Origin of the sequence: Enterococcus sp. DIV0806c (genome assembly GCF_051710905.1) — a bacterium.
Taxonomy (GTDB): domain Bacteria; phylum Bacillota; class Bacilli; order Lactobacillales; family Enterococcaceae; genus Enterococcus_B; species Enterococcus_B mundtii.
On record NZ_JBIOLO010000001.1, the window covers coordinates 576,714 to 692,056 of the forward strand.

Sequence of the window (115,343 nt, forward strand, 5' to 3'; positions counted from 1 at the left end):
CCACCGTATTGGTCGGTTCGCTGATTATCTGCTGGAGAAAGAAATTGGTTGATGAGATAGCCGTGTGCACCATGGATCTGTACTCCAGAAAAACCAGATTCTTCCGCTATTTTACCAACTGTGACAAATTGTTCCACCAGTGTTTTGATCTCTTTAGTAGTTAGTTCTCTTGGAGGATTAAAAAATCCTTGAAGTTCTTCACCTATTGGTTGAGCAGTAGGTGCAACCGGTTGTGAGTTCATTGTTTTGGGTGACTGTTTGCCGGGATGATTGATTTGTAAAATAAATTTTGTATGGTTTTCTGTTCCAGCTTTGGCCCAGGCTTTTAAAATTGATTTATCTGTATTTTCATCTATAACAACATTTCCAGGTTCACCTAAATGATCACGATCGACCATGACATTTCCTGAAATTAAAAGTCCACTACCGCCTTGAGCCCAACGGTGATAAAGATGAATATGTTTTTCAGTTGGGTTATTTTCTTTGTCGGCAAGTGTTTCACTCATTGCAGATTTGACGATTCGATTTTTTAAGATTGTTTGATTTGGTAAAGTGATTTCTGATAATAGCATTGAATTCTCCTTTTATTTCAGTATTTTTTTTAAAAGTTTCAACGACCGATTTGAATAAGGTGGGAATAATCCAGGAACGTTGAAGGTTGAACGATTTTCATAGACTCCTTTTTGATGAGAAAAGGTAAGAAAACTATATTTTCCGTGATAGCCACCGATACCAGATTCTCCTACACCACCGAAAGGTAAATGAGGATTGGCTACATGTTTCAGAACATCATTGACCGTCACATTTCCTGATGAAATAGCGGCCATGAGCTGTTCTTGTTTCCAATTCGATGTTGTAAATAGATATAGTGCTAAAGGTTTTTCATACTGTTTAACTTGAGAAACCGCATCATCGATGGTATCAAAAGTCAAGATTGGTAAGATCGGCCCAAAGATTTCTTCTTGCATCGTTGCGGCATCATGACTAGGTAAATCTAAAATGGTGGGTTCAATATATAAATCTTCCCGATCTGTTTCACCACCAAATACGACAAAGGAGTGGTCAGCTTCTAACATCTGTTGCAATCGGATAAAATGGCGATCATTGATGATCCTGCCATAGTCTGTGTTATTTCGGATATCAGAACCATAAAATTCTTTCGTGGCAATAATCATTTCTTTGATCAATGTGTCTTTTCGTTTACGGGACACTAAAACATAATCTGGCGCAATACAAGTTTGTCCGTTGTTCTGCAATTTTCCCCAAACGATGCGCTTTGCTGCTACTTTTAAATTAGCAGTATCATCAACGATCGCGGGACTTTTTCCACCTAATTCTAAAGTGACAGGAGTCAAGTGTTTGGCAGCAGCTTTCATCACGATCTTTCCGACAGGAACGCTACCAGTGAAGAAAATATAGTCGAATCTTTGTGCGAGTAATTCAGTCGTTACGTCCACACCACCTTCGACCGAGGCAATGTATGTTTTGTCAAAAGTTGAATGAATCAACTTTGTCAGAACTTTAGCCACATTTGGTGCTAATTCGCTTGGCTTCAAAATCACCGTATTCCCTGCAGCAATTGCCCCAATCAGTGGCTCAATAGCTAAATGAAAAGGGTAATTGAAAGGAGCAATGATCAACACTTGTCCATAAGGTTCATACTCAAGATAACTTTTCCCCCACATATAAATCGGTGTATGAACGGTTTTTCGCTTGGCGTATTTCTTTAATTTTTTGATCATCTCAGAAATACTTTGATAGACAACACCAATTTCAGTGACATATGCTTCGTGTGCTGGTTTTCGCAAATCTTTGAATAATGCTTGTGTCAATTCAATCTCTATTTCTTGCATCGCCTGTTTCAGTTTGATTAATTGGGCTAATCGAAAGTCGATTGATTTTGTTTTTCCTGTTTCAAAAAAATGTTGTTGATCCTGTAAAAGTTGGTTGATCATCCGTTTTCTCCTTTTAATATATTTATATGTTCGAACTTATGAACCTATTTATTTAAAAAGAAAGGCCGAAGCCTTTTTATATTTTTTCTAATAGTTGCATAAATCCTTTCAAGTTACGTTTGATACAAGCAACATCTAAATAATAGATCCGCTCTTTGCCACGTTTTTCGACATACACAATCCCTGCTTGTAAAAGCAACTTTAAATGATGAGAAATAGCGGGGCGAGAAATAGACATTTCTTCTGTGATTTCTGTCACACTTAAACCACCTTTTTCTACTAGCAAACTGACGATTTCTTGACGATTTTCTTCTTGTAATGTCGTAAATAGGGGCGTGGAATCGCGTAATAACGCTAAAAATGTTTCTCGCATAGTGACCTCCTTCAATTTGTTAATTCAAGTGTAACATAATATGTTTAAACTTGTCAACTTGTTATAGGAAGTCATCATAAGCATGTTATTTTTTAGTTTATTCACTTATTTATTATTAGTATTTTCACATAATTTTTGATATACATGTTTACAATCTATTTTTTTTTAAGAATAGGTATAAAAAGCAAAAGAGGTGTGAAAAATGCGAGAGTTACAGTTAAAATTTATTACAAATACGATTACAGAAAGGTGGATGCGGATTTTAAATGTGATCGAACAACAGAATATGTTTACGATTGTCGGATTGTCACAGCAACTTGGTGTTTCTAAACGGACGATCCTAAAAGATGTCAGTGAACTGAAAAATTACTTTGAAGAGAGTGCGATTTTTGAGTCAAATACCACTGGCTATTTTTTTAAAGAAAAAAATCGACGACTGTATCATGAAGACAAAGAAGCATTGTTACAATCGGAGATTTGGTTTGAAATTATCAGTGACATTTTTTATGGAGAACTAGTATCTGTCGGAGAATTAGCTGATCGCTATAATTATTCAGAAAGTACGATGCTACGATCAGTCGCTCAAATCAAAGAGGTTTTAAAAGAATATCAGCTTTCACTTAGCTTAAAACCAGTGGACCTTGTGGGAAAAGAAGGAAATATCCGCAAGTTTTTTTTTGATTTTTTTTATGAAGGAGAACCAACACCGTATACGGTCTATCCCCCGGAAAGTATCCACCAAATGTTTTTGGATAAGTTAGGTGAGCGTCTTGGTAAGTATGAGATAGGAACAGGGATCATGGTCACAGGATTTTATTACTGTTTGTATATCACGATGATCAGAAATAAGAATGGGCATATCATCTCTTTACCTCGTAGGATAAAAGAGATCGATTTTAGCAATGAGACAGATTTTTTATTGATGTCCGAATTGATTCCACTGATCAAAAAAGAGTATGGTATTTCGATCCACCAAGATGAAATCATTTGGCTTTTTTTGATCATAATCAGCAAACGAACAATTGATCATATCGAGCAAGAGACTGTCTTTTTGGAGAAGTATAATCAGTGGCCTGAAATAGAACCAGTGATTGAATCTTACTTCCAATTATTCAACATCGACCGAAAGACTGATCCCATATTATCCACCTTTCTTTCTGCCTTTTTTCTGGGGAGGAAAATCAATAATGAAATGGCACCAATACTGAATAAATTGTTAAGTGAAGAAATTATTATCATCAAAGATCTCTATGGTTTAGCCTATGAGAAAAATCGACAATTTATTCATGAAAACCAATCATTGCTGTCTTTCTCAGAGAAATATTTAGAAGATATCATAGCAAGTTTAACGATGTATACAGAAATCTTGTTCTCTTATTATTCACCCAAGAAAACAGTGTTGTTTCTTTTGGAAGGTAATCATTTACTCGTTCAGTTGATCAAAGTCCAAGCCAATCAACTGTTGTCGAAGCAGCATCATGTGCTGTTTGTTCCGTTACATGAATTAACAGAAGAACGTTTGAACGTTGAGCATGTTGATTTGATCGTAACGAATTATCGTCCTTATTTATTGGATTACCAGTTGAACAAGGACTATTTGTTGATCAATCGAGTCCCTAATAGAAATGATTGGGTCAACATTTTTACTCAGTTGAATCCTTTACTCAATAGTATGCTGTAAGAAGTAAAAAACGACATTAATCGATGAAGTAACTAAAGAGATTAACTGATCTCCGCGGTTCTTCATCGATTTTTTGTTGTGCAACTAAAAGAGCGAATCTATCAAAGTCACATAGTGAAAGTAGGAACAAGCCACTTCACTAGTTAGTGAAAAATATGAATTTCTTTTCTTTTTGCGCTACGTTAATCTTATTTATGCAGAAAGTAATGATAATTACTATTATGTGAGAAAGGTTATAGGAGGAGGGAAATGAATCGTAAAAAAAAATACATACTAAGCCTGAGTATGTTACTTATTCAATGTTATGCACCGTTGGTTGTATACGGGACAGAGGTTCGATCGGTTGAAACAGAGGGGACAGTCGGTTTTACAGGCGTGTATGAAATGCCTGGAGATCCAGTACCAGCGCCAGAAGTCGAAATCAAACCAGATTTCCCAAAAGAAATCGCTCAACAACCGTCAGAGGAGAGAGATGCCAGTCACAGAAGATTGCCAAAAACGAATGCACAACAAATGAGTAGTTGGATAATTTTAGGGGTTTTTCTTGTGATAGTGACACTTAGTTTTTGGTTTTGGAAATACAAAAAGAAAAAACAATCATAGAAAGTAGGACGTGTATAAATGAAATTAGTGAGATTAGCAACAATTGCAGCCTTATCATCAACAGTTTTTGCCGGAGGTATGACTGTATTTGCAGAAGATGGTTCCACAGACACATCAAAAGAAGTGCGTAATGTAACAACTAATGGAACGATTGAATTTACACCAAATGAAGATGAAGAGCTAGTCGTTGTTCCGCCAGTAAAAGAACCAGATGTCGAGATTGAGCCTGAAGTGCCAGGAACAACTGGACCTTTATCGATCATGAAAGCTGTCACAATGGATTTCGGTTCACAAGTCATTTCAAATCAAGATCGAACATACAATATGGTTGCAGAAAAACAACAAAAAAAGGGAACAACTGGTGAAGAAAACAAAGTCCCTTATGTCAGTTTTGCACAAGTACAAGATGTCCGTGGAACGAATGCTGGTTGGAATCTGCAAGTACGCATGACCGACTTTAAAGCAACGAATACAACAAATGATACATTGCTCGGTGCAGAAATTTCATTGTTGGATCCAAGAATCCAGTATGAAGGAAGCACGGCTAGTAATGCGCCAGTAGCTCATCCAGCTGGAATGAAATTAATACCAAATGCTTCTGCGGTATCCGTGATGACAGCAGAAAAAGAAAAAGGCGCAGGGGTATCTTCAGTTGTTTGGGGGAACCAAGCAGACCTAGATGCACAAGAGGCGAACGATGAAGTTGAAGTAGTAACAAATAATGCGATCCAATTGTTTGTTCCTGGTTCTACAGCAAAAGATGCGACACAATATAAATCAACATTGACTTGGGAATTATCCAATACACCTGATGTTAGTGGTGTAAATTAACAAGATAAAAAATATGAGTAACATAACGAATCATAATCATTAAGAAGCAACCGATTTTAGTTTATAGAAGTGAATGTGGTAGCGTTACAATTTTGTAGCGCTACCTCCTTTAAAGAAAGGGGTAAGTTTATGAAAAAGACAAGTACATATCGAAAAAATAAAATCCAACAAGTGGGAATCGTATTACTCGTCATGGTTGTCAGCCTGATGGCTCCCATGTTGGTTGGAGCGGAAGAAGGAACGTTGAATTTTTATGTAACGCCTGAGTTCTCAGAAAATCAAAAATCAGGAAATGATCGTTATTTTCAATTAAATCTTGCACCAGACACGACAGAAAAGCTAACGTTGAAACTACAAAACGCAAACGCAGAGGCAAAGAAAATCAAAATCACGCCACATACTGCTTATACCAACGTGATGGGGGTCGTAGAATATGGACAAGATGCGGAAGAAGCAGATCCAACGCTCAAACATTCGTTGGCTGAGTTGATTGAACAACCAGAAATCATTGAGCTTGCTGGAAATGAAACAAAGACCGTTACGCTTGACTTGAACATGCCTACAGAAGAATTTGAAGGATTATTAGCGGGTGGATTACGAGTGTCAGAAGTCAAAGAAGAAGCAACAGAAGAAACGAGTAATGAAGAAGGTGTCGCCATCCAAAATGAGTTTGCGTATATCATCGGTGTGGTTGTGAGCAACAAACAAGATGCTGTACAACCGGATTTAGAGTTGTTAGATGTTTTTGCTGACCAACTCAACTATCGCAATGTGATCAGTGCGAATCTACAAAACTTCACCCCGACCTTCGTGAATCGCTTAGAAGTCGAAGCTACGGTTCAAAAAGTGGGCGAAGAAGAGATTTTATACCAAGCCAGTCAAGAACAGATGCAAATGGCACCAAATTCGAATTTTAATTTCCCGATTTCTTTGGAAGGTGATCGTTTTCGCAGTGGTGACTACGTATTGAAAATGACGGCGCGTTCTGGGGAAGACGAATGGCAATGGGAAAGAACCTTTACGATCGAAGCAGATGAAGCACGAGCATTGAATCGTGCGGATGTTATGGTCGATACGAGTATTAATTGGTGGATGATTGGTTCAATCATGTTACTTGTTTTATTGCTTGGAATAATTCTTTACCTAATCCATAAAAGAAAAAAAGAGCAACCGAATAAGAGTAATGAGAAGGAGTGAATACAATGCCCTCAAGATTAAGAAGAACGATGCTTTTTTTAGGGACGACAATTTTAGTGATACAAACAGTAATTATACCGATCGGCATGGTCTACGCAGAAACCACGATGGACAATGTGGAACATGAGCCAATGGAACGTCCTGCTATCCAAAACTCCTTAAAAGAACTATCCAGTAATCCTAACTTTTTCTTTTCTCAATCTCAATTGCAAGGAACGATAAAAGTTCCGCTACAAGTGACGTTCTTTTCTGATCAAGAAGTGTCAGAGGCACGAGTGGTCTTACCAGAGGAAGCAACGCTTATCCAAGACCAATTGTCGTCAGGGATTTCAATCGAACAAGGAGAGCAGCCTCATGAATGGATCGTTCAGTCAAAACATGCGCAAAATACGTTTGTCCTTCCTTTGGTATTTGACAAGACAGGAAACTATGAACTGTCTGTGGAAGAAACGACGACTCAGCTAAAAATCAGTGAGCCAGAAGCGATCAGTGATGGACTTCCAGCTGAAGAAAGTGACTCCCCTGATGAGGAGCTAGGCGGACAAAAGGAATCAAAAGAGGGAGAACATATAATAGAAGAAAATCAAGAGGATGATCAGACATCCGAAGAAGCTCCGCAGGATCAACAAACAAAGGAGAAAGAGCCTTTCGTAAGTGTTTCAACATGGGAAGAATTTCAAAAAGCCATAAGTAACGATGATGTACAAAAAATTATTTTGGAAAACGACATAGTCAGAAACGCTGGAGCGGCAGGAACGATCAACAGAAATATAGAAATTGACGGACAAGGATGGTCGATAAATTTTGCCAATAATACTGCTGGATTCACACTTGGAGCAGTGAGCGTAGAGACGACAATTACTTTAAAAAATATAACAATAACAAAACCGGGAACTACAGCAATTTTTACAGGTACAGCAGCCAACAGTCAAAGATGGACATTAAATTTTGAAAATGTTCATACAGGAAGTGGGAATGTATCTGGTTTAGTTAATGCACCGAATGCAAAGGCAGGATATATAGGTGGCGAAAATACTTATAGGTCGACTATGAATGCGCGTGATGATGCTGTCTTCCGAGTCAATAAATTTTTTGCTCGAAATGGAAGTAAAGTAAGTATGGACCTGCAAGCAAAGTTAGCACAAATTTCAGGCGTATTACCGGTAGTTCAAATTACGGATGAAGACACTACAGTTTCTATTAATACAACTTCAACAAGCTCTGGTAGATACGGAGGGGTTATCAGACTAGATTCAAATGAATCGCTTATTGAGGTTAACAATGGAGCATCTTTGAAAATAGAAGCCCCTCAAACTAGTGCGCTTCTTTATGATACTGCTACGAATTCAAGAATTTTGGTAGACAATGGCTCTAAAATGGAACTTTACTCTTCTCTTCTTAATGGAAATGATGCAACAGTTAGATTTTATGGGGCTGCAAGCCGAGGTTCTCGATTTGATATAGATAATAATAGTACTGTTATTATTGAGGCTGAAGAAGGAGCTGCTCCGGCAGTAAGATTTCGTGCGGATGGTCAATTCTTTGTAAAAGGAAATAGTAAATTACAAATGTACAATGGTGGAAACGGATCACCTAATAATTCGGCGAATCAAGGGATAGAATTTGCTAATGATGGTGGAGTGTTTGATTTGAGTGGCGTGGGAACAGAAGTAAATATTGTCTCTGATTTTGGACCTGCTATTGGTGGAAACAGTTCGATGGAAATCAATGTTAGGGAAGGAACTAGTTTTACAGCAATTGGAAGATCGAGCACTGCATCAGGTGCAATATTTAATGGTTCAGTTAGTAATATAACTATTGATAATCCACTTTTTTTTGATTTTAAAAATACACGTCCAAACGGAGGCAATATATACAGTGTATCGGCATCCTCTATATTTGATTTGAAAAATTCTAATTTTGCAGCATGGGCTAATGGTTCTAATTTTGATCTTGAAGCAGAAAAGTATTGGAATATGATTGATTTTGAATTAACGGGAAGCAATTTTAATACTATTAGAAAGACTAGCGATCCGGAATCATTTAATACAAGTACTTTTGGACCGGCTGGAATGACTGCATATAGTAGAATTAGTGCAAATAACGCACGTGCTGTTGTAGATGAATTAAGAGTTCCTACCAATGCAGATAAGTCTATTTTTGGTCATGTAAGTATTCCGGAAGGGAATGACTATAGATCAGCGTTTGAAGGCGAGGTAGAACTAGAGATAGAAATTGAACGACTTACTGGAGAAAAAGAAACACATAGAGCAGTTACTAAAGTAGATAGTATCTATGGTGAAGCAGATAGAGAGGGGATATTTGAAATAAAATTACCGGATCTTTTAAATGAGGGAGATCGGATTAGCGTTCTATCTGCTTTTCGCGGTGTTGGTGAAGTTGGAGTTCCAAGTTTACCGGACGATATCAAAATAGATAGTGTTGTCGTCTTTCCAATTATCCCACCAAAACCAGTGGAGTTTCCTTTGAATACCATCGGAAAAACAGCAACACATGTTCAGGGATATGTTGAAAACAAAGAGGTTGAAATAACCGCAACTCATAATGGACAAATCTTTGACACTTCTGATGTAACGGTAGACAACGAGGGTAACTTTATCCTGGATTTATCTGACTTAACTTTAAAAGAAGACGATGAGATTCAGGTCTTTCTAAGAGATGCGGAAGGCTCGGCAGAAGCCGCAGGTGTGATCAATCCGCCAGAAACCAATAACGCACGTGGAAATATCAACCCAGCTGCTGACTTAACATTTCACGATGTAACTTTTGAACCGGCTACGACATTAATCGTTGAGGATGTAGGACCTTTCTCACCGGTAGATCCTTTGGATCCAGAATTAGAAGTGAAACCTGAAAATAAACCAGAATTGCCAGAAGATCAAGGGCAACTAAGTATTGACTTTATTTCGTCCTTCAATTTTGGCTCACAAGCTATTTCTGTTCATGAACAAACCTATTATGCCCAACCTCAACGATTGTTGAATGAAGATGGGACAGTGAAAGAGAACGAAGAGCGACCAAATTATGTTCAAATCAGTGATCGTCGACCGGACAATGAGCGAAGTGGCTGGCAATTATCGGTTACCCAGAATGGACAATTCAGTAATCAAAATGGTCATGAATTGATTGGTTCGGAAATCCAATTGAGTAATCAACAATTGGCGACAGCACAAAGCGGAACTGCGCCTGAGCTACAGGAAGAATCCATGCAGAGGATTTTACCAAATACGAAACAAATCTTATTACAGGCAGATAAGGAATCTGGAACTGGCACGTGGATCTATCGGTTTGGTGATCAAGAATCGGCAGATAAGAGTGTTGGTCTCTATGTACCGAAAGGAGCGTATCCAGAAGCTGAGCAATATACAACGTCGTTAACATGGGAATTAAGTAGTGTTCCAGAAAATCAATAAAGAAAAAGAGTTGTGACAGCCATATACAGTTTCGAAAAATAAGCCAGAAAACCCCAAGATTTTTAGGGTTTCTGGCTTATTTTTGCTAACATTCTTTTTTGAATACATTTACTAAGTTTTAGAGAGTGTGAGAGGACGAATATTATCTCATTTCTTTCATTCTCTTAAAACTGAGGGGGAAAAGTACTATTATATAGTAGAAAACTTTCTGTAAAAAGTGGGAAGAAAACGAGAGATCCCTTTACACTAGAGTAACTATAACGTATATAATCTATATAAGGTGTGCTGTCACCATTAACGTTGATCGGCACAGAAAAAGAAGTAAAAAAAAACGAAGCAAGCGAATATGGAGATAAATATGATAAAGAATAAATTGCAACAATACAAAATATTATTGATATTATTGATTCTTGTAGCTGTTTCGCTGATTATTTTTTTGAATCAAATCATTTATGCGTGGTTGATCGTGGAAATGTTTGCCTTTCTTCTTTGTGGCTATTTAGTGATTTTTGATCAAAGAGAAGCAACCTCTAAAATCGCTTGGATCTTAGCGTTATTATTTTTACCGATCGTTGGGATCATGCTGTACTATCTGATTGGTCGTGAGCCACGATTACGCAAGTTATCGAAACAGCAACTAGAGAACGAACGAAACATACAAGAAACGGTGTCCAAGATTCTTCAGGAACATTCAGAAATCATTCATGCCAAGCACGATCTTTCCAAAGAAATTTTCCATCTTTCCGCAAAGTATCCCACAAAAGACAATCAATTGACATTGTTAAAAGAAGGAACGGATGCTTTTGCTTCATTGGTGCAAGATATCAAACAGGCAACACATCATGTCCATGTTTTCTTTTATATTATAAAAGGGGATGAAACTGGCGAAGAACTAGTTGCTGCTTTGATCGAAAAAGCTCGACAGGGAATCAAAGTACGTTTTATGTATGACAGTGTCGGATCAATTGCTTTCCCGAATCGATTATTAGATACGATGCGAGAAAATGGTGTAGAGGTAAGAACCTATGATCTATTGAATTCACCGTGGCTGAGTAACAAAGCCAATTGGCGCAATCATCGGAAAATCGTTGTGATCGATGGGGAAATTGCACACACTGGTGGTATGAATATCGGGAATGAGTATAGTGGACGCGGGAAAAAGTTTTCTTATTGGCGGGATACGAATGTTCGAATCGAAGGGCCTTCTGTACTCGAGTTGCAGGAATGTTTCGTTTATGATTGGTTATTTCTCGATGAAGGGACGGAAACAATCACTTATTTCATCAACCAGCAAGAGCTGTATTTTCCCTTACAAACGGAACAACCAAAAGGTTCAGAAATCGTACAGGTTGTTTACGGAGGGCCGTATGATCAGGAGAGGATCATCAAAGACTCTTTCAATGACTTGATTGGTAAAGCAGTTGATTCGATCAAGATTGCTATGCCTTACTTTATTCCAGATGAAGAAACACTTGGGGCGCTTAGACGAGCAGCTCGCTGTGGGATCAACGTGCAATTGATCATACCAGGAAAAGGCGATCGCGGGATTTCATTTCATGGGACGAACTCGTTTATTGATGATTTGTTATCGGCAGGAGTTGAAGTGTCGATCTACGATACGACTGCATTTATCCATTGTAAATACATGATCGTTGATGATGTGGTCGCAACGATTGGATCAACTAATTTTGATATTCGCAGTTTTTATCTCAATCATGAACTGTCAATGTTCATTTATGGTCCATCAAAAACGATCGATGAATTGAACGTCCATTTTACAGAAGATTTAGCCCACGCTGAAAAGGTCAAAAAAGACGAATGGCAACGGCGAAGTGCATGGACGAAAATCAAAGAGAAGATCAGTGGCTTGTTTGTGCCGATACTTTGATAGAAGCAACGGAATCAGCGCATAAGAAGTTGCCATTAGCATAAGACAGAATAGACAAAGCGTTTCTTACGTGTTTGTTTCTTCTGTTTTTTCTTTTATCCTTTCTTATTGTTTTATAACAATACAATGCGCAATAAAATAAGTTTTTTTAGAGATATGCTACTATAGAGATAGATATAGAGTGTTTTTTTACAGTTGGATCATACGAGTTTGCATCTGTGAAAATGTGCTTTGAGACTTAGAAAGTAAGAGGTGATTTTGTGAAAAATAAACAGAAATCAGTCATTGTTCTGGGAGGTGGACTTGGTGGTTTGTCTGCAGCAGTTTCCTTAGCCCAAGAAGGATTCGACGTATCGCTATATGAAAAGAACGATCATTTAGGGGGGAAATTGAACCGTTTAGAAGCAAATGGGTTTGGCTTTGATCTAGGTCCATCGATTTTGACGATGCCCCAAATTTTTGAAAAACTGTTTCTCACGAGTGGCAAACAGATGGCAGATTACATTCCGATCGAACGGTTAGATTTGCAGTGGCGTTCTTTTTTTCCTGATCACACAACGATTGATCTATACAGTGATTTAACGAAAATGGCCCAAGAAAATCCTTTGCTGACTGCAAAAGACATGATGGAGTATCAAGATTTTTTAGACTATGCGAAGGAAATCTATGGGGCCACAGAAGTCGGTTATTTTGACAAAGGGCTTGATTCGACAATGGAGATTTTAAAAGAACATGGTGTGATCAAAGCGTTGAAAGGGTTTGATTATTTTTCTTCGATGCATGATGGAATCGCTAAACGTGTGAGTCATCCAAAAATGCAAGATATCTTAGGGTATTTCAGCAAATATGTCGGTTCCTCTCCTTATGATGCGCCAGCGGTTTTAAATATGATGAGTTATATGCAGCATGAGCAAGGAATTTGGTATGTTCCGGGCGGGATGCATAAAATTGCTGAAGGAATCGTCAACCTTGGGAAAGAGCTCGGCGTAGCGTTCCATACTGGCTGTCAGGTTGAAAAACTAAATGTAGTGGATGAACAGATCCGTTCGGCACGACTAGCGGATGGGACGGTGATCGAAGCAGATTATTTTGTTTCGAATATGGAAGTGATCCCAGCTTATGAACAATTATTAGATGAAAAACCAGCGTTTACAGAGAAGTTAGAAAAGAAATTTGAACCCGCAAGTTCAGGTTTTGTCTTGCATCTAGGTGTTAATAAAGAATACCCACAATTAGCCCATCATAATTTTTTCTTTTCGAATGCTTCTAAAGAAAACTTTGATCAAAACTTCCATCAGCATCAGTTGCCAGACGACCCAACGATCTATCTTGTGAATGTCAATAAGACTGATCCTTCTCAAACCATCGAAGGACATGAGAACATCAAGATTTTACCGCACATCCCTTATTTACAAGATCAACCATTTACAGAGGCAGAATACGATGCCTTTCGGGAGCGTATCTTGATCAAATTAGAAACGATGGGGTTAACGGATTTGAGAAAACATATTGTCTATGAAAATCGTTGGACCCCGGAAGATATCCAAAAAAATTATTTATCCCATCGTGGAGCAATCTATGGGACTGTATCTGATCGCAAGAAAAATCATGGGTTCAAACATGCAAAACATAGTGAACGCTATGACAACTTATACTTTGTGGGTGGGACAGTCAATCCAGGTGCCGGTATGCCAATGGTCACTTTGAGTGGGCAACAAGTGAGTGACAAGATTGCCCGAAGAGAAGCGGATGTATAGGAAGGAAGGCTTATTTTGTTACTAATAATGATCGTCCTTTTTGTCGCTTGGCTTTCAGGTTGGTGTATCTTTTATCGACTGCCATTCATCACAAACCTAACCTCTGCAAAACGTTTTGACACAAATGTTTCAATTATTATTCCTGTACGTAACGAAGCAAATACGCTCCCCAAATTGCTACAATCGATCCAAAGGCAAACGATCCAACCACGAGAAATCATCGTCGTGGATGATGCTTCCACTGACGGTACAGCAGAAATCGCCAAAAACTTAGATGCAACAGTTTTCTCAAATGATCGTGAACAGCATGGAAAGGCGGCTGCTTGTTGGTTAGGTGCAACAAAGGCCCAAAGTGAGCATTTCTTATTTTTAGATGCAGATACATTTTTTCAGACAGACAATAGTTTGGAAAGACTATTGAATGAATACGAAAAAAGAGGGAATAGTGGCTTGCTGTCGCTTCAACCGTTTCATCAAACTGTTCGCTTTTATGAACAGCTCTCGTTTGTTTTCAATGTGGTCATTCTGGTAGGGTTGAATACTTTTTCTGTGCTAGGTGAAAAATTAAAAGCAGCGGGGGCGTTCGGGCCGTGTATCTTATGCTCGAAAACCGATTACTTCCAAGTCGATGGGCATAAAGATATACCTAGTGGGATCTTAGATGACATGGCTTTAGCCAAACGGTTTCAAAAGGCAGGATTCCCCATCCATTTATATGGTGGGAAAGAGTTGATTGCTTTTCGCATGTATCCTGAAGGTTTCAAGCAATTGATCCAAGGATGGACAAAGGATTTTGCCACAGCTTCTAGAGCAACCAATCCCTTTATTTTGTTAGGAGTCATCCTCTGGATAAGTGGCGGAGTTGGTACGGTGTTGGCTTTTGGTATGGCACAATGGCCGCTTGTACTGGTCATCTATTGCCTGTATGTGCTCCAATGTCTTGTATTTGCCAAACGTGTAGGAAATTTCAAGCCGATTTTCTTGTTCGTTTTTCCGTTCTTTTTTATCTTCTTTCTTTTCTTGTTTTTGTGGTCGTTGATCCAAACCTATCTTTTGAAATCAGTGACTTGGAAAGGAAGAAAAATCAAACTTTAGGAGGTTTTTATGCCACTGATCCATTTGACCACTGGAGTATTAGTGATGCTTGACATTCTTGCCTGGTTTATTTTCCATTTAGGTATTTCTTACGGTGTCCGCCAAATCGCTGACTCATTTTTTGAAAGAAAGCGTCGTTGGTTTCGTTCCTTTTCTTTTGAAAAGCAAGGAGTGATTTGGGAGAAAAAATTTCGGATAAAAAAATGGAAAGATAAGCTGCCAGATGGTACTGTGATTGCTAAGCGAGGATTCGATAAATCTAGGCTTGGTAAGACTGATTCCGCCGCACTGAAGAAATTCATCATCGAAACACAAAGAGCAGAGCTGACGCATTGGCTATTGATCACGCCAGCGTTCCTTTTCTTTTTGTGGAATCCAAAATGGGCGGGGTGGGTCATGGTTTTTTATGCGCTTCTTGTCAATGTCCCATTCATTATGATCCAACGCTATAATCGGCCACGATTGGAACGAGTCCTAAAAAAAGTAAAAAAATAGCATTTAGTTGGGGCGCAATCGGTTTAGCTCTGAGAAATAAGGCGGAACCTACAAAATTGCTTTTCAAATTTTTGTGGGTCCCTCTTTATGTCGATAATGGTTTCTTCGATTCGCAGCGTTTATTCCATGTTAAGTTGAAAAGGTCTGGTCATTCGGTCTATCTCTTTCTAAAAACGAATAAATGGTTTTCTAGAAGTGAATACTACATAAACAAGCACCAAAATCCATTGATGAATAATTGTGGGGTTTTGGTGCTTTTTAGCGGAGCTTAACACTTTTATCAGAATCTCACAAACTGTCTTTTGTGCAAAGTTAGTGATTCAAAATGTAGGAATGCTCAAAATAAAGTTGATTTTTTTGAAACTTTTCTTAGAAAACGATCGTCTAATTAAGTATAAAAAAAGAAAGCGGAGTGAGCGTATGAAACATGACAAAAACTATTCATTTTTAACGATAGAGCTAATTTTCCTAGTCTTATTGTTCCTGTTTACTAGCCTCTTTTTATTGATGTATTCAATGGATACATTTTCAATCAGAGAAGAAAAACAAAAGGAAATAGAGATAAATGAATTAAAGAGAAGGGAAGATACGCAACTAAGTAAGGAAGCAAACAGGGATTTTACGAAAATACTGGGTCATATATATTATTTGAGGTGAAACAATCAATGCAAATCATTTTTCTGAGAGAGGGAGGTGTCTAATATTTTTAATCGGATCGCAAAAAAGCATCGAGTCAAATATTATGAATCTCAGTTAGAACAGTTGATTGAGACACAATATCAAAAAATGTATCGGATCGCTTATAGTTATACACACAGTTCGGAGGATGCACTAGATGTTATCCAAGATAGCTTTCAAAAGGCGTTGATGGATTTCTCAAAGGTAAAGAAGATTGATCATTTTCAAGCTTGGTTTTATAAGATCTTAGTCCGAACAGCAATTGATCATTGGCGTAAGAATAAACGAATGCCTTTGAATTTTGAATTGGAAGACGGTCCAGGACTTGAATTCATCGATTTTCAAAATGATGTTTCTTACATGGAATTACGAGAATTATTGAGCCAAACGCCTAGCCCAGAACGCGAGATCATTATCTTGAAATTTTTTGAGGGATTTACATTGAAAGAAATTGCGCATATTTTAAATTTAAATGAAAATACCGTGAAAACAAAAATGTATCGCTCGCTAGATAATTACAAAGAAATTTTAAAATAAAGGAGAGTGAATAGCGAAATGGGAGGAACAAAGAAAAAAATAAGTATGATGAATCAGGCGTATCAAGCGGGTGAAATCCCTGAACAACTAGAAGAAGAACTTTTTAAGCGTTTTGTGATTGCAAAGAAAAAAGTGAAAGTGAAACGACAAGTGAAAAAAGCTAGTCGTATCAGCTTGGGGATCGCCTGTTCAGCACTTATTTTGTTCGCAAGTGTTCAAAATAGAGACTTTCGCGTATGGGCGACAGAAATCCCTGTTCTCGGAGAGTTGGTTTCGATCATTACTGGTAAAACCTATTCATTCCAAGAAGAAAAAGCAGGTGTCTCGATTGCTGTACCAAAAATAATGGGGAAAGAAGAAATCCATGACCAGTTGAATCGAAAATATCTCGCAGAGGGACAACGAGCTTATGAGGAAGGAATGAAAGAAATCAAGAAAAACGGGCAACAGATTGATACAACAGGTGGATATCGCATATTGGTCAATGATGAGCGTTTTTTAGTGATTGATCGTTCAATCGAACAGACAATTGCGAGTACGCAAACGAACAATCAATTTGACACGTTAGATAAACAAAATGAGGTAATTGTGTCTTTGCCTTTATTATTTAAAAATGATGATTATCTCATTGCACTTTCAAAGGAAATTGAAGAACAGATGAAAAATCGTATGGAAAAAAATCCAGAATCAACTTATTTTGCTCTAGAGGATCATGGCTCATTTTTATTAAAAAAAGATCCTAGTTTTTATATCAATAAAGAACACCAGCTTGTTATCTTCTTTGATAAATACGAGGTAGCACCTGGTGCTATGGGGACACAAGAATTCGTTATTGATACAAATAAAATCCAATCTTTATTGGCTGACCCAAACTATTTGAACTAAAGCTTTCAAACTTTACGAATAGAATCGTTCTTTGCTGAGAATAGTAGCATCAACCGGTAAAATCTTTTTTACATGTTTACCGGTTGACGCTTTTTAGGCTGAGAGAAATAACATTCAATAGTGGCCGAAGAATCCAATACTTGGCTGAACTACTCAACCGCTTGCTTGACGATTTCTTGCCAAAAATGAAAATATTCCTCTTCTAAATCGATCGAATCAAGTTCATCCCAAGCGATAAAGCCCTCGTTTACATAAAAGCCATCTTCTGTCATCTTTTTTTGAATCGTTCCTCGATAGTTTTCTCCCTTTTTTGTTTGGATCGTAATTTCTTGTTTGGCAATATAAGCAGTGATTATGACAGTCTCGAAATGATTCTTTACCATTGTCATCGGTAGCGCCTCCCTTTTATTCATTTTCCTCTTCAAAATATTGATAAAATTCATCTTTGATCAATTGCAGTTCAGCTTGTTGCTTTGGCTTGTTCCAATCGATTGATCGGGAAATTTGTTCGTCATATGTCTTGTTGGTACTAAACTCAAACCATTTTATTTCTTGTTTCAAACCAACGTGACGAATGTTCTCCCAGAGAATATGGTACTGGTCAATCGTCAGATATTCTTCATCACATTCACCTAAGAAAACGCCCTCGATATTTTCTCTATATCGACCAAATTCATCTTTTGTGTTTAATTGGATGGTCACTTTTTGTCGGTAGAGAAAGGACTGTAATAGTACTTGGTCGATTTCCTCTCTCGTCATTTGCGATTGGGGAGGGAGGTCTTTTAAGGCGGCTGCTGCATTTTCTTCGATCCCTTTCACTAGTTCATCCATGGCAAAAGCGGTTCCCCATTTCAAGCCAAAGGGGCGATCGCGGTATTCATTGTAATCGAGAAATTCTTTTTTCGTGCGTCGCATGTCCTTCACCTTCAATACCAGCCATTCCGCCAGCATGACCGCCTACAAGCGAACTGCGGGCGATTGCTCGACCACCTTCCAGTAAACTATGTGCATGGACGATTGCTTTGAACCCATATTTTTGTCGAATCTTATCCACGACAAAGTCAATCTTTGCCGCATTGACTTGCTCTTTAGGATCATCGAATAGATTCAATTGCAAGCCAGTCGCATAAACTAAGCGAGAACAATTGACGCCGATACTTCGAATATCTTGCCGTTGATAATGTCGATCAAAAATCATCAATAGTGCTTCTGCTAAGACATGACTGACGTTGGTCGGCTCGATTTTCATCTGTTGGTGAAACCCGGTTTTTCCTGAAACATCTGTGTAGCCTAAAGAAAAACCGACCCATAGACTAACTACTTGTGCTTTTGCTTCTTCTCGACGTAAGCGTGTGCCTACTTGATCCGCCATTTCCTTGATCACGATTTCAATCTCTTCTCGGCGGGTATAGTCCTTATTGAGGATTTGACTATTTCCGATGCTTTTTGATTTAGGGGTGTAGACTTCACCAAGAAAGCTTCGATCGATTCCCCAGGCATGAGCATAAAGTTGTGTACCAATTACCCCCATTGCACTTTTTAAACGATAGTAATCCGCATGTGCAAGCTCATAGATGCTATGGATGTTCATTTTATTTAAACGAATCGCTGTTTTTCGACCGATCCCCCAAAAATCTGTCAGCTGAGGAATCCGCCAAAGTTTTTCAGGGACGTCTTCATAACGCCATTCGGCGATCATGTCTCGGGTATCCTTGGCTTCATTATCCAGAGCTAATTTTGCCAATAGTGGATTATCACCGATACCGATCGTGGTATAGATCCCTGTTTGATCATAAACGTCTTGACGAATCTTTTTTGCAAGTGCCCGGGCATCAGGAGCATCGAACAAATTCAAACTATTTGTGATATCCAAAAAACTTTCGTCGACCGAATAGACATGATGGTTACTTTCGTCTGCATAGGTTTTATAAATCGCATTGATTTCTTTGTTCTTCTCCATATAATAAGCCATTCGTGGTGGGGCAATATATAAATCACTGGGATAAGGAAAGGGCAAATCACGCGCACGACTGATATTCGTGATCCCGTAGGCTTTTTTTGCAGCTGGACTAGAGGCAAGGATCAACCCGCTACCACGTTCTTCCCATGAATTTCCGGGATACGACATAACAACTAGTTTGGTTGTTAAAGGGTCTAATCCAAGTGAGACACATTCAACAGAAGCATAGAACGACTTACAATCAATACATAAAATATCTCTAGAAGGTTCTTTATGATAGTCAAATACAGGATTTTGATTTTTAAACATAACAGTCACCTCTTCTACATGATTAGAACACATGTTCGTATTTTTTGTCAACGAAAAAATCAACAGGAACTTTAAAAAAACATCGGTCTTCTAAAGGATCATTGGCATAAAGAGAAAAAGATTTGAAAAAGTAGTTGACTTATTTCAGAAAGAAATCTATACTTAAACCAATCTTAAATCAGTTTGGAGCGATTTCTTATGAAAATCACATTGAATTCACAACTGAATACGTATTACTTTAGCTATTTTAGATAGGTTTGTATTCATGACATTCATGGGTGCAAACACAACGTTTGTATCTATGATGGCTAAGGATGTTTGAGATGACTTGTCCGCCACATAGATGAAAATCTATAGTGGCTTTTTTGTTAGAATTGGTGAAGGCCCACTGTAGATTTGTCTACGGCGGGCTTTTTTTATACCTAACGAAAGGAGAACCACATCAGTTCATTTTCCAACGAGTTATTTTAAGTAAACAACGAACGATTTTCCATTGTCGATCAAGTGTTCAAACAGTGATAAAAAAATAAAAATAAAAAAGGATGTTATCTTATGATTTTAATTATTAAACCAGGAATTGAAGTAAACCAACTAGAACCAGTACTTTCACGTATCAAGGAAGAGGGCTTGGACGTCCAGATCAACCATGGCAAAGATCGTCTTGTTTTAGGATTGATCGGTGATCCAAAAATTATCCAAGGTGTACCATTTGAAAGATACGACATGGTGGAGCGTGCAGTAAAAATCTCTAATACGTACAAACTGACTTCTCGAGAATTTCATCCGCAAGATACAGTCGTTGATGTGGATGGTTTGAAAATCGGTGATGGTAGTTTTGTGACGATGGCTGGTCCTTGTTCGGTAGAAGGCGAAGAACAAATCATGGAAACTGCTCGTATGGCGAAAGCTGGTGGGGCAACGGTCCTACGTGGAGGAGCCTACAAACCTAGAACGTCACCATACGCTTTCCAAGGATTAGGAGAAGAAGGACTGAAAATGATGCGTAAAGCAGCGGATCATTACGGCTTAAAAGTTATTACTGAAGTCATGGATGAAGCCCATATCGATGTCGTTTGCGAATACACAGATATCATTCAGATCGGTGCCAGAAATATGCAAAACTTTCGTCTATTAGAAGCAGTTGGGAAAACAGGAAAACCAATTGGCTTGAAACGCGGGATTTCAGGGACGATCGAAGAATGGTTGAATGCGGCGGAATACATTGCGGTACAAAACAACCCAAACATCATCTTTATCGAACGTGGTATTCGTACTTACGAAACAGCGACACGTAATACCTTCGATCTAAGTGCTGTACCGATCATCAAAAAATTAAGTCATTTCCCGATCATCGTTGACCCAAGTCATGGTACAGGGGTTTGGGATCTCGTATCACCAATGGCAAGAGCTGGTGTTGCTAGTGGCGCAGATGGGATGATCGTAGAGATCCATCCTGATCCAATCCACGCATGGTCAGATGGACAGCAATCATTGAATGAAAAGAACTACCTAAGAATGATGGAAGAAGTCGAGATTTTAGTTGAAGCAATGAATAAAATCAAAGCCTTATAGAAAAGAGGAGCGTCATGTTAGAAGTTGTCTTACCAGAAAAAAGCTATGAGATCATCATTGAACGAAATGCACTCGATCATGTGTCTGAGTGGATCGAAGGAATCTGGAAAAATAAAAAAATCGCGATTATCAGTGATACGAATGTTTTTCCGATATACGGCGAAAAAATTTGTCAACAGTTGCGGGCAAGCTACGAAGTCGTCCATTATGTTGTTCCAGCTGGGGAGAGCAGCAAATCATTCGACATGGCAGCTCACCTCTATGCGTTTTTAGCAGAAGAACAATTTACGCGTAGTGATGCGGTGATTGCGCTTGGAGGAGGAGTGATCGGCGATTTAGCCAGTTTCGTTGCTTCCACCTATATGCGAGGGATTTCATTTGTCCAGATCCCGACTTCCCTACTGGCACAGGTCGATTCAAGCATTGGAGGAAAAACAGCAATCAATGCACCCATGGCGAAAAATATGATTGGGACATTTGCACAACCAGACGGGGTATTGATCGATCCAGAGACGTTAATGACGTTATCAGAGCGTAGAATCCAAGAGGGAATTGCTGAGATCATCAAGTGTGGCGCAATCAGTGATGAAACGCTATGGCAAGATTTGGCAAGCTTAACAGGAGTTGCTGACTTACTGGCTAATAGTGAAAAAATCATTGAAAAGGCGTTGCGTGTGAAGAAACAAGTTGTTGAAGAAGATCAATTCGATAACGGGAATCGTTTGTTACTGAACTTTGGCCATACGATCGGACATGCCATCGAAAATACTGCTGGTTATGGTCAGATCAGTCATGGCGAAGCCGTAGCGATCGGTATGGTGCAAATCACCAAACAAGCCGAAAGGATGGGACAATCACCAGTGGGTATCACTGCGCAATTGATCCAAATGATCGAAAAGTATCAGTTACCGATCAAGTACCAACCTTGGGAGGAGCAATCCCTTTATGATGCGATCACCCACGATAAAAAGGCACGTGGAAAGACATTGAAAATTATTTTATTAGATAAAATCGGACAAGCAAGAATCCAAGAAATTCCGCTTGAGTCCGTGAAAGAGTATTTAAAGGAGGGGAACTAAATGCGTTTTATAACAGCAGGAGAATCTCATGGTCCACAGTTAACTGCCATTATTGAAGGTATCCCGGCAGGTTTAGAAGTTTCACTTGAAAAAATCAATGAAGATCTTGCGAGGCGACAAGGGGGTTACGGTCGTGGTGGCAGAATGAAGATCGAGAAAGATCGTGTCCAAATCACCTCAGGTATTCGACATGGTAAAACGCTTGGTTCGCCAATCACAATGATCGTGGAGAATAAAGACTGGAAGAATTGGCAGACGGTGATGTCAGTCGAGCCAATCGAAGAAAAACATGTCACACGTCGTCGAGTAGCCAAACCTCGTCCAGGACATGCGGATCTAGTTGGTGGAATGAAATACCAACATCAAGATCTTAGAAATGTGTTAGAACGGTCTTCAGCTAGAGAAACGACCATGCGTGTAGCAATCGGCTCTTTAGCAAAACAGATCCTAGCAGCACTAGATATTGAAATTGCCAGTCACGTAGCAGTTCTTGGAGGGGTCAAAGCAACGATTCCTGAAGTGCTACCTGTGGCGGTGATCAAGGAAAAAACAACGATCTCCGAAGTCAATATGGTAGACCTTGAGATCGAAGAACAAGTCAAAACATTGATCGATGAGACGAAAAAAGCAGGTGATACCTTAGGTGGTGTCGTCGAAGTCCGAGTTGAAAATGTACCGGCTGGTTTGGGTAGTTATGTCCAATGGGATAAAAAATTAGATGGAAAATTAGCACAAGCCATGCTGAGTATCAATGCCTTCAAAGGGGTAGAATTTGGGATCGGTTTTGATGCAGCGACTTTACCAGGTTCTAAAGTCATGGATGAAATCACCTGGGATCAAGAACAAGGCTACCGCCGGACAACGAACCATTTAGGTGGATTTGAAGGTGGGATGACAAATGGGGAACAAATCATCGTTCGTGGTGTGATGAAACCGATCCCTACACTTTACAAGCCATTGATGAGTGTGGATATCGACACGAAAGAAGCCTATAAAGCAAGTGTCGAACGTTCCGACAGTACCGCTGTGCCAGCAGCTTCTGTGGTGGCTGAGCACGTCATTGCAACAGCACTTGCCGTGGAGATCCTTGAACATTTCCCAGCGGATAATATGAGTGAGCTGAAAAAATCTGTTGCCAGTCATCGGCAGATGATCCAAGACTTTTAGTGAGGAGACTGATATGAAGAAAAAGGTATTTGTCTTAGGTTTAGGTCTGATTGGTGCTTCGCTTTGCCGAGCCATCAAAGGATCGAATGTGACTCTTTATGGATGGGATCATTCAGCAGAAACAAGAAAAATTGCAGAAGAAGTCCAATTAGTGGATCATCTGGTGTCTGGGATCGAAGAAGCAAGTCAAATGGATGTTATTTTATTAGCGGTTCCTGTACAAGTTAGTTTGGACTATTTGCAACAATTAGCGACACTTCCGCTAAAGGAAACTGTATTGGTCAGTGATACTGGCAGTACGAAAGCAGCAATCATGACAGCGGCTAAGGAATTACCTTTTACTTTTATTGGTGGACACCCAATGGCAGGCTCGCATAAATCTGGAGTCAAAGCCGGCAATCCCAATTTGTTCGAGGAAGCTTATTATATATTGACCAATGATCATGAGAGTGATCGTGTAGCTGAACTGATGGAACTATTAGAACCGACTCGAGCAAAATTTGTGTTGATGGAAGCCAAAAATCATGACGAGATTGTGGGTGTTTTAAGCCATTTGCCTCATATCGTGGCTGCTGGTTTAGTGCAAACCAGTGAGGAACTCAATCAGAAACATCCAAGAGCCTCCCAACTTGCCGCCGGAGGATTTCGGGATATTACCCGAATTGCTTCCTCCGACCCCAAAATGTGGACAGATATTTTATTGACAAATCAAGAAATCATGCTCTCCTTACTAGCAGAATGGCAATCCTCCATGGAAACATTGAAAACACAACTTGCGAAAAATGATGAAGATGCCATTTATCGATTTTTTGCACAAGCGAAGCAGACAAGAGATCAGTTGCCGAAGAAACGACAAGGAACGATTCCAGCATTCTATGATCTATACGTTGATATTCCGGATATTTCCGGTGCAGTTGCTAAGGTAACAACGGCTTTGAGCCAAGCCGATATTTCAATCATCAATCTAAAAATACAAGAAACTAGAGAAGATATTTTCGGAGTCCTTGAACTGTCCTTCAAAAATCAAACCGATTTAGAAAAAGGACAAGCATTGATTCAAGCGGAAAATTTTCACTGTTGGATCAGGAGTTGAGACAATGAAATTACTTAACGCGACACATGGAATCAAAGGTGAGCTAACGGTTCCAGCAGATAAGTCGATTTCTCATCGCAGCATCATGTTTGGTGCAATCAGTCATGGAAAAACGACGATAACGAACTTTTTAAAAGCAGAAGATTGCTTGAGTACGATGTCCATATTTAAACAATTAGGTGTGAGAATAGAAGAGGAAGAAGAGAAAATCCATGTTTATGGTCATGGCGTAGAGGGATTACAAACACCCACAGAACGTTTAGATGCAGGTAATTCTGGTACAACGATCCGTTTACTTTTAGGGATTTTAGCTGGAAGTAAGATTTCGGCAGAAGTGTCTGGAGATGACTCGTTGAATCGTCGCCCGATGGGGAGAGTGATGAATCCTTTACGTGAAATGGGTGCGGATCTTAAAGGGATCGAACATCCAGATCTACCACCTTTACGAGTGACTGGTGGGCCTTTGAAACCAATCGAATATGAGATGCCGATTGCCAGTGCGCAAGTCAAATCAGCGATTTTATTCGCAGCACTTCAAGCAGATGGTGAGACAACGATCATCGAAAAAGAACGATCACGGAATCATACAGAAGAAATGATCAAACAATTTGGCGGAGAGATAAGAGTAGAAAATAAAGTGATCACACTTGCTGGCGGGCAACGGTTAGTTGGACAAAACGTGGCGGTACCTGGGGATATTTCGTCAGCAGCTTTTTATCTAGTCGCAGCAAGTATTTTGCCAGATAGTGAAGTCTTATTGAAACAAGTAGGAATCAATCCAACACGAACAGGGATTTTAGATGTATTGATCGAAATGGGTGCTTCGATCCAAGAAATGCAGATCGATCAACAAAATCAAGCGGCTGACTTAATGGTACGTTCTGCCAACTTGCAGGCGTGTACGATCGAAGGAGAAATCATTCCTCGCTTGATCGATGAATTACCGATTTTGGCATTAGCTGCGACACAAGCACAAGGCACGACGATCATTCGGGACGCACAAGAATTAAAAGTGAAAGAAACAAATCGCATCGATGCGACAGCGGAAGAATTGATAAAAATGGGCGCAAACATCGAAACAACAGATGATGGGCTGATCATTCATGGTCCAACACCTTTACATGGAGCAATTGTTGATAGTCATGGGGATCATCGCATTGGCATGATGTTACAGATTGCCGCATTATTGACCGATGAGCCAGTTGAATTGAACCATCCAGAAGCGGTAAATATTTCTTATCCTGACTTCTTCACTGATCTAGCTGGTCTGATCAAGGAGAAAAACTAATGGCTGCGATTGTGCTGATTGGTTTTATGGGCGCCGGTAAAACAACGATCAGTCGCAAGCTTTCTATGCAGTTAAAGAAACCATTGATCGATATGGATACAAAACTAGTCGAGGAGTTTGGCTGTTCGATCAGTCAGTATTTTGAATTACATGGCGAAGCTGCCTTTCGACAGGAAGAAACGAACCTGTTGAAAACCTCGTTGCAAGAAGAAGCGATCATTGCGACAGGTGGGGGAGTTATCCTACAAGAAGAAAATCAACGACTGCTGACAGATCATCTGGTGGTTTACTTAAAAGCTGATCCCGATCTTTTGATCAAACGTATCCGCCAAGATCACAAACAAGCCCGTCCGTTGGCACTCGATAATGATGATACAGAGTTAAAAGAATTATTTTTTTCGCGGAAAAAACACTATGAAACATTAGCAGATCTTACGATAGAAACAACTGGTAAATCACCAGCAGAAATTGTCTCAGAAATCATAAAGCAGGTGATGAATCGATGAAAATTGGTTATCTAGGCCCAAAAGGTTCCTTCACATATAGTGCAGTAAAGAATTATTTCAACGAAGGCGATTGGTCTCCGTATCAAGCTTTAACAAATTTGATTGATGCCCAGATCAACGATGCGATCGATTATGCGATGGTACCGATCGAAAATTCCATCGAAGGTTCCGTATTACCCACATTAGACCATGTCTATGAAACCTTACCAACGATCCAAGGAGAAATCGTTTTGCCCATCAAGCAACAATTGATGGTGCATCCTGAGCATCAACAGACGTGGCAAGAGGTAACAAAAATCTGTAGTCATCCGCAAGCGTTGGCACAATCGCAAGTATTTTTGAAGCAACAGTTCCCTGACGTGGAAATCGAGCAAATGGGTTCGACTGCCCAAGGTGCCCAACAAGTTGCCGAGCATCCTGAACAAAAAATCGCGGCAATCGGACCTAAAGAAGCTGCGGAACAGTTTGGTTTGACCATCGTTCAGCAAGATATCCAATCGATCCGCAACAATGAAACCCGTTTTTGGCTACTAGGTTCCTCACCGATGTCATCTAAGTTACCAGTCAGTACTTACAAAGCAACACTATTTGTAGACTTGCCAGAAAATCGCCCAGGTGCGTTATATCAAGTACTTGCGGTATTTGCAGAACAAAAACTTAATTTGACCAAAATCGAGTCTAGACCGCAAAAAACCTCGTTAGGTGAATACTTTTTCGTGATCGAAGTAGAGATTGAACAAGCAGATACAAAATTGAACGAAGCAATCAAACTACTGGAACAGCGAGCATTTCCAGTCCAATTGATTGGAGAATATCCAGTGTACCGTAGCCGTGAGAATAGTCAGTCGCTCCAAAGAAAATAAACCAAAGCAGCCAAACTTCGATAGCTGCTTTGGTTTATTTTTTGTTGGATAATTTTTCTTTGTTTATTTTATGATGGTAAATAGATATATATTAAGTTAACACGTATAGCACGTGTTTTTTTTCTTTTCTTCACGTGTCACACGTGTTAGTATAGATATGTCAGGAGGTATTGTAACAATGCCAATGACACAACAGGAAATGGTCAAACTCTTGAATTCCATAGGTGGGTTAAAAGTTAAAGGTGGAAAATGTTCTCATATAAAAGTGAAACTGCTAGGAGTAAATCGACCAATCATTGTTCCTTCCAAGCTACCTAGAGGGACAGAACATGCGATACTGAGGCAGGGTTAAAATAGCTCTGTTCCTGCTTCTTGAGAGAGGAGGAGAATCATGCTTGTTTCATATCCGGCATTATTCTATTTAGAAACAAGTGAAGGCTATGACTCGGGATTTTCTGTTTTCTTTCCAGATTTTCCGGAGATGGCTGGTACAAGCGGATCTGACATTCCTGAAGCGCTCGAAAATGCCTCTGATTACTTAGGTATTCTTTTGGCGGCTGAGATAGAAGAAGACCGAACATTACCTGAACCATCTCTTATCAGTTCATTGTCACTTATAGAAAATAACCCTTTTAAAAGTGACTCCGAGTTCATATTAGAATATGATGCTGAAAAATCATTTATTTCAATGGTCTCTGTAGATCTAACAGAATATTTAGGCTCAGAGGAACCTATAAAAAAGACGTTAACGATCCCAAAATGGGCAGATAAGTTAGGTAAAGAAATGCATCTAAATTTTTCAAAGACATTGACCGAAGCCATAGTTCGTGAAAAACTAGGTGCTTAACTTTAAAAGAGAAACTAACATTTTTCTTTTAAATAAAATAAGTTATAAATCATAAACAGATGATTTGCACACTTTTCTGAAATCCTTTAGGCTAGAATCAAGCGATAAGAAAGGAAGAGGAAAAATGGCAAAAAAAATTGCAGCAATCGTAACTGATTTAGTCGAAGATATTGAGTTGACTTCACCAAAAGAAGCATTGGAAAATGCGGGGAATGAAGTGACAACGATTGGTTTTGAAGCAAACCAAACGATCAAAGGCAAAAAAGGTGGCGAGTTCACGATCGATCGCAGCATTGATGAAGTTTCTCCTGAAGATTTCGATGCGCTCTTGATCCCTGGAGGATTCTCACCGGATCAATTACGTAAGGACCAACGTTTTGTTGATTTCGTTACTTACTTCTTGAAAAATGACCAACCGTTATTTGCTATCTGTCATGGCCCACAATTGTTTATCCAAACCGGTCTAACAGAAGGCAGAACAATGACTGCTTACGATACTGTTCGTCCAGATGTGGCTTACGCTGGCGCGAATGTCAAAGATGAAGCAGTGGTGATCGATAATCAATTAGTCACTAGCCGTACACCAGATGATTTGCCTGAATTCAACAAAGCGATTGTTGAGATCTTAGGTTAAACGACTGAACACTTTGTAGCGTTGCAAGTCAAAATAGTGATACGAGGAATAAAGAATTTTAGAATGATTGGGACAGAAAGAATGCAAATACATTCTTTCTGTCTTTTTAACTGAAAAAGAAATGTATAATTAAAATAAGATGCAACTAATCAACAGCTGATTTTTACATTTTTTCAAAATTATTTAACCTAGATTCAAAATCATGATTCAATAAAATATGCGCCTGAGTTTGGTTGTTTGCCAAGCCCAGACGCATGTTTCTGTTTTTAACTAAATTTTCGTCGTACCGCTTCCGATATGTGCTACATAAAACTCTGGCTCATATCCTACAACCTCTAAATAACGTGCATGGACATTTTCTTTAAAGGCGGGGATTTCCTCTTCTTTGACTAGAGCGATGGCACAGCCACCAAATCCTGCGCCTGTCATTCGTGCGCCTAATACACCAGGTTGCGCTTGTGCAGCATCTACAAGTGTATCTAATTCGATGCCTGTGACTTCGTAATCATGACGGAGTGAGTAATGAGAATCATTCAATAATAGACCGAAAGCTTCTAAGTTTCCTTGCTCCAATTCAGCTTTTGCTTTTAATGTTCGTTGATTTTCAGTGACGGCGTGACGTGCACGACGGATCAGTGTATCATCACCGATCAAGTCCGTATTCGCTTCGAAAGTCGCTTCATCTAATTCGCCTAAAGCTTTGATGTCCAGCTTCGTTTGTAGACGTTTCAAGGCTTCTTCACATTCACTGCGGCGTTCATTATACTTCGATTCTGCTAATTCACGTCGCTTATTCGTGTTCATGATAACCACAGCGTAGCCATCTAATTTAACTGGGACCATTTCATAGTGTAATGTATTCGTATCTAGCAAGATGGCATGGTCGATCTCACCAAAACCGATCGCAAATTGATCCATGATCCCTGAATTGACACCAATGAATTCATTTTCTACTTTTTTTCCGGTTTGAACGAGTGTCAAACGATCGATCGCTAAATCAAACAAATCTTCCAGAACAACCCCCACTAATAATTCTAACGAAGCACTGCTAGAAAGGCCGGCACCATTAGGGATCGTTCCTTCGATCACCAATTCAAAACCGCTCTCGATGGTATAGCCAGCTTCTTTTAGTTTCAAGATCATGCCTTTGACATAATTTGCCCAATTGTCTTTTTTATCAAATGTCAGGTCATCAAGCGTGAATTCGATCACGCCGATTTCCTCAAAGTTTGTTGAGTAAACTAATACTTTGTTGTCTTCTCGACGTGCAGCAACTCCGTAAGTGCCATAAGTGATCGATGCAGGAAAAACATGTCCGCCGTTATAGTCCGTGTGTTCACCGATCAAGTTGATTCGCCCAGGTGAAAAATAGTTTGTTGTTGGTTTTTCACCAAATAATTCGTTGAATTTCGTCGTTAAATGTGCTGTTTTATTCATCTGTGCTGTTTTATTCATCTGTCTTGTTCCTCTCTTGCTTCAAGTTTGAATTCTGTAATCGTCTCAAAAGGTGTTTCCTGTGCCAAAGATATGTCGCCGAAAGAAGGGTAACGTTCTGCTCCTGGAGCGATTTGTGTTTCAAAAGTGATCCCGCCATGGTTCGCTAAACGTTGCCCGCGCATGTCAGGTGTATCTTCCCCAAAGTTGGCAGTGAAAATGACGATACTCGATGCATCCGTCCTGACACTGACTTTGATTGTTTCATCTGGACTTAAAAGAGAAGCGGCTGTTTTATCTAAGCCTGTTTCCTTTAAGAAGAACGGATGATCGATTCCATCAAATAATTCTTTTTGTGGAAAGTCACTGGTGAAAACAGTCGTGAGTTTTGTTGGTGTTTGAAAGTCAAAAGGTGTTCCAGTCACTTCTATTTGTTCACCTGTCGGAATGCTGTCCGGTCGTAATTCAGCAAAGGCGTGGCTGTTGACCCACAGCGTATGGTCATCGATTGGTTGCGTCACATCACCACTCAAGTTGAAATAAACATGATTGGTTGGGTTGAATAGTGTCAATTGATCACTGACTGCTTTCGTTGTGACACGCCAAATATTATCTTTTGTAAGGGTATAGCGAACTTCTACGGATAAATTCCCTGGAAAACCACGCTCTTTCTCGGGACTAGTCGTGGTAAAGATCACAGTGGCTTCTTGTTCGCCATCAATGATTTCGTATTGCCAGATTTTTTCTTCAAAACTTGGCGCACTACCATGTAAGGAGTGACCAGTTGCGGGATCGACAGGTAGTTGATACGTCTGACCGCCGAGGGTGAATTTGCCTGCATCGATCCGTCCAGCAGTTCGTCCGATCGTTGCTCCGATAAAGGCATCTTTTTCGAGATATTCTTCTGCTGAATCAAAACCTAGAATCAACTCTCTATCCATGAATGTCAAACTGACGATCCGTGCGCCTAAATCAGTAACAGCGAGGGTCGTGCCCTGTTGATTGGTTAAAGTAATCAACTGTGCAGATTGTCCAAATGTTTTTTTAGTAATGTCCATTTAAGTAGTCCTTTCTTGGTGCTGGATTAGTAGTTGGTGTAGGCGCAGTTTACGCCTAATCAAATTAACTATACCATTAAATGAAGCGTTTACAATAAGGTAGTTACTGTTTTTACCATTCAATCATATCAAAGAAGAGCACTTACTTGAATGTATTTCTGTGAGCAGTATTTAACTTTTTGTTGCATCTATAGTAGAATAAAGAAAATACGAAAGAGGGTACGTCAATGGAAAAAGCGATTTTTTTGAAAAAAGAACATCAATCCATCTCACAAGAACTATACTTTGATTTTTGCGGTTTTTCTAAAACATTGCCCTTTCATTCATTCGGACCAGCCATTCGTCAAGATTATATTTTGCATATCGTGATGGAAGGAAAAGGGGTCTATCGCGTAAAAAATCAGCAATATCAATTGAAAAAAGGCGATCTTTTTTTGATTAGACCGGGAGATTCTACTTTTTATTTGGCGGATGGTGAAGATCCTTGGGTCTACTGTTGGATTTCCTTCGGTGGGTCAGTAGCCGATAAAATCATTCAACATTCTTTATTTAAAGATGATCAATACACGATGGTTTCTTCAGAAATTGCTAGATATGTGGAGATTATCTTAGCATGTATGAATTACTCGACAAAAAATCTAGTCGATGAGCTGCAATTAAATGCGTTGACGTATCAATTGCTCGCGCTCTTATTAGAAGATGGTGGCTATGTTCATTTAGGAGAACAAAAAAGTTATTCAGCCCTCGCTGTTGATGCGGTACAGTATATCGAAGAACATTACAGCGAGCGTTTGACTGTTGAGGAGATCGCCCAAAAATTATCCGTTAACCGAAGTCATCTCTCTCGTGTGTTCAAAAATCACATGGGGATCAGTATCAAAGAATATATGATCGGTGTTCGCATCAATCGGGCAGCGTTTCTCTTATCTCTGACGGAAGAATCCGTGGAAGCGATCGCTTATCAAGTGGGCTTTAATAGTTTGGTCGTATTTAGCCGCATGTTCAAGAAATTCACTGGTGAGACGGCGACAAACTATCGTAGACGAATGAATAACGAAAAGATCAAAGGCGTTTCCGCAGAACAATTGAAAAAGCAATTAGAAGAACAAGCCATCATTTCTTGGGCAACCTAAGACATAAAGGCATCGTTGACTGGGTTTTTCTTGGGATATGCTAGACTAGAAAACGGGAGGAAAAAGCTATGAAAACATTGATTATTGTCAGCCATCCGACAATTGACACATCGTTGAACCAACAGTTTTTTAAAGAAGCATCCAGCCAGCTATCGACTACTTGGCATCATCTAGAAGCTTGTTATCCAGATGGGGAAATTGATCTTCAAGCAGAACTTGCTTTATTGAAAGAGCATGACCGGATCATCTTCCAATTTCCTTTCTATTGGTATAGCGCGCCAGCCCATTTGAAAATGTGGCAAGACCAAGTGTTAGAAGCGGCAACAGCAGTCTTATCAGGTAAAGAATTAGGGATCGTCTTAACAACCGGCGTGAGTGAAAAAGAATACCAAGCAGGTGGGAAAGAAGAGTATACGATCTCGGAGTATTTGCGTCCGTATCAACGAATTGCCCATAAATTCCAGATGACCTTTTTGCCTCCGTTTGTTTTAGCACAGTTCATGTACTTAACTCAAGAACAACGGTTTGAACGCCTGATCAGTTATCAGCAATATCTCACATTAGTCGAAAAACCTTCACTGATCAATCGGATCGATTGGTTTATCGAACGATTTGCGCAAAATGAACGCATCAAGGATAAAGCACCGATGAAGCAGCAGATGATCGAAACGATGTTAGAAGAAGCCAAAGAAAACATTGAAGATCTGACATTTATACTACAAGAGATGAAAGGAAGGACCTTATAATGGATCAATGGTTGACAGAACAATTAGCCGAATTGAGTACGCAAGCGGATTATGAGGGCAAAGCCTTACTTTATGAAATGTCACGCTTATTTGTCGAAATCAATGAACGGATCGAGCAGTTGCAAGGAGAAATCGATGGAGAATCTTGGAATCATCAAAAATGGTGATTTTTCTTCAGTAATAACAGAATAAAAAATGTTCATAACGCTTATTATTTGCTACAATGGAACTACAAGAAAGTTGGTAACGCTATTTTTTTTACAGAAATAACAGGTGGTGAATGAAATGAATGAAGAAAATGAACAGCGTGGCAATGTTCGATCAGCTCGAAGACAACAACAGAAACAAGCATCACGCATGCGTATGATGAAAATCGGTGCCGCTGTTGCAGTAGTCTTACTACTGGTTGGTGCAGGTACTGGATTATATCTCCATAGTAGAAACAATGCCAGTGAAAACTCGGTAGCAAAGACGAGTGAAACGACGCAATCGTCCACAGCTTCAACTACTGCTTCATCTGAAACCGAAGCAACACAAGAAAGTAGCGAAGCAACAGAACCTTCAGGAGCTATTTCTGAACAACTACAAGCAGTCGTTGCAGATTATTCGAAAAAAATCGAAGATAAAACCCCAGTGTTGATCGAAGAATACCAGGCAGAGATCCAAAACAATCAAGACGGTGTCAATGGTCTTTCGGTCATTGCCAATCGAAAAGCTAGAGAACTTCAAGCCTTATCGGATGAAGGAATCAGTAAATTAAGAGGGATGTACCAAGATGCTTCCAACAAAGAGGATATCGACCTAGATACCATGATCAATCAGCTATCTGCAAGTTACACGGCACAGGTCGCTCGGATCTCCGATATTTATCTGCGAACAAGTGCGGAACTTCAAGCAGCGACACCTAGTAGCGAATCTTCTTCGGAAGAGACGACACCTTCGACAGAAGCGACACCAGAAACAACAGAAACGTCGGAGTCACAAGCCAATCAGTACACGGCACAGTCCACAGAAGATACGAGCAATCAAGCCAATCAAGCAGCTACAACCGTTGTACGTGAAGGCGAAGGTCCAAATCAAATTGCGCAACGGACTGGTGTACCAGTTGAGACGATTTTGTCCTTGAATGGCATGACGATGGATGATTTCTTCTTTAACCCTGGTCAAGAATTACGTTTGAATTAGGAAAATCAAGAAGAAAGATTCAACTTCAATTGATTAGATGAAGTCACAAAAATGGTTTTTTTTGCCAATTTTTGTGGCTTTTTTGTTCTAAATACGTTTCGTTCTCCATTGGCTCATCATGAGTGGGTTGTGATTGGTTGTTTTTTTGTTAAGATAAAGAAGTGAATGTAAGCCGTAAAGGAGAAGATCATGAAAAAACGAGAATTCATTGTCCAAGATTTATTGAGTAAGATCTATCAAGAAGAATTCAAAGATGGAAAATTACCGAATCAACGAAAACTAGCGGAAATCTATCATGTTTCTCGCTTTACGATCCAACAAGCGATCAAAAACCTAGAAGAAATCGGTATTGTCCGTGTCGTTCAAGGATCAGGTATCTTTATCCATGAAAAATGGGTCAAAAATCCCTTGATCTTCAATTCTTTGACACGTACCCCTTATGATCGGATCCATTCAAAAATGATCAGTTTAAACAAAGCATCAGCAACGGCGGATGAGCAAAAAATCTTTCAACTTGATGAAGGCGCCGAAGTTTGGACATTTGAACGTATTCGAATCGTTGATTATAAAATCGAGCAGTTAGAAATGTCAAAAATGCCGGTTGCAATGTTTCCCGACCTGTCCCAGGAAGTCATCGAACATTCCATCCAAAAATATGTGGAACAAAAAGGCTATCGAATTTCTCACTATATCACGAGTTATGACCCGATCACGACTTCCAAAGAACAATCAAAAATATTGCTATGTAAACGCGGTACACCAGCCATGCAAATCACGAACCGAGCCATATTAGAAGATGGACAAGTCTATGAATACAGCAGCATCATTGCTATCGACTACTCAGTGACTTACATCCGCCCCTTTGACCGTGAGATCCATCGGTCGAGGATTGATTGAGGGGTTGAGTAGGATCAAAATAGTTTAATGAAAAAACTTCTGTAAAAATATAGCTTTTTTGAAAGGTAAGGGAGAAAACATTAAAACGAATTAGTTGATAGTAATTGTGAAGAAAGCACTGATGAAACGTAAAACGAAATCATCAGTGCTTTCTTACAAATGCTTGATAAGTGAAGTAAGTTATATCTATTATTTATAATAGAAAATATAAAACACAAAAAAATAACTTACAATAAGTATGAACCAAATAAGTCTTTCAACTATTTGAGCTATTGTTGATTGATTGTATGTAAAGATAATACCAAATTTATAGTTTCTGTTACTACGTATAAAAAAACTCTGTAAACCTAGAGAGAGCATGATAAGTAATTTTATAATCAAATTTGATAACTGATCAGATTCGCTTTTTCTTGCATGATCTATTCGTTTAAAGTATGTAGGTATATAATTGAGAAAAAAATAAATAGAGGTGAAATCATGGGCTATTTTTTTCAGGAAATATTGAAAGAAGCAGAAATAGATTGGGAAGATGTCTCTTCTTTTTTTGTTCCTCACACAGTCAATTCACGTACTACTTTACTTTATGAAGGAGAAATCTCTAATCATATTTTTTTTATTAAAAAAGGAGCTTTAAGGTTGTGGCATAATGATAATGGACAAGATATTACACTACAATTTTTCTTTGAAGGTCAAATCGTTTCTTCTTTTGAGAGCTTTTATTCAAGAGAAGAAAGTATGTTTTCAATTGAAAGCTTAGAAAAAACTGACTATTACGTTCTAAGTAGAGAAAAATGGATGTATCTATTAAAAGAATATCCTCTACTGAATCAGCTATTTACTAAAATTGTCACTCAAAGATTTATGGAATATAGTAAGCTTTTTTTATCTAGAATAAAATACACTCCAAAAAAACGCTATCTAGAGTTATTTGAACAACAGTCAATAATTCTACAAAGAGTTCCTGATTATTATATTGCTTCTTATCTAGGAATTACCCCAGTATCATATAGCCGAATAAAACAAAGAGTAAAAAAAGAGTTGAAAAATTAACTTATGTTAATTTCAACTCTTTTTTTCTTTTTTAAAATAGGGATAACAATTTTTAAGGAGCAAAGAAATATGAAAACAGTTATTATTTATAATCACCCTTATCAAGGGAGTTTTTGTCACGCTATACTTGAAGCAACAAAAAGAGGAATAGAAGAAGCCGGGCATACGGTTGATATAATCGATTTGGATAAGGACAACTTTAATCCAGTAATGACAGATCAAGATTTACTTGCTTTTAGAAATCATGAAATGCTTGATCAGCAGTCTAAAGACTATATTAAGCGTGTCAAGCAAGCCGATCATTTAGTGTTTATTTTCCCGATTTGGTGGGAACTCATGCCAGCCATGACAAAAGGATTTATAGATAAAGTTATTTTTCCAGGGTCAGCGTATAACTATACGAAATCTGGCTATGGTATGACAACTTTACTATCTAATATAAAGTCAACAACAGTGATTACTACAATGAATACGCCTAAGATGATGTATAGTACTATCTATGGGAATGCAATAAGTAAAGCTATGATTAGAGGGACATTGAAAAAAAGTGGCTTGAAGAATGTACGATGGATTAGTTTTAATCAAGTGAAAACAAGTTCCGAAAGTAAAAGAAAAAAATGGTTAACTAGATTAGAAAAAAATTTTTCAAAAAAATGAGACAGACCTAACGACTTTATAGGTGAAGTATCGGTTTCTATGTGTTATATAAGTAAAAAATAAAGACAAAAAAAGAACGACAATAAGAATAAAAAATGTCTTATTGTTTTTATAGATGTAGTATTAGCCGTTTTGTTTTTAGGATAAAAAGCCTAATGAAATTAGCTGAGAAGGAATGTAATTGCTACGAGCAGTTTTTTTCATAAACTCTTTTATTTTGTTGCTCTTTTTCACTCATTTCCAAAGTATGTTTCTTTGAATGATTACAAGATACGTGGAAGAGTGAACGCAACACAAATTCATATAAGAGAAGACGATTTTCTTCAAGTCAAACAGATTTTAGATTATTCTTTAGAAATTGATTTTTGAGAATTATGTTTTACATAAAAAGCTACTAAGGTTTACACGTGTATTCATTATTGTAATAATAGGTATACAGCGGAACCAAAAAAAGCTATCCTTACATGTTTCGTGTAAGGATAGCTTTTTTTTGAATTACGGTGTCACGATCGTTCCGTCTGGTGTACGGCTTTGTGTCCATTCGTGTGGACGATAGACAACTGGAAATTCTGCCGCCTGTTCTTCATTGAATGTGACACCGATCCCACTTTGTTCGATCGGGTAGAAAAAGCCTTTTTTTGGTGTGGGGATATTTCCGAAAAGTTGTTTCGTATTTTCAGGAATATCGATGTTTTCTTGGATCGCCGCATTGTGCAAGTGGATGTTCAAATGCGTATTCACTGCTAAGCCGATTGGTGTGATATCAGATGGCGTATGCCAAGCGATTCGTATCCCCATCGCTTCGCAAAAGTGTGCCAATTTCAAGGCAGGAGTGATCCCGCCGATTTGTGAGACATGGGCACGCATATAGTCGATTTGGCGATTGCGAACTAATTCTTTCCATTCCATTGGATTATTGAACAATTCCCCAGTAGCAATCGGAGTCGTTGATTGACTTCGCAATTGAGCCAACCATTCATTTTGGTTTGGCGGTAGAATATCTTCTAAAAAGAAAAGATTGTACTTTTCTGCTTTTTTTGCAAAACGGATCGCTTGGTTAGGATGCAAGCGTTCGTGAACATCATGTAACATTTGGAAACGATCGCCATATTTGTTTTGGATATGTTCAAACATGGATAGCGTAGTAGACATGTATTCTTCTTGATCGAAATAAGAGCCAGCAAGTGGTTGTTCAGGTGTTGCTAAATTCGTTGGATTTCCCCCATAAAAACCTAATTGACAACGAATATAGCGATACCCTTGTGCGAGAAATGTTTCGATTTCACGATCGAGGTCCTCTAGATTATCTGCGACAGCATGCGTATACGCAGGAATTGCTGTTCGAGCTTTTCCGCCGAATAACTGATACAATGGCATATCAGCGATTTTCCCTTTGATATCCCAGAGCGCCATATCGACACCTGAAATGGCGTTATTTGTGATTGGCCCATTCCGCCAGTAAGAATTGACATTCATGACTTGCCAAAGGTCTTCGATTTGATTCGCATCGCGTCCAATCAGTAAAGGTTTTAAGTATTCTTCAACTACGGTCTGGACAGCCAAAGGACGGAATTGGAAAGTGCCGCAACCGAAACCGGTCACGCCTTTATCTGTTTCAACTTTTACGACTAACAAGTTGTGACGATCTGGTTTGATTGCGTAACTTTTTATATTTGTAATGATCGTTGGTGTCATTTTTTTCACTCCAATATACATAAATATGAATCATGTGCATCCTCATTGAAACATGGGAAAGAACATCCTGTCAATTTGGTCTAATAAAAACATCTAAACCAACTAAAAATCAGTCCAATTTTACGTCACTATTTTTTAAAACGTTGATATTAAAGCTTTTTTTATGGTTATTTACTAAAAAGGACTGGTTTTACAAGTGGCGTTCCACATGCTACTATTTGGGTGAAAGCGGAAACAGGAATTATTGTTTGATGAGAATAAGGGGGAGAACAAGTGAAGCATGAAGAAATAGCAAAACAAATCATACAACATGTGGGTGGAGCAAGTAATATCAACAACGCTTGGCATTGTATGACACGATTACGGTTTGATTTAAAAGATGAGAAAAAAGTGGATTATGCTGCGTTGGAAAAAACACCTAAAGTGGTGGGGACAAAATATCAAAGCGAACAACTGCAAGTTGTGATCGGTACAGAAGTCGCTGACTATTTTGCACCAATTGCGAAAGAATTAGGGTTAGATGAAACAAGTGAACGAAGTGAAGGAGAGAAAAAAGGAGTCGTATCCTTATTTATGGATACTGTTTCCGGTGTATTTGGTCCGATCGTACCAGCAATTGCTGGGGCAGGAATGATCAAGGGTTTGATGGCCGGTTTAGTGGCATTGAATGTCATTTCGAATCAGACGGATACGTATTTGATCATTGATATGATTGCGAGTGGCGTATTTACTTTCTTGCCATTTTTCGTTGCTGCTTCTGCCGCTCGGATCTTCAAAACGAATCCATATTTAGCGATTGCGATCGCTGCAACTTTACAATTTCCCACCATGACGACAGCGGTTGCTGAAGGTTCGATCTCTGCTTTCCAACTGTTTGGTATCATTCCAGTTCCTGTCTTTAATTATGCAGGAACAGTTATCCCGATCATTTTTGCGGTATTAGCACTCAGCTACATTTATCGTTGGGTGGATAAGCTGTTGCCACAAGTGTTACGGACGGTGTTCACACCAACCATTTCCCTGTTTGTTGCAGGATTATTGACACTAACAGTGATTGGTCCAATCAGTATTCATTTAGGTAACCTCTTAGCAGCTGGTGTGGCATGGTTATTCTCAATCTCGCCAGTGTTAGCTGGTATCGTGGTCGGTGCGATCCGTCCAATTGCAATCTTTACTGGATTGCATCATGCGATGACCCCAATTGCCTTACAAAATTTTGCGAATCAAGGCTATGACATGTTGATGCCGATGATGTTTATGGCAAACATGGCGATCACTGGGGCGACAGCGGCTATTTACTTGAAAGTGAAATCAAAAGAAGAAAAATCATTGGTTCTATCTTCTGCTGTTTCTGGTCTATTAGGAATCACTGAACCTGCACTTTTCGGGATCTTATCAAAATACAAGAAAGCGTTTATGGCAGCAACGATCGGTAGCTCGATCGCTTCAGCGTTTATCAGTTTCTTCGGTGTTCGGATCTATGGCTATATTTTATCAAGTATTTTTAGCTTACCCGCCTATATTGGTCAGTATTTTGTGTTTGCGGTACTTGGGATAGTGATTGCCTTGGTTTCCTCTTTTGCGATCACTTATTTCTTAGTACCAAATGAACAAGCAGAAGATACTGAGTACACGAACGAAGTGAATCTACACGCTGTGGCTAAAGGGGAATATATTCCTTTAGAAGACGTGCCTGATGAAGTTTTTTCAACGAAAATGATGGGCGATGGTTTTGCAATCGAGTCAATCGATGGCGCCATCTTTGCACCGGTCAGCGGAAAAGTCACTACGATTTTCCCTTCCAAACATGCGTTAGGAATCAAAACAAATAATGGCGTAGAAGTCTTAGTCCATATGGGGATCGATACTGTCAACTTGAATGGGGCAGGTTTCGATGTACTTGTAAAGGTCGGTGATCAGGTAACCGTTGACACTAAAATTGCTCAAATGGATTTGCCGTATATCCATAGTCAAGGGAAAAAGAGCATGGTCATCGTTGTGATCACGAACATGGATCGCGTGTCGAAATTTTCAGGTGAACGAAACTTAGAAGGGCAGCACCAAGCTGGAGCGCTCTTGGAACGCGCTTTGTTGAATGGATAAATGAACGAGTAACAAAAAACACACGTAGCCTTTAAAGGTTGCAGTGATCCTCAAAAGTTAGATTTTTTTGGTCTAACTTTTGGGGGTTGCTACACCTTTGAAGGTGGGCGTGTGTTTTTTTGATTTCTAAATGAAATCAAAAGTTGGATGGATGATTTTTATTTGCTTGACAGATGATGAAATGATTTAATCAATAGAGATGAGAGAGTAGCAGAAAATTCCTAGGAGAAAAGAGGAGAACAAATGGAACATAGAATTAAATTGTTCACTAATAATATCCAATTAGAAGAAGTTTCGTACAAAGAAACTGCCAATACTTCTATCCATCTATGTGGTACCTTTCTAATAGATTCAGAAACAGACTGGGTATTTCGTATGGAAGATTATAATCCGACTTATCTGGTACAGGTAATCGATGAGCAACAGACTGAAACAAATAGCATACATGTAGAAAATAAAAATAATTTTACTTGTGTATCCTCGAAAAAATTAGCTTTTGATTTTTCAGAAGAATGGGTAGGGACAGTTTTGAAAATAATAAAAGCGAAAAATTCATATTTTTCTGAAACTAAGTTATTTAAAATAAATTTAAATGTTATTTATTTGTTAAAAAAAGAAAAAGTTGAAGTTGGTCATATTTATATAAGTATTTGAATGTAGTCTGTATCATTCGTATATTTGGTCTTTATTTCTTGTCTATTTACGTTTTTTTGCTATTTTTTTATTGGTGGTAAGTGATATTTTAAATGGTGAAAAGTTTGGATATGAGTGGAATGGCTTATTTACGCTTGTTAAACTATCTCAGGTTGTTTTATTTGATGTTTTTTTAAAAATAAATTAATCTTATTTTAAGAAGCGGTAAGCGCTTTTTAAATAATCTTAGGAGGAGATATGTATGACTGGAATTGACGGAGGGATCACTATCCCAGAATCGCCAACAATTACTGATGAACACAAGAAGCTGGTAGAAGAAGCTCGTAAAACGCTAATGGACAGTAGTAAAGCAATACCTTTTGCACTATTAGGCACACAAGTAGTTACTGGGACAAACTATTGGATCTTGTGCAAAGTCAACATGTTAGGCCCAACTCAGAATGAAAAATTAGTGACTTACAAAATCAACAAAAATCTACAAGATGAAGTGACACTTTTGGAAGCGGTGACATTTGAATTTTAAGTAAACGTACTTTCTAAGAAATCCATACTTTCAATGGAAAATTTGAGAATAGGAGCCTATAACAATGGATAAATCGAACGAAATGCTCATGTTGGATATCATGGATGACGGAATATTAGAAAATTTTCAAGTAAAAGACCGATTAGTTAATTCATCGATTCATACGGAAGAGTTAAGAGAAATCCATGTTCAGCGAGGAAAAGGAAAGTTGGTACAGGGTGGTGCACGAATTTCACGTGGTGTAACTGGTAGTCTAACAGTCGATATCAAAGTTCATACGATCAGTCAGGAAAATTTTAAAGAAATTGTTAATCAAGTCACAAGGAACTACAAATCGGAACACCATGAAGAACTAGAACAACATTCAAGGCAAAACACAAGCCGTACTAGTTGGTTGTTAGGCTTGTTTGGTGTAGCTAGTGGAAATAGTTATGATAACTATCAGAATCAAAAATCATTTACTGCTTCTCTCGAAGACACTGTTCTTCGTAATTCAGTCAAAGAGATTTTTAATAAAGCAGAAGAAGAGTGCACGGTCACAGGTTCGTTCACAATGGTTGGTATGGGAACAGAAACAACAGCAACTGTTTTTGCAGAAATCATGGTGATTGAATCTGCAGATAGAAAAGAAAAAATCCAAATCGTGAGTGATCGAGCGACAGTTGGAGATATCAATACAGGGTCAGGAGCAAATGTTCGTTTAGAATCCGATGATCACCTAGATATTGTTTCGTTTATGTAGGTCGGGAAAACACAAACATGTATAAATAACTAGGGATTCATTGTCAATAACTCTGTAAATTTTTTCATGTAGAATAGAGATTTCCTAACTATCTTTTGCTCGTTGGGATAAAACGATAAGTAGGCGCAACACTTTTGATTATTAAGCTTCCCCATTTCCCCATAGAGTCGATAAGGAATTTCCCTCGTTCCAAATATCAGCTTTATGGGGAGTTTTTTTTCAGTGAAAAATTCATCGATTTGATAAAACAATCAATAGTCATTGATGATTTAAATAAGAAAATCAATCTACTGTGTCAGGTGAAAGATCAGCAACGACTTCATAATAATGGTCGCCCCAATCGCATATATGTTGGACGATCGTTGAGAGTTCACGCCCGATCTCGGTCAATTGATACTCTACTTTTGGCGGGACTACGGGATAGACTTTACGTGTGAGTAAATGATCGCTTTCTAATTCTCTTAATTGCCGAATCAACATCCGTTGGTTGATATCTGGTAACATTTTTTCGATCTCACTTAGTCGCAAAATTGGTTGTTGTAAAAAACACCAAATCAAGACGATCTTGTATTTTCCACTCAGGACATGCATGGCTAAGTCTTTTGTATTGGTAAACTCTTTTTCATGGTATTGATACATAAAGGACCTCACTTTGATTTATTTATTCGACAGCAATAGTTGCTATTATACAAAGCTCACCAATGGAAGTAAAGAAATTGAGGATACTGACAAGTTTGTCAGTTTTGTTTCTCAACACAGCCTATGATACGATGAAGTGGAAAGATTGCGGATTCGCTCAATAACTAAGAACCAGACGAGCGGAATAAGAAAGAAGGAAGAAAAATGAAAAGTAGAGCTGCCGTAGCATTTGAACCAGGAAAACCGTTAGAAATCGTTGAAATCGATGTTGCTGATCCTAAACCGACGGAAGTCATGGTAAAAATTTTGTACACTTCTGTCTGTCATACAGATGCGTTTACCTTATCAGGGGAAGATCCAGAAGGTGTTTTTCCTGCGGTCTTAGGTCATGAAGGCGCCGGTATCGTTGTCAAAGTTGGGGATGATGTGTCTTCTGTTGAAGTGGGGGACCATGTGATTCCATTGTATACACCTGAATGTGGGAAGTGTGAGTTTTGCTTGTCAGGAAAAACCAATCTATGCTCTGCTGTCCGTGAAACGCAAGGAAAAGGTCTAATGCCAGATGGTACGACCCGTTTTTCTTACAAAGGCGAACCGATTTATCACTATATGGGTACGAGTACGTTTAGTGAGTATACTGTCGTCAATGAAATTAATTTGGTGAAAATCACAGAGGATGCTCCTCTAGATACCGTTCCTCTATTAGGGTGTGGTGTAACAACAGGATTAGGCGCCGTGGAAAACACTGCAAAAGTCGAAGAAGGTGCTGTCACAGCTGTCTTTGGACTAGGAGCGATTGGTTTAGCAGTAATCCAAGGCTTGAAAAAAGCCAATGCTAAACGAATCATTGCAATCGATATGAACCCTGAAAAATGGCCGTTAGCTAAAAAAATGGGCGCAACGGACTTTGTTGATCCTAAAACACACGATCGTCCGATCCAAGAAGTCATCGTAGAAATGACCCAAGGTGGCGTAGATTATAGTTTTGAGTGTATTGGCAATGTGGAAGTGATGCGTTCCGCGCTTGAAGCATGTCACAAAGGCTGGGGCGAAAGCATCATTATCGGTGTAGCCGGAGCTGGAAAAGAAATCCACACGCGTCCGTTTCAACTAGTGACTGGTCGTGTCTGGCGTGGTTCTGCCTTTGGCGGTGTCAAAGGGCGAAGCCAATTGCCAGGTATGGTGGAAGATTACTTGAACGGTGGAATCGATTTAGATTCATTCATCACCCATCGTTTGGATTTTACACAAATCAATGAATCACTTGAATTATTGCATCGTGGTGAATCGATTCGCACCATGCTTACTTATGGAGGTGACACGGATGGAACTACAGAAAATTGAAACACATCGGTCGTTTGGCGGGCAACAAATCAAATACCGTCACCTGTCAGAAACGCTACATTGTGAGATGACATTCAGCGTGTATTTACCAGAAACGACCGTTGAAAACCAAGAAATCCCACTCATTTGGTGGTTAGCTGGTTTAACAAGTACAGATGATAATTTTAGTATCAAAGGGGGATTCCAACGCTATGCAGCAGAACAGCAAATCGCCTTCGTCATGCCGGACACATCGCCTCGGGGAGCTGTTGCTGACAGTGAAGATTGGGATCTCGGTCAAGGGGCTGGCTTTTACTTGAATGCCACACAAGAACCTTGGAAGAAAGACTTCCAAATGTACGACTACCTCACGAAAGAGCTGACTGAGATCATCTACTCCTTGATCCCAAATCTTTCTGGAAAAGAAAGTATCATGGGTCATTCCATGGGTGGGCATGGTTCGTTAGTGATCGGTCTGAAAAATCCAGCACGCTTTGCTTCGATCTCTGCTTTTGCACCAATTTCGAACCCCTCGAACGTACCATGGGGACAAAAAGCATTCACCGCTTATCTAGGTGCTGACCAAGCGACATGGAGTGAATGGGATGCCACTGAGCTGATCAAAAAAGAAACAACCAGTCAACCGCCTATCCTGATCACACAAGGAACGGCTGATCCATTCTATGAAGTCCAGCTCAATGAAGAAGCTTTTTTAACAGCAGCAGAATCAGCGAAACACGAAGTTTTCTACCAAAAAGAAGAAGGCTATGATCATAGCTACTTCACCATTGCTACATTTGTAGAACAACATATTGCTTTTCATGCAACCTATCTGAAACAGTGAAAAGATCATTGTAAGAAATGGAATATGAGTCAGATGAACGAGCAACTAACTGGAAAATCTGAAGAAGACAGAAAGATGCAACTATAAGCAATAAGCAGTGAAACCTGAAAATGTTTTTTGAGAGATACCTCTTTAGTTTGACTAGATCGTGCACAGAGCCACGAAAGCCAATTAGTGAAAGGAGTTCTGCCGGATACTAGTTTCAACTGTTTATAGCGGTGTAATTTTGTGAGTCAAAATTAAAAAATAAAATTAACAGGTTTACTTTTTAAAATAGATGTGTTAACTTAATTAAAGTTTCGGAGGATCCAAAGGGATTAGATAAGAATATTCTTATCTAATCCCTTTTTGTGTTCTTACATTAAAAAATATTAGGAGGCGCATATGAAAAATCTATTCAAATATTTAATGATTACTTTGGGGCTGTTGATACTATCAATTAGTATCAATATGTTTTTTGGCCCACATTATATTGCTGCAGGAGGAACGAGTGGTTTAGGAATATTACTTGAATACCTTGTTCAAGTAGATCGTTCACTCATCGTGCTTGCGCTAAATTCAGTTATGTTGCTATTAGCAATCATTTATTTAGGTAAACAAGTATTTATGAAAGTTTTATATGGCAGCTTAGTTCTACCGTTATTGTTAACTTATGTACCTAAAATAATGTTTACTGAAAATAAAATTTTATCGATCGTTTTGGGGAGTCTAATTTTTTCTGTAGGTATGTCCATTGTTTATTCACAAAATTCTTCTAGTGGAGGAACGTCCATTCCACCGATAATTTTAAAAAAATATTTCAATATAAAACTCTCTACAGGCTTGTTTTTCATAGATGGTATAGTCATACTGCTAAATTGGAGTATTTTTGGTTTTGATCAATTTTTACTTGCCTTGACTTCAAATATTCTAGTTTTTCTAACGATGAACCTATTCTCTAAGATATCCTATAAATCTATTGAGAATAGACAAACTTCTTAGAGGTAGATAATTTAGTTATTCTTGGAGCTTAGGAGATGCTGTAACGCTCTTTGACAATTTCGAGTGGCTCACCAAAGCGTTCAGCGATTTCCGGAAGGCTCAACCCTTGCGCATATAGACGATTGAAGACACCTTGAATGCTTTCTGAAACTTCAACGATATGTTTATCGTAGTCGTAAAAACGAAACACTTTTTGTCCCCAGTTATAGGTCAATGTATCGTGGATCACTTCGATTTCTGAATCAAAAGTAGCTTATGAGAAATGAATATAAAAATCAAAGAGACAAATAGAGATGGAGTCCATTTTAACGGCACGAATGAGTGTATTTTCTAAGAAAAAAATATGTATGATTATGACCAAGGAAGACAGTAAAAACCTAGGATAGATACCACAGTGATCTCTGGTTCTTATCCTAGGTTTTTGACTATTTTAACTAGTATCGAGTTTTTTAGTTTTAAGATCGGTTTACGTAAATGGATCGATAATAATTGAATCACGTAGGAGATAATACCTACTTCTTTCTTTACAGTAAGCCAATTTGTAGGGAAAACGATTATTTTTATTTTGTCATCAACACTAGATATTATAGAAGCGAAAAGCTGTAATAAGTATCTATAAGAGCTTGTCACATTTTTTTCTTTTTATCCTATAAACAGTTTTCTAGTTGTGCATTCCTTCATTTCTATTTCAACATTTTCTTCTAAAAACCTCCCATCTATGCCCTTTCCTCTCCACGTGAAAAAACATGTTGAATAACCGTTGACTCTCCTATTATGGGAGACTGTATACTTATTTTTGTACTATTACACAAGAAGAAAAAAAGGTTTGAAAATGAAAGAAGTAAAGGAGAGATCAACGTGCTAAAACTATTTAAAACGGCACATTTAAGTAAATTGAAGGTAGGTTTATTACTACTTTTCATCACACTACAAATGTTGGGAACATTATATTTACCTACCTTGACGGCTAATATCATCAATGAAGGTGTGGTCATGCAAGATATGGATTATGTCCAAACGACGGGGGTTATTATGTTGGGGGTTGCGATACTGACAGGTATTTTTTCTATTTTAGCCACGTATTACTCAGCTGAGATTGCGACGACTTTTTCTAAAAATATCCGCGATCGTTTGTTCAAGCATACACAACAGTTATCGTATCAAGATTTCAAGCATTTTAGCGGTTCTTCGTTGATCACACGAGCAACTAATGATATCGAGCAGTTGCAGTCGACGATCAGCATGTTTTTTGAAACGATGATTCCTGCGCCTTTTGTAATGATCGTTGGATTGATATTGGCTTACATACGAGATGGTTATATGGCGTTGATCATTTTGATCACAGCTATTCTGTTCACGATTGTCTTCGGCTGGGTCACTTTGAAGATTTTTCCCCTTTTTGAGAAAACACAAGTGGGATTGGATAAAATCAATGGGATCGTCGGACAATATTTGTCAGGTATTCGAGTGGTGAGAGCCTTCAATCGGACAAAACTTGAGAAGGAACGTATGGATGCTTCGTTTGTTGATTTTGCGAATTTAAATATCAAAATCAATCGACTGTTTGCAGTGATGATGCCGATCGTGATGTTGGTCATGTCCCTTTCTACAGTGGCAATCATGTGGTTTGGTGCGATGAGAGTGGATTCAGGAAACATGGCGATCGGTGATATCATGGCGATCATTGAGTATGCAATGAATATCTTGATGTATCTATTGATGGCTGTTTTTTCAGCAATCAATTTGCCAAGAGCAAAAGTATGTGCCAATCGTATTCTTGAAGTTTTAGATTATCGACCTGAAATCACTGACGGTGGGGCGCATTTGAATGGTCATTATGATGTACGCTTAGAATTTAAAAATGTCAGCTTTTCTTATCGTGATGCGGAAAGTCCAGTATTGCAAAATATTGATTTTGTTTGTGAGAAAGGAACGACAACGGCAATCATTGGTGGAACAGGCTCTGGGAAAAGTACGGTGGCGAAATTGATTCCACGGTTGTTAGAAGCTTCGGGTGGCGAAATTATCTTAAATGGTATGGATGTCAAAGACCTATCACAAGAAGAGTTGCGTAGCAAAATTGGGTTTGTCCCACAAAAAGCTTTCTTATTCAGTGGAACGATCGCTGATAATTTAAAGCATGGTCATCCACAAGCTTCATTAAAAGATATGGAACAGGCAGCCACGATTGCTCAAGCAGAAAGTTTTATCAATGAGCTTCCAGAAAAATATGAATCAAACGTTGTGCAAGGTGGGAAAAACTTCTCTGGTGGTCAGCGACAGCGGTTGTCAATTGCACGGATGATCATGAAAAAACCAGCAATCTATGTTTTCGATGATAGTTTTTCTGCATTGGATTATCAAACAGATGCTGCATTGAGACGCTCGTTGAAAGAAGTCACAAAGAAATCGGTGATGGTCGTTATTGCACAACGAATCACTTCAATAAAAGAAGCGGATCAAATCATCGTTTTAGATGAAGGTAAGGTTGTTGGAAAAGGAACACACAGAGAGTTATTAGAAAATTGCAGTGCCTATTTTGAGATCGCAAAATCTCAACTGAGTGAGGAGGAGCTGGAAAATGAGCTCAGAGAACAATAATACGTATGACGTGATGGATAGCGGAGGAGGAATCTCGGTCGATCATGCGAAAAATAGTAAAAAAACGTTATGGCGCATGATCAAAGCATTGGCACCACAAAAATGGCTAATGCTGATTGCTTTTCTGTTTGCTACTTTAGGTGTGCTGCTGAATCTATGGGCACCCAATATATTTGCTGATGCGATCAATATCATCTTTGAAGGTGTGGCGTTGTCATTTAGCGAGGGTACAGCGATTTCGATCGATTTTGGACGGTTATCTGAAGTTATTTTACTGTTGATAGGGGTTTATCTTTTCAGTTCGATCTTCTCCTATTTTCAAGAGTATGCGATGGCTTCAGTATCTCAAAAATTAGTGTTGTCTTTGAGGGAACAGGTCAGTGAAAAGTTAACAAAGGTTCCTTTGAACTTCTATGATACCAATCAAAAAGGACAGATTTTAAGTCGTGTCACCAATGATTTAGAGCGTGTGAATGAAATTTTAAGGGATGCGATCATGCGCTTATTCACCTCAGCAATCACCATTGTTGGAGCGGTCATTTTGATGCTTCGCATTGATCGAACGTTGACGTTGATTGGCGTTGGAGCAATAGTGATCGGGTTAGTCATCACCATGCTTGTGGGGATAAAAAGTAATAAGATTTTTACAGATCGTCAACGTTCTGTTGGGATTTTTAATACCAAGATTGAAGAATATTTTTCAGGACAGGTAGAAATCAAGGCATTTAATTTAGAGCATGAAGTCATCGGACAAACAAAAAATTCGATTGATCAGTTGTATCGAGATGATAAGAAAGCACAATTCATCATGTTTGCAATCATGCCGATCATCCGATTATTCAACCAAATCGGTTATGTCATGATTGCTGGATTAGGAGCTATCTTTGTTATCCGAGGTCGCATCTCTATTGGTCAAATTTTATCTTTTTTCCAGTATATCCAGATGTCCCAAGAGCCTTTGACTGAAGCTTCATTTTTATTCAACTCACTACAATCTGCTATTGCTTCCGCGGAACGAGTGTTTGAGATCATCGATGAAGAGGAAATGGAAAAAGATAGTCAAGTAAACAGTAGGATCAAAGCACCAAAAGGGAATATCTCTTTTGAGAATGTTCAATTTGGCTATGGGAAAGAACTATTGATGGATGGAGTGGATTTTGAAGTAAAAGCTGGGCAAAAGGTGGCGATTGTTGGCCCAACCGGTGCTGGGAAAACAACGTTGATCAATTTGTTGATGCGGTTTTATGAGACAACTTCCGGATCGATCAAAGTGGATGGCGTGGACACAAAAAAAATGAGTCGCCATTATCTACGTTCGTTGTTTGGAATGGTTCTTCAAGATTCATGGATGTTTGAAGGAACAGTCAGTGAGAATATTGCTTATGGGCGTCATCGTGCCTCGAAATCTGAGATCGTAGATGCCGCAAGAATGGCACGAGCGGATCATTTTATTCGAACGTTACCTAATGGCTACGATACAGTCATGAATGATGAGAATGCCTCTTTATCTCAAGGGGAAAAACAGCTGCTGTGTATTGCACGAGCAATATTGACCAATCCGCCAATCCTGTTATTGGATGAAGCGACATCGAGTATTGATACGAGAACAGAATTAGAGATCCAAAAAGCGATGGATCATCTGATGAAAGGGAAGACTAGTTTCGTTATTGCTCATCGTCTTTCGACAATTAAAAATGCCGATGTGATTTTAGTCATGAAAGAAGGAAATGTTGTTGAGGTTGGCGATCATGAAACGCTGTTGCAAAAAGACGGTATGTATAGTGAACTATATAATAGCCAGTTTGCCTCGTAGAAACGAAAATGAAGCTGTCATTTACAAAAATTGAGTTTTGTAGATGATAGCTTTTTATTGTCTAATCATTGCTTTTGAACATCTGCATTCGTGTTTTTTAGCTAAATTAATTGTGTCTTTCTATTAATTTTATAATATAATAGAATGAGATTATAGTGAATTTTATATTAAAAAAAATTAAGAGGTGTGTGGATGAAAAATTATGGAGAGACCATTAAAGCGATACGCAAAGCGAAAGGAATGCTACTAAAAGAATTAGTGGATGAACAACTATCTATTTCTTTGCTATCTCAATTTGAAAATGGTCGGCTATCTATTTCTTGTGAAAGGTTCCATCTTATATTATCAAAGTTAGAAGTGAAATTTGAAGAATTTATTGTGTTACATTCTGAAAGTCCACATTCACCATTGCACGTGGAAATTAGTAAGTATATGCGCGCAGCAAATGTGACTTCATTAAAAGAATTAGAAAAACTAAAAACGAACTACCAAGAATTACTAACCTACTATCATCATAATTATTCATTGGAGCTGGATCATTTTTTACAATTGATCCGTTTCAATTATGAGACAAAAAAATCTTTTTTCAATGGTGTCTCGATGCTTGATGCCAGTTCGACACACAGTCATCTTCTAGATTCAGCAAAGCAATATTTAGCTGATGCTACTACATGGGGAGTGTATGAATTAAAATTGTTTTCTCGCATCGCCGTTTCAATGGAACCTGAACTTTTATGGCAGTATGTAAAAATGGCAAATGATAAAAGTGAACGATTTGAAAAAGTACCAGGCAACAAAGATATTTTGTATCAAACGTTTATCACCATTTTTTCCGTTTTTTGTTTATTCGGTGAAGCGGACTATGCAACGAAACTTTTTGATCTTTGGAAAAGCCGTGTCATTGGTGAGGAACATATTGAACAGGCTGTTCTTTTACCCTTTTATGAGGGGTGCTTAGCACAGTTGAAACACGACAAGGAGCAAGCAATTGAACTGATGGATCGCACCTTAACGACATTAGAGAATCTAGGTTTATCAAAGATCGCACATGATTATGCAGAAGTGAACTACTCACCACTTAGCTAAACCTACCGGTTTTTAACGCTTGAAGTGGGAGCTTCTTGGGAATAGAGCATACTTGCAAGCGTATTTCTTTACTCACAGCGGTTTCTCTTATTTACCAAGCTATCCCCGTAGTTCCTACGGTTTTTGATGATTGGATCTAAGCTAATCCCATAGAATGTAGTCTTAGACCTTCGGTCAGAATATTGATACTAGCATTGATATCTCGGTCATGATGAACATGACAAACAGGACAAGTCCATTCTCGAATTTCTAGAGATTTCTTGCCGTCTTTGTGTCCACAATTCGAACAGATTTGACTAGATGGGAACCACTTATCCACTTCGATAATTTTTCGACCGTACCAGTCAGCTTTGTATTGTAACCTAGTCACAAAACTAGACCATGAAACATCCGAAATACTTTTTGCTAGTTTATGATTACGCAACATACCTTTTGTATTTAAGTCTTCTATACAGATCATATCGTGATTTTTGATAATCTCTGTGCTCAACTTGTTTAGAAAGTCATTGCGTTGATTCATTACTTTTTCATGTAGTCGTGCTATTTTACGTTTTTGTTTTTGATAATTTCTAGCTTCAAACAGATTGATACCTTTTTGTTTAGCTAATAATGCACGTCTTGACAACTTACGTTGTTCACGTTTTAGTTTTTTTGACATTTTTGACGTGAATTTATTGTTATCAATCTTTTGACCATTAGAAAGGATTGCAAAATCAGTTATACCAAGGTCAATTCCAATAGCGGAATTAGTTTTAGGAAGCTCAGCTATTTCTTCTTTACACAATAAAGAAATATAATATTTACCGCTAGAATGACGTGATATTGTAGCGGATTTGATCAGACCTTTAGGTTGTCTATGGAGCGTAATTTTAACTAACGACTTCAACTTAGGAAGTTTGACAAATTGATTATCAATCAAAGCAATTGTTCCATTTTGATTGTTAGTCGTATAGCTTTGAACTGGATTTTTCTTGCTTTTGAAACGAGGAAATCCGGCGGACTTATCGCGAAAGAAGTTCTTATACGCCTTATCTAGGTTGAGTTGTGCATTTGCTAAAGCAAGACTATCCACTTCTTTCAAGAACGGAAAATCTTGCTTATATTTTGCAGGCGTTGGAAAACTCATTTTTTTAGAGGAATTTTTCCTAGTTTCTTTATAAGCTTTCATTCGGTCATCAAGCATTAGATTGTAGACCTTACGGACACAGCCAAAAGACTTAGCAAAGAAGGTTTCTTGTTCTTCTGTTGGATAGATTCTAAATTTATATGCTTTTAGTCGCTCCATAAAGCTCGCCTGCTTTCTATTTATGATTGTTTCCTTGATTTTGAATATATTTCTTAATCACATCAATTGGTGCTCCACCAGTTGTCAAAAGACAAAAACTTTTTGACCAGAACATTTCTTTCCAAAGAAATTGTTTGATTCTTGGATAATTGCGCTTTATCAAACGTGAACTAGCACTTTTATAGGCATTGATAAATTTTGTCAATTCTGTTTTTGGTTGAGCTTTGAACATAATATGAACGTGGTCTTTATCATGATTCCACTCAACTAAAGTGATATGATACGATTCTGAGATTCTTTCAAAAGTCGCTTTAGCGTAGTTAGATATTTCATTATCAATTACTTGTCTACGATATTTCGTTACTAAAACAAGGTGATAATAAAGAAGAAATACTGAATGGTTATTTGTGTCTAATTCCATGTTATATCAACTCATTTCTTGTATAGACTGATTTTAACATGAGACAAAATAAAAAAGCAATACGCCTTAGTTGTCGGTCTTCGAGTTACCAACGGTAACCCTCATACCGAACGGCATTCATCACCCCCCTATAGAGGATGGGCGACTTCTGCCTAATTCTGTTAAAATCTTATATACTCGAACGTTTTTATTTGGAAATTATTCATTCGATTGAATTAGAAGATAGCTGATATTACGATAGAAAAAGCCTTCAGATCATTCATTGGTCGGAAGGTTTTTTTGATTCAATCCTCGGATAAATGATAAAAAATCAAAAAAAAAATAAATAAAAAAACGAACATCATTTTATGTTGTTTGTAATGATTCTAAAGATAAAACAACCATCAAAAAATTCTATGGTTGTTGTAATGAATTTCCACGTTCTATTCTTAATCATTTATCCTTGCTGAAATAATATTCGAAAACTTCTATTTCAGTATTCTAAAAAATAAATCAGATTAAAAACTATATAGTTGGAATAAAATAACTATTAATTGGTAAACGAATGTGCAAAGGTGATAATTTTAACATGATTAGTACAGATTTTTTTCTGGATCGAGTTAAAATTATAAATAGATTAAAATATAATGTGATGCTACACTTTGTGTATCAACAAAGCGCTTTGTTGTGGTTTTTGTTATTGGTAAATATACCAAACATATTTCTACAGAAAAATAAATCATCTTAATCAATCATCAAATACTATTGGGGTAACAGTTGGAGGAGGGTAAAAATCGTGACGAATAAGTCTATTTTAAAAAAACGTTCATTGATTACATTGACAACGAGTATGATGCTATTTTTACCAGTTGGACAAGTACTAGCAATCGATACTCACACGCCAGATGTTCAATCAGATGGATTAGTGAATGATCAGTTAGTGACTACTAATGAATCAATTGATATAGAAGAATCAACAGTAGCATCCGAGAGTCATCAGGAAACAACTTTGGAAGCAAATCAGGAGGAGGACGAAGGGAATCAAGCAGATGTCTTACCAGTTCAAGAAGCAAGACCAGTAGTGGATCAGCCAGAAATGGAAGAAGAGGGGGCTGATGCACCTAGCGAAATGGGAAAAATCGCACTCCCGCCTGGGATCAATGCGGTATATACAGGTCAAGTTGGTACGATTCCTTGGGTGATTGATGATACGAGGACACTGACATTAGGATCTGGTATTTTTGATGAAGTGAACGATCCCGTAGGAAATTATGAGCAAGATGCTTACTTTAATGCACCCCATTTAGCTGCGTTCATTAATCGCATCGTTTTAACAGGAGACATTCAACTAGTTGGCTCTCAACGTGGAACGAATAATTATACTGATCAAGGTGGTTGGGGAGAACTCGGAGGACGTGGTCGTACGCGAGGTTTTTTTGAAGGAATGCAACAAGTTCAACGTGTTGAGGGGATGCATCATCTTGATACAAGTAATCTGACAGATATGAGTTACATGTTTCATTATTTATCATTAGTTACTGAACTAGACATCACCTCTCTTGATACAAGTAATGTTACATCAATGATGAGCACATTTTCTGGAATGAGAAGGGTCAATCAACTGGATTTTTCTAACTTTGATACGAGTAACGTAGTAAACATGGCGGGTATGTTTCAGTATACAGACACACTTACCGAACTAGATCTATCCAGTTTTAATACAAGTAATGTCACAAATATGAGCTACATGTTTATTTTCATGTTGTCCCTGAAGAACTTGAATATTTCTAGTTTTAATACGAGTAATGTGGCAAGTATGGCGCAAATGTTTAGTGAGTTAGATAATCTATCGACACTAGATCTTAGTCATTTTGATACGAGTAATGTAACCGATATGATGGGGATGTTCATGAATGCTTCGGCACTAACAGAACTCGATTTATCCAATTTTGATACGAGTAAGGTAACGCATATGCAATTGATGTTTTCAGGTTGTGCCAATTTAAGAGAACTTGATCTAGCAAATTTTGATTCCAGAAGCACAGCAGTGTCTACCTTGATGTTTCGCGATGCACCTTTACAAAAATTGACGTTAGGAACGGGTTTCCAATTTCCTGCCAATCATGGGCTGGCTGAACTTGGAGAGACAGATACACATTTTCCTTTCTGGCGAAATGTTGGTGCAGGAACATCTGAACGCCCACGTGGCACCCATGTGTTATCGAGTGCAGACTTAGCAACAACGTATGATGGAACGACTATGGCTGATACATGGGTATGGCAACCGCGGATCTTCTCAAGTCTTACTATTGGAATGGAAGGTCAAGGAACTGTTTCCCAAGATGTCGCAAGTGTTGAGAGTGGTCAAATAATCGATATCAACGCAACAGCTGATGCTGGCTGGCGATTTTCTCATTGGCGTATCGAAAGCGGTGAAGGGACGATTGCAGATGAGAAAGAATCCACGACTACTTTTATGATGGGAGAAGAGCACACTAAATTGGTGGCGGTTTTTGAAGACTTGGGGGAGTTACTATCTGTAAGAATTCCAACATCTGCCGTTTTCAACACTACTTCTTCATCAAACCATCGACAAATCATTTCACCGGACTATGAGATCGGGAATGAATCTCCGTTTGCTATTTCAGTTGATGTAGTCGCACCCACAGAGCTTGAGAACATGGACATCGTTGAAGCATTGAATATAGTGGGGGACGGGAAAGAAAATTTACTGATCCATCATGGTAGTAGCTATCAAACGGAGGCATTTCGATTATTCGATTTAGCGATTGAAGAAGCTAATACTTTCACATTTACAGGTGCAGCTGAAAAATTACCTGAAGGGAGCAGCCATGCAACACCAACTTTCAACCTAGTTCTACGATTCGGGCCAAATCTGTCACATTAGTTCATATTAAGCGAATGGAGCAATAATCTTATCAGAGAAATGGAGAAAGATGAATGGCAAAGAAAAATCAAAAGAAATGGATCGCTTTGGGGTTGCTTCTCTTGGTCATTGGGGGTGTCTTTTTATATTTCAATAATCAAGAAAACGAGCCTGTACCAACCGTCAGTGCAGAGTTGTTACCAGGTTTGAGAGATGCAAGCGACATTGAAATGGCGGAACGAGCGCAAGAGATTGCAGATGCCAATTATTTCACTTTGCAAATTGCCCCTTTTGCTGTGTTTGAGAATGGGGAATCAGAAGGGACGATCGAGATCGTCAATCCGGGGACCAATGTGTATCCGATCGCGGTCGATCTCTTTTTAGCGGAGACAGAAGAAGTGATTTATTCTTCTGGATCGATTCATCCGAATCAACAAATTGTTGGTGCAAAACTAGAGAAACCACTTGAAAAAGGGGAATATCAAGCCATTGCCCGCATCAATATCTATGATCCAGAAACGAATGAACGACAAGGAGTGACAGAAGCAGAGATTGTCATCACGATCAACAATTAAAAACGTTAAATGATCATCTAAAGAAAGGAGGTACATTCATGCGTAAAGTGACACAACTTTTATTGTTTGTAGGAGTTATCTTTCTAACAAGTGCTAGCTACGCTGTTCATGCCTCAGAAAACCAATCATTTTTCAAGCGCGTGGAAGGGCAAATCGGTAGTACGCGCACACCACAAGAACCAGGTACGGGAACAAATACCGGACCAGGGGCAGGTAATGGAACAAGCGGAAATAATAGAGATGTTTTAGTCGTAGACACATCAAAACTACCGAATCGAACACAGAGTAAGCCGGGTTTACTTGCAAACTTACCGAAAACCGGCAGTGAAGGAAATTTATGGATACAGTTAGCTGGAATTCTTTTGATTTTACTAAGTAGCCGATTCCTTTTACTGAAAAAAGAGGAACAAGTTTAAAGACCATCGGAATATTTATAAGAATCATGCAATTTGAACACAATGAACAAGAATCATCGTCTGTATCAACTAGCAGCTTCTATCAAATTCGAGATCGTATGATCCAGCTGGATCATAGCGAATAAACGAAGTGAAGTAGCCACCCGCAACGGTTTGTTTTTTTGGCGGACCATTTATTTTGATCAACAGCCCAGCCTATATCCACCACAAATACCAAAACTCAGTAAATGTTGGTCAAAATAAAATCACTTTTCCTTAGCTGGATAGAAGAAGTCGAAAGTATTGGATAAGATCATCTGAATTGGAAGTGGCTGCTAGCTGATGCGAACGATGATTTCTTGTTTGCCAATCAATCAATAGAACATGGAGGAGAAAATTTGATGAAGAAGTATACGAAGTTATTCGGAACAGTTGCAATGATGGGCACGTTATTAGGTGCAGGTGCTGCTTCTGTCGCAGCCACTACATTTAATGGACAGGCAGATGGAAATATTCCAGTTACAGGTCGTGTTGGTTTAGATAATACCGTCGATCCTGGTGTCAATCCACCAACAAATCCAGATGAAATGATCAACGTAACTGTGCCAACATCGGCGATCTTTTTTACAACCGGTGCATCCGGGCATACCGCGGTTGAATCACCAAGCTACACTGTAACAAATAATTCAGCGTGGGACGTGAATATCAATATCACTGATTTAGCAAATCCAACGAACTTAGATAGTTTATCAGCGTTAGAATTAGCTGTAGTGGGTCAGAATACGACGATTCCAATCGTGACAAATGGAACGGCACTAAGTAATCCAGCAGCATTCATGTCATTGACAAAAAATACAGCTGAAGGTGGAACAGCCCCTGTTGGGACTTTTGGTTTTACAGGAACAGCGATTCCTAATACAAATACGTCAGATGTGATCGTTCCAACGTTTGATATGGTGTTACAATTCCAAGCGGTTGTGCCGACGCCATAATCATCATAGATAACTAGGAAAAAAACGTTTACTCAAATAAATGACTAAAAGATAAGCCATCATCCTCAAAAGTTTGACGAATGATTTTTAAGGAGAGGGCTTATTTTTTGTCACTATTCATTGATAAAGAAGAATCGCCTACTTTTACGTATACAGGAGGAATGAATCAAATGAAAAAAAGAAGCTTCGTCAACATTTTTGTAACGATTTTATTTGCTATTACATTCAGTACTTTTTTTAGTGTCGTCGTACAGGCAGATGAATCACTTTTTAAGCCAAATACTGACCGAGTAGGTGTCTGGTGGTGGGATACGAGTAATTTGAGTTTAGCGCATAGTGAAAGTTATTTAGACTATGCAAAGAACAATGGGATAACAGAGATTTATTTGAATCAAACCAGGTTAAGCGAGGTAAATCCGAGTAACACTTTTGGTCCTTCTGGAACGCTTAATGTAGTTATCCCCACACAAAATTTTATTCAAGCGGCGAGTGACAGGGGGATTAAAGTCTATTTGCTCCTTAGTAATCATGGAACTTGGCTAGACAATCCTAATCGTTTTCATCAATTGATGAAAGGGTATTTAGCGTATCAAAATGTAGCAAAAGATGCACAGTTTGCTGGTGTACATTTGAATGTTGAACCGAATCAATTAAGAGATGGAGCGGGAGATCGTTATTGGGATAAAGGATATGACGTACAAGCAAGAATGATGCAACAGTTGATTGATTTTGCAGTTGATGCAACGGATGCATATGGAGATTACACGACCTTTGACTGGTCGACTGGAATGTGGTGGGATCGTGAACGATATCCAGTAACGTATCGCGGCAAAGAAACGCTACTTTACCGAGCAATGATCGAAGAAGCCAATACGACAGTAGTGATGTCTTTTAGAACGACAGCAAATGCAATTGCAGAGGCTTCTAAAAAACATTTAGCATATGCACGAAATGTTGGGAAACCAATCATTCTTTCAGGCACAGTTTTTTTATCTGGAGAGGAACCAGATAGAGCAGCTAACGCTCAGTTTATTGGATTTGGAAGAGACTATATGCATGCTGAATTGGCAAAGGTACCAGAGTATGCGCTGAAATGGGCAGATGAGGCAAATGGTGGAGCGTCGGAGAAGCAATTAGATGTGCATGTTGCCTTCCATGAAATGATGAGTTGGCGGCATTGGGCGAGAAGGGAGCAATAGTTCATTGAAATGGAAAGTTCCACGTTGATCCCAATAAATTATTTAATCGGATATGAAAAAAATATTCAACATGTCTTTCTCCTACGTATTATCTGACGAAGGAGAAAGATATGTTTTTTTATTTATTGGATTTTTTTGTAAGGTACTAGAGCAAGGAAGACAAAAAACGATAATAGCAAATGGATTTTGAGGGAGATCAAGAACTTGAGTGTATGGATAATAAGCAAAAATACATAAATAAATTGTTATAAATAAGCTGGTTTTATGTAAGGGGTATCAGCTTTTTTGGATCATCCATGGTTAATAACTAATAAGATTGGCCAATTGGCAAAAATAGTCCTTTTTATTTAAAGAATGACTTTGTTGGTAACGCTGTTTATAACAGTAGGATTCATTTGGAATCCTGAAAAAATTATAAAAATGGGTACGAATGATCATTTAGAAAGCGTTGTGTAACTATTGAATAAATCATAACTACCATAAGGTTTAAGAAGCAAAATAGAACGTTAAGATCTGCCACTTTTATATTCGTTTTTTCTCTCAAGGAGAAACAATATAGTTTATCATTCCGATTGGTTGTGTTATTTATATGTAAGTATAAAGAAAAGTGTTCATTTAAAAAATGAGGTGGAAAACTTGAAAGACTTACAATTGGCATTTATCAGTAATCGGACGACTAGCCGTTTGTTTCGAATATTGAGTATGATTGAACGAAGACGATTGTTTACGATTGGAGAAGTGGCCGAAAAAATCCAAGTTACACAACGAACGATTGCCAATGATATCAAGTATATCAAAGACTATTTTGATGATTGTATCAGTTTAGAGTCAGGCAATAGTGGAATCCTTTTTGAAGAAAAAAAAACTTCGATATACCAAGAAAGAAAACAACAATTATTAGAAAATGAATGTTTATTTGAAATTATCGGCAATATTTTTTTAGGGGAATTGTCAAATATCGATGAACTTGCACATTTCTATCATTTTTCTGAGAGTACCTTTCGGCGATTATTGAACCGATCAACCGCAGTTTTAGAGAGTTATGGACTAGAGTGGGTATCTAATCCAGTGTCGATTGAAGGAAGAGAAGCAAATTTACGAAAATTCTTCAAGGATTTTTATTATGAAGGGGTAGAAACCCCCTATACGCTCGTTCCTGATATTGAATTACATGAATTGGTTTTAAAAAAATTAAGCAATAAATTGGGCCAAGATGAGGTTGGATCTGGAACTACGCCAGCAGCCTTTTATTATACTTTTTATATCGCAATCAAACGTGCAGGACTTGGTTTTTCTATAGAGATTCCAAGAAAATTGGCGAAATTAGCATACAAAGCAAAGAATTTCTCTCTCCTTCATTCTTTGAAAGAGGACCTCAAGAAACTTTATAAGGTCGAATTATCAAAAGAAGAATTCGCTTGGATTTATTTAGTCACTATCTGTAAACGTACCCTAGACCATGAAGAATCAGAGAAAAAGTTTTATAAAGATTTTCATGAAGGCACAGAAATTTCTCAACTCACGAATCGATATCTAAAGGAATTTGATTTCCCCCAAAATATTGATCAAAAAATCACAACATTCTTACGTTCGTTTTTTCTCTCTAGAAAAATAAATGATTTGTTATCACCTGTATTAAATAAAGAGGCGATAGAGATAAAAAAAGCAGTTATACGCTCAGATAATGAGAATTATCAGCGGAATTTAGGTTTTTTAAAAAAAGAAAGGAAAAACTACTCTATTTCTTCAAAATACATGGAAGATATAAGTGTGAGTTTAACGATTTATAGTAATTTAATTTTCGATTTTTATTTACCAAGTAAAACAATTTACTTTCTTCTGGAAGGGGATCATTTTGTTTGTCAACAAATTATAACTCGTGTACGCCAACAATTTGGGAGTAAACATACATTAGTTTTTTTACCGCTTTATTATCTAGCAGAAGAAGTATTGAACGCCGCACATATTGATTTGATTGTGACAAACTACAATCGCTATCTTTTAGATTACATCATTGAGAGCGATTTTCTCTTGTTAAAAGCTGTTCCAGATGATCATGATTGGCAACGACTAGAAAGAAAAATAAATCCTTATCGTAAAACCTATAATTAATGTTTTTCTTACAGTTGCTAATAAAAATAGCGACTGTTTTTTTTCATTTATTTCAGACGTTAATGAAATAGATGATTTTATTTCATTAAAAAATCAATGTAATCTTAGTGAAGTAATAAACATGCAAATTGACTTACAGAATTTTTGGGAAAAGAGTTATCTTCGAGCCCACAAGAAATGACAGTTGATAAAAAGAATGTCTAAACGTTGCTCGCTATAAGTTTCTAATAAGAATAATGCAGTAGGTCAAATACTAGGAGGAGTGGTATGAACATAAATACAATTAGCCAAATCGTTGGAAAGTTATTATTGATCATGGCTTTGCTTTTGCACCATCTCCCGTTTCAACTCACTTATGCGGCTGATCAGTCAAGTTCTTCTGATAATCATGAAGTAACAGCGATTTCGGAACATCCAGAAAAGACAGAAGAATCAGAAGAATTAGAAAATAGTAAAGAGGGAAGTAATCGTACGACTGAGTATCGTTTAGAATTAGTTGCAAGTCCACCAGCTGGTGGTAATCCTAGACGAACTGATTCGTCAGGATCGAATGTGGTATGGCTCCAGGTAGGACAGAGCATGGGTAATATGCACGCGTTCCCCAATCCCGGTTACCGATTTTTACGATGGGAAGTCGTTTCAGGTCCAATATTCATATTTAGTCCAAATATCCCAGATCTTGCTGTAAGCCAAAATGGAGCTGGAAACTCTGTGATTCGTGCAGTCTATGAATCGGTTCCAGGTGGGAATATTACTGTAAAGCATGAAGATGAGGCAGGGAATCAATTAGCCAATCCTAGAGTGCTGACTGGGTTAGTTGATCAAACCTACACAACCGAAGCGTTAAGCATTAGTGGTTGGCAATTGAGCAAGACTCACGAAAATGCCTCTGGGACTTTTAGGGTTGAAGAACAAACGGTTGTCTATACTTACGAGCCTAAACAGAATCTATGGGGAACGGTCCCTTGGGAATATGAGAAGGGAACTGAAACAATCACATTATATGGTGGGGAAGCAGGCGCAGTAGCAGATGCACCTTGGAAAACCCATTCTTCAGTTAAGCAAATCATCGTGGAAGATCAAGTAATATTACCAAAAAATTCACGGGCTCTGTTTATAGACTTGCGAAATCTGGAAATAATCGAGAATATTGATAGAATGGATGTTTCAAATGTCGAAAACATGCAGATGATGTTTTCCGGTACATCAAATCTAAGAGAATTAGATTTACGTAATTGGGATACGTCAAATGTCACAGATATGGGTGGCATGTTCCAATCGGCAAGCTCAATCACAGAACTAGATTTAGGTAATTGGAATACCTCCGCTTTAGTTTCTACTGTGTATATGTTCAATGGTGCAACGTCTTTAACAAAATTAGATATCAGTAATTGGGATATAGCAAGAAGCATTTTTGTTTTAGCTATGTTTAATAATACACCTTTAAAGACAATCGTTCTGGGAGAAAAAACGGTTTTCCTAACCGCGTCATCAGTTGGTTCGACAAATTTGCCACAGATTGAAATAACTGATCAATATACAGGACGGTGGGTTTTAGAAGAAAGTTTAACGAGCGAAACGGGGGTTATCGCGTTTGAAAACTCAACCGAGTTTATGAATAACTATGATGGCACTTATCCAGGTACTTACATCTGGGAGCCAGTTCCGCCTGAACAACTCATTGCCAAACTGGACCCTGTGAGTGACCAATCTGTAGCGATTCACGGTCATGCCACAGAATCGGTGGATCATTTGACGATTACCTATAAAAACACAGAAGGAAATACGATTGTTCTTGAAAAAGATTCTCCTCGTATTGTCTGGGGAGACTATCAAGATAACCAACAGAAAGTTCGTTCCTTCCAAATCAATTTAGCAGAAATGGAACGTCTTGAAACGGAGTCAACGGTCGAAATCCAACTGTCAAAGCCTTCTGGGGATACAACTGGGGATGTGACAGAAGAGCAAACAGTCATCAAAGGTATTGATTATCGGAGCAATAACTTTACCTTAGATCGTTCTAAGATCAACGAGTTAGCTACTGTTGAAGCATTACATGCGCTCATTCTCCAAGAAAGTCGTGCGCAAGCAAGAAATATCTTATCTGAAGAAGACATGACCAATGATTTTCGCATCATTGAGACAGATCTTTCGTTAGATAGTAAAGAAGACGGAAGTTACTACGCTATTCTTGAAGTCGGCAATAAAGCATATCAGATGACGATCGGTATCGATCTGACCTCAAAAGTTGAACATTTGCGGGTAACGATCCCTGTCAAAATGATCTTTGAATCATTGTATGACGGAGAAGAATCGAACCGCCAGTTTGAGAGCCAAACCTATGAGATCCACAACCAATCTTCGGTAGCTGTCGATACGTATATCAACCAAGTTGCTATTGATGATCCTGCTGGAATCGTTCTTTTGAAAGAAGGGGAAGATCCACTTGACTATGTAGAAAGTGATGTGGAGGATCCTAGTTATGAGGATATTACGAAGCCATTGTTGCGCTTGAATATTCAAACTCCAGAGGTCAAAAAACAGTTATACGCAACGATGCCAGAGCAACATCTGATTCGTTTATCAGAAGGAGACCGTACACCGCTTTCCTTATCGGGAGAATTTTATGGGGATTATCCACGGTGGGTTGATAATACTGAGATTGAGCAAGGAGGCTATTACGAGAACACGCTCGTGCCTAATTACCGAATCGTGTTAAGATTCGTCCCACGAATTTAAAGAAAAAAATAGTTAACAAGGAGGTGAAGCCATTGGAGGAAACGAACCAAGCACAAAATAAAAATAAGCGTAAATGGCTCTTGTGGTTTTTGTTATTTTCGTTGATTGCCGGTGGTCTTGCCTATTATTTCAATCAATCAAAAGATCAGGTGCCATTGATCAGTGCGGATCTTTTACCAGCAGTTGGTGATGCCTCTGATCAACGCTTGGCGGAACGAGCGCAAGAAGTAGCCGATGCCAATTATTTTACATTACAAATCAATCCAGAAGCCGTTTTTGAGAACGGACAGAGTGAAGGCTCGATCGAGATTGTCAATCCTGGGACGAATGTTTATCCGATCGCAGTTGATATTTCTTTACTCTCTACTGGAGAGTTGATTTATTCTTCGGGTGCCATCCATCCAAACCAATTCGTAGAGAATGTAAAATTGGAAAAACAATTAACTAAAGGAGAGTATCCTGCTAAAGCCACCGTTAATATTTATGATCCTGAAACGAAAGAAAAACAAGGGGTCACTGAGGCGGAAGTAATGATTATCGTTAAAAACTAAAAAAAAGAAAATGAGGGAATTTAGATGAAAAAAATAGTAACAGCACTTCTAAGTACAGCAACAATCGCAGGGATCATGGTAACTGGGACAATCGCAGGCGCAGAGCAAGTGGTTGATGGACGCGAAGGCGAGACGTCAGGAGACGTGACTGTACGGGGAATCATCGGTGAGTTTGATAATACGACACCTGGTCCAAATCCTGAAGAATTGGATCAATGGATCAATGTGACAATTCCGACAAAAGCCTTGTTTTACACAACCAAAGCCTCAAACCATACGACAATCACATCACCTGAACATACGATTACAAACAACTCTGCGGTTGGGGTGATTGCTTCAGTTTCTGATGTAGAGACGCCAGTGAATATGAAAGAAGTAGATTTATTGAGCGTAAATACGGTGGGGGCACCAAATGTGACGACAATTGATTTGTTTGAAGATGGCGAACCAACGATAACGGCATCAGAACTTTTCAGACTACAAGGAAATGATGGAGTGAATGCAGGGAAATTTGGATTCACTGGTAAAGCAACACCCGTGAATGCTTCAGCGGAATTAAACCCAACGTTTAAATTAGTTTTGAGTTTCTCACCTAACGTAGCATAAAAAAGAATCACTGAAATCCCAGAAAAGAAGGGATAAATCAAATGATAAAAAGAATGAAATTGTTTTATATTGCGAGTTTATTCCTCATTATCTCGAACGGTTTGCTGAATAAAGTAGTCGTCGCAGATACGATAACAGGACAAGTAACTGTTACCGGACGAATCGGGGAAGGCGCTAGTACAAAAGAAAAAGATGAAGCGATCAATGGATCACATGGAAACGAGGACAAAAACCACACCCTTGTCGCAGATATCTCACAACTAAAACAAGGGAATCTGCCAAAGACAAATGCTTTGAGTAGTCACCGTTTCTTGTGGCTGGGCTATTTGCTTGTGGTAGGCTGGCTTGTTCTCGCAATCTTAAAGAATCAGCGTTCGTGTGACAACGATCCGAAAAAAAATAGTTACTAAAAAAACCAATAAGTGCCTTTCAGTGAAAGGTACTTATTGGTTTCTTCGTTTTTTATGGGTTGTGTGTGCGAAAGGGGAAAAAACTGGCTCTTTGTCAATAAGGACTGATGAGTTGCGAAAAATTAAATCTGGGTCAGAATGAACCACATTCTGGCTCAGATTTTTTGTTATCTAACTTTGATTAATTGATTGGTCAAAAAGATTCTAATTTTCATGTTCTCAAATGATCTAAATCCGTAGGATACTCGTTTCATCGTTTTTATGTGGGTATTCTTTGCTTCTATTTTTCCATTGGAGTAAGGATAAATCATCGCATTGGCGATGCCTTCTTCGTAGGTCAGAAGGTTTTGAAGTTTCTCACGAAAGCCGTCATCTAACGTTTCGGGAAGTTCTGCCAATAAGGAGAAAAACAAGTCAGGGTCTTTGTCTCGAAAAGCTTCAACTAATTCATGGAAAAAGGGATACGCCTCCTTTAGGGGCGTAGAAAAGCTAAGCAATCGATCAATCATCATTGCTTCAGTAAGAAATGGGTATTTAGGTGCTCGGAAACTTTTCCATGTTTTATACTCATAATGATTAATGTTTGCACGATTTTTTAGCAGAAAGCGCCAGTTCTTTTTCAGTTTTTCTGCATGGTTTTTCTGTCCTGCTTTACGCAGTTCATTCATTTCACGGATACGCAACTCATTGAAAGCTTGATTCATGTGTTTGACAATATGGAACCGATCAATCACTACTTTCGCATTTGGCAGAACGCGTTTGGTGAGCTGGAAGTAGGCGGCGTTCATGTCTGTGACTAAGAATTTTACTTCTTCTGGATTGGTGCAGCCCAAGAAATAGTTTGTTAATCGAGGTAATTTACGAGTAGGTAAGATATCAATTAAATTACCTGTTTCTCCATCTGCGCAAATAAAGCTCATTTTATCTTCTATGGAAGTGTGCGAACGAAATTCATCAACCATCAATACTTTGGGGAGAATCCTCTTAGTGGGCTTTGGTAAATAGCTTTTAAACTCTTTCAATGTACGAATAACGGTAGTCAAAGATACCTGACAGCTTTTCGCAATAAAAGATAAAGAGACTTTTTCAGTCAGTAAAGAAGCAATTTTATATCTGACATGATCCGCAATTGAATGTCTTGGGCGTACAAAATAGCTTTGAGCAGTCCAATGGGTTCGACAGTTTTTACAGGTATAGCGTTGCTTTTTTAAGCGCATAACCATTGGCATATGATTGTATTGTTCAAAGCGGACAATGATTTCTTTCTTCCCATTTTTCACCACAATTGCTTTCCCATTTCCATCTACCACAGTAGAACCACAACTTCTACAGGCACAAGGATCAGGTGAGAGAATGGCATTAATGACCAATGTCTTTTCCTTATGAAAGATCTCGTAAGAGATCTCAGTAATCATCAAATCTTTATCTATTAATCTTAGCATTTTTTTGATAGAATCATTCATATAGCATATCGTCCTCTCAGTTGTTTATTTTGTGGTGATTTAATCATACTAGAGAACGATATGTTTTTTAATACCTAAAATGAAAATGGGACTGAAGAATCAATTTTGATTCATCAGTCCCATAAATTATAGAGCCAAAAAACTTCTAGCTATAAAAAATAGAAGAATTCGTGATTCGCAGAAAAAACACTTTTGTTATTCTATTTAGCTTTCCTGTATGATTATTTTACTAAAGGAAAGCGGTGGGATTTATGAAAAAAATCATGTGGTTCAGTTTGGTATTGTGTTTAGGAAAAATGATATACTCCCCTTTTGTATTTACATCAAGAATTGAAGCAGCGACACATGTTTCTGCGGACGAGGAAGGAGGATCAGTTGGAGGTAGGCTGCTTGAGGATGGTGAATCATTAGCCAATGATGACCATCATTTTCTTAGTGAAGATGGAGCGTATTATCTCTTAAATACAGAAAATCGTAAAACAGTGGAGGTAAGAACGTGGTACCAATTTCGAAATGCTATCAATGATCAAAATGTCAGCGTTATCAATGTGTCAGCTAGCTTCAATACGACCTTTCATTCGTTGGATACGATTGATCGCCCATTGACGATCAATTTTATCAATGCTGCTCGTATAGATTTGGAAAATAATCATGCACTTAAATTGGCAAAGAACTCTGTTTTAGAAATCAAAGCGAACGCCAAGTCGCCTATATTTGTTAGTAAAAATCAATTAAAGCAACCATTTATCCAAAGTTCTTATGGGAGTACGATTCGTCTGAATGGAGAAGTGGTCATCGGAGATGCTTCAACTGAACTGAGAGAGCAACCTTTTATTCGAACAGAAGGATTAATCGAGGTTCCATCTGGCTCCAATGTAAGGATACATGAAGCAATCGAAGCGAATGATTTATTTGTGATCAACTATGGTCATTTAGAATTACGCGCACATGAAATCACACCTATAAAAATGGGAATCAATGGGACGATTAGAGTCGGTGAATTTTCTTCGTTAAAAGTGAGGCATGGGGGGAGCCACTCAGTGATCAAAATGACTGGCGGGGAGATTTTTTTTGATAATCCACTCAGTATCCATCTACGACAGACGGGTTTTGGTGGGCTTATCGCACCATTGATCGATTCTTCTGCCGTGCTTATGCAAATCAATGCCGTGAGAAATGCCTTTTGGGAAAATTATAATATGAGTTTTCGTCCTACTCATGTTTGGAATAGTCAATTACAGACACGACTTGGTGGCCCCCATGGTTCGCAAGTTCTTCGTTCAAATTCAGTTAGTTTTGAAAATCATTTTTTAGGATTTGATTCCTATCGAGAATATACTGCTGGAATGGAGATGCCACTATATCCTGAGACATTTCCGGAGTAAGATGAGTGGAGAAAATGAAAGAAAAGGTTATGAAAAACTTTAAAAGAATCAATTAAAAAATTTCGTATAGTCACGAAAAAACACTTTTGATTCAATGTGAGTTCTTCGTTAATCTTAAATTATCAAATGAATGGAGGAAAGAAAATGAAACGAATGACTCTTATGAGTACCTTATTATTAAGCGGTATGCTCCTTGCTGGCCCAATTTCAGTAACGAATGTCGCTGCAAGTGAAATCGTACCAGAAGCACAATCATTGACAGAAGGCGAAACTGCTGGTGGTGTTCTTCTGAAAGATGGGGAAACGTTATCAATGTATGGGGAAACATTTACAAATGATGAGGACGTGGAATTTTTTGTAGATAATCAAAATCGTACAACTGCATCCGTAAGAACATGGTCTGGATTTAGAAGTGCCATCAATAATTCAAATGTATCAGTAATCAATGTCACCTCAAGTTTCAATAGCGCTTTAACTAGTCTAAACACAGTCAATCGAGCGGTGACAATCAATTTCCTCAATAATTCGACTATCAATATGAATAATAATCATTCCCTACATGTAGGGTTTGGTGGACATGTTCATTTTAACTCTAGCTCGAATCGACCAATTGTTACAAACGGAAACCAAGTCAGACAACCATTTGTACAAGGTGTTTCTGGTTCAACAGTAAGTTTTTCTGGGAATACGTTGGTTGTTGGGAATGAACAAACAAGACAGAGACAACAACCATTTATCCGAACAGATGGTCTAGTGCAAATCGACTCTGGCTCCCAAGTGATCATGAATGAAGCCATCGTGGCGAATCAATTGAATGTGATCAACAACGGTAGTTTGACTGTCAATTCGAATATTTTATCACCTGTACAAATTTCAACAAATGGTCGGATGTATGTGGGGGAATTCTCAACATTTAAAGCAGATCATACTGGTGGCGAGCCAGTAGTAAAAGTCCTTGGATCTGGACATTTAACAATTGATAATCCTTACCAAATCCATTTAAGACAAACAGGTTCTGCCGCTTATTCTAGTCCATTGATCCATACGTTAGGAACAAATATCCAGATCAATGCCGTTCGAAATGCTTTTTGGGCGAATAATAATTTTGGACCAACACCGACTCATGCTTGGACAGCCCATCTACAAACACAGTTAAGTGGTGCAAATGGGAGTCAAGTGGTTTCTTCGAACATCAATAGCTTTACACAGAATTTCTTAGGGTTCAATGGTTATCGAGAGTATACTGCTGGAAGTGCTAGTCAGCTGTACCCAGATACATTTCCCTCAACTGAATCAATGAACGACTAACGTTATCACGTTTTTACTCCCTCAAAGATTTTTTCAATCTGAGGGAGTTTTTTTATCTTAACAATCAATACATATTTGCAAATCTAAACAACAAGCATTTCATGATACAGGTGCTGATAAAATAATCGTAAGCCAAGGTTAGGAGTAAACGTAGACATAGTTAGAATCTGCTTAGCAAGGACCCATTCGAAAGGCCATTGGAATATGGTGGATTTATCATTCGTATATGGAAGAGGGAAAACTCGTTTTGTCAGCTAAAAAATATTGATTGATGATTTTCGGATTGATTTTTTCGAGTAAGCGATTCCAATCAGAAGCAGAAGGAATAGACCGAAAAAGAATACATTCTGTTACTTCTTGGAATTCTTCTACATGTTCAGGATGATTAGTGATCAAAAAATCAATTTTATTTTTAAGAAGATAGTTCTTGTTTACTTCACTAGCGTTTGGATAGAACACATATTGATATTCCATAAAATATTTATTCGATATGGCTTCAATGAACTGTATGACATGATTATTGCCTTCAAAAAGAAAGGCAATATTTTTTTTGTTTTTCCAGTAGCGTTCTCGAATAGTTTCAACGTAGATCACTAAGTTAGAAGTGAAATCTACTAAAAAGTCATGAGAGTATAGCGAATGATAAGCCGAGCTGTTTTCTAGAAAATGTTGGTACTTACGACACTCATTCGGGAAGATTTTTTGAATAAATCGATTGATATCTTGCGTATTTCGATTAGCAGAAATGCACAAATATTCTTTCAGTTTCGCCGTTGTAAAAAAAGATTCTAAAAAGGTCAGATTGACGAGCTTATTTTCATCGCTACAGTCTAATATTTCTAGAAAATCTTCTGCAAGTCGCTTGCTTTCTGGCCACTGATTGTATGTTGAACAAAACTGTTTTTCAACAATGATATCACTCATTTTTCTCTGTGTAATAATGCTACAGAATAAGAAAATCAGTTCATCTTCAGGTAAACGGATGCCGTAATATTTTTCAATTACGTCATTTATTTTTTCGGCATGTACTTGTTGCATCCGATCAGTCAAGACACAGCGTAAGTGGTTATTTACGTTCACTGTATTTCCCTGCATGAATCGTTCAACCGAGATATAAAGTAAGTAAGTGTATAAGAAAAATGAGGTATTTCGATAGAAGTCATTCTTATACAGACAACTGATTTCATTCACCGCTTGCTGAGCGGAAACAGAAGGGAAGATGGTGTGCGGAGTGATTTCAGATTCATAAAAGAACGTGCAAAAAAAATGTCGTATATCTGCTTCTTGACCAATGATATTTACGGGATCATGCGTGATATCCAAATCAAAATGAACTAACTGTGATTGGATTTTTTTGAGGTATTTCAAGAGGGTCGTTTTAGAGAGATGTAACTGATCGGACCAATCGTCAAGGGTATATAATTCAGCAAAAAAAATTTTCTCAAGAATTAAAAAAAGTGGCTCGTTCTCAAGTAAAGCAGTTTTTTTCTCTTCGTAAGTGACTAATTTCAATTGTTTGAATACATACCCCTGATGGGTAGATTCAATCGTGATCGAATCCTCAAAATAATCTCGGATCTGACAGATATCTTTACCGATTGTTCTAGAAGTGCTCTCAGTAAGTATTGCTAAGTCATTCGCGTTGCAACAAGCATTCTTTTCAAATTCATTGAGGATTTGAAGCCATCGTATCAGGGGTTTATTGGTAATGAAATTCAGTTGGAATGTTTTCAATGTACCCACCTCTCATAGATCAGTTTAGTTTAGGGTAGTTGATTCTTTGTTTTAGGTGTAGCTAACTTTAAGTAAAGTATATCTGTTAAGTATAATTAGTAAATAGTAATAATTTCAGAGTATGGTGAAAAACGCTAATTGCGAAAGAATACGTGTGTTGTTTAAAGTATATAATGTACTCTTCTAAAAAACAAACTTGAGTCATAAAAATGTTATTTAGAAGAAAATAAATGTAGTTATCTAGAATAGGAGGAATGAAATAAATGTGAAAAAGAAGCCTTGGTATTTGTTATGGACCATTTTATTGTTTCTTGGGATGTTTTATCAACCAGTTCAAATCTTTGCGGCAGAAGGCTCCTCTGTAGAAACGAATAAGAATGTAGGGTTTTACGGAGAAATCGATTATGAAGGGGACCCTAAACCACAACCACCTTCTGAAGAGCAGGCGCAACCCTCAGATAGAGACGAATATGTACAGGTGAATGGACAATTACCAAAATTAAATCAAGTGATACCAAGTTACGGGTTGCTGGGTCTACTAATTCTTTTATGGGTCATTCGAACTTGGTTAAAACGAAGAGATAAGAAAATAAACGAGCAAGTCGCACTATCAAGTAGATGTTTTACAAAAAAATAAAACAAATAGGGAGAACGAATAAATGAAAGCATTAAAACTAGTATCAATGTCAGTGTTATTAGCAAGTCTAGCAGCAGGAAGTATGGTTGTTCATGCAGACGATACAGATCAGGATGGAACACTAAAAACGAATGGACAGATTCAATATCGTGAAGCGGACGAGGAGAACGGTGAAACAATTGATCCAAACCCAGGACCAGAAGAAGTCATCGTACCTCCCACTCAAGAAGGTGCTTTCGCAATTGCATACGTTGGCGATTATGATTTTGGTTCACGTCAAAATTCAGCATTAGATCAATCTTATCCAGCTGCGGCTTGGTGGTTTGACATCGATGAAGAATCAACTGACTTTCCTAATCCTGATATGAATAGCCCATGGGTCAATGAAGCGACAAATCAAGCAGCCCGTGCACAATTTGCTCAAGTACGTGACTTACGTGAAGACCTAACAGGTTGGAATCTGGCATTGAAACAAGAAGCACAATTTACGAATGGGGAAAGAAGCTTAAATGGTGCTCAAGTCACGTTTGCAAATGGGACAGCTCAAAATACAAGTGACGAATTACCAACGATAAATTCAGGTTTCACGTTGATTCCGGAAAATAGCCGCGTAATCATGACTGCCGGAAGTAACATAGGCTATGGACTAAGTACTGCCATGTGGGGAGATAAAGCCAACTTAGTGCAAGACAGTGAAGTAGATGGAGGATTGGCTAATCCTTCTGTACAATTAAATGTACCTGGCACAACACGTACAGATGCTAATTCCAAATATACGACTAATTTATTATGGACATTGTCTGCAACACCGGCAAATATCAATTAACTAGCTAGAGATTTGAAAGGTTGATAAAAAACAACGATGCAGTCAGCATCGTTGTTTTTTAGAAAGGAGATAACTATGCCTTTATTGAACAAGTTTACAGCATCTTTTCTGGTTATGCTTTATGTAATGATCGGGTTTGTTGGTTTTTCTCAAGAAGTATTTGCCAATGGTGAACTAAATTTTAGTGTTCGCACCATTACGCCTGAAAGTCAATTTGGGGATGATAAAGGCTACTTTGATGTGGAATTGCAACCAGGAGAAACAGAAGAACTCACGTTAGTGGTGAAAAATGTTAGAAATATCCCGATCGATCTCTCGATCACAGCTCATACTGCCTACACAAATATCAATGGTGTGGTTGAATATGGCGGAGAAACTGACCAGCCCGATCCTACATTAAAAGTGGAAATGAAGGACTTACTGGATGTCGAAGATGAACCCATTCGTTTAGAAGCAGGAGAGGAAAAACGGATCGTAACAACCCTCACTATGCCTCAGGATGAGGTAGAAGGATTATTAGCCGGTGGCTTACAACTAAGCGAAGTGGCACAAGAAGAAGAGGAAGAGGATTCTGAGGATAAAGGAATGCAGATCATCAATTCTTTTTCTTATGTGATTGGTGTCGTAGCGAGTAATGATCGTACACAAACGATTGTTCCAGAATTGGCGCTTTTAGATGTATTTGCGGATCAAATCAATTATAGAAACGCCTTTAGTGCGACGATCCAGAATTTCTTACCTACTTTTGTGAATGAACTAAGTGTGGAAGCCTCGATACGTAGAGAAGGATCTGATACGATTTTATATCGAGCATCAGAGGAGATGATGCAAATGGCACCTAACTCCAATTTTAATTTTCCAATCTCACTCAATGGCGAACGTTTTAGAAGCGGGACATATGTGCTGAATATGACGGCTCGCTCTGGCGAACATGAATGGACTTGGGAAGAAACTTTTGATGTGACAGCAGACGAAGCAAGACGCTTGAACCAATCAGATGTTTCCGTTAAAGATACCAACTGGTGGTTGATTGCAGCAATCGTTCTAATCGTGATCATTATTAGTGTACTCGCCTATACGACATACAAAAATAAGAAAAAAGCAAAACTAATGCAAGAAAAATACATGGATACCCTTTCAGAAAATAAAACAGATGACTAGAGGAGGAGGACCAATGCGTCAAAAAGTATGTAAAATGATGACTAAAATAAGTATTTCAATCTTTGCACTATATACTTTGGGTATACCTTTCCTCGCTGTTGCGGAGACAATCGATCAAGGGAGTCAACCTTTAAACACGCTAAATAGTAATAGTCAACCGACAAAATCATCTGAAGTGAAGGATACCCAGTCGTTGACACCCGCTTTTTCTTTTGAGCAAGCGGTAATAAAGGGAACTGAAAAGACGGTAACTGCCCTTTCGTTTATAAGTACAGAAGAAGTGGATAACGTGGCAATCAAACTTCCGTCAACTGCTGAGATCATTGAAGATGAATTGTCCTCAGGGATGAGTAGCAGTTATGATGAAACGTTCGACCAGTGGCTCTTATCATCAGAAACACCGAAAAAGGAATTTACCGTACCTGTGATGTTTGCAGAAGCAGGAACCTATTCAGTAACTGTAGGAGAAGTGGCAACTGTTAAAGTAGAAATCACGAAGGCTGAGCCGAACCATTCTTCAGGAGAAGAAAAGTCAGAAAACGACGAACCAAAGGAAGAAAGAAATCGCTCGGAAGAGAAACAGGACGAAGAAAATGTCTTTCAAGGAGCAACGGTACCGGTTTCGACTCGTGCAGAATTTTTAAGTGCACTCGCCAATCCAGAGGTTTCTATCATCAATTTGGAACGTTCGATCGATATAGGCTCAGTTATCAGTCCAGAAAACTTGGACATTGATCGTTCACTAAAAATCAATGGGCAAATGAATACTTTGAATATCGGCACCGGACAAGTGCGTTTATTGACGACTACTGAGAGCAAAACTTTAAGAATTGAAAATACTTTTCTTAATAAAACAGATACCAATCCCTTTGTTATCGGGCAATCGTCTGGTGAAAATTGGACCCTTCAAATGGAAGATGTTTCAAGAGACAGCTCATCGATCAATTATTTTAGAGTAGCTGATATCTCAAGCGCAGTGGTACGAATAACTGGCGGTGAGTTAACCATAGATAATAGGATCAATCTACCAGGCGCGCTGTTTACGACAAAAGAATTTATCGTAGAAAATCAGGCAGTCGTGAAGCTGGGGAATACTCAAAATTCTGCGTTGGCATTTACGAGAGCGAATGCTAAACTGACCGTCGCAGACGGAGCAGAACTGTTTATTACGAACAGTGGAACAACTGCTTTGCAAAATTCCGTCTATTTTACGGGGAGCAATGCGACAGTTTCTGTTAAAAACAACGGTAACTTACAAATCCAAGCGGATGGTGCAGCATCTACTTCGTCAGACGCTACAAGTAGGAATGCGCTCTCGATGACAGGGAATCAGTCGAGCATTGAGCTGGAAAATGGAAGGTTAAATGCGACAACTACAGGTGGACAGGCAATTATCATGACAGGGGAAAACCCAACAATTGATGTGGCATCAGGTAGTCAATGGCAAAGTCAATCGAATACAGCGCATTCCATCAACCTTACAGGTGCAAATGGCGCATTCAACATAGCTAAATCAACGGCGGTAATCCAATCGACTACAGGAAATAGTCTAGTCATGTCTGGAAACGATGCAACTTTTGAAGTAAATGACTCAAGTAATGTAACGATCAACTCTAGTACAGGCAATCGGCTGACAATGACTGGTACAACGCCGACAATGACGATCAATGACAGTGATTTGAAGATGACTGCGACAACTGGGGCAGGTATTCGATTGTTGAATCAAAAAGCGATGTTAACTGTTGATAATAGTGCTGTTGCTATTACAAATACAGGGAACCGAACCGAGGATATCAATCAACTCGGCACCACCACATTAGGTAAAAATTCTACGTTACGTATCCAAAATGGTGCAACGCTAGACGTTCAAGGTGCGTTAGTATCTACCGCAGGTGCGAATAGTTTGATTGGACTTTATGGGGAAGAGGCAAAAGCAACTCTTTCAGAAAATGCTCAACTGAATCTGACAGTCAACAGTGGAACAGGAAATGGCATATATTTACAAGGAAAGAAAACGGGTATTACATTTGCAGATTCTAAAGCTGACATACAGACAGTGACAGGAAGAGCGGTGGAACTATCTGGGGCTGAGCCATCTGTCCATTTAGATAGAAGTGACTTGACAACGAAATCAACAAGTACCGGTGGAGCTGTTCTTCTGACGGGTGAAACTAGTTTATTTACCCTAGATAACCAAAGTAATATGAGTGTAGAAAATGAAGGCGGAGCAATTGCTAATGTCTCTCTTCAAGGAAATCAAGCAAAAATGGTTGTTGACAACCAATCACAACTATCTGTCGCAGTTCCAAGTACTAATTCTGCTGACACCGTCATAACGAATAATAGTATCTATTTAAAAGGAAATGCTCCTACCATGGAAATTACTCGAGGAGCTAGCGTAGATGTATTGGTCCGCTCGGGTACGAAGAGAGGGATTCGCTTAGACGGTGCGAATGCTGTTTTATCACTTAATCAAGGAGGAAAGTTAACTGCGGAAACGCAAGCAGCAACAGCGATACAATTGAATGGTGATTATGTCAAACTCCTCGCAGAGAATAAAGAGACAAGTATCAATGCGAAAAGTAACTATATCGCAACAACTGTAAATGGTGTATCCACTGTGAAGTTAGGCGAAGAAGAAACAGAAAAAATTGGGCGTGAGCCAATTGTAGGAGCATCCGATTCAGCAAATATCACACTTTGGGCGAACTCATCCTCTGCATTAGTCTTGCAAGGAATCAATGGACAGTTCAATGTAAATAGCAAGGCGACATTAAAGTTAGATTCAGGTCCTTCTGGACAACTTGAAGCAAATAATGCGAATGCTACTTTAAGATTCTTACGTTCCGGTCCAAATAATACAGGAACGACGCACGGTGGCTATCAATTTAATATCAATGGTGGGGATATGACCGTGACTAAGAGAAAAGGTAACGCAGGGGGGGCGGCGCAAATGGCGCCAGCAATCCGGATGTGGGGCAGTAATAATCAAGTGACTGTTAGTAATGCGGGGCGATTGTTAGTAGTCAATGAGGGGACTGGTATTGCTCACGATGGGAATACAGGTGGTGGAAACCAAGGAATCCATTATACTGCGGGATCAAATAATGGGTTTTCTGTCAATGATCCGGGTTCAGAAGTAAGAATCTATGCGAATGATGGTCCCGCATTGGATATGAGTGATGCGACAGTGGCCGGTGGAAATACCGTCGGTGGAAATGGTGAGATCAGAGTGAGTAATTTAGGTTATTTTGAAGCTTCCGGTCGTACGGCAAGCGCAAATGCAGGTATTTTTCGTGGTCGTTCAACTACTGTGAATTTCGATAATCCGCTATTTATGGACTATCGGAATAATCGTGTAGGTGGCGGGAATATTTTTAGTAATATTGCGAGCTCCACTTTAACTGCTACTGCAAGTGATTTTGCTGTTTGGAAAGATGGTACAGACTTAGATGCCGATCCCTATCTTCACTCGAACAATATGGATTATACTTTCTCTGGCACTAACTTTTCTACGCTCACTTCAATGGAACCAGCAGAACGTTTCGATTTTGATGCATTTGGTTCATCGGGTTTAACTTCTTATTCTCGACTCAGCTCAAACAATGCACGTTGGGCAATTGTAAATGAATTGAGAGTACCGACGAATGCGGATAAAAAAATCCACGGGTTGATCCGTATGCCAGTTGGTCTCCATGACAGCCGCCCCGCGTGGCAAGATGAAGTGAAGGTAACTGTGGAAATCGAAAGAGATGGGGCAGTGATCCAGACATACGAAACCTTGACACATGGTCACACAGCGGAAAAACCAGGTATTAGTATCTATGATGAAGAGCCACAAGGCGGCGTTTTTGAAATCGAACTTGACGAATATTTACAACCAGGCGATCTTGTACGTATCACAGATGTTGAGGTTTTAGCAGGTGAAATGGAGGGCGATTTTGAAAATGTGTATGAAGTGGAAGATGTCACCGTATTTCCTATCATACCACCTTCACCTGCGACTTTTTCCAATCATTTAGTTCCGGCAAATGCGCGGGTTATTTCAGGTCATTCCGACGATCCTGAGGTAGAGGTTACGGCGACTCATAATGGAGAAACAATCGATCCTACCCTCATTACCATAGATGATAAAGGGGATATCAGGATTGCTGTTGAGAAATTAAACTTAGCAGTAGATGATGTCATCCAAGTCTTCTTAAGAGATCGCCAAGGTTCTGCTAGTGAAGCGGGTGTCATGAATCCACCAGAGACGAATAATCATGTAGGAAACATCAATCCGAAAACGCCACTAGCATTTCGGGATGCAACGTTTGTTCCTGCTACCACATTGATTGTCGGTGGTATGGTCGATGGAGAGCTAACGATCGATCAAGCAAGTAATTGGGACTTTGGGACCCAACCGCTTACGACTAAAACACAAACGTACCATGCATTACCGAGTCAGATAGGCGGTACGGAGCAGGGAACTTCCAGACCGAATTTTGTTCAGGTGACAGATGAGCGACCGGTATCAGAAATAAGTGGCTGGAGTTTGTTCATCAAACAAGAAGAACAATTTTCTAATCAAAAAACAGGTGAATTGAAAGGTGCACAACTTAGTTGGAAAAATGGACAAGCCATTTCAAGCACTGGAGAAATCGGCAATGAAGATAATTTAGGTATCATCCGCACGAGTGGGATCTTGATTCCTAATAATAATAGTATCCAATTGATCGATGCCAATCTATTCATAGAGAAGCAAACATGGTTTTATAATTTTGGGGATGATTCGAATAAAGAGAGCAGTATCTTTCTAAATGTGCCGAATACAGCAAATGCAAAAGCAACAAACTATACGACGCACATCAATTACTCGTTTCAAGCCACTCCTAAAAATCGAATAGAATGAACCAGTCAGTGGTGATTAAAATCGACTGGAAATGAAAAAAACATAAAAAGGAATTCAATTGATCGGTACATTAAGGTCAATTGAATTCCTTTTTTAGATGTAAGATGTGGCAAGTGATGATTATAAGTATAAATATAAATGCACTGAAAGAGTCGTCGGAAGACCATCTACTCCGAGTCGGTGGAATTGTATTTACTTGTTTGGATCACCACATTATGCAGTAGAAAAAATGAATAACTGTAAGTTTTACTAATGTTGCGTTCTAAATTTTTGTAATAATTGAGGATCAATTTTATTTAGTAATTTTTTCCAATCTGAGGCATCAGGTACTGTTTTTAATAAAAGACATTCTAGACCTAACGAAGAAAATGTCAAGTATTCATTGTAATTCGTGACTAAGAGATCGATCTCATGATTTTCAATATAAGAGGCGCATAGCTCATTTGGACGAAGAAAGTAGATATTTTGAAATCCCCCTAAATATTTTCGAACTAAGGCTTCGAGATGTTGACTGATATACTCGTTTCCTTCAAAAATAAATGCGATATTCGTAGGGTTTTTCCAATATTTTTCTTTGATTGACTCAGTGAATATCGTTAAACTAGCACAGATATCGTCCAAATGATCATCAGAGAACAAATGATGGAAGGAGGGATTTTTTTCTAAAAAAGCTCGATTTTTTTTATATTCATTGCTAAACAAGGTTTTGGCATACTCATTTGTATCTTGGATATTTTTATTTCCACTTTTAGACAATAGACTACGTAGCTTGATGGACGTGAAAAAAGATTCTAATAAGATTAACTCGTGTGCTTGTGTGTGCGTATTTCTCTTGATCATTTGATAATAGTCGCTTGTAAGCGCTATTATTCTAGGCCATCGATTATACCTTTCACAAAAATATTTTTCCTGTTTCGGATTTTCGATACCTCTACGGCATAAAACAGAACTAAAAATAAAAATGGCTTCTTCTTGTGTTAGGTCAATATTAAAATAATCTTTCACAATCGAATAGGCAGGTGAAAGTCGGTGAAACTCTGGATCATTAAGGACAATATCTTTTAATTCAGGGTCGAGTTCCACCATACAACCACATAATATCCGTTCAATAGAGAGGTATAATAAATAACTAAAATAACCAAATGAAGAAACTTTTTGATTAGGACGCTCCAATAGGTTAACAATTTTAATCACTACTTCTTGCGTCGCAATTGATGGGAAAACCGTGTGGGGTGTAATATCTGATTCATAATAGAAAGCAAAATAAAAATTTCGAATATCGGCTTCTGATCCGATCAAATTGACGGGATTTAGCTCAAGGGTGATATTGAATTCTTTTACTTGATCTGCAATTTTTTTAACGTACGTGATCATCGTGCTCTCAGAGATATGAAAATAATCTGCCCAATCATAAATAGACTGAAGTTCGTTGAAAAAAATTTGTTCAAGAATAATAAAGAGTGGTTCATCTTCGAGAATCGCTCTTTTTTTTTCTAGGTAGGTTTCTGAAGAATGGATGTTTAAAGAATAACCTTGTTTCGAGGATTGGATATCCGCGACGTTCTCGAAATATTCTCTCAAATAATTGATGTCGTTGACTAATGTCCTGGCTGTACTGTTTGTCATGCCAATCAGTTGGGCTGTCGTACAGATTCCAGTAGACTCTAACTCTTTCAAGATTTGGAACCAACGTAATTTTACTTTATCTGTTATAAAATTTAATTGAAAATTTTTCAATAGAACTTTTACCTCCTATCTAAATCTTTCTAGGGAATAGAAAATAGAACATAGGCTTGTATCCATTGCGAAAGTTAAAGATATATTTTTGGAATTTTCCAATTTCTTATTTGTTAACAAGTGAGATAGAAATTCAAAAAAAGTTAGAATATTTTCAGATGTATGTTTTTAATAAAAGAGTAAAGGAGAATTGCTTTTATCATAGTATTCATTTAGTTAGGAACTCATTAGATCTAAGTTTCTTACATGTTGAATATGAGAGTAATGTTTAAATTGAGTAGTGGACATTCATATAAATTAAAAGTAACTTATGTTATCTTTTTAAGTGAAAGGTTAATGTTTTTTTATTTGCTTATTGGAGCGTTCGATTTTACATGGTTATTTTAATCAGTATCAAATGGTCGTTGGTTTCACTTCTATGATCAGTTTTTGATAGTGGTTCAAAGTGTTCAGTAGATAAACGAGCTACAAATACCATTAATTACCGGATATTCGTCCTTTCTATTATTTTTAGCGATCCACTTTTGCACTAGCGTAAGGTAAAAAAACAAATCGCTTTCAGATTGATAATTAATATTACCTAATAACTATATTAAAATAACTTAATGACAACAATCTATAAATTTCAGAAAACTATGAAATTATTCAATTGAAGTATTATTTGAATACTGTAAAATTGCATGAAGAAGTTAGAAATTAGGAGTGTTATTAGTTCAATTTGTTTGTTAATTATTGAGACGAAAGAGGCTTGTTCTTAAGGTAGTCTCACATAAACAATTTTCAAGTAATGGGGAAAACTGATTTGGATCTAGTAAGATGTTCTCTGCATTAAATGTTATTATGGAACACATAAAATATAGAATCTGTTACTTTCATTAATGAGTAAATATAAAAATAATCTGTGAAGAAAGATATATTTTTTTGTAATTATTTTCTTGAGTGAAGTATCAAAATGTAAGCGTAATTAAATTTGGTCAATCTGACAAATAAATCTTAAAAGAAACATTAATGTAGGTTTTAATGTTTTAAGGAGGGAGCGAATGGAAACGAAAAGAATTGAAACGCCTGAAGAATACTTGGCCTATTATGATCAGAGAGTAATCAATCATTCTTTTATCAGTAAACATCCAGAAATGTTTGAATTTTATCTTGATTTACGAACAAAATTCCTAATGACTTATCAGCAAACAGATGCCACTCTTTTTCTTAAATTAGCAACATTATTAGATATTGATGCACAGCTACAGATCCTATTAGAATTGATCAAAAGTACCAACAAAAGTTTATGTGAAGAATTAGGGATGACAGAATCAGAAATCATTTCGATGATCGCCAAAGATAAAAAATGTTTTTATAGAGAGCTAACAGGTCTTGACATGAACCACTCAGTACCTTGGCAGTTGATTTATCTTAGTGAATCTTGAGGGAGCTTGATTGCTCTCAGTAAGGCAGAAAAAATTCAACGCACTAGTTGCAGGTAAAAAAACAAAGGTCGGGACAAGAGAAGTTATCTCTATCCCGACCTCATGTACATATAAAAATTAAGAGATTATTTCCGGTTCTTGATCATATCATACACGTCATAAGCTACAAATCCCATTGCAAGCAAATAAAGTGCCCAAGTAAAGATCGAATTTGTGATGAATTGGTAGTATAAATTTAAACTACAAAGGGTGTATAATGCCAAGCGTAGGAATGTGAATGGTTTGGAATGATAATTAGTCAAAATATAAGCCTCCAGAAAGATAGATATTGTATTTTATCAATAAGTTACTCTTTAACTATAGTGTACGGTGAAAGCTATTTCATTGTCAAATTCCTACAGGGGTCAAAGCCAATTAGCTCGCAAGAAGATACGAGTAAAAGCAATTTTATCTATGAAATAAATCACGTTGTTTTTTCTTTATTCTGTTATGATAAGGATAGTAAAACAAACAGATAGAAAGGAGCTGAATGTATGGCAAAGAAAATTGCTTCACCAGAGTTGCCCGAATTAGTTGAGGGAACCTTTTATTTAGAAGATGAAACAACCTTTTCAGGTATTTTTTCTGAAGGGGAAGACCAAAGCTATCTTAGTTCTCGCAATATCGTGTTGAAGAATAGCCATATCAAAAAATTAGCGATGCAAAAATCTCGGTTGGAGCGGTTTGAATGTAGCGATGTCATTTTTGAAAAGTGTGATTTCTCAAATTTAGAATGGTTTGGTGCAAGCTTTCATCGTGTGCATTTCAAGCAATGCAAATTGACCGGAACCAATTTCTCAGACAGCTTCTTGCGTGATTGTGTTTTCGAAGAGTGTGTAGCAAATCTCTCTTCTTTTAGCTACACGAATATGAAGTTTGTCAGGTTTAGCGACAATCAATTGAAAAATACTGATTTTTTTGATAGCAATTGGAAAGATCTAGTAGTAGAAAACAATGACCTTTCAGGCTCAAATTGGGTCAATACGCCGCTGAAAGGATTAGATTTTACAACGAATACATTTTCTCAAATCAATCTATCTATGGAATTACTTCGCGGACTGATCGTCAATCAGGAACAAGCGATCATTATTGCGGCTGGGTTGGGATTGGTGATTGAGTAGGTAAAACAGAACGAACAATGTTAAGAAATTAGTCAATTTGATCGAATACATCCTAGAATCAACCTAGAGCATAGTTGAATTATTTCATGACCACTAAATTTAGTTTATTGGCAGAAAGGAGAACTTACCGATGGATTTGACAGATAAACTTATCGATTTTGCTACTACCTTGGAAGCCGTCCAAATCGATCATCCGTTTGGAAAATTCCCAGATTATATCGTGTTCCGACATCAATCGACAGGTAAATGGTTTGGTTTGATCGTATCTGTTGAAAAAGATAAATTAGGTATAGAAGGCGAAGGTCAAGTTCCCCTCGTCAATGTCAAAGCAGATCCAGAAATCATCTCCATCCTGAAAAAGAGTAAAGGCTATTATCCTGCTTATCATATGAACAAAAACCATTGGATAAGTGTAGCTTTGAATGGCGCAGTCGCAGAAAAGCAACTCTTTTATCTGCTGAAAGAGAGTTATGATTTAACAAATGGTTAATAAAAAATCAAAATAATAGTAGAATATCTCTATTTAGCCAAAAGCAATCCAACAATCGTTTGGATTGTTTTTTTTTTTTTTGAAATTTAAGCGCTATCTTTTTGTTCAAAAAAAATTACAAAAAAAATTACACAAAAAACAGATTAGCTTTAGAAAGAGAATAGGTCTGTTATGTATGATAGTAAATATAACAAGAGAAACATAACTAAAACAAATAGAAGAGGATGGTTTTTCATGATGAAAAAAGGAACAAAGTATAAAGGTTATCTGGTATTAGTATGTTCTGTCGGTCTTTTAGCAGCATGCAGCTCAGAGACCAAAGATAGGGATGAAGCAGAGATGCCAAAGGTGAAAAGTGAAAGAAAAGTGACTATTGATGGAAAAGAAGGAACGGAACTAGTTATGGATGATGGAACGGTTGTTCAAATGTTTGATGAAGAAGTGTCGGAAAAAGAAGAGGAATGAGCTTTGGATAGAATTATATAAGCGCTTTTTTAATGACTGATCTTAATGAAGGAGTAGGTACATGAAGCCTAAAAAAAGAAAAAAATTCAACCGAAAATGGTATTTTCCAGTAGCAGTCATCACCGTTTTACTAGTGGTTGGTGCAATCAGTATAGTTGCTTCTAGTGGGAAAACAAAAGAAGAAAATTCAGAAACAAATATTGAAGCCCGGTCTGTCAAATCCCTTATTGATGAGGTGAAAGCGGCGAATTTGATTTTAGCAGGAAAAGTCATGCCAAACAATAGCAACAAAATCAAAATTGATCCAGAACGAGGAACAGTGAAAGATATTCTGGTAAATGAAGGAGACGTCGTAGAAAAAGGGCAACCTTTGTTTACATACCAAACGGATCAACAGAGAAAAGTTGTGGAAGCTGAAATGGACGTAGAAATCAAAGTGAGAGCAGTAGAACAAGCACGAGTGACTGCAAATCAAAAATGGACAGCACATAACCAAAAAGTAGCAGAGCTTGGAAAAGCAAGACAGGATTATGCAAAAGAAAAATCGGAAGAGTTACAAAGTACGATCAAAGCATTAGAAGGAGAAATCACAGGTCTACATGCAGAAGCTATTGCTGGCGACAATGAAGTGAAGAATGCCGAAACAGAACTAAGAAGGGCACAGTTACTTCAGGAAAACGAAAAAGAACGACTGAATGAAGACACAGTGACAGCTGATCACTCAGGAAGAATCAAATCGTTGAATCGTGACTTAGTCAATCAATCAAAAGAACGTCAAAAAGAAGATAATTTTATGGAGATCCTTGATGATTCGAACTTGTATGTGGATGGTCAAGTCACTGAATTTGATCGTGAAAAAGTCGCTGTCGATCAGCGAGTTGAAATCATGGATCGTAAAGACCCAGAGAAAACTTGGCAAGGAAATATTGTACAGGTGGCAAACTTAACTGGAGATGAAAAACAAGAGGACCAAAAAGAAGAGAATCCTAATTTATCTAAGTTTCCTTATAAAGTTAAGATCGATCCAAAAGAAGAAATGCCACTGATTGGTTCCAATGTGTATGTCAATGTTTTACCGAAAGATTTTGTGCCAGGAAAAGTGATCATCAACCAAAGATACCTCATGGAAAAAGATGGAAAATATTATGTATGGAAAGTAGAAAATGATCGGATCAAAGAGCATGAAGTAAAGGTAAATCCGATGGATAATGAACTCGCAGAAATAATCGAAGGATTGACTGTTGAAGATCAGCTTGCTTTGCCTCAAACAGGAATGGTCGAGGGAATGGAGGTTGGTGCAAGTGTTGACGCTTAACAACATTCAGAAGTCATATTGGCAAGGCGGGAAAGAACTAAAAGTCCTTAAAGATATCTCTTTGCAAATCAATGAAGGAGAACTGGTCGCAATCATGGGGCCATCGGGGTCAGGAAAGTCGACGTTGATGAATATCATTGGTTGTCTGGATACAGCTACATCAGGGGATTATATCGTTGAAGGAACGGATGTCAAAACGTTAGCGGACAATTCATTAGCTGATTTTCGTAATGCAAAAATCGGCTTTGTTTTCCAGAATTTCAATCTCATGCCAAAATTAACCGTTTCGCAAAATGTGGAAATGCCATTAACGTATAAAAAAGTCAATAAAAAAGAGCGGCGTAAGCGTGCCTTGGATATGTTGCAACTCGTAGGATTAGAGGATCGAAGTGACTTCAAACCGATGGAATTATCAGGAGGACAAAAGCAACGTGTCGCAATTGCGAGAGCACTAGTGACTAACCCTAGTTTTGTTTTAGGTGATGAACCGACAGGGGCACTTGATACAAAAACCAGTAGTCAAATCATGGATCTCTTTAAGGAATTCCACCAAGCAGGAAAAACAATTATTCTAATTACCCATGAGCCAGAAATCGCAGCGTTATGTCAGCGAACGATCACTTTACGAGATGGTCAAATAATCAGCGACGAACAAAATGAAGTGAGGTGATCGAGAATGGAAGAAATCAGATTTGCCTTACAATCGATTTTTGCTCATAAGATGCGTTCGGTATTGACTATGCTAGGTGTCATCATTGGAATTGCTGCCATTATTTCGATTTTCAGCATCATCGGCGGAAACACCGAAAAAATGAAACGAGAAATGATTGGTGGTAACAATAATACGATGAATATCCAATATGACAGAAAAAGTGCTTTCCAACAGAACACTATGTCAGATGGAATCTTATCTGGAAAGGAAGAGAAAAAACCGTTATATTTTCCATTCTTAGACGAGGATGTCCTAAAGAAAGTCAATGAGATACCAGAGGTCTTAGCAAGTGGTTTGTCTTATCAAAAGGAAGGGAAAATCTACAGGAAAGCCAAAGGGACCGACGCCAAAGTTTCTGCTGTCACTTCTTCTGTAGCCGATTTGGAGCAGTTAAACTTCATCAAAGGGGAAGGATTTACTGCCCAAGCATTCAAAGAGCAACAACAAGCAATTTTTCTGGAAGATTCCTTGTATGACGAATTATTTCCAAATGAAGAAGGGATCGGACAGTTTGTCGAAGTGAATGGGGTGCCATTTAAAGTTCAAGGTGTATTTCAGTTAGATCCCAATAGTAGTAATCTATTTAGCTTTGAGAAAAGAGCTTATGTTCCTTTACAGCAAGCGCATAAACTATCTGATGAGTTGGATATTGTTCCCCTTGTCACGATCCAAACAAATAATACCGATCAATTACAAGGCGCTGCAGAAAAAGCTGCAGAGATCCTCAATCAACAGATCCCACCATCTGATTATGAGTATGGGGTGATGAATTTGAAAGAATTTGCCAGAGAATTGGAACGAATGAACCAGTCAAGTTTTATTCTTTTGTCTGGTATAGCAAGTATCTCGTTATTAGTGGGTGGAATCGGTGTGATGAATATCATGTTGGTCTCTGTCACGGAAAGAACGAAAGAAATCGGAATAAAGAAAGCACTAGGCGCAAGAAGAAAAGTAATTTTAAAACAATTTTTAGTAGAAGCGGTCGTCCTGACTTTGATTGGTGGGGTACTAGGTGTGCTTGTTGGTTTGTTAAGTGGCTATGCCATTACGCTATCACTGGATTATCCTTATATCGTATCCGTGATTTCCATTGTCGGTAGCTTAGTATTTTGTTCCCTGATGGGTGTGATATTTGGTCTATTACCGGCGATGAAAGCATCGAAATTAAACCCTATCGAGGCATTACGCTTTGAATAAGGAGAGAGTGATATGGAAAGAATTTTAGTTGTTGAAGATGAATATATGATCAATCAGATCGTGACGGAATTTTTAAAAGAACGCAAGTATGAAGTTTATTCGGTAAGAAGTGGCGAACAAGCATTGGAAGCTTTTGCTGATCAAACATTTGACTTGATCCTATTAGACATTATGTTGCCTGGGATAAGGGGGACGGATGTTTTAAAGAAAATTCGGGAAACGTCGGATGTGCCGATCATCATGCTGACTGCCTTGGATGATGAATATACGCAGTTGCTCAGTTTTTCCCATTTGATCAGTGACTATGTCGTCAAACCTTTTTCCCCACTTATTTTGATCAAACGGATCGAAAATGTGTTTCGGATGAATCAAGGAAATCCCCACATCACTATCGGGGAGTACGCCATTGATCTCGATGGTGGTCTTGTAAAATACCAAGAGGAAGAAATCCATTTAACAAGAAAAGAGTATGATATTTTAGTGATTCTAATAAGAAACAAAGGGAAAATCATCACGCGAGAACAATTAGTGTATCAAGTTTGGTCGTATGAATATCATTTGGAAAATCGAATATTAGATAATCATATAAAAAATATCCGAAAGAAAATGCCACTTTTATCAATAAAAACGATCAAAAATAGAGGCTACCAGCTTGAGGACACTCCATGAGTATCATGCTGAAAAATTTTCTGTTTTCTGGGATCATCATTTTTCTAGTTTCGATTCTTTCGTTGATTGTCTTGTATTTTACGATGCCAGTCTACTATGAACGAATGAAGCTGAACGAAATAAACAAGGAATTCAATCAAGTGGCAAAGAGTATAGAGAACAAAGATTTAGCTACAATGCAAAACGCTGTTGATCAATACTGGCTTGAAAGAGAACAAAATCTTGATATCATGCTGTTGGATAATAATGGCCTAGTTCTTGGTCCTTTCTTTGACGGGAATCTTGACTATTCAGGCATCAGTCTTTTATCTGATGAAAAGAGAATTTTTCAAGAGATTACTGACAAACAAGGTAACACTTATTATTTATTTGGCATATACTCGATGCAACCAGTCGCAGAAGCAAGTCAAGTGTTACTTCATTTATATCCATTTATCATCATCGTCTCACTAATCATTGGGGGGATCGGCGCTTACTACTATAGTATTTATTCGACAAAAAAAATCAAAGAGATATCCAAAGTAACAGAAAAAATGATCGAATTAGATGCGGATATTCGTTGTGATGTCAAAGGTACGGATGAAATCTCACTTTTAGCGCAAGATATCAACCATCTATATGTTTCTTTGATCCAAACAATTGAAGTGTTAGAGCTTGAAGTAGCTAAAACGAAAGAATTGGAACAAGCAAAGTCAGAGTTTATGCAAATCGCTTCTCATGAATTGAAAACACCTGTTGCTTCATTGATGGGGCTGATTGATGGCATGATCTATAATGTCGGAAAATTTAAAGACAGAGAGCGATATTTAGAAGTTTGTAAAAATATTTTGCAAGAACAAACAGAAATGATCAATAATATCCTCTTTGCCTCAAGAAACAATTTGCCTTCAGATGATGTGGTCTATGAAGAAGTCTCAATCAAAGAAATGATCGAACATAAATTGACTTCTTTCCGGATACTTGCTGAAGCAGAACAGAAAAAACTAGTCGTTAATCTAAAAGGGGAGAAAATCATCGGTAATAAAAATGATATTGATAAAATTTTAGATAACCTACTAAGTAATGCCTTCAAATATACGAAGCATGAGGGAGAAATCAGTCTGTTTTTTGATGGTAAACAATTAGTGATTGAAAATGAAGTGAATCAGATACTTACGGAGGAGGAATTAAGTAAGATTTTCCAACCTTTTTATCGACCGGATTTTAGCAGAAGTCGAGATACTGGAGGTTCTGGTTTAGGATTGTTTATCGTACAACAACTTTTTGAAAAATATGGCTGGGAGTATTCATTCAAGTCAACTGCTAATTCCAGAATGTGCTTTTCTGTCATTTTTAGTGGAAGAAGCCTAAATTGATCGATGGTATCGCTAAAGGATAAACGGTCTGTCGCCACAAGATTTATTGGATATTTTTGTGATGGTAGCGAAGCTAATAGCCAAATTGCACAACTGCTATTTGCCAGGGACTTTTATTTTTTATTTTTACACACTCAACTGGAATGTACAAAACCACACTATACCATACCACTAAATAGTAAGAACAAAATGATCAAAAAACTCACAACGTACTAGAAACTCTTGTAGAAAATTTAGTCCCTGGTAAGTAGCAGTTGTGCAATCAGGTTGTGATAGATTGAAAGAAGTCAGGACTACGTTCGCGCAGTCCTGACTTCTTTTTGTATAGTTTCTTCTACTATTCCTTGATTTTTCTTTCGCGTACAAAATAGTAACCCGTCATATAGATCAAGAAAATCAAACCAATCATCAATGAGATTCTTGTTTCGGGATTGATGAACATAAAGATTAATACCACTGCCAAAAAGGCCAATGACAAGTAATTGGTATATGGGGATAAGGGCATTTTAAATGGATGTTCAAGCATTTCTATCGGATGTTTTTTTCTGAATTTGATTTGACTGATCAAAATAACGATCCAAGGGACCATCCCTGGTAAGATACTGGAACTATAGACAAAAACAAATAAATCCTGTGATTGGGAGTAGACGAAGGGCAACAAATAATTCAAAATCAACCCAATCAAAATACCAAATGAGATGGCTACTACTGGGTAAAATGGTACTCCATGACGTGTAAGTTTCAAAAACTTTTTAGACATTTTGCCGTTGATGGCTAATGTGTAGACCATGCGACTGGCGCTGAAAATACCGGAATTACAACCAGATAACGCAGCTGTGATGACAACAAAATTGATCAAACCAGCAGCAAACGTGATCCCGATTTTAGAAAAAGTTTGAACAAACGGTGATCCTAGTTCGCTCAATTGATTCCAAGGATAGATGCTGACAATGATGAAGATCGCCCCAATATAAAAAATCAAGATCCGTCCGATTGTTGATTGGACAGCGTCTACAATCGTTTTTTGGGGATCTTTCGCTTCACCAGCAGTCATCCCGATCAACTCGATTCCTTGGTAAGAGGCAACGACGATCGATAGAGCAAAAAAGAATCCTTTCACGCCACCAGTAAAGAAACCACCATTTTTCCATAAGTTTGAAATCCCGATTGCTTCTCCTTGGTTACCGAATCCGAATAAAATGATGCCTAAACCGGCGATGATCATCAAAATAATTGTCACCACTTTAATAGTAGAAAACCAAAATTCTAATTCACCGAATGCTTTGACAGAAACAAGGTTGGCGAACATCAAGAAAAGGATCACAACGATTCCTGGAATGATCTGGGGCAAGTCTGGCCACCAATAGTTCATATATTCCCCTACAGCAATGACTTCACTGATACCGACCACGATAAACTGAAAAATATTGCTCCAAGCCGTCAAATAACCTGCGACGGGATGAATGTATTCACTTGCATAATTAGCGAAAGAACCGGTGGAGGGATCTAGATACAACATCTCGCCCAAGGCACGCATGATCAGGTACAAAAAGAAGCCTGCTACAGCATAAGCAACCATTACAGAAGGTCCTGTCCAACGGATGGTGGATGAAGCACCCATGAACAGACCGACACCGATCGTTCCTCCTAGCGCAATCATTTGAATATGACGTGCACTGAGACTACGAGTTAATTTTTCTTCTTCCATACAAAAACTCCTTTTTTAAGTTGAGTGATAAAGTAAAAAATAAGTTGATTCTATAACTAGCAAACATAAATAACGCCCATTACTTTATAGCTCTTGTTTGTGATTTTACAGAAAATTTTCAAAAATTGCGAGAAAAATCTAAAAAATCAAAAAAATTAGCTATAACACTTGTAAATGATTTTGATATTAGTTAAACTAAGTTTGAATAAAAAGTTAGGTACACCGAAAAGGAGTGGTAAGAGGTGTCTAAAAATGAAATATCCGTTAAAGATTTGACGGTTGCTTATCAAGGAAAGACAGTATTAAATCATGTATCAACAGTTATCCAATCACAAAAATTTACAGGGATCATTGGACCGAATGGCGCTGGGAAATCTACTTTTATGAAAGCTTTATTAGAATTAGTTCCTAAAATTTCCGGAGAAATCACTTTCGACGGTCGCTCCATAAAAACGATTCGCAAAAAAATTGCCTATGTCGAACAGCGTAGTGAGCTGGATCTTTCTTTTCCGATCGATGTATTAGGGGTAGTTTTGTTAGGAACCTATCCATCCTTGCGCTTGGGGCAACGTCCTGGGAAAAAAGAAAAGGAACGAGCAAAACAAGCCTTAGCGAAAGTGGACATGACAGATTATGAAAATCGACAAATCAGTGAATTATCTGGAGGACAATTACAGCGGATATTTATTGCTAGAGCTTTGGCTCAAGGCGCAGAATGGATTTTTTTAGATGAACCATTTGTTGGGATCGATGCGGTCAGTGAAAGAAAAATCTTTGCTATTTTGGATGAACTGAAAAATGAAGGAAAAACTATTGTGATCGTCCATCATGATCTGCACAAAGTCGAAGCCTATTTTGATGAAGTAATTTTATTGAATAAAGAATTGATTGCAGCTGGATCAGTTGACGAAGTATTTACTTCAGAAAATCTACAGTTGGCTTATGGGGAGATCATTGGGCAATTAGTTAAAGGGGTAATGGAAAAATGATTCAATCGTTTATTGAGGGGTTAATGGATTATCAATTTCTACAATATGCATTGATTACATCTATGTTAGTTGGATTGGCTTCAGGGGTGATTGGCTCTTTTATTATTTTGAGAGGGATGTCTTTGATGGGGGATGCGATTTCTCACGCGGTACTGCCTGGAGTCGCGATTTCGTATATGTTTGGTTTTAGTTACATTCTAGGAGCCACTGCATTTGGGATGTTGACAGCTGGAATAATCGGATTTGTCACACAGCGTAGCCGGTTGAAAAATGATACAGCTATTGGGATCGTTTTTAGTTCGTTCTTTGCATTAGGTGTCATCTTGATTTCTTTTGCTCAAAGTGCAACTAATCTGTACCATATCTTATTTGGAAATGTTTTAGCAGTTAGAGAAAGTGATATGTTGATGACTGCCATAGTGAGTGGGATCGTCTTATTGTTTGTATTTATTTTTTATAAAGAACTGAAAATCACTTCTTTTGATCCGATGATGGCAAAAGCTTATGGGTTGAATACGACACTTGTTCACTATTTGTTGATGTTCTTCTTAACACTGGTTGCCGTGGTGAGTTTACAGACAGTAGGAACGATTTTGGTCATTTCGATGTTGATCACACCCGCAGCAACCGCATATCTATTGACCGATCGATTGGCAAAAATGATTTTTATTTCGGCAACAGTCGGCGTATTAAGTGCGATCATCGGTGTGTTTTATAGTTATAGTTATAATTGGCCGTCTGGGGCGACCATCGTGTTGACCAGTGCAGTATTCTTTACGTTGGCCTTTTTATTTTCACCGACTAAAGGGATTATTTTTTCAAGAAACAAAACGAAAAAAAATGCCGAGTCGTAAAAAATCTAACGAATAGAAATGGAGTATGTACATGAAAAATAAACTGAATATCTTATGGTTAATGGGAGCTGTCTTATTTATTTTTGCAGGTTGTGGCAGTTCCGCAGCAGAAGAGAAAGAAGAAAACCTGACCGTCGTAGCAACAAATTCGATCATCGCCGACATGGCGAAAGAAGTTGGAAAAGAACACGTCGATGTTCATAGTATCGTCCCAGTTGGCACGGACCCACATGAATACGAGGTATTGCCAGAAGATATCAAAAAAGCAAGTGATGCTGATGTCATCTTATATAATGGGTTAAACTTGGAAACAGGGGATGCTTGGTTTGAAAACTTGATGGATACGGCAAATAAAAAAGAAGATGAAGACTATTTTGCAGTAAGTAAAGAAGTTGAACCACTTTATTTGACCGGTGGAGAATCAGAGACAGAAGCAGATCCACATGCGTGGTTGGACCTTTCAAACGGAATCAAATATGTACAAGAAATCGCACGCATCTTTGCTGAAAAAGACCCAGACCATGCTACGCAATATGAAGAAAATGCAGATGCGTATATCGAAAAATTGAAAGAATTAGATAAACAAGCGAAAGAGAGTTTTGGATCGATCCCAGACAATAAAAAACTATTAGTAACAAGTGAAGGAGCTTTTAGATACTTCTCACAAGCATACGATCTACCAGCAGGGTATATTTGGGAAATCAACACAGAAAGCCAAGGTACACCTGAACAAATGCAATCGATCATCAGCCAAGTTCGTGCTTCGGATGTTCCAGTCTTATTTGTGGAAACAAGTGTTGATCCGAGAAGTATGGAACGTGTCGCAAGTGAAACAGGTCTTGAAATCTATGATGAGCTATTCACTGATTCCATTGCAAAAGAAGGAGAAACTGGTGATTCTTATTATGGAATGATGAAATGGAACATCGAAATGATTCACGATGGTCTGTCTCAAGAAAAGAAATAATCACTAATCGATTTAATAATCTAAAAAGAGGCAAAAGTGTGTAGCCTCGATAAATAAGGCGTCATCCACGAAAATTGTTCTTTAAATTTTTGTGGATGGCGCTTTGTTTTTGAAGAGAGTCCTTCTATTCCTTCCGTTTGCTCAGTTTTGGAGACGTGAGGACTAATGCTTCCGCAATTTATACAAATAAAAATTCGTTCGTTTATTGTTTTAAAGATACCAATTTTAGTGAAATTCCGTTATAGTTAAAAGAGAGGAAAGGAAGGTGAAGCTATGAATTTTACTAGCAAAGACAAACAATTGATTGCAAAAGAAATAACAAAAAAAATCAACCAACTAGAAAATAAGGAGAAAGATCAAGATCTCCTATTTCTTGAAGCAGAAATGGCGAAAGCGTTCATAGCGAGCCCAGAAGAATTGGAAACAGAGGAATACCCTGGGAAATGGTTATTTGATGATTTTCAGCCATTAGATGAAGAAACAGGCATTGGCTACTTTGTCTTTCTTTCATCCGTCGGTTTTACTCCTGGCGTATTAGTCAAACAAAAGAATGAACTAAAGGTTCAAGCATGGCCCGCATTGTTTTCTTTGATAGGGACAGAGGGTGTGATTCCAAAAATCCAATCCGCATTTTTCAAGAGTGCATTTATCGCAAATAGCAAACTAATGAACACGTATTATAATCGTTTAGTAGAAATTGCTCGTCCAGGAGAAATTCCACAAACGTTCACTTATGGGCAACAAAAAAATCTATACGAAGATGTTGTTTATTCACGGGATCTATCTGAGTTCTCAGCAAGAGAACAACTCCGTTTACATGAACTACTCCACACAAAACCTGTTTCGTTGAACTTTTTCAATGCATTAGACCAACGTCGAAAATGGGTATCTGTGAATTTCTGGGAAGTTTTTGCTGCTAGAAATCGTTGGATGGAAGAAAGAAAAATCCCAGATCAACAGATCCAATTCGTTCAATTGAAAAAAGAACGATTATATTACGGATTATATAGTCGTGTCTGATCGAGGGTGGTAATGATGGCACTAACATTAAAGGAAGAAATCATTCAAGAAAGTAAACGAATCGGGATTGATAAAATCGGGTTTACTACAGCAGAGCCATTTGATCATTTGAAAGAATCGTTGGTAGAACAAAAAGCTGCTGGACATACTTCTGGATTTGAACACCCTAATATCGATGAACGTTTATATCCGGAGATGACGTTTGATCGACCGAAATCAATCATTGCAATTGCTTTAGCGTATCCGACAAAGATCCATGAAAAGATGCCTAGAGATGAAAAGCGTGGACAGTTTGCTCGTGCTTCTTGGGGCATCGATTATCATGATGTCTTACGGGATCGTCTGCAACAATTGATTTCATTTATTGAGTCACGAGCGACACATTGGCAAAAGGAAGAAGAATGGCGCTTGGCGCCGCAAGTAGATACAGGTGAGTTGATCGACGTAGCTGTGGCGCAACGTGCTGGATTAGGGTTTATCGGTCGAAACGGATTATTGATCACAGAGGAATTTGGCTCGTTCGTCTATTTAGGTGAGATCGTGACCAATATCGACCTAGAACCAGATGCTCCTGGTGTCTTTGGGTGTGGCGAATGTACGCGTTGTGTGACGGCTTGCCCAACGGATGCACTTTTAGGTGATGGGCGAATGAATGCTAAACGCTGTTTGTCTTATCAAACGCAGACGAAAGGCATGATGCCAGAGGAGTATCGAAAGAAGATGAGCAACGTCATTTATGGTTGTGATATCTGTCAGTTGGTTTGTCCTTATAATAGAGGGAAAGATTTTCACTTTCATCCAGAAATGGAACCAAAAGTAGACGAAGTCTATCCGAAACTCACGCCCATGTTAACAATCTCTAATAAAGAATTTAAACAGCAATACGGTCATTTGGCTGGTTCATGGCGTGGAAGGAAACCTCTTCAACGAAATGCGCTGATTGCCTTAGCCAATTTAGGAGAACGTGCCGCTTTGCCTCATATTGAAGAGTGTCTAAGTGATGTCCGTCCAGTGATTCGCGGGACAGCAGCGTGGGCAATCGGTAAGTTAGGAATCAAAGATCCTGAAAAATGGCAAGAAGTATTAAGTTGCGCACTGGAAAAAGAAACAGACGAAGAAGCAATCCATGAAATGAACCAAGCAATCCAATTGTTACAAAAGAAAAAAAGTCCTAAAAAATGACTTTTTTACTCAAATACGTCATTTTTCCCAGTAATTGTTGTAACAATTACTGGTTTTTTTGTGTTTATTGCATCAATTTTTGGAAAAATGAGAAGAATTTCGCAGAAAAATACAATAAATTGAAAAAAATTTATTCTAAATATTACAGAATGTAAGTTTTTTTAAAGTTTCTACGAAAGGATTGAAAAACGATTTCAACGTTGATTTATAAAGCTTCTACGACTTTAGTCCTAGTTTTTCGGAAAATCAAATATTACAAATATTAAAAATGTGACGATTTTGTCATTAAATGTCATAATTCTTTCACCTATGAAATATTTCTAGATGATAAAGTTAGTGACGTTGAAACAAATCAAAGAGAAAAAAAGGAGCTTACTATGAATTCAATTAAAAAGATCGTTTTGGGGACAACTGTTGCCGCTGGAGCAACTGCAATGTTTGTAGGGACTACTGCTCATGCAGATGAAGTCTATACAGTAAAAGCTGGAGATTCATTATCTAAAATCTCACAAAAATTTGCAGGTGACAATTCACTGATCAAAGCTATTGCAGAGCAAAATTCGATTGACGATATCAACCGCATTTTCGTTGGTGAAGAATTAACAATTCCAACTGACGCTTCATCAGTAAAAACAACAGAAGTAGCACCAACAACTGAAAAAGTAGAAACTCCTGTAGTAACAGAAACACCAGCGCAAGAATATACATATGTTGCGCCTGTTGAAACAGTTGAAGTAGCACCAGCTACAACTACTGTAACAACAAACAGCAACTCTGCGAAAGAATGGATTGCACAAAAAGAATCAGGTGGTTCTTACACTGCAACAAACGGCCGTTACATCGGACGCTACCAATTAGATTCAGCATATTTGAACGGTGACTACTCACCAGCGAACCAAGAACGTGTTGTAGAAGAATACGTTGCTGGACGCTATGGTTCATGGGATGCTGCAAAAGCATTCTGGTTAGCAAACGGTTGGTACTAAGATAACCATCAATCATGAATCCAAAAAAGAGGGCTACGCAAGTAGGCCTCTTTTTTTTTACTTCTTTTATAATCTTGAAAGGTACGTATCAATTGGTTTTTGATAATGGTCGCCTCGCCAAATCCCTGTGTTGAGATACTCTGCAATCAAATAGCCGATATAAGGGCCAGTAGTCAAACCAGAGGAGCCTAAGCCACTTGCGGCGATCAAGCTTGGTTCATCTGGAACAGGTGCAAAGAACGGCGCAAAATCGGAGGTGTACGCCCGGGTGCCTACTCGCATGGTGTGTTTCCATGTAGCAAGCTGATCGGGTTCAGCTAAAAATGGCACTGTACTTTTTATCAATTGCTGATAAGCAGATTCGGTAGGAACCAAATCCCAACCCGCATCATTTTCATGGGTTGCGCCAACTAGTATAGTCCCATCGTTGAATGGTATAAAATCGGCTTCCCCTTCTAACATGGCAACAGGCCATTCTTGGCTGTTCGCATAAGGTGTTTGAAAAACGATCAGCTGTCCTTTTTGTGGACGAATATCAGCATGAAAGCCAATCTGCTCCAGTAACGGCTTCAATGAAGGGCCAGGCGCTAGAATGACTCGGTCAAAGTCAAGTTGTCCAAAAGTACCAGAGATGACCCAGTGTACGGTTTCTTTGCGTAACTGGACACGTTCAGAGATTACTTTGACCATTTGTTTCTCCAAGCGTGTGGCAAGGTGAGATAGATAGGCATGACCGTCTAAACGCCCCCCTCCAGTCACAAATAAAGCAGGTGTTGGTTTTAGCAATGGGAGAACTTGGGCTGTTTCTTCAGCTTGTAACAGCGAAATATCGCCGATTTCAGGTGCGTCTTTCTTTCGTTGTTCGGCAAGTGCAGCAAGATCTTCCAAAGCTTCTTTTTGGCGAAAAATTAGTGTGCCGGATTGTTTATAGATGGAATCATCAAGTGATAGATCCTGGATTAGTTTTGGGAAATAAGCCGCACCATCTTTTGCTAACTGATACCACTGTTTATTTCGTCTTTTTGAAAGCCAAGGCGAGATGATGCCTGCACTAGCGCGAGTGGCTTGTCCTTCTTTTGCATCAAATAAGGTCACCTCAAATTTAGAGGTGTCTAAATAGTTGGCTAATGTCATACCGATGATGCCACCACCGATAATAGCAATTTTTTCCATAGAAAAACCTCCTTTACTTATCTACCATCTCATAGAATCATTAGAGATACAATATTTTATCCAAGGATTTTCTCTACTTCATACGAACGAATGTATAGCGAAAACTGATTATTGATAAAGTTAGAGACAAAAAAACAAGGAGGAGTGAGCTTCATTCGCTCACACCTCCTTATCTATTAATTTTTTATTTGCTTAGGCTTTTGCACCATATAGCGGATAAATAGGATCAAACTAATGATCAACAAGCCAAGTAGGACACTTAAAGCAACTTTTGATCCTAACGTTGTTGCTGCTTCATAACTATCTGAACGATGATCTTGGAAAAAGTTGATGATCACAGCCACCAACGTAGTAGCGACAGCTCCAGAAAATTGTTGCAACGTATTGAATACGGCGTTGCCATCACCTTGTAATTCCATCGATAAAGCATTCATTCCAGTAGTCATCATATTGCTATAAGACAAACCAATACCGATCATATAGAAGAAATGACAGGCAATCAAAAAGCTTAATGATGCGTGACCTAAAATCAGCACAAGGACGGTCCAGCCAACAAGTGAAAACAAGAGACCGATGAAAATTGGTTTTTTAGGTCCATGTTGGTCGAGTAGCTTTCCTGAAAAAGGAGATAAGAGGGCACCAATAGCTGCACCTGGTAGCATTGCCAGACCAGCGACAAAGGCATTGTTCCCTTGGACGATTTGGACAAAGTTCGGTAGGACAAAAGAAACACCAAGTAATAAAAATTGATAAACTAAAAAGCTAAATAAGAATAAGCGGAACGTATGATTTTTAAAAATCTCAAGTCGGATCAAAGGATGATCGGCTTTTTTTGTTCGTTGATAGAAAAGAATGAATCCTAAAATGGCGACGACTAAGGATGCCCAGCCAATCCAGTCTCTGAACATGCTTAGAAAAGTTAAGCTTCCACTGAACATCAGACTAATACCAAGGACGCTGAGCAAATCTAAGCGGCCAGATTTTTCCACCTTAAATTTAGGAATCGCGTATAAGCCAATCGCAAGTGAAAGGAGTAGCACTGGCAATAGAAAGAGAAAAATATGACTCCATGAGAAATTAGCAGTTAAGATCCCACCATACGTAGGACCAATCGCTGGTGCAATGGCGGTTGTCAAAGTACCAAGACCCATCATCGTTCCTCTTTTTCCCATAGGAGCAAAAGTCAAGATGATATGAAACATCAGTGGCAAGGCTATCCCTGTCGCAGCACCTTGGAGTACCCGCCCTAAAAGCAGTAACAAGAAGGTAGGGGAAAAGTAATCGACCAATAAACCAGCAATAAATAGTAAATTGGAACTCAAGAAAAGAGTTCGCAGGCTAAAGTTTTTTGTCAGATAAGTTGAAAGTGGCACAATGATCGCAATCATTAATAAGTAAATGGTTGTTACCCATTGTACTTGGGAGGTACTGATTTGAAATTCCTGAATCAGTGTTGGGAAGGTCACGTTCATTGCGGTTTCAATCAAAACGCCTGCAAATGACATGATCCCTGTGGCAAGTACAGCAGGAATTAATTGTAGTTGTTTTTGTTTTTGCATGTTTTTCACCTCTAAATTATTTCGTAAAAAAAGAGAGAGATTTCTATTCGAAAATAGAAACCGCCTCTCTCTCGACACGCTAGGCGTGTTATCTGTACGATTTATCGTTCGGCTTATTCTAGCACAAGTCTAAAAATAGTGTCAACCAGATTAGCCAATCCAATGCAAAAGAGTTATGATAGTAGTGAAGAAGAAAACAAGGAGGGCCTATGGAAAAAATCGAATGGAGAAAAACCGACCCTAGTTATCGTATGTCAAAGAAACCACAATTAATGACACTTCCTGCGCAAAATTTTTTTTGTATCAACGGAATAGGTGATCCAAATGGAGAAGAATTTAAGCGCCGTGTAGGTTGTTTATACGCTGTTAGCTATACGATCCGAATGGCACCGAAAAATGATTGGCTGATTCCTGACTATTTGCCTTACACGGTTTATCCTTTAGAAGGTCAGTGGGGGTTACAAGAAAAATTTTTGGACGAGCTAGTGATGTTGAAAGAGCATTTTTCGTATCAATTGATGATCAAGCAACCGGATTTTGTGACTCCTCAAGTTGCTGCAGAGGCGTTAGCGCGAGCGAAAACCAAAATTCCAGAAGACCTAGCGAGTCAGCTCGTTTTTAGGACGATTGAAGAAGGTCTTGTGGCACAGATCTTACACATTGGTTCCTACGACGATGAACCAGAAACATTTGAAAAGCTGGCTTTCTTTCTCAAAGAAAAAGGCTATCGCCGAACTTCGAAAGAGCATAAAGAAATCTATATGAGTGATCCCAGAAGGACGGCACCAGAAAAATTAAAGACGATTTTGCGAGTAACCGTTGAACAAGACAAATCAGTCGAAGTGTCAGACATCAACTAAATAAGAGAAAGATCCCCTGTTTTTTTGCTATAATAGATACGAAGAGGTGTTTTTTGTATGAAAAAAAATCAACGACAATCCTTGATTCGCCAATTGATTACTGAACATGCAATCGGTACGCAAGAGGAATTATTGAATCATTTGCAGATGAATGGTGTCAATGCAACTCAAGCAACGATCTCACGCGATATACGTGAGTTGAAACTTGTGAAAATACAAGATGAGAATAAACAAATACGCTATGCGTTGTTCAATCAACAAGCGGATTCTTTGATGGAAGATCGCTTGCGAAGTGCGGTCAAACGAGAAGTATTACGAATTCAACGGATTCAATTCATGATCGTTGTCTTAACCGAAAAAGATGGTGCGGATGTGGTAACAAACTGGTTAGATGAAGTGGATTATCCAGAAGTGGCTGCGACGATTGCCGGCGTTGATACGTTCATTATTATTTGTCGCACAGAAGAAGAAGCCCAGGCTTTCGCTGAAAAATTAGAGCAAATGAGAGAATAGCTCACGTTTAGTCTAATGATCAATGGAAGCGCTAAACATATTGACGTTGTGTAAATCGTACTAAATTCCATGGATACTGGACTTGCAAGAATGGTACGTAATGATTGGAAGGGTGTCTTTACAATCTGGATCATTCTAAAGCTCCAATCAATTTGAACAAGTATACAGTGAAAGAGGGGCGAGCAGTCCAGTGATGACAAACATGATCATTTTTTTGACGATTTTAGTTTACGGTGTCAATTTTTTGGCATTTATGTATATTAAAATAAAAGAGATCAAAAATTACCTAGAAAAAATTGCAATCTATTTTGGGGTGAACATGACATTGTTGTTCACCAGTAGTATTTTCCTATTTTTTGGTAAGATCGTTGAAGACGGAATATTGTTGATAGAGTAATAGAAAAAACTGATGCCCATTAATTTTGGGCATCAGTTTTTAATTTTCATTTATTTTTTTTTGGGAGGGGTACCGTACATTTTAGGTGTTACTGGTTTTAATTTAGGTGCTTTGCCTTCGATCTTAGGTTCTTCCAACCATTGATATTCCCCTTCACCATCTAAAGCTTTACCTTTTGCCCAAGAACCTTCGCTACTTTCGTCACCTTCTGAAAAGTTATAGAAATCATAAGCAATATCTTTACGTTCTTCTTCTCTTGGGAAAGTCGTAGGAACAAGAATACCGCCTTCTGTTTCTTCTAATTCTTTGACAGCTGCTGCCCAAAGGTTTTGATGATAACTGTCTCTAGCTAATAAAACTGATAGTAGGTCTTTTACGCCACGATCATCGATCATTTCGTAAATACGAGCTACTTGTAGTCTTCCTTGAGATTCTGCGTTCAAGTTCGCACGGAAATCAGCAAGTAGATTCCCACTAGCAACAATATAACCACCACTCCAAGGATTACCAACGCTATCCGCAGGACGAGGTCCTAAGCCAGCTACAATAGCGTGTTGAGGATTCATGCCGGAAATGATCGCACCAATCGTTGGGTCTTTTTTCATTGCTTCTTCTTGATCTTCAACAGGTGCATCTTCAAGTAAGCGAGCAACCATTGTCGCTAACATTTCAACGTGTCCAAGTTCTTCTGTTGCAATGTCCATCAGCATATCTTTATATTTTTCTTCCCCACGACAGCTCCAACCTTGGAAAAGGTATTGCATCGCTACACTCATTTCACCATACTGTCCGCCAATCAATTCTTGTAAATATTTTGCGATTAATGGATTCGGACGATCTGGTTTTGCCTCAAACTGTAATTCTTTTTGGTGTCTAAACATCAAATCTCCTCCTAATCATTTTTTAATACATTACTATTGTTATATGTAATGAAAAAAAATTCAAAGAAAACGCTCTAGATATTTAAGTTATTTTATAAACGTTGATTTAACAAGGATTGATTCTGTGGGAATGACTTCGTTAAAAGAAAAGATTAGGAATTGCTCAATGAAATATTTTTGTTTATAAATGATAACTATTGATAATTTCCAATAGTATTCTCATTTTTGTTAACGGAAAGTAAGTAACGAGAAAGAAGAGAGGGTCATATCAAAGAACTATTGTTTTTAAGTCCATCTTACTGCTCAGGACAAAACGCTTTTGTCACGACCTGATCCACGGTGTTCAAGAAGCAACACTTCGGTCATAAGCAAAAAAAATCAAAAATGAAAGAGCCATTTTCGCTTTTTTTTTGCTTATGCCTTAGTGCTGATCGCTTCTTTCACGACCACAATAAACGGTGTTCGAAAGCCAACTCCTACGATATTAAGCCAAAAAATGAAAAAATATGAGAAGCTATTTTCTCAATTTCCGTCTTAATACTTGGAGCTGACCGGCTTTCTCACAACCTATTGTTACTTGTAGAATGTTTGCTTCTTTGATATGGTTAGTACAAGAAAAACATCGGAGGTATATCATGGCTAAAATTATGGTAGTGGAAGATGAAGAGATCATTCGTCAGCTGATTATGGAAGAGTTGGAGAAATGGCAATTTGAAACTTATGGAACGTCAGATTTCAATCAGGTTTTTGCTGATTTTGAGAAAGAAGAACCACAACTTGTTCTTTTAGATATCAATTTACCAGTGTTTGATGGTTATTATTGGTGCCAGAAAATACGAGAAATTTCCAAAGTTCCAATCATTTTTATTTCAAGTCGTAATACGAATATGGACATGATCATGGCGATGAACATGGGGGCAGACGATTTTGTGACGAAGCCGTTTCAAATCGATGTCTTGATTGCTAAAATCAATGCTTTGTTGCGTCGCTCATATAATTATGGTGAGTTGTCGAGTGAAATGATGACCCATAATGGAATCACGTTGAACGTTGATAATGGCAGTATGGAGATTAATGGGGAAATGATCGATTTGAGCAAGAATGAGTATCGCTTGTTATTTATTTTAATGAAGCAACACGGAAAAATTTTGACTCGTGAAAAGTTATTGCGTGCGTTGTGGGATGATGAACGGTTTGTCGATGACAATACACTGACGGTCAACATCAATCGCTTACGTCGTAAAATCGAACAGGCAGGGATCACCGATTATATCGAAACAAAAGTCGGCCAGGGGTATATTGTTCCCTGAAAGGATGAAATACAACTATGAACTTTTTTAAGTATTTGAAAGATCAATGGTCGCTGATCGTCGGCTGGGTATTTTTTATTTTATTGACGATTTTTGTGATGTGGTTAGCCCCTAATATTACGGTTGATTGGGCCACGATTGCTTACTTAACATTGATCGAAGGTGTTTTCTTAATCTTTTTTTTACTTGTCTGTTACTTGAGTAAACGTCGATGGTGGGCAAAATTGGCAAATCTACAAAAAAATTCTCCCTTGCAAAACTATTTAGATGGTGGACATACAGAGGAAGAGAAGTTGATAGAAGATTATATCAATCAACTGATACGTGAACATCAGGAAGTGATGCAAGAAGCCATCACGAACCAGCAAGATCAAAAAGATTATATCGACTCATGGGTCCATGAAATCAAAGTACCCGTAGCGGCTTCAGAATTGTTAGTACGATCGATCGAGTTTGATATCGATGATCAAAAGTATACGTTGCTAGAAAATGAGTTGTCTAAAATCGATGAGTATGTGGAACAAGTATTGTATTATGCACGCTTAGATAGTTTTTCAAGAGACTATTTGATCCAAGAATACAGTATCAAGAGTATCATCCAACCCGTCATTCGTAGCCAAGCAAATTATTTTATCCAAAAGAAAATACGTTATGAAGTGATTGGTGAAGATCAAACGATTTTGACTGATTCCAAATGGGTGGCTTTTATTTTCAAACAAATTCTTAGTAATGCCATTAAGTATACGCCAGATGAAGGCGAGATCAAACTATTGATCGAGAAGACGACAAAAGGCGTAAAATTTTCTGTCAAAGATTCAGGCATCGGTATACCGAAAGAAGATGTTGGACGGATTTTTGACAAAGGCTTCACAGGATCGAATGGCCGTCTGAGCAAAACCCACTCTACTGGCTTAGGATTGTATCTCGCGAAAAATCTCGCTGAAAAATTAGGGATTTCTCTCACTGTTGACTCGATCGAAGGAGAAGGGACGACCATGTCTTTGTTTTTCCCTATCTTGAGTTTTTACCAAGAAGAACGCTGAAAAAATGGGATTGCGACATGTGCACGCTTATTTCTGAAAGAACTACCGGTTGAACATTGTCTAATTTGGTTGTGATAGAAATGTGTTGACCTTAGATGATGATTGGAAAAGTTTTAATATAGTTATACATCAGCTGTTGCCCCGAAAGTAGAAGAATTTTCGAGGGAACAGTTGATTTTGTTTATGGATTTATTAGTGACTGATTGAACTTCATAGAAAGGTCAATGAAGTTAAGTTAGAAAAAAGTGAGAAATAAAAAATAACTCTTGTGTTGTTAACGTTTTCGTTGATATGTTCTATAACATGTGACATTTAAAAGAAGGAGAATGTTTATGGAATTATTAATCGCATTAGTCCCAATGGTCGCGTGGGGAAGTATTGGTTTAGTCAGTGGAAAGATCGGTGGCGATGCCAATCAACAAACATTAGGAATGACGATCGGTGCATTTCTTTTTTCACTCGTTGCTTTTTTCATCGTTAATCCAACGATCACGCCATGGATCACATTGATTGGCTTTTTATCTGGTCTAGCGTGGAGTGTCGGACAAAATGGGCAGTTTCATGGGATGAAATTTATGGGAGTATCTGTAGGTCTACCGTTATCGACTGGTTTTCAATTGATTTTGAATACGATTGCGGGCGCTGTCTTTTTCCATGAATGGACTCAAACAAAAGATTACGTTTATGGTATTTTAGCGCTGATTCTTCTTGTAAGCGGTGCGTATTTGACTGCTCGACAAGATGATGAAGGCAAAGTCGATACAGATAATAAAATGCTTGATTTTGGTAAAGGATTCAGAGCATTGATCTATTCTACTTTAGGTTATGGTGTCTATACGATCATCGTCAACTGGGCGAATTTAGATGCGATGTCGATTATTTTACCGCAAAGTATCGGTATGATCTTAGGGGCAAGTTTCTTTGCATTCCGAAAAGTAAAAGTTGATCAATATGTTTGGAAAAACATGGCAAGCGGGTTATTATGGGGAATCGGTAATGTATGTATGCTATTGACCGTTAAGTCATTAGGGCTAGCAGTCGGATTCTCTCTTTCTCAAATGGGGATCATCATCTCCACTCTAGGTGGTATTTTTATCTTAGGGGAGAAAAAGACAAAAAAAGAGCTTATATTTGTAATTGTAGGTTGCCTTTTAGTTATTTTTGGTGGTATCCTTTTAGGGTATATGAAAACAGCGTAAAGCTGTTTTTTTATATACTCAAAAATAAGGGGGAGGGAATTTAATGGATTTGTTTCGTAAGAAAGAAATCAGTCTCAATCATACGAGTGAGATGAAGAAAGAACTAAAAACATCCGATTTGATCATGCTTGGCATTGGCGCGATCATCGGTACAGGTATATTTGTCGTAACAGGAGTGGCAGCAAACCAAAATGCAGGTCCGGCACTATCACTATCGTTTGTTTTAGCAGCGATCGTTGTGATTTTATCTGGTCTAAGCTTTGCAGAATTTGCATCGCGGGTACCAGTGATTGGCGGACCATATGCGTATCTATACGTCGTATTCGGTGAATTTGCCGCTTGGTTGACTGGATGGTTATTGATCGGTGAGTTCTTATTGGCCGTTTCATCCGTTGCGTCAGGTTGGTCCGGTTATGTACAAGGGTTTATTGAAAGTCTTGGTTTTGGCTTACCAACGGCGCTAACAGGTGGATATAATCCAGCCAATGGTACATACATCGACTTAATTGCGGTGCTTGTTGTGATTTTCGTCACATACATTGTTTCTTTGGAAGCGAAGAAAGCGTTACGATTGAACAACATGATGGTTTATGTGAAATTTGGAATCATTGCATTATTTATTATTGTAGGAATCTTTTTTGTTAAACCAGAGAATTGGCAACCATTCACACCATTTGGCTTTGAAGGTGTCCTAGATGGTGCAGCATTAGTTTTCTTCGCATTCTTAGGATTCGATGCGGTAGCGATGGCTGCGGAGGAAGTAAAAAATCCTCAAAAAGATGTACCACGTGGAATCATTGGCTCGATCTTGATCGCAACCGTGTTGTACATCATCGTGACATTGATTTTAACAGGGATCGTGCCTTATACAGAATTAGGTGTGAATGATCCTGTGGCATTCGCGATGCGTTATGTAGGACATGGTACAGTAGGAGCGATCATCGCCGTTGGCGCGATCTTGACCTTATTGACTGTGACGATCTCTATGATGTATTCATTAGCTAGGTTATTATTTGCAGTAAGTAAAGATGGCTTGTTACCACAGTTCATGACAGAAATCGACAAGAAACATCGCACACCGAAGAAAGCGACGTATGCAGCAGGTATCGCCGCATTATTCTTCGCAGGATTCTTCCCATTGAATATCTTGGCAGAGTTGACGAACATCATGGCATTGGCTTATCTAATGTTAGTTAGTCTAGGCTTACTGAAATTACGTAAAATGTTTGGCAAACCAAAAGCAGGCGAGTTCAAAGTGCCATTGGTACCGATTTTACCAATCATTTCGATCTTATCTTGTCTAGTCTTGATGTCACGTTTACAAGCGGTGACTTGGTTAGTCTTTGGGATTACGATGGTGATCGGCCTAGTGATTTACTTTGGCTATGGTTACAAACACAGTAAGATGAATACCGAAAAATAAACAAATGAACAAAAAACCTTGTATCAAGCAGCGTTGCTGATACAAGGTTTTTTCATTCTATTTGTTATTGCGTTAAATCGAGTAATTTTTGTTTCAAGTCTTCTTCCATATGGCCAAGTTCGACTTCTGCATGACGACGTTTTTCTTTTCCTTCTTGTTGGATACGAAGTGTTTCTTGGATCGTTTCGATCAAATCATTTTGTGTGGTTTGCAATGTTTCGATATCCACGATGCCACGTTCATTTTCTTTCGCAGTTTCGATGGCAGAGATTTTCAACATTTCTGAGTTTTTCTTCAATAAATCATTGGTTGTTTCAGAAACTTGTCGTTGTGCTGTAACTGCATCTTTTTGTCGAAGCAAGGTCAATGCGATAACCACTTGGTTTTTCCATAATGGGATGGCTGTAGCAATCGATGCTTGGATCTTTTCTGCCAATGCTTGGTTTGTATTTTGGATCAAACGGATCTGTGGCGCTTGTTGGATCGTGATCTGTCTGGCTAAGCGTAGATCATGAGTGCGCTTGTCCAGGCGATCAAGAAACTGTGTATAATCATTGGCGATCTGTACATCCATTTGATCCCCAGTTTCTTCTGCCTTTCGCATGGCCTCTGGAATGATCTTTGTCTGCAATTCTTCCATTTTTAATTCGCCAGCAGCGATATAAATGTTCAACGCATCAAAATAATCTTTATTTTTTTGATAAAGTTGTTCTAACATCAGATTGTCTTTTAATAGGCCATCTTTTTCTTTGTCTAATTTGACTGAGATCTTGTCGATTTGCGCACCGATTTTTTGGTATTTGGCAGTGACTTCATAAATCGATTGTTTGACTTTACCGAATACACGTTGGAAAATATTTCCTTCTCCTGCACGTAATTCATCTGGATTTGCTTCTTGAAGGCGGTACATCAGTTCAGTCAATGAATCACCGACTGGGCCGATATCTTGTGCTTGTACGTGATTCAACATCGACTGTGAGAACTCACCTAATTTTGTTTGAGCAGCTGAACCGTAGCTGATGACCGACTGAGAGTCAGTGACATCGATTTTTTCAGCCAATTGTTTGGCTTGTTCTTGTCTTTCAGCAGGTAATTTATCAATCAACCGAGCAGCAGTTTGCTGTTCTTGAAGTGCATTGATTTCATTTTGTTGTGTTTGAGTCAATTTATCGACGGGTGTCGAAAAAGGATTATTCAATAAATCTTCTAAAGTATCATTTACAGGGGTTACTTCGTGTTTTGGTTCATGTGGATTATTTTCCATTAAAATTCCTCCTTATCGATTAAGCTAGAAAAAGTACCCGAAACAATCAGACGATGTCTAAGCGTTCCGAGTCCAAGAAATAAACGTGCTTATTCTTCTGGTACATCTTTATTATCACGCTTTAAGCTTTGTTTCGCAACAGATATCTCTACATCGATATCTTCCAAATCTTCCGAAACGAAATCTTGATAGTCTTTCGCGACTAATGAAGCAAGTTGATCAATGATCTGGGTGCTTTCTTCCAGTTTTTGATAGGTCTGTTTGTTTTTGATCTCGTGTTCATTGATCTCAATATATTTGTTTGTCAAATCCACTAAGTTTGGCAAGTGGGTGTAAAGGAACTGACTTGCGTCGTGCAATCGAGTGGGTTCTTTTACGAGTTCTTTGAACAAACCTTTTGCTGCTTTTACAGGTTCGTGACGAAGATCGATCGCTTTAAGCTTTGCCGTTTCGTACATATTTTTTTCTAGTTGTTCGATTTCATTTTTTGTTTGATTCATCGTTTCTCTGAAAAAAGAGATTTCACTCGGTGTCATGCCATTTTCGCTATAATGGGCCGCTAATTTGTCAGATAGATTTGGTAAAGCTGTTTTGTCCTTAGGTTTTTTACGAAAACCAAAAAGCCCCCAAATCAGCAAAACTGCGCCAATTAACAAGATCATTGATATGATCGATACATCATTATAACTGAAGAACAGTATCACTAAGAGTAAACCTACGATCCATTTCCAATTCTTTTTAATCATCCTAAAAACCTCCGTGTATATTCATTGTCCACTCTGCTCATCTACCTCTTTATTTTAGCACAACCTTCTTAATAATTAGTATCGGACTAAAGGTGGATTTTATGAGTTTATAGAATTTCTAAGGTTTGGATATGGTAAACTAAGTAAGAAATCAAAAAGAAAATTGAAAAAATCAAAAAAAGTAGTTATTATAGGACAAAAGAAAGCAGGGGAAAAGATGCTTGAATATGATCAGTTTGAAGAAAAAACGATCCAACGAAAAGAAATTTATCATGGAGCGATCATTGATGTCGCTGTGGATGATGTTCGCTTACCAGATGGAAATATCGGAAAGCGTGAATTAGTCTTTCACCCCGGTGGTGTAGGAATCATTGCTTTTGATGAAAAGGATCGTCTGCTATTAGTCAAACAATTCCGCAAACCTTTAGAAAAAGTGATCCTCGAAATACCAGCTGGTAAAATCGATCCAGGAGAAAAACAAGCGCCTGAGATCACTGCTGCTAGGGAATTAGAAGAAGAAACTGGTTACCGCGCAGAGCGTTTGGAGCATTTGACTTCTATGTATTTGTCACCAGGATTTGCGAATGAAATCCTGCATATCTATCATGCAGTAAATATCAAAAAAGTGGAACAGCCTCTCGCACAAGATGAGGACGAAGTATTGGAACTTTATGCGTTGACTTTAGCAGAAGCAAAACAAGCGATGTCAGATCAAGTCATTTGCGATGCAAAAACGATTTATGCGATTCAATACTGGGAATCAATGAACAAAGGAAAGTAGAGGGATCGATTGATGGTCAAAGGACCGCTAGTCACACGTAGCGAAATCCGTAAACGACAGCAAGAACAAGCACAAGAATCATTAAAAAAACAAAGAAAAGCGGAAGCTACGTACAAACAAGAAGAAAAAAAGATCGCGAGTTTTTATCGTAAAGAACAAAAGAAAAATAAGCCAATCACGAAAACAAGAGCGGGCGAACGAGAAAAAACACGTAAATGGAATGCTGTTTTGATGAAAGGCTTGGTTATCGTCATTTTATTGTTAGCCATCGTTTTTCTGGCAGTTGCATTTATATAGAAAGAAGGAACAACTAAATGAAAATTGGAATCATCGGAGCAATGGAAGAAGAAGTAAAAATTTTAAGAGAACAACTAGGAGAACCCTTATCATGGGAAAGAGCAGGTGCTCTGTTTATCTCAGGCTCATTAGGCAATCATGAAGTTATTGTTGTACGTTCAGGTATCGGGAAAGTCTTGGCATCGATCACAACAAGCCTATTGATCCAACAATATGGTGTCAACATGGTCATCAATACTGGATCAGCTGGCGGCATCGGTGAAGGTCTACGTGTAGGGGATGTAGTGATCTCTGACAAAGTTGCCTATTTTGATGCAGATGTTACAGGGTTCGGTTACAAGCCAGGACAATTACCTGGCATGCCTCTTTATTATGAAGCAAGCACGTATTTACGTTCAGAAATGAAAAGAGCCGCAGAAGCAACCAACTTGAATGCAAAAGAAGGCTTGATCGTCACAGGAGATACATTTGTTGATTCGCCAGTCAAAGTCCAAGAGATCCTAGGCAATTTCCCTGAAGCACTTGCTTGTGAGATGGAAGGGGCTGCAGTCGGTCAAACGGCGCAACAATTCAATATTCCTTTCTTGATCGTGCGAGCAATGAGTGATACTGCGGACCATTCAGCGACACAAAGCTTTGACGAATTCATCGAAGAAGCAGGGAAACGTTCAGCTGAAATGGTGATTGAATTTGTCAAACATCTTGTATAAGGAGTGAACCGAATGAAAGCATTGATTTCGATTGATTACACCTATGATTTTGTGGCAGACGATGGGAAATTGACGACTGGAAAGAGCGGTCAGGCAATTGAACCAGCTTTAACAAAGTATACAAAAAAGTTTATTGATGAGAAAGAATTTGTCGTATTTGCGATCGATGCACATGATCCCGAAGATGCTTTTCATCCGGAAAACCAATTGTTTCCACCACATAATGTAGTCGGAACGAGTGGCCGGGATCTGTATGGTTCATTGCAAGAGATTTATGCGGAACATCAAACACAAGCCAATGTCTATTGGATCGATAAACGTCATTATTCTGCCTTCAGTGGAACAGATCTTGACATTCGTTTACGAGAACGTGGGATTACAGAGATTTATTTGACAGGTGTTTGTACAGATATCTGTGTCTTGCATACAGCAGTCGACGCCTATAACCTAGGCTATCAATTATTTATTTACGAAGATGCAGTTGCCAGCTTTGATCCAATCGGACATGACTGGGCATTGAAACATTTTCAAACAGCCCTTGGTGCGGAGATCATTAAGGGATAAAAAGAGTGAGTATAGTGGATAAAGGCATTTCTTGAGTACTTTATCCACTATTTCTATTGGTCATCAACTGAAAAAAGGGAAATAGATACATACAAATTGATCAATGGGGTGTACATAAAGTCGTTTATGCGTGAAAGGAAGGAATAGGTATGAGAAAAGGGAAAGCGAATTTAGGGTTTTTAGGTTTGCTGGGAATTTTAGGTTTTTTAGGATATTTACCAAATCTCTCAGGGTTATTTTCGCTCTTTGCATTATTTTCTTTGTTTGGCTTTTTTTGGATAACAAAAAATGGGGAAGGTTTGAAAGAATTTTTTACGAAAGAAAGAGTTTTAACCAGAAGTATCTTACTGAAAATTATAATTTTTTCACTGTTATTAGCATATATTCTAACTATAAAACTGGGAGAGTTACAAGCGTTCGTCACTATATTTATTAGTATGTTTTTTTCTCTGTTAATTGTTTTAAATTCATATCTGAGCAGAGACTAGTAGGAGTAGCATCAGTTGATAGGTAAAGGGAATATAAAATCATACATAGATTCAAATTAAAAATACCAAAAAAATATGCAGTAAGCAGAAAAAGGCTCTTCGACAAGTAGTGTTTTTATTTCTACTATTACGGGGGAGTAGAAATGAATCTGGTGACTGAGCCTGTTAGTAGTATTTGCAAGTTTGGTAGTAGAAATAGATTTATTTGCATTCTTTACTGATCTCTCATTTAGGGAAGAAGTTTCTTTTTGAGGTATTTTAGGATTAACTGCAAAAGGTTTTAGTACTGAAGATGCTATTGCTAGAGCGTAAGACACAAGTGGAAATGGTTGGATTGGATGATAGGTTGGTGAACTAAGCAATGCTTCACAGACTATTTATTACGTAATGTACATAAAATAAAACAATGTAAGTAAGGTGAAATAATGAAAAAACTGGATTCCCGATATATCGTAGGTGTATTTCTCTTATTGTTTGTTTTAAGAGGAATCTTAGAATTTATTTGGAAAGGCAATCATTCATTTACTCTCGATGAAATTTATTTTAGAGTCCCGATTGTTGTTGGTATTGTGATTGGATTGATACCAATTCATAAAGGCTGGGGTACGTTTAAATCTCTTTTTTTCATCTTTTTGAGTGATTATTTACTGAAAAAATCATTTGATCTTTTAGGATTAGAAAAAATAACTTTTACACTAGTACCTTATCTTATTATTTTAGGAGTCCTTTTAATTATTTTTTTTGCTAGATTGATTATAAAAAACAAAAAAGGGGTCTCCCTACACTAAAAGAAGATTAGATAAAAACACTTCTGTTCCCACCGTTTATTCGGTTTTAGGTGGTGGAAGTGAACTAATGTATCACTCCCTTTTTTGGTGTTTATTTATTAATGAGGGATGGAAGAATATAATAAATAAGAAGAATCGGTAATTTTCCATTATTTTCAGATTCAGACTTCTGTTTGTGGTTGATAGGAGAAATGAAAAGATGGTGGCTAATCTCTTGAAAAAAGGGTGATGCCTATGGTTCATAGAGGGGGTAGGCAAGTGTCAAGTTTTGAAGCAATGCAACTGATGATCGCTTTTGCGACGTTAGTTTTGCTGATTATTGACCATAAAGACCAAAAAAAGTAACCATCTAATCCACTTTGGCGAGTAATTAGATGGTTAGAATATCAAACTAATAAAAGCTACCGTCTTTTTAACGGTTCTACAAATGAGCTATGTTAGCGCATAGCTCATTTTGTTAATCATAGTATAGCAAAATAATTTTACCCCCGCAAATATTAAATAGACAAGTGTCGATTTTTTGAAGCAATTCAACTGATGATCGCTTTTGCGACGTTAGTTTTGCTGATTATTAACTATAAGACGTTAATACAATGAAATATAACTTTAAAAATAAGAGTATAAAGCAAACATTTTGGTGTGTCTGCTCTATACTCTTTTGACTTGTTATTTAACTAAGGTTAGCTTTTGGAACACCGTTTATTTGAATTTAAATCAGAAACAAAAATGAATTTGCAAATGAATTTATTTTTTTGCCCCATACGCATAGTTTGTTAGTGAATTATTTACCAAATATGCACACGTTTTTCAGGTGCTAGATACATCGGATCTTCTTCAGTGATCGCAAATGTTTCATAAAACTCTGCTAAGTTTTGCGGTTGGATATTCGCCCGAAGTTTCGCAGGTGCATGAACATCGATTTGTAAAAGTAATTGTTGGTATTCTTTTTTCGCTTTTGTACGCCAGATTGTCGCCCAATTCATGAAGAAATCGGCTGCTGAATAATCGTCTTCGGTCATTGCAGCTTCTAGTGCGCAACTTAATCCGCCAGCATCTGCAATATTTTCAGAAACGGTTAGTTTTCCATTGACTGTGCCATCAGCAAAAGGTACACCGTCAAACTGTTCGATCATGGCTTGCGCTTTTTCTTGGAAATGAGTGAAGTCTTCTTCTGTCCACCAGTTATTCAAGTTACCGAATTCATCAAATTTCGCGCCGTTGTTGTCAAACGCATGGGAAATCTCATGGGCAATGACTGCACCGATTCCGCCGAAGTTTGCCGAGCTAGATTGTTCCAAACTATAAAATGGTGCTTGTAAAATCGCAGCTGGGAAAACGATCACGTTTCGGAATGGATGATAGTACGCATTGACTGTATCAGCACTCATTTCCCATTCATCACGGTCGACGGGCTTGTTCCATTTACTGAAACGATCTTTTAGGGTTAGATGACTAAAGTTCAACGCATTTGAAAGCAAGGTACCACCTTCATTTGCGGGAACTGTTTGGAACGCATCGAACAAGGCAGGGATTTTATCAGGGTAACCGACTTGGATGCCTAATTTGTTCAATTTGACGATTGCTTTTTCGCGGGTTGCATCACTTAACCATTCATTCGTTTCGAGTCGTTTTTGGTAAACATTGATCATTTTCTTGACCATTTGTTCGAC

At 38.2% G+C, this 115,343-nt stretch carries 107 protein-coding genes (2 of these 107 cut by a window edge); 84 read left to right on the forward strand and 23 right to left on the reverse strand.

Going from position 1 to position 115,343, the window contains the following annotated elements:
- The 3 genes from IGK77_RS02715 to IGK77_RS02725 form a co-directional block, all read right to left on the reverse strand.
- Nucleotides 1-572, reverse strand: the beginning of a protein-coding gene (locus IGK77_RS02715) for an NADH:flavin oxidoreductase/NADH oxidase family protein (RefSeq protein ID WP_074801661.1). 631 nt of this gene lie to the left of the window's left edge; only the first 572 of its 1,203 coding nucleotides appear in the window; the start codon lies at nt 570-572; its stop codon lies beyond the left edge, outside the window.
- Nucleotides 573-584: 12 nt separating this feature from the next.
- Nucleotides 585-1,955: an aldehyde dehydrogenase gene (locus IGK77_RS02720; protein WP_074801657.1), complete on the reverse strand. Its 1,371-nt coding sequence runs from the start codon at nt 1,953-1,955 to the stop codon at nt 585-587.
- 76 nt (nt 1,956-2,031) lie between these two features.
- The gene (locus IGK77_RS02725) at nt 2,032-2,328 is read right to left on the reverse strand and encodes an ArsR/SmtB family transcription factor (RefSeq protein ID WP_010736298.1); all 297 of its coding nucleotides are present in this window, start codon (nt 2,326-2,328) and stop codon (nt 2,032-2,034) included.
- 202 nt (nt 2,329-2,530) lie between these two features.
- Between IGK77_RS02725 and IGK77_RS02730 the strand changes: the two genes are divergently transcribed.
- The 11 genes from IGK77_RS02730 (at nt 2,531) to IGK77_RS02780 (ending at nt 17,409) form a co-directional block, all read left to right on the forward strand.
- The gene (locus tag IGK77_RS02730; RefSeq protein ID WP_074801654.1) at nt 2,531-4,009 is read left to right on the forward strand and encodes a helix-turn-helix domain-containing protein; all 1,479 of its coding nucleotides are present in this window, start codon (nt 2,531-2,533) and stop codon (nt 4,007-4,009) included.
- A 249-nt stretch (nt 4,010-4,258) separates the two neighbouring features.
- Nucleotides 4,259-4,612 carry an LPXTG cell wall anchor domain-containing protein gene (locus IGK77_RS02735; RefSeq protein WP_074801651.1) on the forward strand — a complete coding sequence of 118 codons (354 nt, stop codon included), beginning with the start codon at nt 4,259-4,261 and terminating at the stop codon, nt 4,610-4,612.
- Nucleotides 4,613-4,630: 18 nt separating this feature from the next.
- Nucleotides 4,631-5,443 (forward strand): WxL domain-containing protein, encoded by an 813-nt coding sequence (locus IGK77_RS02740; RefSeq protein WP_074801648.1) that lies wholly within the window; start codon nt 4,631-4,633, stop codon nt 5,441-5,443.
- A gap of 129 nt (nt 5,444-5,572) precedes the next feature.
- Complete coding sequence (locus IGK77_RS02745) at nt 5,573-6,640, forward strand: DUF916 and DUF3324 domain-containing protein (protein ID WP_438712917.1); 1,068 nt, start codon at nt 5,573-5,575, stop codon at nt 6,638-6,640.
- Between the two features lie 5 nt (nt 6,641-6,645).
- Nucleotides 6,646-10,074, forward strand: a complete 3,429-nt coding sequence (locus tag IGK77_RS02750) for a WxL domain-containing protein (RefSeq protein ID WP_074801636.1) — start codon at nt 6,646-6,648, stop codon at nt 10,072-10,074.
- 358 nt (nt 10,075-10,432) lie between these two features.
- On the forward strand, nt 10,433-11,962 hold the full coding sequence (gene cls, locus IGK77_RS02755; RefSeq protein ID WP_074801633.1) for a cardiolipin synthase: 1,530 nt from the start codon (nt 10,433-10,435) through the stop codon (nt 11,960-11,962).
- A 260-nt stretch (nt 11,963-12,222) separates the two neighbouring features.
- Complete coding sequence (locus IGK77_RS02760) at nt 12,223-13,719, forward strand: phytoene desaturase family protein (RefSeq protein WP_074801631.1); 1,497 nt, start codon at nt 12,223-12,225, stop codon at nt 13,717-13,719.
- Nucleotides 13,720-13,734: 15 nt separating this feature from the next.
- Nucleotides 13,735-14,814 carry a glycosyltransferase gene (locus IGK77_RS02765; protein WP_081355950.1) on the forward strand — a complete coding sequence of 360 codons (1,080 nt, stop codon included), beginning with the start codon at nt 13,735-13,737 and terminating at the stop codon, nt 14,812-14,814.
- 9 nt (nt 14,815-14,823) lie between these two features.
- A complete protein-coding gene (locus IGK77_RS02770) occupies nt 14,824-15,309 on the forward strand; it encodes a glycosyl-4,4'-diaponeurosporenoate acyltransferase (protein ID WP_074801627.1) in 486 nt (161 codons plus the stop codon).
- Nucleotides 15,310-16,002: 693 nt separating this feature from the next.
- Entirely contained in the window at nt 16,003-16,524 is a 522-nt protein-coding gene (locus tag IGK77_RS02775) for an RNA polymerase sigma factor (RefSeq protein WP_108173526.1), read from the forward strand.
- Nucleotides 16,525-16,542: 18 nt separating this feature from the next.
- On the forward strand, nt 16,543-17,409 hold the full coding sequence (locus IGK77_RS02780; protein WP_074801618.1) for an RsiV family protein: 867 nt from the start codon (nt 16,543-16,545) through the stop codon (nt 17,407-17,409).
- Between the two features lie 149 nt (nt 17,410-17,558).
- Here IGK77_RS02780 and IGK77_RS02785 read toward each other — a convergent pair whose 3' ends face one another.
- Genes IGK77_RS02785 through IGK77_RS02795 form a run of 3 tightly spaced genes read right to left on the reverse strand, consistent with a single transcriptional unit; the run spans nt 17,559 to nt 19,678 of the window.
- The gene (locus IGK77_RS02785; RefSeq protein WP_074801613.1) at nt 17,559-17,798 is read right to left on the reverse strand and encodes a hypothetical protein; all 240 of its coding nucleotides are present in this window, start codon (nt 17,796-17,798) and stop codon (nt 17,559-17,561) included.
- Between the two features lie 16 nt (nt 17,799-17,814).
- A complete protein-coding gene (locus IGK77_RS02790) occupies nt 17,815-18,324 on the reverse strand; it encodes a hypothetical protein (RefSeq protein ID WP_074801610.1) in 510 nt (169 codons plus the stop codon).
- Entirely contained in the window at nt 18,287-19,678 is a 1,392-nt protein-coding gene (locus IGK77_RS02795; protein ID WP_074801607.1) for a Y-family DNA polymerase, read from the reverse strand. Before IGK77_RS02795 ends, IGK77_RS02790 begins: the two co-directional genes overlap by 38 nt.
- Nucleotides 19,679-20,230: 552 nt before the next feature.
- Here IGK77_RS02795 and aroF point away from each other — a divergent pair.
- The 10 genes from aroF (at nt 20,231) to IGK77_RS02845 (ending at nt 28,727) form a co-directional block, all read left to right on the forward strand.
- Nucleotides 20,231-21,250: a 3-deoxy-7-phosphoheptulonate synthase gene (aroF, locus tag IGK77_RS02800; RefSeq protein ID WP_066025183.1), complete on the forward strand. Its 1,020-nt coding sequence runs from the start codon at nt 20,231-20,233 to the stop codon at nt 21,248-21,250.
- 14 nt (nt 21,251-21,264) lie between these two features.
- Nucleotides 21,265-22,329 carry a 3-dehydroquinate synthase gene (gene aroB / locus IGK77_RS02805; RefSeq protein WP_074801604.1) on the forward strand — a complete coding sequence of 355 codons (1,065 nt, stop codon included), beginning with the start codon at nt 21,265-21,267 and terminating at the stop codon, nt 22,327-22,329.
- Complete coding sequence (aroC, locus tag IGK77_RS02810) at nt 22,330-23,496, forward strand: chorismate synthase (RefSeq protein ID WP_074801601.1); 1,167 nt, start codon at nt 22,330-22,332, stop codon at nt 23,494-23,496.
- Between the two features lie 13 nt (nt 23,497-23,509).
- Nucleotides 23,510-24,589: a prephenate dehydrogenase gene (locus tag IGK77_RS02815; protein WP_074801597.1), complete on the forward strand. Its 1,080-nt coding sequence runs from the start codon at nt 23,510-23,512 to the stop codon at nt 24,587-24,589.
- A gap of 4 nt (nt 24,590-24,593) precedes the next feature.
- The gene (aroA, locus tag IGK77_RS02820; RefSeq protein WP_074801594.1) at nt 24,594-25,877 is read left to right on the forward strand and encodes a 3-phosphoshikimate 1-carboxyvinyltransferase; all 1,284 of its coding nucleotides are present in this window, start codon (nt 24,594-24,596) and stop codon (nt 25,875-25,877) included.
- Nucleotides 25,877-26,383, forward strand: coding sequence for a shikimate kinase (locus IGK77_RS02825; RefSeq protein ID WP_074801591.1), 507 nt, complete (start codon nt 25,877-25,879; stop codon nt 26,381-26,383). Before aroA ends, IGK77_RS02825 begins: the two co-directional genes overlap by 1 nt.
- The gene (gene pheA / locus IGK77_RS02830) at nt 26,380-27,246 is read left to right on the forward strand and encodes a prephenate dehydratase (protein ID WP_074801588.1); all 867 of its coding nucleotides are present in this window, start codon (nt 26,380-26,382) and stop codon (nt 27,244-27,246) included. The genes IGK77_RS02825 and pheA overlap by 4 nt, the downstream gene beginning before the upstream one ends.
- 178 nt (nt 27,247-27,424) lie before the next feature.
- Nucleotides 27,425-27,598, forward strand: a complete 174-nt coding sequence (locus tag IGK77_RS02835) for a type II toxin-antitoxin system HicA family toxin (RefSeq protein ID WP_074801585.1) — start codon at nt 27,425-27,427, stop codon at nt 27,596-27,598.
- Between the two features lie 39 nt (nt 27,599-27,637).
- A complete protein-coding gene (locus IGK77_RS02840) occupies nt 27,638-28,093 on the forward strand; it encodes a hypothetical protein (protein ID WP_074801582.1) in 456 nt (151 codons plus the stop codon).
- A 124-nt stretch (nt 28,094-28,217) separates the two neighbouring features.
- A complete protein-coding gene (locus IGK77_RS02845; RefSeq protein WP_010736264.1) occupies nt 28,218-28,727 on the forward strand; it encodes a type 1 glutamine amidotransferase domain-containing protein in 510 nt (169 codons plus the stop codon).
- A 270-nt stretch (nt 28,728-28,997) separates the two neighbouring features.
- Here the strand turns inward: IGK77_RS02845 and IGK77_RS02850 are convergent, their stop codons facing one another.
- Together IGK77_RS02850 and IGK77_RS02855 are read right to left on the reverse strand one after the other, a co-directional pair.
- Nucleotides 28,998-30,164, reverse strand: coding sequence for a galactokinase (locus tag IGK77_RS02850; RefSeq protein ID WP_010736263.1), 1,167 nt, complete (start codon nt 30,162-30,164; stop codon nt 28,998-29,000).
- Nucleotides 30,165-30,178: 14 nt separating this feature from the next.
- Complete coding sequence (locus IGK77_RS02855) at nt 30,179-31,219, reverse strand: aldose epimerase family protein (protein ID WP_074801578.1); 1,041 nt, start codon at nt 31,217-31,219, stop codon at nt 30,179-30,181.
- A 227-nt stretch (nt 31,220-31,446) separates the two neighbouring features.
- Here IGK77_RS02855 and IGK77_RS02860 point away from each other — a divergent pair, with 227 nt between their 5' ends.
- The 7 genes from IGK77_RS02860 to IGK77_RS02890 all read left to right on the forward strand — a co-directional run bounded on the left by IGK77_RS02860 (nt 31,447) and on the right by IGK77_RS02890 (nt 36,887).
- A complete protein-coding gene (locus IGK77_RS02860) occupies nt 31,447-32,352 on the forward strand; it encodes an AraC family transcriptional regulator (protein WP_074801575.1) in 906 nt (301 codons plus the stop codon).
- A gap of 68 nt (nt 32,353-32,420) precedes the next feature.
- Entirely contained in the window at nt 32,421-33,098 is a 678-nt protein-coding gene (locus IGK77_RS02865; protein ID WP_074801572.1) for an NAD(P)H-dependent oxidoreductase, read from the forward strand.
- Nucleotides 33,098-33,265, forward strand: a complete 168-nt coding sequence (locus IGK77_RS02870; protein ID WP_176285257.1) for a hypothetical protein — start codon at nt 33,098-33,100, stop codon at nt 33,263-33,265. Before IGK77_RS02865 ends, IGK77_RS02870 begins: the two co-directional genes overlap by 1 nt.
- Nucleotides 33,266-33,383: 118 nt before the next feature.
- Nucleotides 33,384-34,283: a LysM peptidoglycan-binding domain-containing protein gene (locus tag IGK77_RS02875; protein WP_062805658.1), complete on the forward strand. Its 900-nt coding sequence runs from the start codon at nt 33,384-33,386 to the stop codon at nt 34,281-34,283.
- A 189-nt stretch (nt 34,284-34,472) separates the two neighbouring features.
- A complete protein-coding gene (locus tag IGK77_RS02880) occupies nt 34,473-35,180 on the forward strand; it encodes a GntR family transcriptional regulator (protein ID WP_074801570.1) in 708 nt (235 codons plus the stop codon).
- A 477-nt stretch (nt 35,181-35,657) separates the two neighbouring features.
- On the forward strand, nt 35,658-36,230 hold the full coding sequence (locus IGK77_RS02885; protein WP_074801568.1) for a Crp/Fnr family transcriptional regulator: 573 nt from the start codon (nt 35,658-35,660) through the stop codon (nt 36,228-36,230).
- A gap of 69 nt (nt 36,231-36,299) precedes the next feature.
- Nucleotides 36,300-36,887 (forward strand): NAD(P)H-dependent oxidoreductase, encoded by a 588-nt coding sequence (locus IGK77_RS02890; protein WP_074801566.1) that lies wholly within the window; start codon nt 36,300-36,302, stop codon nt 36,885-36,887.
- A 495-nt stretch (nt 36,888-37,382) separates the two neighbouring features.
- Here the strand turns inward: IGK77_RS02890 and IGK77_RS02895 are convergent, their stop codons facing one another.
- On the reverse strand, nt 37,383-38,582 hold the full coding sequence (locus IGK77_RS02895; protein ID WP_074801564.1) for an enolase C-terminal domain-like protein: 1,200 nt from the start codon (nt 38,580-38,582) through the stop codon (nt 37,383-37,385).
- A gap of 273 nt (nt 38,583-38,855) precedes the next feature.
- On the opposite strand from IGK77_RS02895, the gene IGK77_RS02900 reads away from it, so the two are divergent.
- The 4 genes from IGK77_RS02900 (at nt 38,856) to IGK77_RS02915 (ending at nt 42,604) form a co-directional block, all read left to right on the forward strand.
- The gene (locus tag IGK77_RS02900; protein ID WP_074801562.1) at nt 38,856-40,685 is read left to right on the forward strand and encodes a glucose PTS transporter subunit IIA; all 1,830 of its coding nucleotides are present in this window, start codon (nt 38,856-38,858) and stop codon (nt 40,683-40,685) included.
- A gap of 243 nt (nt 40,686-40,928) precedes the next feature.
- The gene (locus IGK77_RS02905; protein WP_074801560.1) at nt 40,929-41,339 is read left to right on the forward strand and encodes a hypothetical protein; all 411 of its coding nucleotides are present in this window, start codon (nt 40,929-40,931) and stop codon (nt 41,337-41,339) included.
- A gap of 241 nt (nt 41,340-41,580) precedes the next feature.
- A complete protein-coding gene (locus IGK77_RS02910; RefSeq protein ID WP_074801558.1) occupies nt 41,581-41,862 on the forward strand; it encodes a hypothetical protein in 282 nt (93 codons plus the stop codon).
- A gap of 64 nt (nt 41,863-41,926) precedes the next feature.
- A complete protein-coding gene (locus IGK77_RS02915; protein ID WP_074801555.1) occupies nt 41,927-42,604 on the forward strand; it encodes a hypothetical protein in 678 nt (225 codons plus the stop codon).
- Between the two features lie 282 nt (nt 42,605-42,886).
- On the opposite strand, the gene IGK77_RS02920 is transcribed toward IGK77_RS02915, so the two are convergent.
- Nucleotides 42,887-43,243: a winged helix-turn-helix transcriptional regulator gene (locus IGK77_RS02920; protein ID WP_074801552.1), complete on the reverse strand. Its 357-nt coding sequence runs from the start codon at nt 43,241-43,243 to the stop codon at nt 42,887-42,889.
- 204 nt (nt 43,244-43,447) lie between these two features.
- Here IGK77_RS02920 and IGK77_RS02925 point away from each other — a divergent pair, with 204 nt between their 5' ends.
- The 3 genes from IGK77_RS02925 to IGK77_RS02935 all read left to right on the forward strand — a co-directional run bounded on the left by IGK77_RS02925 (nt 43,448) and on the right by IGK77_RS02935 (nt 46,391).
- Nucleotides 43,448-44,587, forward strand: a complete 1,140-nt coding sequence (locus tag IGK77_RS02925) for an S-(hydroxymethyl)glutathione dehydrogenase/class III alcohol dehydrogenase (RefSeq protein WP_062805654.1) — start codon at nt 43,448-43,450, stop codon at nt 44,585-44,587.
- Nucleotides 44,568-45,410 (forward strand): S-formylglutathione hydrolase, encoded by an 843-nt coding sequence (gene fghA / locus IGK77_RS02930; protein WP_074801549.1) that lies wholly within the window; start codon nt 44,568-44,570, stop codon nt 45,408-45,410. Before IGK77_RS02925 ends, fghA begins: the two co-directional genes overlap by 20 nt.
- Nucleotides 45,411-45,794: 384 nt before the next feature.
- The gene (locus IGK77_RS02935) at nt 45,795-46,391 is read left to right on the forward strand and encodes a YitT family protein (RefSeq protein WP_074801546.1); all 597 of its coding nucleotides are present in this window, start codon (nt 45,795-45,797) and stop codon (nt 46,389-46,391) included.
- Nucleotides 46,392-46,419: 28 nt separating this feature from the next.
- Here the strand turns inward: IGK77_RS02935 and IGK77_RS02940 are convergent, their stop codons facing one another.
- Entirely contained in the window at nt 46,420-46,620 is a 201-nt protein-coding gene (locus IGK77_RS02940; RefSeq protein ID WP_074801543.1) for a hypothetical protein, read from the reverse strand.
- Between the two features lie 629 nt (nt 46,621-47,249).
- Here IGK77_RS02940 and IGK77_RS02945 point away from each other — a divergent pair.
- The 3 genes from IGK77_RS02945 (at nt 47,250) to IGK77_RS02955 (ending at nt 51,891) form a co-directional block, all read left to right on the forward strand.
- A complete protein-coding gene (locus tag IGK77_RS02945; protein WP_074801540.1) occupies nt 47,250-48,992 on the forward strand; it encodes an ABC transporter ATP-binding protein in 1,743 nt (580 codons plus the stop codon).
- On the forward strand, nt 48,973-50,805 hold the full coding sequence (locus IGK77_RS02950; RefSeq protein ID WP_074801538.1) for an ABC transporter ATP-binding protein: 1,833 nt from the start codon (nt 48,973-48,975) through the stop codon (nt 50,803-50,805). Before IGK77_RS02945 ends, IGK77_RS02950 begins: the two co-directional genes overlap by 20 nt.
- A 192-nt stretch (nt 50,806-50,997) precedes the next feature.
- Entirely contained in the window at nt 50,998-51,891 is an 894-nt protein-coding gene (locus IGK77_RS02955) for an Rgg/GadR/MutR family transcriptional regulator (protein ID WP_074801535.1), read from the forward strand.
- A 136-nt stretch (nt 51,892-52,027) separates the two neighbouring features.
- On the opposite strand, the gene tnpB is transcribed toward IGK77_RS02955, so the two are convergent.
- Nucleotides 52,028-53,176: an IS200/IS605 family element RNA-guided endonuclease TnpB gene (gene tnpB, locus IGK77_RS02960; RefSeq protein WP_077152109.1), complete on the reverse strand. Its 1,149-nt coding sequence runs from the start codon at nt 53,174-53,176 to the stop codon at nt 52,028-52,030.
- A gap of 16 nt (nt 53,177-53,192) precedes the next feature.
- On the reverse strand, nt 53,193-53,597 hold the full coding sequence (tnpA, locus tag IGK77_RS02965; protein WP_019724606.1) for an IS200/IS605 family transposase: 405 nt from the start codon (nt 53,595-53,597) through the stop codon (nt 53,193-53,195).
- Nucleotides 53,598-54,372: 775 nt separating this feature from the next.
- Here tnpA and IGK77_RS02970 point away from each other — a divergent pair.
- From IGK77_RS02970 to IGK77_RS03015, 10 genes are all read left to right on the forward strand, one after another.
- Nucleotides 54,373-56,484, forward strand: a complete 2,112-nt coding sequence (locus IGK77_RS02970) for a BspA family leucine-rich repeat surface protein (RefSeq protein ID WP_074802038.1) — start codon at nt 54,373-54,375, stop codon at nt 56,482-56,484.
- A 53-nt stretch (nt 56,485-56,537) separates the two neighbouring features.
- Complete coding sequence (locus tag IGK77_RS02975) at nt 56,538-57,038, forward strand: hypothetical protein (RefSeq protein ID WP_074802040.1); 501 nt, start codon at nt 56,538-56,540, stop codon at nt 57,036-57,038.
- A gap of 38 nt (nt 57,039-57,076) precedes the next feature.
- Nucleotides 57,077-57,454, forward strand: coding sequence for an LPXTG cell wall anchor domain-containing protein (locus IGK77_RS02980; RefSeq protein ID WP_074802042.1), 378 nt, complete (start codon nt 57,077-57,079; stop codon nt 57,452-57,454).
- A gap of 380 nt (nt 57,455-57,834) precedes the next feature.
- Nucleotides 57,835-58,425 carry a hypothetical protein gene (locus tag IGK77_RS02985; RefSeq protein WP_074802045.1) on the forward strand — a complete coding sequence of 197 codons (591 nt, stop codon included), beginning with the start codon at nt 57,835-57,837 and terminating at the stop codon, nt 58,423-58,425.
- Nucleotides 58,426-58,595: 170 nt separating this feature from the next.
- Nucleotides 58,596-59,624: a hypothetical protein gene (locus IGK77_RS02990; RefSeq protein ID WP_143073271.1), complete on the forward strand. Its 1,029-nt coding sequence runs from the start codon at nt 58,596-58,598 to the stop codon at nt 59,622-59,624.
- 636 nt (nt 59,625-60,260) lie between these two features.
- Nucleotides 60,261-61,736 carry a helix-turn-helix domain-containing protein gene (locus IGK77_RS02995; RefSeq protein ID WP_074802047.1) on the forward strand — a complete coding sequence of 492 codons (1,476 nt, stop codon included), beginning with the start codon at nt 60,261-60,263 and terminating at the stop codon, nt 61,734-61,736.
- Between the two features lie 267 nt (nt 61,737-62,003).
- Nucleotides 62,004-64,475 (forward strand): BspA family leucine-rich repeat surface protein, encoded by a 2,472-nt coding sequence (locus IGK77_RS03000; RefSeq protein WP_074802048.1) that lies wholly within the window; start codon nt 62,004-62,006, stop codon nt 64,473-64,475.
- A 32-nt stretch (nt 64,476-64,507) separates the two neighbouring features.
- On the forward strand, nt 64,508-65,026 hold the full coding sequence (locus tag IGK77_RS03005) for a hypothetical protein (RefSeq protein ID WP_019722371.1): 519 nt from the start codon (nt 64,508-64,510) through the stop codon (nt 65,024-65,026).
- 24 nt (nt 65,027-65,050) lie between these two features.
- Entirely contained in the window at nt 65,051-65,632 is a 582-nt protein-coding gene (locus tag IGK77_RS03010; RefSeq protein WP_074802049.1) for a hypothetical protein, read from the forward strand.
- A gap of 41 nt (nt 65,633-65,673) precedes the next feature.
- Entirely contained in the window at nt 65,674-66,042 is a 369-nt protein-coding gene (locus tag IGK77_RS03015; RefSeq protein WP_074802050.1) for a hypothetical protein, read from the forward strand.
- A 167-nt stretch (nt 66,043-66,209) separates the two neighbouring features.
- Here the strand turns inward: IGK77_RS03015 and IGK77_RS03020 are convergent, their stop codons facing one another.
- Nucleotides 66,210-67,505 carry an ISL3 family transposase gene (locus IGK77_RS03020; RefSeq protein ID WP_438712933.1) on the reverse strand — a complete coding sequence of 432 codons (1,296 nt, stop codon included), beginning with the start codon at nt 67,503-67,505 and terminating at the stop codon, nt 66,210-66,212.
- 251 nt (nt 67,506-67,756) lie between these two features.
- On the opposite strand from IGK77_RS03020, the gene IGK77_RS03025 reads away from it, so the two are divergent.
- Together IGK77_RS03025 and IGK77_RS03030 are read left to right on the forward strand one after the other, a co-directional pair.
- On the forward strand, nt 67,757-68,890 hold the full coding sequence (locus IGK77_RS03025) for a pectate lyase-like adhesive domain-containing protein (protein ID WP_074801963.1): 1,134 nt from the start codon (nt 67,757-67,759) through the stop codon (nt 68,888-68,890).
- Between the two features lie 144 nt (nt 68,891-69,034).
- Nucleotides 69,035-70,198: a hypothetical protein gene (locus IGK77_RS03030; RefSeq protein WP_074801960.1), complete on the forward strand. Its 1,164-nt coding sequence runs from the start codon at nt 69,035-69,037 to the stop codon at nt 70,196-70,198.
- A gap of 216 nt (nt 70,199-70,414) precedes the next feature.
- On the opposite strand, the gene IGK77_RS03035 is transcribed toward IGK77_RS03030, so the two are convergent.
- Nucleotides 70,415-71,932, reverse strand: a complete 1,518-nt coding sequence (locus IGK77_RS03035; protein ID WP_074801957.1) for a helix-turn-helix domain-containing protein — start codon at nt 71,930-71,932, stop codon at nt 70,415-70,417.
- 265 nt (nt 71,933-72,197) lie between these two features.
- On the opposite strand from IGK77_RS03035, the gene IGK77_RS03040 reads away from it, so the two are divergent.
- The 4 genes from IGK77_RS03040 (at nt 72,198) to IGK77_RS03055 (ending at nt 79,447) form a co-directional block, all read left to right on the forward strand.
- Nucleotides 72,198-72,569: a hypothetical protein gene (locus tag IGK77_RS03040; protein WP_074801954.1), complete on the forward strand. Its 372-nt coding sequence runs from the start codon at nt 72,198-72,200 to the stop codon at nt 72,567-72,569.
- Nucleotides 72,570-72,591: 22 nt separating this feature from the next.
- Complete coding sequence (locus tag IGK77_RS03045) at nt 72,592-73,395, forward strand: WxL domain-containing protein (protein WP_074801951.1); 804 nt, start codon at nt 72,592-72,594, stop codon at nt 73,393-73,395.
- Between the two features lie 75 nt (nt 73,396-73,470).
- Complete coding sequence (locus IGK77_RS03050) at nt 73,471-74,556, forward strand: DUF916 and DUF3324 domain-containing protein (RefSeq protein WP_010736238.1); 1,086 nt, start codon at nt 73,471-73,473, stop codon at nt 74,554-74,556.
- Nucleotides 74,557-74,569: 13 nt separating this feature from the next.
- Nucleotides 74,570-79,447: a WxL domain-containing protein gene (locus tag IGK77_RS03055; protein ID WP_438712937.1), complete on the forward strand. Its 4,878-nt coding sequence runs from the start codon at nt 74,570-74,572 to the stop codon at nt 79,445-79,447.
- A gap of 249 nt (nt 79,448-79,696) precedes the next feature.
- On the opposite strand, the gene IGK77_RS03060 is transcribed toward IGK77_RS03055, so the two are convergent.
- Nucleotides 79,697-81,184 carry a helix-turn-helix domain-containing protein gene (locus IGK77_RS03060; RefSeq protein WP_074801945.1) on the reverse strand — a complete coding sequence of 496 codons (1,488 nt, stop codon included), beginning with the start codon at nt 81,182-81,184 and terminating at the stop codon, nt 79,697-79,699.
- 1,040 nt (nt 81,185-82,224) lie between these two features.
- Here IGK77_RS03060 and IGK77_RS03065 point away from each other — a divergent pair.
- The 9 genes from IGK77_RS03065 (at nt 82,225) to IGK77_RS03105 (ending at nt 89,971) form a co-directional block, all read left to right on the forward strand.
- On the forward strand, nt 82,225-82,608 hold the full coding sequence (locus IGK77_RS03065) for a DUF7006 family protein (protein ID WP_071866716.1): 384 nt from the start codon (nt 82,225-82,227) through the stop codon (nt 82,606-82,608).
- Nucleotides 82,609-83,141: 533 nt separating this feature from the next.
- Nucleotides 83,142-83,768, forward strand: a complete 627-nt coding sequence (locus tag IGK77_RS03070; protein ID WP_074801941.1) for a pentapeptide repeat-containing protein — start codon at nt 83,142-83,144, stop codon at nt 83,766-83,768.
- Nucleotides 83,769-83,898: 130 nt separating this feature from the next.
- Nucleotides 83,899-84,258 (forward strand): MmcQ/YjbR family DNA-binding protein, encoded by a 360-nt coding sequence (locus tag IGK77_RS03075; protein WP_074801938.1) that lies wholly within the window; start codon nt 83,899-83,901, stop codon nt 84,256-84,258.
- Between the two features lie 234 nt (nt 84,259-84,492).
- Entirely contained in the window at nt 84,493-84,723 is a 231-nt protein-coding gene (locus IGK77_RS03080; protein ID WP_074801935.1) for a hypothetical protein, read from the forward strand.
- 61 nt (nt 84,724-84,784) lie between these two features.
- Nucleotides 84,785-86,038 (forward strand): efflux RND transporter periplasmic adaptor subunit, encoded by a 1,254-nt coding sequence (locus IGK77_RS03085; RefSeq protein WP_438712940.1) that lies wholly within the window; start codon nt 84,785-84,787, stop codon nt 86,036-86,038.
- Nucleotides 86,025-86,708 carry an ABC transporter ATP-binding protein gene (locus IGK77_RS03090; RefSeq protein ID WP_019723145.1) on the forward strand — a complete coding sequence of 228 codons (684 nt, stop codon included), beginning with the start codon at nt 86,025-86,027 and terminating at the stop codon, nt 86,706-86,708. Before IGK77_RS03085 ends, IGK77_RS03090 begins: the two co-directional genes overlap by 14 nt.
- A gap of 6 nt (nt 86,709-86,714) precedes the next feature.
- Nucleotides 86,715-87,947, forward strand: a complete 1,233-nt coding sequence (locus IGK77_RS03095) for an ABC transporter permease (RefSeq protein WP_438712942.1) — start codon at nt 86,715-86,717, stop codon at nt 87,945-87,947.
- Nucleotides 87,948-87,959: 12 nt separating this feature from the next.
- Nucleotides 87,960-88,616 (forward strand): response regulator transcription factor, encoded by a 657-nt coding sequence (locus tag IGK77_RS03100; RefSeq protein ID WP_086334357.1) that lies wholly within the window; start codon nt 87,960-87,962, stop codon nt 88,614-88,616.
- On the forward strand, nt 88,613-89,971 hold the full coding sequence (locus tag IGK77_RS03105) for a HAMP domain-containing sensor histidine kinase (RefSeq protein ID WP_065095713.1): 1,359 nt from the start codon (nt 88,613-88,615) through the stop codon (nt 89,969-89,971). The genes IGK77_RS03100 and IGK77_RS03105 overlap by 4 nt, the downstream gene beginning before the upstream one ends.
- Before the next feature lie 337 nt (nt 89,972-90,308).
- Here IGK77_RS03105 and IGK77_RS03110 read toward each other — a convergent pair whose 3' ends face one another.
- On the reverse strand, nt 90,309-91,679 hold the full coding sequence (locus tag IGK77_RS03110) for an amino acid permease (RefSeq protein ID WP_065095714.1): 1,371 nt from the start codon (nt 91,677-91,679) through the stop codon (nt 90,309-90,311).
- Between the two features lie 242 nt (nt 91,680-91,921).
- Here IGK77_RS03110 and IGK77_RS03115 point away from each other — a divergent pair, with 242 nt between their 5' ends.
- From IGK77_RS03115 to IGK77_RS03140, 6 genes are all read left to right on the forward strand, one after another.
- Complete coding sequence (locus IGK77_RS03115) at nt 91,922-92,668, forward strand: metal ABC transporter ATP-binding protein (RefSeq protein WP_023519176.1); 747 nt, start codon at nt 91,922-91,924, stop codon at nt 92,666-92,668.
- On the forward strand, nt 92,665-93,522 hold the full coding sequence (locus tag IGK77_RS03120; RefSeq protein WP_023519177.1) for a metal ABC transporter permease: 858 nt from the start codon (nt 92,665-92,667) through the stop codon (nt 93,520-93,522). Before IGK77_RS03115 ends, IGK77_RS03120 begins: the two co-directional genes overlap by 4 nt.
- A gap of 31 nt (nt 93,523-93,553) precedes the next feature.
- On the forward strand, nt 93,554-94,489 hold the full coding sequence (locus tag IGK77_RS03125; RefSeq protein ID WP_074800561.1) for a metal ABC transporter substrate-binding protein: 936 nt from the start codon (nt 93,554-93,556) through the stop codon (nt 94,487-94,489).
- 273 nt (nt 94,490-94,762) lie between these two features.
- Complete coding sequence (locus IGK77_RS03130) at nt 94,763-95,509, forward strand: hypothetical protein (RefSeq protein WP_010736215.1); 747 nt, start codon at nt 94,763-94,765, stop codon at nt 95,507-95,509.
- 15 nt (nt 95,510-95,524) lie between these two features.
- A complete protein-coding gene (gene queG / locus IGK77_RS03135) occupies nt 95,525-96,691 on the forward strand; it encodes a tRNA epoxyqueuosine(34) reductase QueG (protein WP_071866681.1) in 1,167 nt (388 codons plus the stop codon).
- Nucleotides 96,692-97,068: 377 nt separating this feature from the next.
- Entirely contained in the window at nt 97,069-97,677 is a 609-nt protein-coding gene (locus tag IGK77_RS03140; protein WP_023519180.1) for a LysM peptidoglycan-binding domain-containing protein, read from the forward strand.
- Between the two features lie 66 nt (nt 97,678-97,743).
- On the opposite strand, the gene IGK77_RS03145 is transcribed toward IGK77_RS03140, so the two are convergent.
- Together IGK77_RS03145 and IGK77_RS03150 are read right to left on the reverse strand one after the other, a co-directional pair.
- A complete protein-coding gene (locus tag IGK77_RS03145; RefSeq protein WP_074800564.1) occupies nt 97,744-98,850 on the reverse strand; it encodes an NAD(P)/FAD-dependent oxidoreductase in 1,107 nt (368 codons plus the stop codon).
- 176 nt (nt 98,851-99,026) lie between these two features.
- A complete protein-coding gene (locus tag IGK77_RS03150; protein ID WP_071866679.1) occupies nt 99,027-100,409 on the reverse strand; it encodes an MFS transporter in 1,383 nt (460 codons plus the stop codon).
- Nucleotides 100,410-100,618: 209 nt separating this feature from the next.
- Between IGK77_RS03150 and IGK77_RS03155 the strand changes: the two genes are divergently transcribed.
- The 3 genes from IGK77_RS03155 (at nt 100,619) to IGK77_RS03165 (ending at nt 102,179) form a co-directional block, all read left to right on the forward strand.
- On the forward strand, nt 100,619-101,269 hold the full coding sequence (locus IGK77_RS03155; RefSeq protein WP_074800567.1) for a GyrI-like domain-containing protein: 651 nt from the start codon (nt 100,619-100,621) through the stop codon (nt 101,267-101,269).
- A gap of 57 nt (nt 101,270-101,326) precedes the next feature.
- Nucleotides 101,327-101,782 (forward strand): arginine repressor, encoded by a 456-nt coding sequence (locus tag IGK77_RS03160; protein ID WP_010736209.1) that lies wholly within the window; start codon nt 101,327-101,329, stop codon nt 101,780-101,782.
- Nucleotides 101,783-101,972: 190 nt separating this feature from the next.
- Nucleotides 101,973-102,179 carry a hypothetical protein gene (locus tag IGK77_RS03165; protein WP_023519183.1) on the forward strand — a complete coding sequence of 69 codons (207 nt, stop codon included), beginning with the start codon at nt 101,973-101,975 and terminating at the stop codon, nt 102,177-102,179.
- Between the two features lie 50 nt (nt 102,180-102,229).
- Here IGK77_RS03165 and IGK77_RS03170 read toward each other — a convergent pair whose 3' ends face one another.
- Entirely contained in the window at nt 102,230-103,060 is an 831-nt protein-coding gene (locus IGK77_RS03170; RefSeq protein WP_010736207.1) for a manganese catalase family protein, read from the reverse strand.
- Between the two features lie 635 nt (nt 103,061-103,695).
- Here IGK77_RS03170 and sapR point away from each other — a divergent pair.
- The 4 genes from sapR to IGK77_RS03190 all read left to right on the forward strand — a co-directional run bounded on the left by sapR (nt 103,696) and on the right by IGK77_RS03190 (nt 108,035).
- On the forward strand, nt 103,696-104,370 hold the full coding sequence (sapR, locus tag IGK77_RS03175) for a two-component system response regulator SapR (protein WP_010736206.1): 675 nt from the start codon (nt 103,696-103,698) through the stop codon (nt 104,368-104,370).
- 17 nt (nt 104,371-104,387) lie between these two features.
- A complete protein-coding gene (sapS, locus tag IGK77_RS03180) occupies nt 104,388-105,413 on the forward strand; it encodes a two-component system sensor histidine kinase SapS (RefSeq protein ID WP_074800570.1) in 1,026 nt (341 codons plus the stop codon).
- Nucleotides 105,414-105,745: 332 nt separating this feature from the next.
- Nucleotides 105,746-106,612 (forward strand): GRP family sugar transporter, encoded by an 867-nt coding sequence (locus tag IGK77_RS03185; RefSeq protein WP_019724165.1) that lies wholly within the window; start codon nt 105,746-105,748, stop codon nt 106,610-106,612.
- 43 nt (nt 106,613-106,655) lie between these two features.
- Nucleotides 106,656-108,035 carry an APC family permease gene (locus tag IGK77_RS03190; RefSeq protein ID WP_019724164.1) on the forward strand — a complete coding sequence of 460 codons (1,380 nt, stop codon included), beginning with the start codon at nt 106,656-106,658 and terminating at the stop codon, nt 108,033-108,035.
- A 64-nt stretch (nt 108,036-108,099) separates the two neighbouring features.
- Here the strand turns inward: IGK77_RS03190 and IGK77_RS03195 are convergent, their stop codons facing one another.
- Together IGK77_RS03195 and IGK77_RS03200 are read right to left on the reverse strand one after the other, a co-directional pair.
- Nucleotides 108,100-109,299 carry a toxic anion resistance protein gene (locus IGK77_RS03195; RefSeq protein ID WP_010736201.1) on the reverse strand — a complete coding sequence of 400 codons (1,200 nt, stop codon included), beginning with the start codon at nt 109,297-109,299 and terminating at the stop codon, nt 108,100-108,102.
- 89 nt (nt 109,300-109,388) lie between these two features.
- Nucleotides 109,389-110,045 carry a 5-bromo-4-chloroindolyl phosphate hydrolysis family protein gene (locus tag IGK77_RS03200; protein WP_074800573.1) on the reverse strand — a complete coding sequence of 219 codons (657 nt, stop codon included), beginning with the start codon at nt 110,043-110,045 and terminating at the stop codon, nt 109,389-109,391.
- Nucleotides 110,046-110,262: 217 nt separating this feature from the next.
- Between IGK77_RS03200 and IGK77_RS03205 the strand changes: the two genes are divergently transcribed.
- From IGK77_RS03205 to IGK77_RS03240, 8 genes are all read left to right on the forward strand, one after another.
- A complete protein-coding gene (locus IGK77_RS03205) occupies nt 110,263-110,826 on the forward strand; it encodes an NUDIX hydrolase (protein WP_074800576.1) in 564 nt (187 codons plus the stop codon).
- 12 nt (nt 110,827-110,838) lie between these two features.
- Nucleotides 110,839-111,123, forward strand: coding sequence for a cell wall synthase accessory phosphoprotein MacP (gene macP, locus IGK77_RS03210; RefSeq protein ID WP_010736198.1), 285 nt, complete (start codon nt 110,839-110,841; stop codon nt 111,121-111,123).
- 17 nt (nt 111,124-111,140) lie between these two features.
- A complete protein-coding gene (locus IGK77_RS03215; protein WP_034688949.1) occupies nt 111,141-111,833 on the forward strand; it encodes a 5'-methylthioadenosine/adenosylhomocysteine nucleosidase in 693 nt (230 codons plus the stop codon).
- A 12-nt stretch (nt 111,834-111,845) separates the two neighbouring features.
- On the forward strand, nt 111,846-112,397 hold the full coding sequence (locus IGK77_RS03220) for a cysteine hydrolase family protein (RefSeq protein WP_023519187.1): 552 nt from the start codon (nt 111,846-111,848) through the stop codon (nt 112,395-112,397).
- 149 nt (nt 112,398-112,546) lie between these two features.
- Nucleotides 112,547-112,885 (forward strand): DUF3796 domain-containing protein, encoded by a 339-nt coding sequence (locus IGK77_RS03225; RefSeq protein ID WP_066025138.1) that lies wholly within the window; start codon nt 112,547-112,549, stop codon nt 112,883-112,885.
- Nucleotides 112,886-113,310: 425 nt separating this feature from the next.
- Nucleotides 113,311-113,673 (forward strand): hypothetical protein, encoded by a 363-nt coding sequence (locus tag IGK77_RS03230; protein WP_074800579.1) that lies wholly within the window; start codon nt 113,311-113,313, stop codon nt 113,671-113,673.
- 234 nt (nt 113,674-113,907) lie between these two features.
- Nucleotides 113,908-114,018: a putative holin-like toxin gene (locus IGK77_RS03235; protein ID WP_256209283.1), complete on the forward strand. Its 111-nt coding sequence runs from the start codon at nt 113,908-113,910 to the stop codon at nt 114,016-114,018.
- A 156-nt stretch (nt 114,019-114,174) separates the two neighbouring features.
- Nucleotides 114,175-114,270, forward strand: a complete 96-nt coding sequence (locus IGK77_RS03240) for a putative holin-like toxin (protein WP_420911724.1) — start codon at nt 114,175-114,177, stop codon at nt 114,268-114,270.
- A 188-nt stretch (nt 114,271-114,458) separates the two neighbouring features.
- Here the strand turns inward: IGK77_RS03240 and IGK77_RS03245 are convergent, their stop codons facing one another.
- A protein-coding gene (locus IGK77_RS03245) for a M13 family metallopeptidase (protein WP_074800582.1) crosses the window boundary here: on the reverse strand, nt 114,459-115,343 show its 3' end. Its footprint extends 1,023 nt past the window's final position; 885 of the gene's 1,908 nt are visible here — the last part of the coding sequence; the start codon falls outside the window, past its right edge; its stop codon occupies nt 114,459-114,461.

Coding starts and splice junctions, on each gene's coding strand:
- IGK77_RS02895 (WP_074801564.1), bottom strand. CDS start 38,582: ATGACACCAACGATCATTACAAATATAAAAAGTTACGCAATCAAACCA.
- IGK77_RS03000 (WP_074802048.1), top strand. CDS start 62,004: ATGAACATAAATACAATTAGCCAAATCGTTGGAAAGTTATTATTGATC.
- IGK77_RS02955 (WP_074801535.1), top strand. CDS start 50,998: ATGAAAAATTATGGAGAGACCATTAAAGCGATACGCAAAGCGAAAGGA.
- IGK77_RS02910 (WP_074801558.1), top strand. CDS start 41,581: ATGACTGGAATTGACGGAGGGATCACTATCCCAGAATCGCCAACAATT.
- IGK77_RS02790 (WP_074801610.1), bottom strand. CDS start 18,324: ATGCGACGCACGAAAAAAGAATTTCTCGATTACAATGAATACCGCGAT.
- IGK77_RS02770 (WP_074801627.1), top strand. CDS start 14,824: ATGCCACTGATCCATTTGACCACTGGAGTATTAGTGATGCTTGACATT.
- IGK77_RS03080 (WP_074801935.1), top strand. CDS start 84,493: ATGATGAAAAAAGGAACAAAGTATAAAGGTTATCTGGTATTAGTATGT.
- IGK77_RS03160 (WP_010736209.1), top strand. CDS start 101,327: ATGAAAAAAAATCAACGACAATCCTTGATTCGCCAATTGATTACTGAA.
- IGK77_RS03145 (WP_074800564.1), bottom strand. CDS start 98,850: ATGGAAAAAATTGCTATTATCGGTGGTGGCATCATCGGTATGACATTA.
- IGK77_RS03150 (WP_071866679.1), bottom strand. CDS start 100,409: ATGCAAAAACAAAAACAACTACAATTAATTCCTGCTGTACTTGCCACA.
- IGK77_RS02870 (WP_176285257.1), top strand. CDS start 33,098: ATGGATCAATGGTTGACAGAACAATTAGCCGAATTGAGTACGCAAGCG.
- IGK77_RS03105 (WP_065095713.1), top strand. CDS start 88,613: ATGAGTATCATGCTGAAAAATTTTCTGTTTTCTGGGATCATCATTTTT.
- IGK77_RS02815 (WP_074801597.1), top strand. CDS start 23,510: ATGAAGAAAAAGGTATTTGTCTTAGGTTTAGGTCTGATTGGTGCTTCG.
- IGK77_RS02985 (WP_074802045.1), top strand. CDS start 57,835: ATGAAGAAGTATACGAAGTTATTCGGAACAGTTGCAATGATGGGCACG.
- IGK77_RS03155 (WP_074800567.1), top strand. CDS start 100,619: ATGGAAAAAATCGAATGGAGAAAAACCGACCCTAGTTATCGTATGTCA.
- IGK77_RS03030 (WP_074801960.1), top strand. CDS start 69,035: ATGAAACGAATGACTCTTATGAGTACCTTATTATTAAGCGGTATGCTC.
- IGK77_RS02915 (WP_074801555.1), top strand. CDS start 41,927: ATGGATAAATCGAACGAAATGCTCATGTTGGATATCATGGATGACGGA.
- IGK77_RS03015 (WP_074802050.1), top strand. CDS start 65,674: ATGATAAAAAGAATGAAATTGTTTTATATTGCGAGTTTATTCCTCATT.
- IGK77_RS02980 (WP_074802042.1), top strand. CDS start 57,077: ATGCGTAAAGTGACACAACTTTTATTGTTTGTAGGAGTTATCTTTCTA.
- IGK77_RS03045 (WP_074801951.1), top strand. CDS start 72,592: ATGAAAGCATTAAAACTAGTATCAATGTCAGTGTTATTAGCAAGTCTA.
- IGK77_RS03225 (WP_066025138.1), top strand. CDS start 112,547: ATGAGAAAAGGGAAAGCGAATTTAGGGTTTTTAGGTTTGCTGGGAATT.
- IGK77_RS03050 (WP_010736238.1), top strand. CDS start 73,471: ATGCCTTTATTGAACAAGTTTACAGCATCTTTTCTGGTTATGCTTTAT.
- IGK77_RS02860 (WP_074801575.1), top strand. CDS start 31,447: ATGGAAAAAGCGATTTTTTTGAAAAAAGAACATCAATCCATCTCACAA.
- IGK77_RS03125 (WP_074800561.1), top strand. CDS start 93,554: ATGAAAAATAAACTGAATATCTTATGGTTAATGGGAGCTGTCTTATTT.
- IGK77_RS03110 (WP_065095714.1), bottom strand. CDS start 91,679: ATGGAAGAAGAAAAATTAACTCGTAGTCTCAGTGCACGTCATATTCAA.
- IGK77_RS02795 (WP_074801607.1), bottom strand. CDS start 19,678: ATGTTTAAAAATCAAAATCCTGTATTTGACTATCATAAAGAACCTTCT.
- IGK77_RS02740 (WP_074801648.1), top strand. CDS start 4,631: ATGAAATTAGTGAGATTAGCAACAATTGCAGCCTTATCATCAACAGTT.
- IGK77_RS02975 (WP_074802040.1), top strand. CDS start 56,538: ATGGCAAAGAAAAATCAAAAGAAATGGATCGCTTTGGGGTTGCTTCTC.
- IGK77_RS03010 (WP_074802049.1), top strand. CDS start 65,051: ATGAAAAAAATAGTAACAGCACTTCTAAGTACAGCAACAATCGCAGGG.
- queG (WP_071866681.1), top strand. CDS start 95,525: ATGGCACTAACATTAAAGGAAGAAATCATTCAAGAAAGTAAACGAATC.
- IGK77_RS02735 (WP_074801651.1), top strand. CDS start 4,259: ATGAATCGTAAAAAAAAATACATACTAAGCCTGAGTATGTTACTTATT.
- tnpA (WP_019724606.1), bottom strand. CDS start 53,597: ATGGAATTAGACACAAATAACCATTCAGTATTTCTTCTTTATTATCAC.
- IGK77_RS02950 (WP_074801538.1), top strand. CDS start 48,973: ATGAGCTCAGAGAACAATAATACGTATGACGTGATGGATAGCGGAGGA.
- IGK77_RS03020 (WP_438712933.1), bottom strand. CDS start 67,505: ATGAATGATTCTATCAAAAAAATGCTAAGATTAATAGATAAAGATTTG.
- IGK77_RS02750 (WP_074801636.1), top strand. CDS start 6,646: ATGCCCTCAAGATTAAGAAGAACGATGCTTTTTTTAGGGACGACAATT.
- sapR (WP_010736206.1), top strand. CDS start 103,696: ATGGCTAAAATTATGGTAGTGGAAGATGAAGAGATCATTCGTCAGCTG.
- tnpB (WP_077152109.1), bottom strand. CDS start 53,176: ATGGAGCGACTAAAAGCATATAAATTTAGAATCTATCCAACAGAAGAA.
- IGK77_RS03200 (WP_074800573.1), bottom strand. CDS start 110,045: ATGATTAAAAAGAATTGGAAATGGATCGTAGGTTTACTCTTAGTGATA.
- IGK77_RS03235 (WP_256209283.1), top strand. CDS start 113,908: ATGGTTCATAGAGGGGGTAGGCAAGTGTCAAGTTTTGAAGCAATGCAA.
- IGK77_RS03095 (WP_438712942.1), top strand. CDS start 86,715: ATGGAAGAAATCAGATTTGCCTTACAATCGATTTTTGCTCATAAGATG.
- IGK77_RS02780 (WP_074801618.1), top strand. CDS start 16,543: ATGGGAGGAACAAAGAAAAAAATAAGTATGATGAATCAGGCGTATCAA.
- aroA (WP_074801594.1), top strand. CDS start 24,594: ATGAAATTACTTAACGCGACACATGGAATCAAAGGTGAGCTAACGGTT.
- IGK77_RS02850 (WP_010736263.1), bottom strand. CDS start 30,164: ATGAATAAAACAGCACATTTAACGACGAAATTCAACGAATTATTTGGT.
- cls (WP_074801633.1), top strand. CDS start 10,433: ATGATAAAGAATAAATTGCAACAATACAAAATATTATTGATATTATTG.
- IGK77_RS03075 (WP_074801938.1), top strand. CDS start 83,899: ATGGATTTGACAGATAAACTTATCGATTTTGCTACTACCTTGGAAGCC.
- IGK77_RS02890 (WP_074801566.1), top strand. CDS start 36,300: ATGAAAACAGTTATTATTTATAATCACCCTTATCAAGGGAGTTTTTGT.
- IGK77_RS03120 (WP_023519177.1), top strand. CDS start 92,665: ATGATTCAATCGTTTATTGAGGGGTTAATGGATTATCAATTTCTACAA.
- IGK77_RS03065 (WP_071866716.1), top strand. CDS start 82,225: ATGGAAACGAAAAGAATTGAAACGCCTGAAGAATACTTGGCCTATTAT.
- fghA (WP_074801549.1), top strand. CDS start 44,568: ATGGAACTACAGAAAATTGAAACACATCGGTCGTTTGGCGGGCAACAA.
- IGK77_RS03130 (WP_010736215.1), top strand. CDS start 94,763: ATGAATTTTACTAGCAAAGACAAACAATTGATTGCAAAAGAAATAACA.
- IGK77_RS02925 (WP_062805654.1), top strand. CDS start 43,448: ATGAAAAGTAGAGCTGCCGTAGCATTTGAACCAGGAAAACCGTTAGAA.
- IGK77_RS02725 (WP_010736298.1), bottom strand. CDS start 2,328: ATGCGAGAAACATTTTTAGCGTTATTACGCGATTCCACGCCCCTATTT.
- aroB (WP_074801604.1), top strand. CDS start 21,265: ATGTTAGAAGTTGTCTTACCAGAAAAAAGCTATGAGATCATCATTGAA.
- IGK77_RS03140 (WP_023519180.1), top strand. CDS start 97,069: ATGAATTCAATTAAAAAGATCGTTTTGGGGACAACTGTTGCCGCTGGA.
- IGK77_RS02920 (WP_074801552.1), bottom strand. CDS start 43,243: ATGTATCAATACCATGAAAAAGAGTTTACCAATACAAAAGACTTAGCC.
- IGK77_RS02745 (WP_438712917.1), top strand. CDS start 5,573: ATGAAAAAGACAAGTACATATCGAAAAAATAAAATCCAACAAGTGGGA.
- IGK77_RS03230 (WP_074800579.1), top strand. CDS start 113,311: ATGAAAAAACTGGATTCCCGATATATCGTAGGTGTATTTCTCTTATTG.
- IGK77_RS03070 (WP_074801941.1), top strand. CDS start 83,142: ATGGCAAAGAAAATTGCTTCACCAGAGTTGCCCGAATTAGTTGAGGGA.
- sapS (WP_074800570.1), top strand. CDS start 104,388: ATGAACTTTTTTAAGTATTTGAAAGATCAATGGTCGCTGATCGTCGGC.
- aroC (WP_074801601.1), top strand. CDS start 22,330: ATGCGTTTTATAACAGCAGGAGAATCTCATGGTCCACAGTTAACTGCC.
- IGK77_RS03055 (WP_438712937.1), top strand. CDS start 74,570: ATGCGTCAAAAAGTATGTAAAATGATGACTAAAATAAGTATTTCAATC.
- aroF (WP_066025183.1), top strand. CDS start 20,231: ATGATTTTAATTATTAAACCAGGAATTGAAGTAAACCAACTAGAACCA.
- IGK77_RS02875 (WP_062805658.1), top strand. CDS start 33,384: ATGAATGAAGAAAATGAACAGCGTGGCAATGTTCGATCAGCTCGAAGA.
- IGK77_RS02865 (WP_074801572.1), top strand. CDS start 32,421: ATGAAAACATTGATTATTGTCAGCCATCCGACAATTGACACATCGTTG.
- IGK77_RS02825 (WP_074801591.1), top strand. CDS start 25,877: ATGGCTGCGATTGTGCTGATTGGTTTTATGGGCGCCGGTAAAACAACG.
- IGK77_RS02720 (WP_074801657.1), bottom strand. CDS start 1,955: ATGATCAACCAACTTTTACAGGATCAACAACATTTTTTTGAAACAGGA.
- IGK77_RS03220 (WP_023519187.1), top strand. CDS start 111,846: ATGAAAGCATTGATTTCGATTGATTACACCTATGATTTTGTGGCAGAC.
- IGK77_RS03085 (WP_438712940.1), top strand. CDS start 84,785: ATGAAGCCTAAAAAAAGAAAAAAATTCAACCGAAAATGGTATTTTCCA.
- IGK77_RS03190 (WP_019724164.1), top strand. CDS start 106,656: ATGGATTTGTTTCGTAAGAAAGAAATCAGTCTCAATCATACGAGTGAG.
- IGK77_RS03205 (WP_074800576.1), top strand. CDS start 110,263: ATGCTTGAATATGATCAGTTTGAAGAAAAAACGATCCAACGAAAAGAA.
- IGK77_RS03025 (WP_074801963.1), top strand. CDS start 67,757: ATGAAAAAAATCATGTGGTTCAGTTTGGTATTGTGTTTAGGAAAAATG.
- IGK77_RS02905 (WP_074801560.1), top strand. CDS start 40,929: ATGGAACATAGAATTAAATTGTTCACTAATAATATCCAATTAGAAGAA.
- IGK77_RS02935 (WP_074801546.1), top strand. CDS start 45,795: ATGAAAAATCTATTCAAATATTTAATGATTACTTTGGGGCTGTTGATA.
- IGK77_RS02885 (WP_074801568.1), top strand. CDS start 35,658: ATGGGCTATTTTTTTCAGGAAATATTGAAAGAAGCAGAAATAGATTGG.
- IGK77_RS02785 (WP_074801613.1), bottom strand. CDS start 17,798: ATGACAATGGTAAAGAATCATTTCGAGACTGTCATAATCACTGCTTAT.
- IGK77_RS03170 (WP_010736207.1), bottom strand. CDS start 103,060: ATGTTTAGACACCAAAAAGAATTACAGTTTGAGGCAAAACCAGATCGT.
- IGK77_RS02730 (WP_074801654.1), top strand. CDS start 2,531: ATGCGAGAGTTACAGTTAAAATTTATTACAAATACGATTACAGAAAGG.
- pheA (WP_074801588.1), top strand. CDS start 26,380: ATGAAAATTGGTTATCTAGGCCCAAAAGGTTCCTTCACATATAGTGCA.
- IGK77_RS02835 (WP_074801585.1), top strand. CDS start 27,425: ATGCCAATGACACAACAGGAAATGGTCAAACTCTTGAATTCCATAGGT.
- IGK77_RS02855 (WP_074801578.1), bottom strand. CDS start 31,219: ATGGACATTACTAAAAAAACATTTGGACAATCTGCACAGTTGATTACT.
- macP (WP_010736198.1), top strand. CDS start 110,839: ATGGTCAAAGGACCGCTAGTCACACGTAGCGAAATCCGTAAACGACAG.
- IGK77_RS03100 (WP_086334357.1), top strand. CDS start 87,960: ATGGAAAGAATTTTAGTTGTTGAAGATGAATATATGATCAATCAGATC.
- IGK77_RS02845 (WP_010736264.1), top strand. CDS start 28,218: ATGGCAAAAAAAATTGCAGCAATCGTAACTGATTTAGTCGAAGATATT.
- IGK77_RS02880 (WP_074801570.1), top strand. CDS start 34,473: ATGAAAAAACGAGAATTCATTGTCCAAGATTTATTGAGTAAGATCTAT.
- IGK77_RS03185 (WP_019724165.1), top strand. CDS start 105,746: ATGGAATTATTAATCGCATTAGTCCCAATGGTCGCGTGGGGAAGTATT.
- IGK77_RS03195 (WP_010736201.1), bottom strand. CDS start 109,299: ATGGAAAATAATCCACATGAACCAAAACACGAAGTAACCCCTGTAAAT.
- IGK77_RS02840 (WP_074801582.1), top strand. CDS start 27,638: ATGCTTGTTTCATATCCGGCATTATTCTATTTAGAAACAAGTGAAGGC.
- IGK77_RS03215 (WP_034688949.1), top strand. CDS start 111,141: ATGAAAATTGGAATCATCGGAGCAATGGAAGAAGAAGTAAAAATTTTA.
- IGK77_RS02990 (WP_143073271.1), top strand. CDS start 58,596: ATGAAAAAAAGAAGCTTCGTCAACATTTTTGTAACGATTTTATTTGCT.